Source organism: Proteus faecis (assembly GCF_030286765.1).
Classification (GTDB): Bacteria; Pseudomonadota; Gammaproteobacteria; order Enterobacterales; family Enterobacteriaceae; genus Proteus; species Proteus faecis.
The window spans coordinates 1-115,343 of the sequence record NZ_JASVWV010000009.1; the positions used below are offsets into that span (position 1 = coordinate 1).

General features: G+C 38.6%; 91 protein-coding genes, 3 tRNA genes, 1 pseudogene and 1 riboswitch. Of the genes and pseudogenes, 36 read left to right on the forward strand and 59 right to left on the reverse strand.

Annotation, left to right across the window (positions count from 1 at the left end; translation table 11 throughout):
* Nucleotides 1-246 precede the first annotated feature (246 nt).
* Nucleotides 247-813, reverse strand: a complete 567-nt coding sequence (gmhB, locus tag QSH13_RS12120) for a D-glycero-beta-D-manno-heptose 1,7-bisphosphate 7-phosphatase (RefSeq protein WP_109396157.1) — start codon at nucleotides 811-813, stop codon at nucleotides 247-249.
* Nucleotides 814-1,001: 188 nt separating this feature from the next.
* Here gmhB and metN point away from each other — a divergent pair, with 188 nt between their 5' ends.
* From metN to proS, 6 genes are all read left to right on the forward strand, one after another.
* A complete protein-coding gene (metN, locus tag QSH13_RS12125; RefSeq protein WP_109396158.1) occupies nucleotides 1,002-2,033 on the forward strand; it encodes a methionine ABC transporter ATP-binding protein MetN in 1,032 nt (343 codons plus the stop codon).
* Entirely contained in the window at nucleotides 2,026-2,679 is a 654-nt protein-coding gene (locus tag QSH13_RS12130) for a methionine ABC transporter permease MetI (protein WP_072064246.1), read from the forward strand. The genes metN and QSH13_RS12130 overlap by 8 nt, the downstream gene beginning before the upstream one ends.
* 66 nt (nucleotides 2,680-2,745) lie before the next feature.
* A complete protein-coding gene (locus QSH13_RS12135; RefSeq protein ID WP_099074393.1) occupies nucleotides 2,746-3,561 on the forward strand; it encodes a MetQ/NlpA family lipoprotein in 816 nt (271 codons plus the stop codon).
* A gap of 130 nt (nucleotides 3,562-3,691) precedes the next feature.
* Nucleotides 3,692-4,102 (forward strand): Rcs stress response system protein RcsF, encoded by a 411-nt coding sequence (gene rcsF / locus QSH13_RS12140; RefSeq protein WP_109396160.1) that lies wholly within the window; start codon nucleotides 3,692-3,694, stop codon nucleotides 4,100-4,102.
* Complete coding sequence (tsaA, locus tag QSH13_RS12145; RefSeq protein ID WP_109396161.1) at nucleotides 4,099-4,806, forward strand: tRNA (N6-threonylcarbamoyladenosine(37)-N6)-methyltransferase TrmO; 708 nt, start codon at nucleotides 4,099-4,101, stop codon at nucleotides 4,804-4,806. Before rcsF ends, tsaA begins: the two co-directional genes overlap by 4 nt.
* A gap of 207 nt (nucleotides 4,807-5,013) precedes the next feature.
* Nucleotides 5,014-6,729: a proline--tRNA ligase gene (proS, locus tag QSH13_RS12150; protein WP_109396162.1), complete on the forward strand. Its 1,716-nt coding sequence runs from the start codon at nucleotides 5,014-5,016 to the stop codon at nucleotides 6,727-6,729.
* A gap of 212 nt (nucleotides 6,730-6,941) precedes the next feature.
* On the opposite strand, the gene nlpE is transcribed toward proS, so the two are convergent.
* The gene (gene nlpE, locus QSH13_RS12155; protein WP_109396163.1) at nucleotides 6,942-7,622 is read right to left on the reverse strand and encodes an envelope stress response activation lipoprotein NlpE; all 681 of its coding nucleotides are present in this window, start codon (nucleotides 7,620-7,622) and stop codon (nucleotides 6,942-6,944) included.
* Between the two features lie 261 nt (nucleotides 7,623-7,883).
* Here nlpE and rof point away from each other — a divergent pair, with 261 nt between their 5' ends.
* The gene (gene rof / locus QSH13_RS12160) at nucleotides 7,884-8,144 is read left to right on the forward strand and encodes a Rho-binding antiterminator (protein WP_072064250.1); all 261 of its coding nucleotides are present in this window, start codon (nucleotides 7,884-7,886) and stop codon (nucleotides 8,142-8,144) included.
* Between the two features lie 33 nt (nucleotides 8,145-8,177).
* Here rof and tilS read toward each other — a convergent pair whose 3' ends face one another.
* The 19 genes from tilS to rpsB all read right to left on the reverse strand — a co-directional run bounded on the left by tilS (nucleotide 8,178) and on the right by rpsB (nucleotide 30,195).
* The gene (gene tilS, locus QSH13_RS12165; RefSeq protein WP_109396164.1) at nucleotides 8,178-9,512 is read right to left on the reverse strand and encodes a tRNA lysidine(34) synthetase TilS; all 1,335 of its coding nucleotides are present in this window, start codon (nucleotides 9,510-9,512) and stop codon (nucleotides 8,178-8,180) included.
* 168 nt (nucleotides 9,513-9,680) lie between these two features.
* Nucleotides 9,681-10,424, reverse strand: a complete 744-nt coding sequence (locus QSH13_RS12170) for an SDR family NAD(P)-dependent oxidoreductase (protein WP_286039218.1) — start codon at nucleotides 10,422-10,424, stop codon at nucleotides 9,681-9,683.
* A 242-nt stretch (nucleotides 10,425-10,666) separates the two neighbouring features.
* A complete protein-coding gene (gene accA / locus QSH13_RS12175; protein WP_072064253.1) occupies nucleotides 10,667-11,626 on the reverse strand; it encodes an acetyl-CoA carboxylase carboxyl transferase subunit alpha in 960 nt (319 codons plus the stop codon).
* Between the two features lie 12 nt (nucleotides 11,627-11,638).
* Nucleotides 11,639-15,121, reverse strand: coding sequence for a DNA polymerase III subunit alpha (dnaE, locus tag QSH13_RS12180; protein ID WP_109396166.1), 3,483 nt, complete (start codon nucleotides 15,119-15,121; stop codon nucleotides 11,639-11,641).
* 21 nt (nucleotides 15,122-15,142) lie between these two features.
* On the reverse strand, nucleotides 15,143-15,733 hold the full coding sequence (gene rnhB, locus QSH13_RS12185; RefSeq protein WP_006535883.1) for a ribonuclease HII: 591 nt from the start codon (nucleotides 15,731-15,733) through the stop codon (nucleotides 15,143-15,145).
* A complete protein-coding gene (gene lpxB / locus QSH13_RS12190; RefSeq protein ID WP_109406943.1) occupies nucleotides 15,733-16,905 on the reverse strand; it encodes a lipid-A-disaccharide synthase in 1,173 nt (390 codons plus the stop codon). The genes rnhB and lpxB overlap by 1 nt, the downstream gene beginning before the upstream one ends.
* Before the next feature lie 7 nt (nucleotides 16,906-16,912).
* Nucleotides 16,913-17,716 carry an acyl-ACP--UDP-N-acetylglucosamine O-acyltransferase gene (gene lpxA / locus QSH13_RS12195; protein WP_196544637.1) on the reverse strand — a complete coding sequence of 268 codons (804 nt, stop codon included), beginning with the start codon at nucleotides 17,714-17,716 and terminating at the stop codon, nucleotides 16,913-16,915.
* A 3-nt stretch (nucleotides 17,717-17,719) separates the two neighbouring features.
* Nucleotides 17,720-18,172 carry a 3-hydroxyacyl-ACP dehydratase FabZ gene (gene fabZ, locus QSH13_RS12200; protein WP_006535887.1) on the reverse strand — a complete coding sequence of 151 codons (453 nt, stop codon included), beginning with the start codon at nucleotides 18,170-18,172 and terminating at the stop codon, nucleotides 17,720-17,722.
* Between the two features lie 124 nt (nucleotides 18,173-18,296).
* Nucleotides 18,297-19,325 (reverse strand): UDP-3-O-(3-hydroxymyristoyl)glucosamine N-acyltransferase, encoded by a 1,029-nt coding sequence (gene lpxD, locus QSH13_RS12205; protein ID WP_196544638.1) that lies wholly within the window; start codon nucleotides 19,323-19,325, stop codon nucleotides 18,297-18,299.
* 3 nt (nucleotides 19,326-19,328) lie between these two features.
* The gene (locus QSH13_RS12210) at nucleotides 19,329-19,826 is read right to left on the reverse strand and encodes an OmpH family outer membrane protein (protein WP_109396171.1); all 498 of its coding nucleotides are present in this window, start codon (nucleotides 19,824-19,826) and stop codon (nucleotides 19,329-19,331) included.
* Between the two features lie 92 nt (nucleotides 19,827-19,918).
* Entirely contained in the window at nucleotides 19,919-22,312 is a 2,394-nt protein-coding gene (gene bamA, locus QSH13_RS12215) for an outer membrane protein assembly factor BamA (protein WP_109396172.1), read from the reverse strand.
* A gap of 39 nt (nucleotides 22,313-22,351) precedes the next feature.
* Nucleotides 22,352-23,704 carry a sigma E protease regulator RseP gene (gene rseP, locus QSH13_RS12220; protein ID WP_286039219.1) on the reverse strand — a complete coding sequence of 451 codons (1,353 nt, stop codon included), beginning with the start codon at nucleotides 23,702-23,704 and terminating at the stop codon, nucleotides 22,352-22,354.
* 9 nt (nucleotides 23,705-23,713) lie between these two features.
* Nucleotides 23,714-24,577, reverse strand: a complete 864-nt coding sequence (gene cdsA / locus QSH13_RS12225) for a phosphatidate cytidylyltransferase (protein WP_109396174.1) — start codon at nucleotides 24,575-24,577, stop codon at nucleotides 23,714-23,716.
* 1 nt (nucleotide 24,578) lies between these two features.
* Nucleotides 24,579-25,280, reverse strand: coding sequence for a polyprenyl diphosphate synthase (gene uppS / locus QSH13_RS12230; RefSeq protein ID WP_023582707.1), 702 nt, complete (start codon nucleotides 25,278-25,280; stop codon nucleotides 24,579-24,581).
* A gap of 283 nt (nucleotides 25,281-25,563) precedes the next feature.
* The gene (ispC, locus tag QSH13_RS12235) at nucleotides 25,564-26,757 is read right to left on the reverse strand and encodes a 1-deoxy-D-xylulose-5-phosphate reductoisomerase (RefSeq protein ID WP_286039220.1); all 1,194 of its coding nucleotides are present in this window, start codon (nucleotides 26,755-26,757) and stop codon (nucleotides 25,564-25,566) included.
* Nucleotides 26,758-26,949: 192 nt separating this feature from the next.
* Complete coding sequence (gene frr, locus QSH13_RS12240) at nucleotides 26,950-27,507, reverse strand: ribosome recycling factor (protein ID WP_036913811.1); 558 nt, start codon at nucleotides 27,505-27,507, stop codon at nucleotides 26,950-26,952.
* Between the two features lie 112 nt (nucleotides 27,508-27,619).
* Nucleotides 27,620-28,348 (reverse strand): UMP kinase, encoded by a 729-nt coding sequence (pyrH, locus tag QSH13_RS12245; RefSeq protein ID WP_109396176.1) that lies wholly within the window; start codon nucleotides 28,346-28,348, stop codon nucleotides 27,620-27,622.
* 134 nt (nucleotides 28,349-28,482) lie between these two features.
* Nucleotides 28,483-29,334: a translation elongation factor Ts gene (tsf, locus tag QSH13_RS12250; RefSeq protein WP_109396177.1), complete on the reverse strand. Its 852-nt coding sequence runs from the start codon at nucleotides 29,332-29,334 to the stop codon at nucleotides 28,483-28,485.
* A gap of 135 nt (nucleotides 29,335-29,469) precedes the next feature.
* Nucleotides 29,470-30,195, reverse strand: a complete 726-nt coding sequence (gene rpsB, locus QSH13_RS12255) for a 30S ribosomal protein S2 (protein ID WP_023582712.1) — start codon at nucleotides 30,193-30,195, stop codon at nucleotides 29,470-29,472.
* 598 nt (nucleotides 30,196-30,793) lie between these two features.
* Between rpsB and map the strand changes: the two genes are divergently transcribed.
* The 4 genes from map (at nucleotide 30,794) to QSH13_RS12275 (ending at nucleotide 35,709) form a co-directional block, all read left to right on the forward strand.
* Nucleotides 30,794-31,591 (forward strand): type I methionyl aminopeptidase, encoded by a 798-nt coding sequence (gene map / locus QSH13_RS12260; RefSeq protein WP_109396178.1) that lies wholly within the window; start codon nucleotides 30,794-30,796, stop codon nucleotides 31,589-31,591.
* 156 nt (nucleotides 31,592-31,747) lie between these two features.
* Nucleotides 31,748-34,393, forward strand: a complete 2,646-nt coding sequence (glnD, locus tag QSH13_RS12265; protein WP_109396179.1) for a bifunctional uridylyltransferase/uridylyl-removing protein GlnD — start codon at nucleotides 31,748-31,750, stop codon at nucleotides 34,391-34,393.
* Nucleotides 34,394-34,427: 34 nt separating this feature from the next.
* Nucleotides 34,428-35,252 (forward strand): 2,3,4,5-tetrahydropyridine-2,6-dicarboxylate N-succinyltransferase, encoded by an 825-nt coding sequence (gene dapD / locus QSH13_RS12270; RefSeq protein WP_109396180.1) that lies wholly within the window; start codon nucleotides 34,428-34,430, stop codon nucleotides 35,250-35,252.
* A gap of 70 nt (nucleotides 35,253-35,322) precedes the next feature.
* Nucleotides 35,323-35,709, forward strand: a complete 387-nt coding sequence (locus QSH13_RS12275) for a DUF3461 family protein (protein ID WP_006535910.1) — start codon at nucleotides 35,323-35,325, stop codon at nucleotides 35,707-35,709.
* 145 nt (nucleotides 35,710-35,854) lie between these two features.
* Here the strand turns inward: QSH13_RS12275 and QSH13_RS12280 are convergent, their stop codons facing one another.
* The 6 genes from QSH13_RS12280 to syd form a co-directional block, all read right to left on the reverse strand.
* Nucleotides 35,855-36,298: a flavodoxin gene (locus QSH13_RS12280; protein ID WP_286039221.1), complete on the reverse strand. Its 444-nt coding sequence runs from the start codon at nucleotides 36,296-36,298 to the stop codon at nucleotides 35,855-35,857.
* Between the two features lie 80 nt (nucleotides 36,299-36,378).
* Complete coding sequence (locus QSH13_RS12285) at nucleotides 36,379-38,079, reverse strand: hypothetical protein (protein WP_286039222.1); 1,701 nt, start codon at nucleotides 38,077-38,079, stop codon at nucleotides 36,379-36,381.
* 152 nt (nucleotides 38,080-38,231) lie between these two features.
* Entirely contained in the window at nucleotides 38,232-39,677 is a 1,446-nt protein-coding gene (gene ptsG / locus QSH13_RS12290; protein ID WP_109396183.1) for a PTS glucose transporter subunit IIBC, read from the reverse strand.
* A gap of 301 nt (nucleotides 39,678-39,978) precedes the next feature.
* Nucleotides 39,979-40,743 (reverse strand): tRNA pseudouridine(65) synthase TruC, encoded by a 765-nt coding sequence (gene truC, locus QSH13_RS12295; protein ID WP_109396184.1) that lies wholly within the window; start codon nucleotides 40,741-40,743, stop codon nucleotides 39,979-39,981.
* An 8-nt stretch (nucleotides 40,744-40,751) separates the two neighbouring features.
* Nucleotides 40,752-41,075 carry a YqcC family protein gene (locus QSH13_RS12300; protein ID WP_109396185.1) on the reverse strand — a complete coding sequence of 108 codons (324 nt, stop codon included), beginning with the start codon at nucleotides 41,073-41,075 and terminating at the stop codon, nucleotides 40,752-40,754.
* 464 nt (nucleotides 41,076-41,539) lie between these two features.
* Nucleotides 41,540-42,091 carry a SecY-interacting protein gene (gene syd / locus QSH13_RS12305; RefSeq protein WP_185901207.1) on the reverse strand — a complete coding sequence of 184 codons (552 nt, stop codon included), beginning with the start codon at nucleotides 42,089-42,091 and terminating at the stop codon, nucleotides 41,540-41,542.
* 156 nt (nucleotides 42,092-42,247) lie between these two features.
* Between syd and queF the strand changes: the two genes are divergently transcribed.
* From queF to xni, 3 genes are all read left to right on the forward strand, one after another.
* Complete coding sequence (gene queF / locus QSH13_RS12310) at nucleotides 42,248-43,093, forward strand: NADPH-dependent 7-cyano-7-deazaguanine reductase QueF (RefSeq protein WP_261191489.1); 846 nt, start codon at nucleotides 42,248-42,250, stop codon at nucleotides 43,091-43,093.
* A 91-nt stretch (nucleotides 43,094-43,184) separates the two neighbouring features.
* The gene (gene ppnN, locus QSH13_RS12315) at nucleotides 43,185-44,552 is read left to right on the forward strand and encodes a nucleotide 5'-monophosphate nucleosidase PpnN (RefSeq protein ID WP_109396188.1); all 1,368 of its coding nucleotides are present in this window, start codon (nucleotides 43,185-43,187) and stop codon (nucleotides 44,550-44,552) included.
* A gap of 6 nt (nucleotides 44,553-44,558) precedes the next feature.
* Nucleotides 44,559-45,308 (forward strand): flap endonuclease Xni, encoded by a 750-nt coding sequence (gene xni, locus QSH13_RS12320; protein WP_109396189.1) that lies wholly within the window; start codon nucleotides 44,559-44,561, stop codon nucleotides 45,306-45,308.
* Nucleotides 45,309-45,440: 132 nt separating this feature from the next.
* On the opposite strand, the gene rlmM is transcribed toward xni, so the two are convergent.
* From rlmM to QSH13_RS12335, 3 genes are read right to left on the reverse strand one after another with little or no spacing between them, the layout of a single operon-like run.
* Nucleotides 45,441-46,538 (reverse strand): 23S rRNA (cytidine(2498)-2'-O)-methyltransferase RlmM, encoded by a 1,098-nt coding sequence (rlmM, locus tag QSH13_RS12325; RefSeq protein WP_109396190.1) that lies wholly within the window; start codon nucleotides 46,536-46,538, stop codon nucleotides 45,441-45,443.
* Entirely contained in the window at nucleotides 46,531-46,926 is a 396-nt protein-coding gene (locus QSH13_RS12330; protein ID WP_036913817.1) for a DUF423 domain-containing protein, read from the reverse strand. The genes rlmM and QSH13_RS12330 overlap by 8 nt, the downstream gene beginning before the upstream one ends.
* A gap of 43 nt (nucleotides 46,927-46,969) precedes the next feature.
* A complete protein-coding gene (locus tag QSH13_RS12335; protein ID WP_023582728.1) occupies nucleotides 46,970-47,890 on the reverse strand; it encodes a transcriptional regulator GcvA in 921 nt (306 codons plus the stop codon).
* 663 nt (nucleotides 47,891-48,553) lie between these two features.
* On the opposite strand from QSH13_RS12335, the gene csdA reads away from it, so the two are divergent.
* Both csdA and csdE read left to right on the forward strand, forming a co-directional pair.
* On the forward strand, nucleotides 48,554-49,765 hold the full coding sequence (csdA, locus tag QSH13_RS12340) for a cysteine desulfurase CsdA (protein ID WP_109396191.1): 1,212 nt from the start codon (nucleotides 48,554-48,556) through the stop codon (nucleotides 49,763-49,765).
* A gap of 5 nt (nucleotides 49,766-49,770) precedes the next feature.
* The gene (csdE, locus tag QSH13_RS12345; RefSeq protein ID WP_109396192.1) at nucleotides 49,771-50,223 is read left to right on the forward strand and encodes a cysteine desulfurase sulfur acceptor subunit CsdE; all 453 of its coding nucleotides are present in this window, start codon (nucleotides 49,771-49,773) and stop codon (nucleotides 50,221-50,223) included.
* Between the two features lie 155 nt (nucleotides 50,224-50,378).
* Here the strand turns inward: csdE and tcdA are convergent, their stop codons facing one another.
* Together tcdA and mltA are read right to left on the reverse strand one after the other, a co-directional pair.
* Nucleotides 50,379-51,191, reverse strand: a complete 813-nt coding sequence (tcdA, locus tag QSH13_RS12350; protein WP_109396296.1) for a tRNA cyclic N6-threonylcarbamoyladenosine(37) synthase TcdA — start codon at nucleotides 51,189-51,191, stop codon at nucleotides 50,379-50,381.
* Between the two features lie 110 nt (nucleotides 51,192-51,301).
* A complete protein-coding gene (gene mltA / locus QSH13_RS12355) occupies nucleotides 51,302-52,396 on the reverse strand; it encodes a murein transglycosylase A (RefSeq protein WP_109406938.1) in 1,095 nt (364 codons plus the stop codon).
* A 293-nt stretch (nucleotides 52,397-52,689) separates the two neighbouring features.
* Between mltA and QSH13_RS12360 the strand changes: the two genes are divergently transcribed.
* The 3 genes from QSH13_RS12360 (at nucleotide 52,690) to QSH13_RS12370 (ending at nucleotide 52,972) form a co-directional block, all read left to right on the forward strand.
* A tRNA-Met gene (locus tag QSH13_RS12360) sits at nucleotides 52,690-52,766 on the forward strand.
* A 30-nt stretch (nucleotides 52,767-52,796) separates the two neighbouring features.
* Nucleotides 52,797-52,873, forward strand: a tRNA-Met gene (locus QSH13_RS12365).
* A 22-nt stretch (nucleotides 52,874-52,895) separates the two neighbouring features.
* A tRNA-Met gene (locus tag QSH13_RS12370) sits at nucleotides 52,896-52,972 on the forward strand.
* A gap of 209 nt (nucleotides 52,973-53,181) precedes the next feature.
* On the opposite strand, the gene amiC is transcribed toward QSH13_RS12370, so the two are convergent.
* Nucleotides 53,182-54,444, reverse strand: a complete 1,263-nt coding sequence (gene amiC, locus QSH13_RS12375; protein WP_109396194.1) for an N-acetylmuramoyl-L-alanine amidase AmiC — start codon at nucleotides 54,442-54,444, stop codon at nucleotides 53,182-53,184.
* 240 nt (nucleotides 54,445-54,684) lie between these two features.
* Here amiC and argA point away from each other — a divergent pair, with 240 nt between their 5' ends.
* Complete coding sequence (gene argA / locus QSH13_RS12380; RefSeq protein ID WP_109396195.1) at nucleotides 54,685-56,019, forward strand: amino-acid N-acetyltransferase; 1,335 nt, start codon at nucleotides 54,685-54,687, stop codon at nucleotides 56,017-56,019.
* 71 nt (nucleotides 56,020-56,090) lie between these two features.
* On the opposite strand, the gene recD is transcribed toward argA, so the two are convergent.
* From recD to rppH, 12 genes are all read right to left on the reverse strand, one after another.
* Nucleotides 56,091-58,001 (reverse strand): exodeoxyribonuclease V subunit alpha, encoded by a 1,911-nt coding sequence (gene recD / locus QSH13_RS12385; RefSeq protein WP_286039223.1) that lies wholly within the window; start codon nucleotides 57,999-58,001, stop codon nucleotides 56,091-56,093.
* 2 nt (nucleotides 58,002-58,003) lie between these two features.
* The gene (gene recB, locus QSH13_RS12390; protein ID WP_286039224.1) at nucleotides 58,004-61,615 is read right to left on the reverse strand and encodes an exodeoxyribonuclease V subunit beta; all 3,612 of its coding nucleotides are present in this window, start codon (nucleotides 61,613-61,615) and stop codon (nucleotides 58,004-58,006) included.
* The gene (gene ptrA / locus QSH13_RS12395; protein ID WP_286039225.1) at nucleotides 61,612-64,500 is read right to left on the reverse strand and encodes a pitrilysin; all 2,889 of its coding nucleotides are present in this window, start codon (nucleotides 64,498-64,500) and stop codon (nucleotides 61,612-61,614) included. The genes recB and ptrA overlap by 4 nt, the downstream gene beginning before the upstream one ends.
* Before the next feature lie 15 nt (nucleotides 64,501-64,515).
* Entirely contained in the window at nucleotides 64,516-67,899 is a 3,384-nt protein-coding gene (gene recC, locus QSH13_RS12400) for an exodeoxyribonuclease V subunit gamma (protein WP_286039226.1), read from the reverse strand.
* Nucleotides 67,900-67,914: 15 nt separating this feature from the next.
* Nucleotides 67,915-68,256, reverse strand: coding sequence for a hypothetical protein (locus QSH13_RS12405; RefSeq protein WP_228407156.1), 342 nt, complete (start codon nucleotides 68,254-68,256; stop codon nucleotides 67,915-67,917).
* A complete protein-coding gene (locus tag QSH13_RS12410) occupies nucleotides 68,244-68,705 on the reverse strand; it encodes a DUF2509 family protein (RefSeq protein WP_109406933.1) in 462 nt (153 codons plus the stop codon). Before QSH13_RS12410 ends, QSH13_RS12405 begins: the two co-directional genes overlap by 13 nt.
* On the reverse strand, nucleotides 68,702-69,346 hold the full coding sequence (locus QSH13_RS12415) for a prepilin peptidase-dependent protein (protein ID WP_235375952.1): 645 nt from the start codon (nucleotides 69,344-69,346) through the stop codon (nucleotides 68,702-68,704). Before QSH13_RS12415 ends, QSH13_RS12410 begins: the two co-directional genes overlap by 4 nt.
* Entirely contained in the window at nucleotides 69,340-69,837 is a 498-nt protein-coding gene (locus QSH13_RS12420) for a potassium:proton antiporter (RefSeq protein ID WP_109406944.1), read from the reverse strand. The genes QSH13_RS12415 and QSH13_RS12420 overlap by 7 nt, the downstream gene beginning before the upstream one ends.
* A gap of 231 nt (nucleotides 69,838-70,068) precedes the next feature.
* Nucleotides 70,069-70,920, reverse strand: coding sequence for a thymidylate synthase (locus QSH13_RS12425; protein WP_006535953.1), 852 nt, complete (start codon nucleotides 70,918-70,920; stop codon nucleotides 70,069-70,071).
* A 45-nt stretch (nucleotides 70,921-70,965) separates the two neighbouring features.
* Nucleotides 70,966-71,856, reverse strand: coding sequence for a prolipoprotein diacylglyceryl transferase (lgt, locus tag QSH13_RS12430; RefSeq protein ID WP_109396201.1), 891 nt, complete (start codon nucleotides 71,854-71,856; stop codon nucleotides 70,966-70,968).
* Between the two features lie 79 nt (nucleotides 71,857-71,935).
* Nucleotides 71,936-74,182 (reverse strand): phosphoenolpyruvate--protein phosphotransferase, encoded by a 2,247-nt coding sequence (gene ptsP, locus QSH13_RS12435; RefSeq protein WP_109396202.1) that lies wholly within the window; start codon nucleotides 74,180-74,182, stop codon nucleotides 71,936-71,938.
* Nucleotides 74,183-74,190: 8 nt separating this feature from the next.
* A complete protein-coding gene (gene rppH, locus QSH13_RS12440) occupies nucleotides 74,191-74,721 on the reverse strand; it encodes an RNA pyrophosphohydrolase (protein WP_109396203.1) in 531 nt (176 codons plus the stop codon).
* Between the two features lie 112 nt (nucleotides 74,722-74,833).
* Nucleotides 74,834-74,925, forward strand: a riboswitch (TPP riboswitch).
* Between the two features lie 64 nt (nucleotides 74,926-74,989).
* Here rppH and thiB point away from each other — a divergent pair.
* The 6 genes from thiB (at nucleotide 74,990) to rluA (ending at nucleotide 84,518) form a co-directional block, all read left to right on the forward strand.
* The gene (gene thiB / locus QSH13_RS12445; protein WP_109396204.1) at nucleotides 74,990-76,003 is read left to right on the forward strand and encodes a thiamine ABC transporter substrate binding subunit; all 1,014 of its coding nucleotides are present in this window, start codon (nucleotides 74,990-74,992) and stop codon (nucleotides 76,001-76,003) included.
* Nucleotides 76,003-77,583, forward strand: coding sequence for a thiamine/thiamine pyrophosphate ABC transporter permease ThiP (gene thiP, locus QSH13_RS12450; protein WP_109396205.1), 1,581 nt, complete (start codon nucleotides 76,003-76,005; stop codon nucleotides 77,581-77,583). The genes thiB and thiP overlap by 1 nt, the downstream gene beginning before the upstream one ends.
* The gene (thiQ, locus tag QSH13_RS12455; protein ID WP_072064287.1) at nucleotides 77,576-78,277 is read left to right on the forward strand and encodes a thiamine ABC transporter ATP-binding protein ThiQ; all 702 of its coding nucleotides are present in this window, start codon (nucleotides 77,576-77,578) and stop codon (nucleotides 78,275-78,277) included. The genes thiP and thiQ overlap by 8 nt, the downstream gene beginning before the upstream one ends.
* 89 nt (nucleotides 78,278-78,366) lie before the next feature.
* Nucleotides 78,367-80,721, forward strand: a complete 2,355-nt coding sequence (locus QSH13_RS12460) for a DNA polymerase II (RefSeq protein WP_235375954.1) — start codon at nucleotides 78,367-78,369, stop codon at nucleotides 80,719-80,721.
* Between the two features lie 184 nt (nucleotides 80,722-80,905).
* Nucleotides 80,906-83,809 carry an RNA polymerase-associated protein RapA gene (gene rapA / locus QSH13_RS12465; protein ID WP_109396207.1) on the forward strand — a complete coding sequence of 968 codons (2,904 nt, stop codon included), beginning with the start codon at nucleotides 80,906-80,908 and terminating at the stop codon, nucleotides 83,807-83,809.
* 55 nt (nucleotides 83,810-83,864) lie between these two features.
* A complete protein-coding gene (rluA, locus tag QSH13_RS12470) occupies nucleotides 83,865-84,518 on the forward strand; it encodes a bifunctional tRNA pseudouridine(32) synthase/23S rRNA pseudouridine(746) synthase RluA (protein ID WP_109396208.1) in 654 nt (217 codons plus the stop codon).
* A gap of 243 nt (nucleotides 84,519-84,761) precedes the next feature.
* Here rluA and djlA read toward each other — a convergent pair whose 3' ends face one another.
* Complete coding sequence (djlA, locus tag QSH13_RS12475) at nucleotides 84,762-85,562, reverse strand: co-chaperone DjlA (RefSeq protein WP_109396209.1); 801 nt, start codon at nucleotides 85,560-85,562, stop codon at nucleotides 84,762-84,764.
* A gap of 430 nt (nucleotides 85,563-85,992) precedes the next feature.
* Between djlA and lptD the strand changes: the two genes are divergently transcribed.
* The 6 genes from lptD to apaH are packed head-to-tail and all read left to right on the forward strand — an operon-like array spanning nucleotide 85,993 to nucleotide 92,776.
* Nucleotides 85,993-88,362: an LPS assembly protein LptD gene (gene lptD, locus QSH13_RS12480; protein WP_196544408.1), complete on the forward strand. Its 2,370-nt coding sequence runs from the start codon at nucleotides 85,993-85,995 to the stop codon at nucleotides 88,360-88,362.
* Nucleotides 88,363-88,412: 50 nt separating this feature from the next.
* Nucleotides 88,413-89,750 carry a peptidylprolyl isomerase SurA gene (gene surA / locus QSH13_RS12485; protein ID WP_109396211.1) on the forward strand — a complete coding sequence of 446 codons (1,338 nt, stop codon included), beginning with the start codon at nucleotides 88,413-88,415 and terminating at the stop codon, nucleotides 89,748-89,750.
* Nucleotides 89,740-90,738: a 4-hydroxythreonine-4-phosphate dehydrogenase PdxA gene (gene pdxA, locus QSH13_RS12490; RefSeq protein WP_286039227.1), complete on the forward strand. Its 999-nt coding sequence runs from the start codon at nucleotides 89,740-89,742 to the stop codon at nucleotides 90,736-90,738. The genes surA and pdxA overlap by 11 nt, the downstream gene beginning before the upstream one ends.
* On the forward strand, nucleotides 90,731-91,549 hold the full coding sequence (gene rsmA / locus QSH13_RS12495) for a 16S rRNA (adenine(1518)-N(6)/adenine(1519)-N(6))-dimethyltransferase RsmA (protein ID WP_088494662.1): 819 nt from the start codon (nucleotides 90,731-90,733) through the stop codon (nucleotides 91,547-91,549). The genes pdxA and rsmA overlap by 8 nt, the downstream gene beginning before the upstream one ends.
* Nucleotides 91,550-91,574: 25 nt before the next feature.
* Entirely contained in the window at nucleotides 91,575-91,952 is a 378-nt protein-coding gene (gene apaG, locus QSH13_RS12500) for a Co2+/Mg2+ efflux protein ApaG (RefSeq protein WP_006535978.1), read from the forward strand.
* Between the two features lie 2 nt (nucleotides 91,953-91,954).
* Entirely contained in the window at nucleotides 91,955-92,776 is an 822-nt protein-coding gene (gene apaH / locus QSH13_RS12505; RefSeq protein WP_109406930.1) for a bis(5'-nucleosyl)-tetraphosphatase (symmetrical) ApaH, read from the forward strand.
* A gap of 434 nt (nucleotides 92,777-93,210) precedes the next feature.
* On the opposite strand, the gene folA is transcribed toward apaH, so the two are convergent.
* Nucleotides 93,211-93,696, reverse strand: a complete 486-nt coding sequence (gene folA / locus QSH13_RS12510; RefSeq protein ID WP_109396214.1) for a type 3 dihydrofolate reductase — start codon at nucleotides 93,694-93,696, stop codon at nucleotides 93,211-93,213.
* 174 nt (nucleotides 93,697-93,870) lie between these two features.
* Here folA and QSH13_RS12515 point away from each other — a divergent pair, with 174 nt between their 5' ends.
* On the forward strand, nucleotides 93,871-94,485 hold the full coding sequence (locus QSH13_RS12515; RefSeq protein ID WP_196544588.1) for a LysE family translocator: 615 nt from the start codon (nucleotides 93,871-93,873) through the stop codon (nucleotides 94,483-94,485).
* 40 nt (nucleotides 94,486-94,525) lie between these two features.
* Here QSH13_RS12515 and QSH13_RS12520 read toward each other — a convergent pair whose 3' ends face one another.
* The 10 genes and pseudogenes from QSH13_RS12520 to nudF all read right to left on the reverse strand — a co-directional run bounded on the left by QSH13_RS12520 (nucleotide 94,526) and on the right by nudF (nucleotide 109,344).
* Complete coding sequence (locus QSH13_RS12520; RefSeq protein ID WP_286039228.1) at nucleotides 94,526-95,644, reverse strand: hypothetical protein; 1,119 nt, start codon at nucleotides 95,642-95,644, stop codon at nucleotides 94,526-94,528.
* Nucleotides 95,645-95,754: 110 nt separating this feature from the next.
* Nucleotides 95,755-98,985: an autotransporter Pta gene (gene pta / locus QSH13_RS12525; protein WP_286039229.1), complete on the reverse strand. Its 3,231-nt coding sequence runs from the start codon at nucleotides 98,983-98,985 to the stop codon at nucleotides 95,755-95,757.
* A 450-nt stretch (nucleotides 98,986-99,435) separates the two neighbouring features.
* Nucleotides 99,436-100,854, reverse strand: a complete 1,419-nt coding sequence (ftsP, locus tag QSH13_RS12530; protein ID WP_109396218.1) for a cell division protein FtsP — start codon at nucleotides 100,852-100,854, stop codon at nucleotides 99,436-99,438.
* A gap of 385 nt (nucleotides 100,855-101,239) precedes the next feature.
* On the reverse strand, nucleotides 101,240-101,989 hold the full coding sequence (locus tag QSH13_RS12535; protein WP_109396219.1) for a 1-acylglycerol-3-phosphate O-acyltransferase: 750 nt from the start codon (nucleotides 101,987-101,989) through the stop codon (nucleotides 101,240-101,242).
* A 65-nt stretch (nucleotides 101,990-102,054) separates the two neighbouring features.
* Nucleotides 102,055-102,780, reverse strand: a complete 726-nt coding sequence (locus QSH13_RS18590; RefSeq protein ID WP_369961596.1) for a DNA gyrase C-terminal beta-propeller domain-containing protein — start codon at nucleotides 102,778-102,780, stop codon at nucleotides 102,055-102,057.
* A gap of 51 nt (nucleotides 102,781-102,831) precedes the next feature.
* Nucleotides 102,832-105,012 (reverse strand): annotated as a pseudogene (gene parC / locus QSH13_RS12545) (DNA topoisomerase IV subunit A); the annotation flags it as partial.
* Between the two features lie 31 nt (nucleotides 105,013-105,043).
* On the reverse strand, nucleotides 105,044-106,939 hold the full coding sequence (parE, locus tag QSH13_RS12550) for a DNA topoisomerase IV subunit B (RefSeq protein WP_109396221.1): 1,896 nt from the start codon (nucleotides 106,937-106,939) through the stop codon (nucleotides 105,044-105,046).
* Between the two features lie 124 nt (nucleotides 106,940-107,063).
* Nucleotides 107,064-107,639: an esterase YqiA gene (gene yqiA, locus QSH13_RS12555; RefSeq protein ID WP_109406927.1), complete on the reverse strand. Its 576-nt coding sequence runs from the start codon at nucleotides 107,637-107,639 to the stop codon at nucleotides 107,064-107,066.
* A 3-nt stretch (nucleotides 107,640-107,642) separates the two neighbouring features.
* Nucleotides 107,643-108,482 (reverse strand): 3',5'-cyclic-AMP phosphodiesterase, encoded by an 840-nt coding sequence (gene cpdA / locus QSH13_RS12560; RefSeq protein ID WP_109396223.1) that lies wholly within the window; start codon nucleotides 108,480-108,482, stop codon nucleotides 107,643-107,645.
* 226 nt (nucleotides 108,483-108,708) lie between these two features.
* On the reverse strand, nucleotides 108,709-109,344 hold the full coding sequence (gene nudF / locus QSH13_RS12565; RefSeq protein WP_109396224.1) for an ADP-ribose diphosphatase: 636 nt from the start codon (nucleotides 109,342-109,344) through the stop codon (nucleotides 108,709-108,711).
* Nucleotides 109,345-109,557: 213 nt separating this feature from the next.
* Between nudF and tolC the strand changes: the two genes are divergently transcribed.
* From tolC to QSH13_RS12580, 3 genes are all read left to right on the forward strand, one after another.
* Nucleotides 109,558-110,949: an outer membrane channel protein TolC gene (tolC, locus tag QSH13_RS12570; RefSeq protein ID WP_286039230.1), complete on the forward strand. Its 1,392-nt coding sequence runs from the start codon at nucleotides 109,558-109,560 to the stop codon at nucleotides 110,947-110,949.
* A 329-nt stretch (nucleotides 110,950-111,278) separates the two neighbouring features.
* On the forward strand, nucleotides 111,279-112,007 hold the full coding sequence (locus tag QSH13_RS12575; RefSeq protein ID WP_072064305.1) for a DUF1190 family protein: 729 nt from the start codon (nucleotides 111,279-111,281) through the stop codon (nucleotides 112,005-112,007).
* A gap of 8 nt (nucleotides 112,008-112,015) precedes the next feature.
* Nucleotides 112,016-113,179, forward strand: a complete 1,164-nt coding sequence (locus QSH13_RS12580; protein WP_100158799.1) for a glutathionylspermidine synthase family protein — start codon at nucleotides 112,016-112,018, stop codon at nucleotides 113,177-113,179.
* Nucleotides 113,180-113,687: 508 nt separating this feature from the next.
* Here the strand turns inward: QSH13_RS12580 and ygiD are convergent.
* Together ygiD and ribB are read right to left on the reverse strand one after the other, a co-directional pair.
* A complete protein-coding gene (gene ygiD / locus QSH13_RS12585) occupies nucleotides 113,688-114,473 on the reverse strand; it encodes a 4,5-DOPA-extradiol-dioxygenase (protein ID WP_109396226.1) in 786 nt (261 codons plus the stop codon).
* Between the two features lie 174 nt (nucleotides 114,474-114,647).
* A complete protein-coding gene (gene ribB, locus QSH13_RS12590) occupies nucleotides 114,648-115,301 on the reverse strand; it encodes a 3,4-dihydroxy-2-butanone-4-phosphate synthase (protein ID WP_109396227.1) in 654 nt (217 codons plus the stop codon).
* Nucleotides 115,302-115,343 lie beyond the last annotated feature (42 nt).

Below are 115,343 nucleotides of genomic sequence, written 5' to 3' on the forward strand. Positions count from 1 at the left end.
GAGCAGTGCAACATTCGCTGCCGTTTCCGGTCTTCTGCGTTGTTGCGAGGAGGTGCATTCTACATCTTCCTCATTCAGTGTCAAGCGTTTATTTTCAAGGCTTTTCACTTTTTTTCTTTGTTCTCTCAACCAGTTCGCTTAGCGCCCTGTGCCGTGACAACGAGGACGCATTATAGGGAGTTTTCTGAGGCTGGCAATAGTTTTTTTAAAAAAAATGTTCGTTTGTTGGTAATTTAAACGAAGTGCCTATTTTTTGTGGCTTTTTAGCCATTTTGGCAAGTCTGCTAGGCTATCGAGAACAAAATCTGCGCACTGTTGTGCCTCTTCTGTTATCTCTTTTCCTGTGCGAACAAGAATTTTATGCCCCACTCCCGCAGCTTTTGCTGCCAACATATCTTCTTTTTTATCACCAACCATATAAGAAGAAGCCATATCGATGTTTAATTGTGCTTTCGCATCCATAAACATACCTGGGGCTGGTTTGCGACAATCACATTCTTTCTTATATTCACCTACAGCGGCATCAGGATGGTGAGGACAATAATAGATACCATCCAAATCAACACCTCTATCTGCCAAAGACCAATCCATCCACTCTGTTAAATGTAAAAATTGATCTTCACTATAGTAGCCACGACCAATGCCCGATTGATTAGTCACGAGTACCAAGGCATATCCCATCGCTTTTAATTCAGCCATTGCCTCAATAACGCCATCGATAAACTCAAAGTTATCAATTTCAGACACATAACCATGGTCTATATTAATAGTTCCATCGCGATCTAAAAAAATCGCAGAAATCCCCTTGCTCACAACATTACTCCATTTAGACATTTTTATTAGTATCGCATGTTTTTTCTTATATAGAGAATGATATCCATAGCTTTCTTTATTACTCGCCAACTCTTTTTTATTGACTTGGACGTCTAGACGCCTTAACATCTATTCTAACTCGGGCAGAATAGTCTTTATGTCCCATATCTACTTATATAAAGAAAAACATGATTAAACTGACGAATATAAATAAAGTGTTTAAGCAGGGAGAGCGTTCAATACAAGCGCTATCAAACATTAACCTGCATGTACCACAAGGGCAGATTTTTGGTGTTATCGGATCGTCAGGAGCGGGTAAAAGTACATTAATACGTTGTGTGAACATGTTAGAAAAACCAACTTCAGGTGAAGTACTTGTTGATGGTCGTGATCTGACTAAGTTATCTGATAAAGAATTAACAAAAGCACGTCGTGGCATTGGTATGATTTTCCAACATTTCAACTTACTGTCTTCTCGTACAGTATTTGATAATGTGGCTCTACCATTAGAACTTGATAGTACACCGCGTACTGAAATTAATAAGCGTGTTAATGAATTACTTGAATTAGTCGGTTTGTCAGATAAGAAAGAGTATTATCCAGCAAACTTATCTGGTGGGCAAAAGCAACGTGTTGCAATTGCACGCGCATTAGCAAATTCACCAAACGTTTTATTGTGTGATGAAGCAACTAGCGCCCTTGATCCAGCAACAACACGTTCTATTTTAGAATTACTAAAAGATATTAACCGTCGTTTAGGCCTCACCATTTTATTAATCACGCATGAAATGGACGTTGTAAAACGTATTTGTGATCAGGTTGCAGTCATAAGTGGTGGTGAATTAGTTGAAAGTGATGCGGTGAGTGCAGTTTTCTCTCATCCCAAAACACCGGTTTCTCAGGCTTTTATCCAATCAACACTGCAATTGGATATTCCTGAAGATTACAAAGAACGTATGAAACCAGAATGGGAGGAAGGGTTATTCCCATTATTAAAACTTGAATTTAACGGTCAATCAGTTGATGCACCATTAATGTCTATTGTTGCTCGTCGTTTTGACGCAGATATTAATATTTTAAGTTCACAAATGGACTATGCCGGTGGTGTTAAGTTTGGCGTGATGTTAGCTGAGCTACACGGTAAGAATGGTAATACTGAAAAGTCTATTGCGTTTTTAGAAGAGCATCATGTGAAAGTAGAGGTTCTCGGTTATGTCTGAAGGAATGATTTATTTATTAATTAGTGGGATCTGGGAAACCTTAGTCATGACCTTCGTTTCAGGCTTCTTTGGTTTTATCATCGGACTACCACTTGGTGTTTTACTTTATGTCACTCGTCCTGAACAAATTATGGCAAATCCACCTGCCTATCGTGTGATCTCAGCACTTGTGAATATTTTTAGGGCTATCCCTTTTATTATCTTACTTGTATGGATGATCCCTTTTACTCGCTTAGTTGTAGGAACATCCATTGGCTTACAAGCGGCTATCGTGCCATTAACGGTTGCTGCGGCACCTTTTATAGCTCGTATGGTCGAAAATACACTATTGGAAATCCCACAAGGATTAATTGAAGCATCTCGTTCTATGGGTGCAACACCAATGCAAATTATTAAGAAAGTTTTATTACCAGAATCGTTACCAGGCTTGATTAATGCTGCAACTATTACACTAATTACATTAGTGGGTTACTCAGCTATGGGTGGTGCTGTTGGTGCCGGTGGTTTAGGTCAAATTGGCTATCAATATGGTTATGTTGGCTATAATGCAACGGTAATGAATATTGTCATTGTTCTACTCGTTATTCTTGTTTTTATCATTCAGTTTTTCGGCGATCGCTTAGTGAAGCTGACAACACATAAATAATTAGATTGAAGGTTTCAATTATTAAATCGGGACCTTTTAATTAACAGATCAAATAAGGGTAAATGTATGTCATTGAAATTTAAATCGCTCGCAGTCGTAAGTGCTTTAATTGGCGCATTAGCATTAGCTGGTTGTGGTGAAAAAGAAAAAGATCCAAACCATATTCGTGTTGGTGTTATTTCTGGCTCCGAGCAACAAGTTGCAGAAGTAGCAAAACAAGTAGCTAAAGATAAATATGGTCTTGATGTAGAACTCGTTACTTTCAATGACTTTGTGATGCCTAATGAATCATTAAGTCGTGGTGATATCGATCTTAATGCATTCCAACATAAACCTTATTTAGATCAGCAAATTAAAGATCGTAATTTTAAAATTACTGCGGTGGGAAATACCTTTATTTACCCAATCGCAGGTTACTCTAAAAAAATTACTGATTTAGCGGATTTACCTGATGGCGCTCAAGTGGCTATCCCTAACGATCCAACTAACTTAGGTCGTTCACTGCTGTTACTAGAAAAAGTAGGATTAATCAAATTAAAAGACGGTGTAGGCTTATTACCAACTTCTTTAGATATTATTGAAAATCCTAAAAATCTAAAATTAGTAGAATTAGAAGCACCTCAATTACCACGTTCATTAGATGATCAAAAAATCTATTTGGCGGTAATTAATACCACTTATGCAAGCCAAGTAAACTTAACACCAGCAAAAGACGGCATTTTTGTTGAAGATAAAGACTCTCCATATGTAAATATCATTGTTGCACGCGAAGATAATAAAGACAGTGAGAATGTGAAGAAATTTATTCAAGCCTATCAAACAGATGAAGTAGATAGTGCTGCAAATAAAATCTTTAACGGTGGTGCTGTAAAAGGCTGGTAATACGTTTAAATTTAGCTTAATTATAAAAAAGGCGGACATTTGTTCGCCTTTCTCTTTTTTACTTGGCTAATTTGCATTAAATTAGTGCCGTTTAATTTTTGTCTAGACAATAATAAAGAGGATATTACCCATGCACATGCGCTTGCTACTTATTGGCATCATGGCGCTGTTTATGACAGGCTGTTCAATGCAAAAATCATCTGATGTTGATCAGTCTAAATTTACGGATATGCGTTTAAATAAACCAGGGCAACCACAGAAGCCCAAATCACAGACTTTACCTTCAGTACGTATTGTTGAAAAAACAGAAGATCTTTTAGGTGCTCCTTTTAAAGATCTAGGTATTGTCGCAGGAGAGTCTTGTCGTCAAACATTACAAGATCCACCAGCAAGTTTACCTATTGCTAAAAAAAGAATGGCAACAAAAGCAGCCTACAAAAATGCAAATGCCGTTTTGTTACATGAATGCCAAATTGTCACAGGCCTAGGTTGCTATCAATCCGCTATTTGTGAAGGCTCAGCACTACTTATTACTAAATGAATACCTACCAAATGAATCCTATAGGGTATATTTCGAGCCCTTATAAAGAAAAATTTGCTGTTCCACGCCAACCTGGATTAATCCAGGATGGCGGTGGGCAACTTATTCTACATACACCTTATAATCACCCTGATGCAGTGAGAGGTTTAGAGCAATTTAGTCACCTTTGGTTAATTTTTGTTTTTCATCAAACAGCACAACATGGTTGGCATCCACTCGTTCGTCCCCCAAGATTAGGCGGTAACGCCAAAGTTGGTGTATTTGCAACTCGCTCAACCTTTCGCCCCAACCCAATTGGTATGTCATTGGTTGAATTGAAAAAAGTAAATATAGAGAATCAATCTGTTATTTTAGAACTAGGTAGCCTTGATTTAGTTGATGGTACGCCTATTCTTGATATCAAACCTTATTTACCATTTGCAGAATCTCGCCCAAATGCAATTGCAGGATTTGCACAAGAAGCACCCAACAATGAAATGTCTGTTTTCTTTTCGCAGCTTGCATTAGAACAACTGCAATACTATGCCAATGAATACCCTCATCTTCCGCGTTTTATTACCCAAGTATTACAGCAAGATCCTCGCCCTGCTTATAAAAAGGACGAACAAAGTGATAGAATTTATGCGGTACACTTACTCGAATTTAATATTCGCTGGCAAGTCAATCAACAACAGACACTTGTTCTTAGTATAGAACCGCGGTAACTTGCTATTACCTTCATTGATATTGTTATCATGAATAATCTGATCTGAAAGTCATTCTCATGTCTTTAGACAAATCAGATTGAAAAAAATGCTTTGCCCCTTTTGGCAGACCTAAGTCACTGGTAGACTAAAGTCCTTCTCTAATTATATTGATATAGACTGGCGTGACAGTCAGCCTAAGTATTTTTGTTCTAATGGAACCTAATAATGCGTACTAGCCACTATTTGCTCTCTACTCTAAAAGAGACACCTGCTGATGCAGAAATTGTCAGCCATCAACTTATGCTTCGCGCAGGCATGATCCGTAAACTCGCTTCTGGTCTTTATGATTGGATGCCTACAGGCGTTCGTGTTCTAAGAAAAATTGAAAAAATTGTTCGTGAAGAGATGGACAACGCAGGCTCTCTTGAGATTTCAATGCCCGTTGTTCAACCCGCTGACTTATGGCTAGAAAGTGGTCGCTGGGAACAGTATGGTCCTGAATTACTGCGTTTTTCAGACAGAGGTGAGCGCCCATTTGTTTTAGGCCCGACTCATGAAGAAGTTGTTACGGATATTGTTCGTAATGAAATTACCTCTTACAAACAACTTCCACTGAACTTATATCAAATCCAAACTAAATTCCGTGATGAAGTACGCCCTCGTTTTGGTGTTATGCGTTCTCGTGAATTTATCATGAAAGATGCTTACTCTTTCCATATCTCTCAAGAGTCTTTACAAGAGACTTACGACAGAATGTACGAGGCTTACAGCAAAATTTTCTCACGTATTGGTTTAGATTTCCGCCCAGTACTTGCAGATACTGGCTCTATCGGTGGTAATGCCTCTCATGAATTCCAAGTTTTAGCAGACAGCGGTGAAGATGATATCGTCTTCTCTACTGGCTCTGACTATGCAGCCAATATCGAATTAGCAGAAGCAATAATGCCTGCGACTCCACGCGCTGCGGCAACTGAAGAATTACGTTTAGTGGATACACCAAACGCTAAAACAATTGCTGAATTAGTCGAACAGTTCAATCTGCCAATTGAAAAAACAGTTAAGACACTGATTGTTCATGGCACAAAAGAAAGTGGTCACCCATTAGTTGCATTATTAGTCCGTGGCGATCACGAACTTAATGAAGTTAAAGCAGAAAAATGCGCTATCGTTGCAGCACCTTTAACTTTCGCTACTGAAGCTGAAATACGCCAAGCTGTAAATGCAGGACCAGGTTCACTAGGCCCTGTTAATCTGCCACTACCAGTTATTATGGATCGTTCAGTCTCTATAATGAGTGATTTCAGTGCAGGTGCAAACGTTGATGGTAAACACTATTTTGGTATCAACTGGGAGCGTGATCTGCCTATTGCTGAAATTGCTGACATCCGTAACGTTGTTGAAGGTGATCCAAGCCCAGATGGCAAAGGAACGTTGCTAATTAAACGTGGTATTGAAGTTGGTCATATCTTCCAACTTGGCACAAAATATTCAGAAGCATTAAAAGCAACCGTACAAAACGAAGAAGGCCATAATCAAATCGTTACTATGGGTTGTTATGGTATCGGTATAACTCGTATCGTTGCTGCTGCTATTGAACAAAATCATGATGCACGCGGTATTATTTGGCCAGATGCGATTGCACCATTCCAAGTTGCTATTTTACCAATGAATATGCACCGTTCTTATCGTGTTAAAGAAGTCGCTGACAAACTTTATAACGAATTACGCGCTCAAGGTATTGATGTTTTATTTGATGATCGTAAAGAACGTCCTGGTGTAATGTTTGCTGATATGGAACTTATCGGTATTCCACACACGATCGTGATTGGTGATCGTAACTTAGACAACAACCAAATCGAATATAAAGCGCGTCGTAGTGATGATAAATCACTGGTCAATGTTGACGATGTTGTCGCCTTTATCAAAGAGCAACTCGCTTAATCATTAAGCCTCTTATTTTTGAGGCTTGATTGATAAGTTACCAGCGTATCCTCTCAGATACGCTGGTAACTGCAATCAGAATAATATATCAAACGAAAAAGACTGAGTTCAGTTCAATACCGGACTCAGTCTTTGCTCAACTCATTTAAACTGTCTAATAAACGCAATACTATTCAATAGGCGATTTTTTATTAAAACAAAACCGCTAAAACTCAACTTCTGCCACTGCGATGGTTTCCACAAGAGCCATGGCGATTAAAACGAGGCTTCGCATCCGTAACCACTAATGCTCGATCAAATTTACCATCTTCCATCGAAGGCCGAATACTGTAATAACCATTAACTTCAAGGTAAACAGGTGTTCCACCATCAACACCCGTTGAGAAATAGCCTTTTTCCAATTCAATACCACTGGCTGCGTAAACGCGTCCTGATTGGCAATCTTTAAACGTACCTGCATCGGCAAAATAGGTATATTCACCTGCGAGCTGTTTAGGCTGAACCTTAGCTAAGGTATAATTTAGTTCTGAATTAATAACATTGCCATCAATATCAAGCATAACTAATTTATCTTCGCGAGGTAAATAATAGCTCTTCTCACCATAGCTATTAGTCAACGTCAGCTTATCTTTACCTAATGCCCATGTTCCTGACTCAAAGAAACTACGTTTCTCATCAGGTAAACCTTGATAGCTTTGCTCCATAACGTAAGAGCCATCTTGATTAACAAGAATTGTTGTGTCGATACCAGAACAATCGGCACAAGGCAGAATACTGTTGTAAGTTTGATCTACAATTTTTCCATCAAGTGATAAGCCAATATTATTTTGACAACCTGACAGCACAAATAACCCCGCAGCAACGGCTGCAAATAAAAATTTTTTCCCCATCATCAACTCCCTACATTCTGGGTACTTTTTAATAAATCATTTTCAATATGATTCTAACATTTTTTAAAATAAAAAGGGGCAATAAAACAAGCTTTAAGACAAATGCACCCATAATGCTAATTATTTCTCAAATCACTTCGAATAAAGCACTATTTCAGAAAATTATTATAATAACTATTGTGCTCACATCGAATAACAGCATAATGATTTTATTCTGAATTATTCACTGGCGGCAACACCGCCACGAAAGAGTGGTGAGGGAATATGTCAACAAATACAGAATATCAACCAATTAACTGTGATGATTATGAGTATCTGGAGTTAGCATGCCAGCGTGGTTTAGCGCTCCATATTGAACTACATGATGGTGAGCTTATTGAAGGTATTGCGGATGATCTTTTTTTAAGCAAGAAAGTTGAATACCTAAAAGTCAAAACATCTGAAGGCTCTAAAGATTTACGACTGGATGTTATTGCCAGTTTTTCTAATCCCGAACTTGGGACAATCATTATTAAATCGGAATAACCGAATAAAGAACAACCGCCAACAGGCGGTTGTTCATTCATGAGCCTTTCGCCACCCAATAGTAATAGCATGTTCTGATGTTGCTTTTCCCTCAAAAGTAACAAATGTATCAATAGCTACAATTAGCGTATCATTATAATAAATCAAAGGGATCCTAGTTCTACGCCAAGGCGCAATTTCAAGCTCTTGCCAAATTTTTTTACTATGCCGAGCATGTTCTCGCCCTACAATACGTAAAGATGTTTGTGTTAAACCAAAACGCACGGTGACTTTTTCATCACTTGAAGGCTTTCTAACCGTGTTTTTTCCTGTTTCGGCTACAAGAGATAGCGTCCCTAAACCATTAGGTAAATATAAAGGTTCACTGAGCGACGACCACTCAATAATGTGATCTACGAGCTCTTCGATGATTGGAACTAAATAAAGGCGTTGCTTATAGCGCCTGACTTCATCTTGATCAAATTGTAATCGAGGTGCTGCATCTTCTTTTGCTAATGCAACTTCTTGCCATAATCGTAAGATTTGTTGTCGTGATGGCATGGATTTATTATGTTTAGCAAACCAGCGTCTCAGTAACGCGTTACGCTTTATAACACTACAATGGGCAAGTTGATTAATATCTAAGCTATTCTCAATATCCATTAAACCATTAAGTTCAGAGTCTAATAGTTCATCTAATAGTGCCTCTTGTTCACCACACAATGCAGCACTTCGAGTTACTGCTTGTGAAAAATGAGGCCAACGTTGAGTTAGTAAAGGCATAACACGTAATCGTAAAAAATTACGATCGTAACGATCATCTTGGTTACTATCGTCTTCTATCCAATCTAGCCCTTGCTCAGTAGCATAAAATTCAATTTGCTCACGCGTAATATTGAGTAAAGGGCGAAGTAAATAACTATTCTCGAACACCATTTTGGCAGGCATCGAGGAAAGTCCAGCAGGACCACTACCTCGCTTTAAAGCCAGTAAAAAAGTTTCAGCTTGATCATCTTGGTGTTGAGCTGTCACTAACACTTGTTGCGACTGTAAATATCGACGAAAAGCTTCATAACGCGCCTCTCGTGCCCCCTTTTCAAGCCCCCCATCTTTAGGATCGACACTCACTTTTTCACTGATAAAATCAACACGCCATTGCTGACAACATTGTTTACAATGAGTAAGCCAATCATCTGCTCTGATATTTAATCCATGATGAATATAGATAGCTGTTAATTCTAAAGGTAATTGGAATTCATCACGTAAACGTACAAGCCCTTGTAATAAAACAGTGGAATCTACCCCCCCACTAAAACCCACCAAAATTTTAGTGTAAGGATCAATTTGTTGTTTGATTTCTTTAAGGAGTAAGTCGTATTTCTGTTTCATTGTATCGTTATTTATCTGTGAATTCAGATGATTATGTTAAGCTTTTCTATCTGATTTTGCACGAATACAACGTCCCCCTGAAAAATGAATATAAGATTTAAGATATTTTATTACTGATGAAGAAAGATAAGGCAGAATAAACACTATTCTGCCTAAAATAAATACAATTTACGCTGTAAAACCACCATCAACCAAATAAGATGCGCCTGTTACAAAAGAAGCTGCATCACTGGTTAAGAAGGCCACAACATTAGCGACTTCTTCTGGTGTTCCAAGACGACCAATGGGATGCAGTGTTGCTAATTTTTGCTTATCGAGCTCACGTCCATCTAATAATGGCGTATCAATATACCCAGGACAAACCGCGTTAATACGAATACCTTTACTTGCATAATCAATGGCAAGTGTTTGCGTCAGTAATTTAACGCCCCCTTTTGACGCACAATAAGCAGGAAACTCATGTTGACCAACAAAAGAACAAATTGAACTACAATTAACAATCGCACCTGAAATTTTATTTTTTAACCAATACTGAATGGCAGTACGATTAATCAGAAATAGTCCATTAAGGTTAACATCTAATACCCCTTTCCATTTCTCATACTCCAATTTATCTGCAATGTTATCTGTTAAAACCCCAGCATTAGCAAATATAAAATCCATTCGTCCATACTTAGTGACGACATAATCGACAAGTTGTTTATTTTCTTTTTCACTGGCGACATCCATTTGAACAAACTCAGCGACAAATCCTTTTTCTTTTAGGTATTTTTCTGCTTTTTGCCCTCGTACCAAATTACTGCCAGTAATAACAACTGACGCACCTAAGGATAAAAACTTTTCAGCTGATGCTAGACCAATACCACTATTACCACCTGTAATAATTCCTACTTTTCCACTAAACGATATCATCGTGCTTTCCTTATTAAAGAATTAAATGACCAGATAAAATAATAGCTATTGCTTATTATTCTTTTAGTGAAAATTAGAATTAATATTGTTTTTGAGATGGGCTTAACATACTGATATATAATATATTATTGTTAATATCACTTAGTTTAATTATCTCAATAGAGATAGTTTTCAGAGCGTCAAAAAAAGCCCCATGTGATTAACATGAGGCTCATCTCAGAATTGATTCAGATATGATTAGATCAGCAGTAACCGTATTCCATTAAACGTTGGTAACGACGATTTGTTAGCTCTTCTGATTCAAACGCATCCAATTCTACTAAATCGGATTGAATTTGCGCTTTCAATGAAGCGGCAATTTCATCATAGTGACGATGCGCACCACCTAAAGGCTCAGGAATAACCGTATCAATTAGCTTAAGCTCTTTTAAACGGTTCGCAGTGATCCCCATCGCTTCTGCGGCTAATGGTGCTTTATCAGCGCTTTTCCAAAGAATGGATGCACAACCTTCTGGTGAAATAACAGAATAAGTGCTGTATTGCAGCATATTTACTTTATCACCTACACCAATCGCTAATGCTCCGCCAGAACCGCCTTCCCCAATAACCGTACAGATAATTGGCACATTAAAGCGTGACATTTCACGTAAGTTACGTGCAATGGCTTCTGATTGACCACGCTCTTCAGCACCAACACCAGGATAAGCACCCGGAGTGTCAATAAAGGTGATAATGGGTAAATTAAAACGCTGTGCCATTTCCATTAAACGCAGTGCTTTTCGATAACCTTCTGGTGCAGGCATACCAAAATTACGGCGAATTTTTTCTTTTGTTTCACGCCCTTTTTGGTGCCCGATAACCATCACTGGACGACCATCTAAACGCGCAATACCACCAACAATCGCTTTATCATCAGCATAAGCACGATCACCTGCTAATTCTTGGAAATCAGTAAAAATGCGATGAATATAATCCAGTGTGTAAGGTCTTAATGGATGACGCGCAAGTTGTGCCACTTGCCATGCACCAAGATCAGAAAAAATCTTACGTGTTAACTCTAGGCTTTTTTCTCTTAAACGTGAGACTTCTTCATCGATATTGATATCGATTTTTTCATCATGTTGGCTAACTGCGGTGAGCGAATCAATTTTCGCTTCTAACTCGGCAATTGGCTGTTCAAAATCCAGAAAATTAAGACTCATAACATTCCTATTTTAGTCAAATTCTAATTCTACCTGCTCATTACCCAGCAGAGTTCGCAGATCCGTTAAAAGCATATCCGTTGGCGTAACACGCCAAGTCGCACCAAATCGTAAACGTGCACAGGCATCATGCTTTTCAAAATAAAGGTGAACCGGTATCGTGCCTGAACGATGAGGTTCTAAAACGCCGCGAAGACGATTTAATAATTGCTCATTAATTTGCCTGTCCGATAACGAGATAGCAAGTCCTCGTGCATATTTTTCACGGGCTTCGTTGATATCCATAAGTTCGCGGACTGTCATTTTAAGCCCACCATTGAAATCATCAAAGCTGACCTGCCCAGTAGCAATTAAAATCTTGTCTTGTTCTAATAAATGTTGGTATTTATCCAATGCATCAGAAAATAACATAATTTCTAAGCGACCTGAACGATCATCTAAGGTACAAACACCGATCCGATTTCCACGTTTCGTTGTGAATACTTTAGAAGCAAGTACTAAACCTGCTACCTTCACCATTTGACCCCGAGGTGTTGGTACTAAATCTTTTAGACGCGTTCCTGCCGCATATCGTTCAATTTCTTTTAAATAACGCGTGATCGGATGACCTGTTAAATATAAACCTAAAGTCTCTCGTTCACCTTCTAAAACAACTTGGTCTGGCCATTTAGGTATATTGGCATAAGAGCGCTCTACTTGTTCAGGTGCTTCAGCTAACACGCCGAACATGTCAGATTGCCCTATTGCTTCAGCTTTGGCATGTTGGTCTGCGGCTTTTAATGCATCTTCTAATGAAGACATCAAAGCAGCACGATGGGGCCCCAGCTTATCGAATGCGCCTGACATTATCAGTTTTTCCATCACTCGGCGATTCAATTTTTTCGTATCTGTTCTAGCACAGAGATCAAAAATATCTTTAAAGTGACCACCTTGTTGACGCGCTTCTACAATTGCTTCAATTGGACCTTCACCCACACCTTTAATGGCACCAATACCATAAACGATTTCGCCTTCATCATTAACGTGAAAATGATAAAGTCCACTATTAATATCAGGAGGTAGAACTTTTAATCCCATTCTCCAACATTCGTCAACTAATCCCACGACCTTTTCGGTATTATCCATATCAGCTGTCATTACTGCAGCCATAAATTCAGCTGGATAGTGGGCTTTTAACCATAATGTTTGATAAGAAACTAAGGCATAAGCTGCTGAGTGCGATTTGTTAAATCCATAACCGGCAAATTTCTCTACCAAGTCAAAGATTTTCATGGCTAATTCACCGTCTACACCATTTTTGATAGCACCTTCTTCAAAAACAGAGCGTTGCTTTGCCATCTCCTCGGGCTTTTTCTTCCCCATAGCCCGTCGTAACATATCCGCACCGCCTAGCGTATATCCTGCAAGAACCTGCGCAATTTGCATAACTTGTTCTTGATATAAGATAACGCCATAAGTAGGCTCTAAAACCGGCTGTAGGCTTTCATGTTGCCATTTAACATCAGGGTATGAAATTTCTTCAACACCGTGTTTACGATCGATAAAGTTATCAACCATACCTGATTGCAATGGTCCAGGGCGGAATAGGGCAACTAATGCGATCATATCTTCGAAACAGTCTGGACGTAGTCGCTTGATGAGATCTTTCATGCCACGAGATTCTAACTGGAATACCGCGGTTGTCTCTGAGCGTTGCAACATGTCAAAACTGCGCTGATCTGTCAATGAGATCGCTGAAATATCAACAGGTTCAAGTGACTTTTTAGCTCGTCGGGCATTAATCATCTCTAATGCCCAGTTAATAATAGTTAGTGTTCTTAATCCTAAGAAGTCGAATTTAACAAGACCTGCGTATTCAACATCGTTTTTATCAAATTGTGTAACGGGGTTATTTCCCTCTGCATCACAGTAAAGTGGTGCAAAATCGGTAATTTTCGTGGGTGATATAACAACACCACCCGCATGTTTACCCGCATTACGTGTTACTCCTTCTAATTTACGAGCCATATCAATAAGAGATTTGACCTCTTCATCAGCTTCATAAATTTCAGGTAATTGAGGCTCGGCAGCAAATGCTTTTTCCAGCGTCATACCCGGATCAGGAGGAACAAGTTTTGAAATTCTATCAACAAAACCGTAAGGGTGCCCTAAAACACGGCCAACATCGCGAATAACTGCTTTCGCCGCCATCGTACCAAATGTAATAATCTGAGATACTGCATCACGACCGTACATTTCAGCAACGTGGTCAATAACTCTATCGCGTTTCTCCATACAGAAATCGACGTCAAAGTCAGGCATCGAAACACGTTCAGGGTTAAGAAAACGTTCGAAAAGCAAGTCAAATTCAAGAGGATCAAGATCTGTTATTTTCAGCGAATAAGCCACGAGTGAACCCGCACCTGAACCGCGCCCAGGACCAACAGGAACACCATTATCTTTAGACCACTGAATAAACTCCATCACGATAAGGAAGTAACCAGGGAACCCCATCTGGTTAATTACTTTCAGCTCGATATCAAGACGTTCATCATATTCAGGACGTCTTTTTTGTCGCTCTTCGGGATCTGGAAATAAAAAGGCTAAACGCTCTTCTAAACCTTCTTGTGATTTTTTAACAAGGAAATCTTCTGTACTCATATTCCCAGTTGGAAATTGAGGAAGGAAGTATTCCCCTAAACGGATCGTGACATTACAGCGTTTAGCGATTTCAACACTGTTTTCTAATGCTTCAGGTATATCAGCAAATAATTCACACATTTCTTCTTCTGTGCGCATATACTGCTGAGGGCTATAATTTTTAGGACGTTTGGGATCCGATAACGTAAAACCATCATGAATTGCGACACGAATTTCATGTGCATCAAAATCATCACTGTCGAGAAAACAGACATCATTGGTTGCAACGACAGGCAGACCTTTTTCAGAAGCTAGTGCAACTGCTTCATGAAGATAAGCTTCCTCATCAGTACGACCCGTACGAATAAGTTCTAGATAATAACTATCGGGAAAATGAGTTTGATAATACTCAAGACACTGATCAACTAAAGCTCGATTTCCGCGAAGTAGAAACTTCCCGACATCCCCCATTCTGCCACCAGAAAGCAACAAGAGCCCTTCTTTATAGGTTGTTAGCCACTCTTGTTTAATCGTCGGCCCAGCAGCGCCATAACCGTGTTTGTAAGCTTCTGAAATCAGTAAAGTGAGATTTTGGTATCCTACATTATTGCGTGCAAGAATAGTAAGATGAGCATACTCATCACCTAATAATTCTGTTTCAAGGTAAACATCAGCGCCAATGATGGGTTTAATGCCAGCACCATGTGCAGCACCATAAAATTTCACTAGCCCACATAAGTTAGTGAAATCAGTAATCGCAAAAGCAGGCATTCCCAGCGAAGCCACTTTCTTCACAAGAGGCCCTGTTTTTGCCAATCCATCGATCATTGAATAATCGCTGTGTACCCTAAGATGGATAAAACGAGGATCTGCCATAGTATTTAATTACTCTGTGGATTACTTTAAATTTAAAGCACGTTTTACAGGCGCAAAACTTTTTCGATGATAGGGTGTTGCCCCTAATAAGGCTAGTTTTTCCATATGGAAAACAGTTGGATACCCTTTATGTTTAGCAAAACCATAATCAGGGTAAAGCTTATCTAACTCTTCCATTTCTCTATCACGAGTCACTTTAGCAAGTATAGAAGCCGCACTAATTTCTTGAACTAAACTATCACCTTTGATAACCGCTTGAGAGGCCATTGGTAATTTAGGACAACGGTTACCATCAATTAAAACCATATCAGGTGTTATTGATAATCCTGCAACAGCGCGTTCCATTGCTTTCATCGTTGCCCAAAGAATATTTAATTCATCAATTTCTTCGGGCTCTGCACGACCTATCGCCCAGCATAATGCTTTTTCTTTTATTTCGTCATAAAGGGCATTACGCTTTTTTTCTGTTAGCTTTTTGGAGTCTGTTAATCCTTCAATTGGATTTGCTGGATCAAGGATAACAGCTGCGGTAACCACTGCGCCCACTAATGGACCTCGACCAACTTCATCAACTCCAGCAATAAGATTTGCTTTTGGATATACAAATTCCATTATTTCTCTACCAATTCTAATACTGCATTTGCTGCTTGCTCATCCGCATTACAACGAATGGCACTATGTAACTGTAAAAATATCTCTTTTAATTGATGTACTTTTTCTTCATCAGTTAAAAGAGGTAAAAGTTGTTGCGCTAACGCTGATGGTTCGCACTCTTCTTGCAATAATTCTTTGATAATTTCTCGGCCAGCTAACAAATTAGGTAAAGAGACATAAGGCGTTTTAACTAACCGTTTTGCTAACCAGAAAGTAAATGGTTTCATGCGATAGCCAACAACCATCGGGCATTTGGTTAGCATACATTCTAATGCAGCCGTCCCTGATGCTAACAAAGTCGCATCACTCGCTGTCATTGCTTCTCGTGCTCGCCCATCAAGAAGTTGTATCTCAAGCTCAGGTGCCACATTTTGATGTATTTGTTCAAATTGGGCTCGTCGCTTAGCATTAACTAATGGCACAACAATATGAAGAGAGGGGATCTGCTGTTTTAGTAACTGTGCTGTTTTTATAAAATCAGCACTCAGCATCTCAACTTCAGCATGACGACTACCGGGAAGAAGTGCTAAACAAGGTATTTCTTCAGATATCCCTAGATGTTCACGAGCCACTTTTTTGTCTGGATTTAAGGCTATGGCATCAGCCATTGTATGGCCTATAAAACGACAAGGAACCTGATACTTATCATAAAACGCTTTTTCAAAAGGAAGAAAGGCAAGCACTAAATCTGTCGCTTTACCAATTTTGAAAACACGTTTTTGACGCCAAGCCCACACAGATGGACTGACATAGTGAATAGTTTTGATCCCTTTTTGCTTTAAACGACCTTCAAGAGTGATATTAAAATCAGGCGCGTCGATCCCCACGAAAACATCAGGTTTTAATTCTGAGAATCGTTGAGTGAGATCTTTTCTGATCTTTAATAAGCGAGGTAATCGTTCAAGAACTTCAACGATCCCCATGACGGCAAGCTCTTCCATCTCATACCAAGCTTCACAACCTTCAGCTTGCATAAGAGGTCCAGCAACACCGACAAAGTGAACATTGGGATGCATTTGTTTTAGAGCGCGGATTAAACCCGCGCCCAAGATATCACCGGACGTTTCACCAGCAACTAAGCCGATAATTAACGGACGCTGAGTAGTAGATAATTGGCCTGACAAGGTCATATCCTAATTAGCGAATGATGCCGCGGTTAGATTTTGCTGAATTTTCCAGAAAATCACTGAACAGTTTGACATGCGGATTATTATTATCAGCAACCAATTGTCCGATTTCTTCACGCGCTTCTTCCAGAGTTTTACCACTACGGTAAAGGACTTTGTAAGCATTACGAATTGCATGAAGATCTTCTTTAGCAAAACCTCTGCGTTTTAACCCTTCAATATTCAGCCCATAAGGAGTCGCATGGTTTCCTTGTGCAATAACAAAAGGAGGAACATCTTGTGCCACGCCTGAACATCCACCGACCATCACATGAGAGCCAATTTGGCAAAACTGATGCACTGCACTCATACCACCGATAATCACAAAATCACCTAAAATAACGTGACCACCCAGTGTGCCGTTATTTGCAATAATACAACGATCACCAATGATACAATCATGTGCGACGTGGGTATTAATCATCAATAGGTTATCGTTACCAATTTTTGTGATGTTGCCACCTTGGGTTGTTCCACGATGGATAGTCACACTTTCGCGAATAAGGTTTCGATCACCAATAATGACTTGCGTTGGTTCACCACGATATTTCAGATCCTGATTCACTTCACCGATAGAAGTAAATTGATAAATCTGATTATCTAGGCCAATACGTGTGTGCCCATTAATAACAACGTGAGATTTGATATCAGTACCTTCACCAATCTCAACATTAGCTCCAATGACACAAAAAGGGCCAATGCGAACATTAGCACCGATTACCGCACCCTCTTCAATAATAGAGGAAGGGTGAATTACTGCGGATTTATCTATCATAGGCTAGACCTCACGGCGGCGAGCACACATCATTTCAGCTTCGCAAGCAATTTCCCCATCAACTTTAGCGACGCCTTTAAAGCGAGCAACACCACGACGTTCTTTAATGAATTCTACTTCTAGGATCATTTGATCCCCAGGTAAGACAGGACGTTTAAAGCGAGCACCGTCAATAGCAGCAAAATAGTAGAGTTCACCAGGTTCCAGCTTTCCTACGCTTTTGAATGCTAAAATACCCGTTGCCTGAGCCATGGCTTCGAGGATAAGCACGCCAGGGAAAATGGGTTTTCCTGGAAAGTGACCTTGAAAGAAAGGCTCATTAAAAGATACATTTTTTACTGCTCTTAGAAATTTCTTTTCTTCAAAATCAAGGACACGATCAACCAATAAAAATGGGTAACGGTGTGGAAGTAAATCTAAAATTTCTTCGATTTGCAGAGTATGATTCTCACTCATTGCAATACTCTTCCTGTCTAATAAAACTGAGTCTAATTAATAATGACACGACCTGCTGTGACTCAAAAAGTGAGTTAACCCGCAGGTCGCAAAATGGGTAACATTCCGTCAATGACGTATATTGTTACTTGTCGCTACTTTCTACTTGACGTTCAAGCGACTTGAGCCTTTTTTGCATTTCATCAATTCGCAACACAAGAGCTGCGGTTTTACGCCATGCTTTATTCGATTGCAGCGGAATTCCTGAAGAATAAACACCCGGCTCAGTGATAGGACGCATTACCATACCCATACCTGTTACCGTGACTTTATCACAGATCTCCATGTGACCATTGATAACACTTGCTCCACCAATCATACAATAGCGGCCTATTTTCAGGCTACCCGCCATGATGACACCACCAGCAACAGCGGTATTATCACCAATAATGACGTTATGTGCGATTTGGCACTGGTTATCAATGATAACACCATTACCGATAACTGTGTTATCTAATGCGCCTCGGTCGATTGTAGTGCATGCACCGATTTCAACGCGATCACCAATCACGACTGAACCTAATTGTGGAATTTTGATCCAATTACCACGTTCATTAGCATAACCAAAACCATCTGAACCAATCACAGTGCCTGATTGAATCAAACAATCTTTACCAATGATAACTTCATGATAAACAGATACATTTGCCCATAAACGGCTATTATCGCCAATATGTGCTTTTTTACCCACAAAACAACCGGCACCAATCACAACATTATCACCAAGGATAACATCCGATTCGATAACGGCGTTTGCCCCCACTGATACATTTTTTCCTAACTTAGCGTCAGGTGAAATAACAGCACTTGGGTGAATATCCTGTGCTGGCTTCGGTGTTGTATCCATAATCTGTGCCATTTGAGCATAGGCTAGATACGGGTTTTTCACTACAAGTGCAGCAACTGGGCAAAATGGAAGATCAGCTTCTGTTAATACAACAGCAGCTGCCTGACATTCACTTAATTTTTCACGATAGCGACTATCGGAAAGAAATGTAATTTGTTCGCTATTTGCTAAGCTCATTGAAGCAAGACCGGCGATAGTGACATCACCATCGCCGTGTAACTGTGCATTCAACTGCTGAGCAAGATCAGCTAATCGAATTGAAAACATCTATTATTTAACCTGTTTTTGAACCTGAGCAGTAATATCTTTACCATCTGCGAAATAAGGTACAGTGTTAGCATCAAGGATCACATCATAGCCTTCTTTCTTCGCTACTACATCAACAGCGTCTAATACACGTTTCATGATTTTGTTACGCTCTTCAGCTTGACGGCGGCTGAAGTCTTGCTCAAAAGCTTGTGCTTTTTGTGCATATGCTTCACGTTTAGCAACCAGATCTTTCTCTGTATTTGCACGTTGTGTTGCATTCATAGTTGGTGCATCTTTTTGATATTTCTCAACAGCGGTCTGTAATGCTTTACCTAAGTTCTGCAATTCAGTGTCACGTGATTTGAATTCATTTTCCAATTGTTTCTCTACCGCATCACGGTTAGGAATTTGTTGGAGAACTTGACCGATGTTCACAACACCGACTTTATCCGCAGCTTGAACACCTGCTGACATGGTCAATGCCATTCCTAAGGCAGCGGCACATAACAATTTTTTCACGATTAAACTCCTTAAAACCAAAAATAATTTTTGTCAGAAATCGGATGCCTTTTTCAGCATTGTGAAATAAGGCATCAACTTTACTTACATCGCTACCACGTTCTACCAATATTAAACTGGAATTGTTCTGATTTATCGCCTTCGTAATCTTTTATTGGCTTAGCATAAGAGAATACTAATGGACCTAAAGGAGATAACCATTGTAACGCAACACCAGTTGAAACACGTATATTACTTGCTTTACCAAAATCAGGCATACCTGCGGTCCAATTAGAATTAGTGCTATTCCAATTGGTATCCCACACTGTACCCGCATCAACAAACATAGAGGTTCTGACTGACGATGAATATTTATCATCCACAAATGGGGTTGGAGTGATCAGTTCAAAACTTGCCACTGCCATGGCATTACCACCAACCGCATCACTTGATAAATATGGTTTTCCTTCATGCCCCTTTTCATTTAAATAAACAGCTTTAGGACCGATATTATTTGAACGGAAACCACGAACTGTACCAGAACCACCGGCATAGAAGTTTTCATAGAATGGTAATTCTTTACCACCAAAACCATCACCGTAGCCTAAACGACCTTTAAACAAGGTTACCCAAGATTCTTTTTCATCAATTGGGTAATACGCCATACCGTCCCAAGTCACTTTATAGTACTTGTTGTCAGAGCCAGGTACAGTCACACGTCCACTTAAGTTGCTTCTCACACCTGATGTCGGGAAGAAGCCTTTGTTTAAGTTATTAAATGTCCAACCAAGGCTAACCGTATAGTCATCCGCGTTAAAGGATTCACGTTTATCAAGTGCTGGATTTTCCCCCATACTTTCAAGGTAACGCCACATTGCAACTTGAGGATCCATTCGTGACAGACCATTGTGAGTATAGCCTAAGCCAAGACGTGCTGAGTTATATTCATTAATTGGGAAGCCTAATGTACCATCTACACCATAAGATTTATTGGTATAGCCTGATAAATCGGCATCATTAGCGCGGAAGTCATTATAGAAAACTCGACCGCCTAAACTCACGCCATTAACGGTAAAGTATGGGTCAGTAACAGATAATTCTGCGTAAGTTGAGTAATCATTTTTACTCGCATTAATAGCAACTGCGTTACCCGTACCTAACCAGTTATCTTGAGTAACCCCCACTTGGAAGCTCACACCACTTTCAGTACCGAAACCGACACCAAAGTTAAGAGAACCAGTGTTACGTTCTTTTACGCGATAAACAATATCGACCTGATCAGGAGAACCAGGAATACGCTGAGTTTCGGTTTCAACCGTTTCGAAATAACCTAAACGATTTAAACGCTCTTTACCTTGTTCAACTAAATCACTACCTAACCATGCACCTTCCATTTGACGCATTTCACGGCGTAAAACTGAGTCTTTAGTGATGTCATTGCCTGCGAAACGTACTTGACGAACATAGAAACGGTTTCCTGCATCTACATTTACATGCAGTTTCACGGTTTTATTTTCATCATTAATTTCAGGGCTTGTCATAACGCGAGGATAAGCATATCCATAACGACCTAACAGATTTTTAATATCATTTTCTGTTTTAGTGACTTGCGCACCATTATAAAGAGAGCCCGGCGTAATTTCGATAAGATCTTCGATCTGTTTAGTGTAACCCGCTGTATTACCATTGATTTCAGTATTTTCTACTGTATATTTATCACCTTCTTTCAGGTTAATGGTAATGTAAATTCCTTTTTTGTCTGGCGTTAAACTGACATTTGTCGATTCAATATCAAAACGTGCATAACCGCGATCAAGATAGAAACTTCTTAATGTTTCTAAGTCACCAGCCAGTTTTTGCTTCTGATATTTTTCATCAGCCGCTAAGTTCCACCAAGGAACATCGTCACGTAATTGGAAACGGTTAACCAACTCAGCAGTAGAAAACGCTTTATTACCAACAATGTTGATTTGCTGAATAGTTGCTGAAACCCCCTCTGCAAACACGAGTTTTAAGTCAACACGGTTACGAGGAAGAGGTGTAACAACCACTTTTACCGTTGCATTATATTTACCAACACTATAATAGAAATCTTCAAGTCCTTTCTCGATATTTGCAAGCATTGTACGGTCAAGTGTTTCACCAATACGAATGTTAGAAGCATCAAGGTTCTGTTTTAGCATCTCTTCCTTGATTGCTTTGTTACCAGAGAAAGTAATGCTGGCAATAGTTGGACGCTCTTTTACTTGAACAATCAGAGTATTTCCGTCACGCAGGACACGAACATCATCAAAGTTTCCTGTCGCAAATAATGAACGGATAGTTCGGCTGATATCATCATTACCGACCGAGTCTCCAACCCGGACAGGCATGTTCAGTAATGCTGCACCAACGGCGACGCGTTGAAGACCTTCAAATTGAATGTCCTGAACTACGAATCCGTCTGAACCGTATGCAGTGGCGCTGCCCAGCAGCAGCGACGCTATAAGCAACTTTTTCATCGCCATCGTTGTTTTGTGTTTTCCTAACCGGTCCCTGCTTATCAATTATAAGCGAGAGAAATCATTGAAAAGTGCAAGTCCCATTAAAAGCATTAGTGCCATAATACCAATACGATAACAGAAATCTTGTACACGCTCAGATACCGGCCCTCCCTTTATCTTTTCGATAACCAGGAAAAGCAGGTGCCCGCCATCTAAGACAGGCAGGGGAAACAAGTTAATGATCCCCAAATTGACACTGATAAGCGCCATAAACATCAAATAATAAATAAAACCAGAATCAGCAGACATTCCTGCGCCTTTTGCGATAGAAACTGGTCCACTAAGATTAGTTAATTTGACATCACCTACGACTAACTTGCCAATCATTTTGACAGTTAACCCCATCAACTGCCATGTTTTATCAGATGCTTCATAGAGCGCCGAAAATGGGTTGTATTGCTGCATTATCAAATATTGCTCATCAGGAGGTAATATTTGCAATTGCGCACCAACTTGCCCTACTTCAGTGCCATCTTTCAGTACAACAGCTGTCGGTGTAATATTCAATGTCAACGACGAGCCGTTGCGTTCAACAAGAAGAGCCAAAACTTTATTGGGACTTTGTCGAACAAAATAAGTAAATGGATGCCATACATCAATTGGCTGACCATCAACTTTAACGATACGATCCCCTGCCTGTAAACCCGCTTTTTCAGCAGCAGAACCTGCCGTAACGTCAATAATCTTTGAGTCTAACCGTGCGCCAACAGGCATTATCCCTAAAGACAAGATAGGATCTTGTTTTTCCGGATCAAAGTTCCATTGTTGTAAATTCAGTATATTCTCACTCTCAGAAAGAGAATTTGGATCTGAAACAACGAATGAAACCTCTTTGGCTCCAATGTTACTAACTAATGCTAAACGAACTGCATTCTGATCAGGCGTTTCGATACCTGCAACAGATTTTAGTTCCATTCCTGGCGTTAATTTTGCTTGTTCTGCGATAGAATTCGGACGAATGTCTGCAATTATAGGCTTTAATGCAGGCACACCTATCATAAAAACAATCCAATAGGCGGCTATCGCTAACAAAAAGTTAGCAATAGGTCCTGCAGCAACAACCGCAGCACGTTGACCAACTGTTTTATTATTAAATGCAAGATGACGACGCTCAGGTGCAACCTCAGCGACTCTTTCATCTAACATTTTTACATAGCCACCCAAGGGTATCCATGCGATAACAAATTCAGTGCCATGTTTATCTACTTTTCGCCAAATTGCTTTTCCAAAACCAATAGAAAAACGCTCGACATAGATACCACAGCGCCTAGCTACCCAAAAATGCCCAAACTCATGTACCGTAATTAAAATACCTAAAACGATAATAAACGCGGCAAGATTCCACAGGATACCCATTACTTACCTTTATAGTTTAAAGCCAGAAGAAATCAGAAAGACCAATCCTGCAAAGACTGGGATAGCCGCAGTCAAACTATCAATTCTATCAAGTACACCGCCATGCCCCGGTATCAATTGGCTACTGTCTTTAATACCAGAAACACGTTTAAACATGCTTTCTGCTAGATCGCCAAATACCGATACGATAACAACAATGCCAGATATTAATAACAAGTTGTCGGGTACTTCAGTCACTGGTGAAAAATAAGTAAACAACCACGATGCCACACCAGCTGTAATCAAACCACCAACTAACCCTTCGAGGGTTTTACCTGGTGATACTTTAGGCGCCATTTTATGTTTACCCATTAAACGACCGAAAGCATAAGCACCAGAATCAGCCGCCCAAACTAATAACATGACATACAATAACCACCATGCACCAGTATAAGTGTCGGTGTTATAACCCAACATACGTAGCGCCATCATGCCACAATAAAAAGGAACAATCGTCAATATACCGAACAATAGCTTAATAAAAACTGAATTTTTCCACATATTGGCTGAATTCGGATAACTTACAACTAATAAAATTGCAGCTACCCACCAAATTAAGCCCGCCCACAAACCATTTTTTATCATTGGAGTGTCTAGTAGATGGTCAAAATTAGGTAAAGAAAACTGCATAACGAGTAACAATGCAGCAAAACCGATCCCTGTCGCAATACGTTTACCTTGAGAATGCCAGCCAATAAATTGTGCCCATTCCCACCCCGCTAAGCCTGATATTGCGATAATGACCAATCCAAAACCTACCGGAGGAAGTAGAAATAGTGCAGCAATAACAATAGGGATTAAAATTAATGCGGTGATGACACGATACTTAAGCAAGTTATCCTCCCAGATTTATAGTATCTGTTTCTGATGTAGTACCACCGAAACGTCTTTCCCGTTTAGCAAAAGCATCTAGTGCATTCTGAAAAACTTGTTCATCAAAATCAGGCCATAAAACCTGTGTAAAATAAAGCTCAGCATAAGCAATCTGCCAAATAAGAAAATTACTTATACGATGCTCACCACCTGTACGAATAACAAGATCGACATCAGGCTGATTATGCAAGCAAAGATGTGAGGATATTGCATTTTCATTAATATCTTCGAGGCTAATTTCCCCTTTTGCGAGGGATGTCGCTAATTGTTTTACACTTTGAGTAATATCCCATCGACCACCATAATTAGCCGCAATATTTAAATTAAGTCCTGTATTATTCGCAGTGAGTGCCACAGAACTTTTAATTCGGTCTTGTAAACGACGACTAAAACGGCTGATATCACCAATGACAGTCAATTTAACATTATGTTTATGAAGGCTCTTCACTTCGTTATCTAAAGCAAAAACAAATAACTCCATGAGAGAACTCACTTCCTGCTCTGGTCTATTCCAGTTTTCGCTACTAAATGCATATAACGTTAGTGATTCAATTTTGTGTTTTACGGAAAAGCTAACCGCATCCCGAACTGCTTTAATTCCCGCGCGATGCCCCGTTACTCGGAGTTTCCCTTGCTTTTTAGCCCAACGTCCATTGCCATCCATAATAATAGCAACATGCTTTGGTTTTGATGCGGATGAATCGTCACTGGATAAGTTCACTCAATTTAACCCTTTGCTAATCTGATACTGATACAGACAGTCCTCTTCGGATAACCTATGCACAAAAAAAAACCGTGACACCCACGGCCTTTGGCAAAGCCTCAAAGTTGCTAAAGCAATAGCTTTAGTAATGAACTGTTAATTTTCATTATTGTCTTTAGTGATTCGGCAACTATACCATTAGCCAGAAAGACGAACAAACACCCTATATTAAATATAATCACCATTATACAAATTGAGTGATTATCTGATGAGTTTCTAATCTTGCTAATTTATCAATTTCTAGAACATCATTAATACTTTGAGGCTCTGATAGGTCGAAATGTTCAACAACTTTGCGATTAATTTTAGCAATATCAGTAAACTTCACTTTTTCGTGTAAAAATGCATCAACAACCACTTCATTAGCTGCATTTAACACTGTTGTTGCCGCTTGCCCACGTTTTGATGCTTCAATAGCAAGCGCTAAACAAGGGTAACGTTGATAATCTGGACGAATAAATTCTAGAGATTGAATCTCAAAGAAATCTAATGCTTTTGCACCAGATTGAGTTCGATGAGGGTAAGCCATTGAGTACGCAATTGGTGTTCTCATATCAGGTTCACCAATTTGAGCAATAATACTGCCATCGCGATAGCGAACCATTGAATGAATGACAGATTGTGGATGAATAATGACTTCCATTTCTTCTTCGGAAGCATTAAAAAAATAACGAGCCTCAATATACTCAAGCCCTTTATTCATCATCGTTGCAGAATCAACCGAAATTTTACGTCCCATAGACCAATTTGGATGCGCACACGCTTGATCTGGTGTCATCATTTCCAATTCTTCTAATGGTGTATAGCGAAATGGCCCGCCAGAGCCTGTTAACAAAATGCTCGTCACACCTTCATTAGCTAAAGAGGCATGGCCTAGATTTTCTTGAATAGTTTTAGGTAAGCTTTGATAAATTGCATTATGTTCGCTATCAATGGGTAAAATTGTCGCGCCATATTTAGCAACCGCATCAAAGAAAAGTCCCCCACTAGTTATTAGTGATTCTTTATTTGCTAATAGAATTCTTTTACCTTTTTCAATGGCAGCAAGTGTCGGTTTTAATCCTGCAACACCGGTTATAGCAGACATCACTTGATCAGCTTCATCAAGAGCAGCAATTTCATTAATTGCATGAGAACCAGATAAGATTTCGGTTTTGCACGATGTATTGGCGAGTAACTGTTTAAGTTGTTTTGCGCTTTTCTCATCAGACATCACAGCGTATTTAGGCTGGAAAGTAAGACACTGTTGCGCCATCTTGTCTGCATTTTTTCCTGCTACTAAAGCAAGAACCTGATACTCACCAGGATTATTTTCAATGACGGAAAGAGTACTAGTTCCGATAGATCCTGTTGAGCCTAATATAGTTATTTGTTTCATTTATTAATCAATCAGTATGTCTACAACGTTTTAATTAAAGAGAATTATATCAGTATGACAAGGTAAATGAGGATTAAAGATAAAAACTTTAATAAATAATGTGACAAAAGAAGGTATTAAGCACGAATTTTCAAATAAATAATTAAAAATAATGCCGCTAAAAAGCGGCATTATCGAAAAAAGATATAAAATTTAGAATTCCATTAACTCTGCTTCTTTCAGCGCTAATGCATCATCAATTTTTTTAATGAACATATCAGTTAATTTCTGAATGTCATCTTGTGAACGGCGTTCATCATCTTCGCTAATTTCTTTATCTTTTAGTAATGCTTTTACTTTATCGTTAGCATCACGACGGATATTACGAATAGAAACGCGACCTTGTTCTGCATCACCACGAACAACTTTGATTAAGTCTTTACGACGTTCTTCAGTTAATGGAGGCAGTGGAACGCGGATAATGGCGCCAGCAGATGAAGGATTTAAACCTAAATCTGATGCCATAATCGCTTTTTCAACAGCCGGTGCTAAAGTACGATCGAATACAGTGATCGCCAGTGTACGGCCATCTTCTGCAACAACGTTAGCAACTTGGTTTAATGGAGTTGGCGCTCCGTAGTATTCAACTACAATGCCATCTAAAAGGCTAGGAGACGCACGACCAGTACGAACTTTATTAATCTGGCTTTTTAGTGCTTCAACGCTTTTATCCATGCGTTCTTGAGCATCTTTTTTGATTTCATTAATCACGTTATAAACCCTTGGGAACTGGTTATCTTCCAGTCGATATAAAATCATACCGACATAAATAAATTGGCGTATTCTAGATGTTAACGCCAAATTATACCGTTGTCTCTGTGTATTAAGCGTGAGAAATCAAAGTTCCTTCACTTTCACCCATTACAACCCGACGTAATGCACCCGGTTTATTCATATTGAATACGCGGATAGGTAAATTATGATCTCGGGCTAATGTGAATGCAGCAAGATCCATGACTTTCAATTCACGTTCTAATACATCCTGATAAGTCAGTGTTTCATAAAGTATTGCATCAGGATCTTTGGTTGGATCGGCAGAATAAACGCCGTCCACTTTCGTTGCTTTTAATACAACGTCAGCTTCAATTTCAATACCACGTAAACACGCAGCTGAATCGGTAGTAAAGAATGGGTTACCTGTACCAGCCGAGAAAATAACAACTCGACCGTGGCGTAATAAGCTAATTGCTTCTGCCCAACTGTAGTTATCGCAGACACCATTGAGTGGAAATGCAGACATAAGACGTGCGTTTACATAAGCACGGTGCAATGAATCACGCATTGCTAAACCATTCATTACTGTCGCGAGCATTCCCATGTGGTCACCCACAACACGGTTCATACCTGCCGCAGCTAAACCCGCGCCACGGAACAAGTTACCACCGCCAATTACGACACCGACTTGTATACCTAATTCAACGAGTTCTTTGATTTCCTGAGCCATGCGATCAAGTACGCTCGCATCGATACCGAAACCTTCTGCGCCTTGCAGGGCTTCGCCACTCAGCTTTAATAAAATTCGCTGATATACAGGTTTTGCATTGGTAGCCATGGTGTTCTGTCCTAAGCAGATTAGTTAATTGGAGGTTTTAGATAGCTTCTCTTTTTATCAAAAAAGCAAACAGCCAATGGAGATTACAACAAAACAGAACCGCCATTAGGCGGTTCTGTTAACGCTAAGCGTTATTATTTGCTCATTGCAGCAACTTCTGCTGCGAAATCAGCTTCAACTTTCTCAATACCTTCACCAACTTCGAAACGAACGAAGTTGATAACATCAGCATTGTTTTCTTTCAGCAGTTCACCAACAGTTTTGCTTGGATCCATTACGAAATGCTGACCAGTCAGAGAAATCTCACCGGTGAATTTGTTCATGCGACCGATAACCATTTTTTCTGCGATTTCACGTGGTTTACCTGATTGCATTGCGATATCCATCTGAATTTGGTGCTCATGTTCAACAACATCAGCAGGAACATCTTCAGGACGAACATATTCTGGTTTGCTTGCAGCAATGTGCATAGCAATGTGTTTGATCAGTTCTTCGTTAGCGCCTTTAGCTGAAACTAAAACACCAATACGAGCACCGTGTAGGTAAGTACCTAATTCTTCAGCTTCTAATACAGCAACACGACGAATGTTGATGTTTTCACCGATTTTAGCAACTAATGCAGTACGTGCTTCTTCGAATTTAGCTTTCAGAGCATCGATATCATCAGTTTTGTCTGCTAATACAGCAGCCATAACTTCTTTACCGAAAGCGATGAAACCAGCATCTTTAGCAACGAAGTCTGTTTCACAGTTCAGTTCAACCAGCGCGCCGAATTTACCATCAGCAGCAACTTCTGCAAGGATGATACCTTCAGCAGCAACACGGCCTGCTTTTTTAGCCGCTTTAGCTTGACCTGATTTACGCATGTTGTCGATTGCTAATTCGATATCACCATTAGCTTCAACCAGCGCTTTTTTACATTCCATCATGCCTGCGCCAGTACGTTCACGCAGTTCTTTTACCAATGCAGCGGTAATTCCAGACATTTGTTTCTTCCTCGACTTTTCTATGGGCTAACCATAGATGTTCTCATAGCAGATGTGTAAAGGGGGCCTATTGAGGCCCCCTAACCAATATATAGCAATACCTGGTTAAATAAGGGCTCTTACGAGCATGCCTTATTATTCAGCTTCGACTAAGCCTTCTTCAGCCTGAACAGCCAGATCTTGAGAACGACCTTCACGAACAGCTGTAGCTGCAGCGGTCAGATATAATTTAACCGCACGGATTGCATCGTCATTACCAGGGATAATGAAGTCGATACCATCTGGATCAGAGTTAGTATCAACGATAGCAAATACTGGAATACCCAGGTTGTTTGCTTCTTTGATAGCAATGTGTTCGTGTTCAGCATCGATAACAAACAGAGCGTCAGGTAAACCGCCCATGTCTTTGATACCACCCAGGCTGTTTTCTAACTTACCAAGTTCACGAGAACGCATTAACGCTTCTTTCTTGGTCAGTTTGTCAAAAGTACCGTCCTGAGATTGTGATTCTAAATCTTTCAGGCGTTTAATTGACTGACGAACAGTTTTCCAGTTAGTCAGCATACCGCCTAACCAGCGGTGGTTTACATAAAACTGGTCACAGCTTTCTGCTGCTTCTTTAACAGCTTCAACGGCAGAGCGCTTAGTACCAACAAACAGGATTTTGCCTTTACGAGAAGCAATTTTGTTCAGTTCAACCAACGCTTCATTGAACATTGGAACAGTTTTTTCCAAGTTAATGATATGAACTTTGTTACGCGCACCAAAGATGAATGGTTTCATTTTTGGATTCCAGTAACGAGTTTGGTGACCGAAGTGAACACCAGCTTGCAGCATATCGCGCATTGAAACAGTTGCCATTTTAGACCTCTATAAATTTAAATTTGGGGTTATTTCGTCCACAAATCCCATACGACCGACTCATCAGCTGTAAAGGTTAGAACCTTTACATAAGAGCACCCCGGCGTTATGTGCCGATTTGTGTGTGTAATTAACACAATTGAATGTTTCAGATTTACTGCTATTACTCACCGTGTGATGCAATACCAGAACTCCGGCGCGCTTTATACCATAAATAACCTCAGGAAACCACTATTACTTACGTTTGCTACAGGCTTATTTGACATAAAAACGCATCATATCGACAAAGAAAAAAGCGAGATTAACACAATGATGAAAAATATTGCTCTAATATCAATTTGCTAGAAAATCACCAAATAGAAAAGCGCAATATGTAAAGACAATAAGATTAAGAAGGCGTAATGTTCGTCATTATTCTCGATATCAGACAGATTGCACATATCCTCTTTATTGGCACACTTACTTTCTGCTGATATCATAAATGGTAATCAGAATTATTTCTTATCATCATTCATTTAACCTGCAATAGAACATAAGAATACAACAAAATGTGTTATCTAGTTCGTATTGTGGCTTTTAATCTAGACGAAGAACTCAAATGGCTATTGTAATCAAGACAGAAGAAGATATTCAAAAAATGCGCGTCGCAGGCCGTCTTGCGGCAGAAGTTCTTGAAATTATCGCACCGTTCGTAAAACCTGGCGTAAACACCGCTGAATTAGACCGTATTTGTCATGAACATATTGTTAACACACAACAGGCTATTCCTGCTTGCCTTAACTATCATGGTTTTCCTAAATCAGTCTGTATTTCGGTTAACGATGTGATTTGTCATGGTATTCCTAGCGAAGAAAAAATCCTGAAAGATGGCGATATCGTTAATATTGATGTTACGGTCATTAAAGAGGGTTTTCATGGCGATACCTCAAAAATGTTTATCGTAGGTAAACCAACAATACAAGGTGAACGTTTATGTCGTATCACCCAAGAAAGCCTCTACCTTGCCATTAAAATGGTTAAACCGGGTATTCGCTTACGTGAACTTGGCAAAGCAATTCAAAAATTTGTTGAAGGTCATGACTATTCTGTTGTTCGCGAATATTGCGGTCATGGTATTGGTGAAGGATTCCATGAAGAGCCTCAAGTTCTACACTACGATGCAGACGATAGCGGTGTAGTGTTGCAAAAAGGTATGGCATTCACCATCGAACCAATGGTAAACACAGGTGATTACCGTATTCGCACCATGAAAGATGGCTGGACTGTTAAAACTAAAGACAGAGGTTGGTCAGCGCAATACGAACATACGTTAGTTGTTACCGATAATGGTTGTGAAATCATGACATTACGCAAAGAAGAAGAACCATTTATTTCTGCGGTATTAATCAACGAGTAAGCTTCTTTTGAGTTAGAAATGTAAAAGCGACATATTTTTCCGAGATCTGTCGCTTTTTTTATTTTATTTGCTATGAAATAGCAGAATTACTAGTCAGGTCATCGTTTTAACATTAGTCTTAATGTCATAAGCAAACATTGAGAAAGAAGACGAAAAATGACTAATAAAAACGCATTTCAAACACCGCCCCCTTCCCCTTTTTTGCTAACAGAAAATACCCTAAATTGTGCTGAACTTAAGCAATCAATCGAACAATTTCAGTCTTGGTTAACAGATGCTTTTCATCATGATGTTGATGTCGCTTTATTACTTCAAGCCCGTAGCCATTTCATTGACCAACTCTTAACGCAATTGTGGCACTACACACAGCTATCCGATTACCCAGACCTTAGTATCATTGCTGTCGGTGGTTATGGCAGGCAAGAGTTACATCCGCTTTCTGATATTGATCTTCTCTTTTTAAGTGAATCACCTTTATCAGCAGAGGCTGAAGATAAAGTCAGCACGCTCATTACATTACTGTGGGATGTACGCCTTGAAATTGGTGCCAGTGTTAGAACAATGGAAGAATGTCTTTTAGAAGGTCTTTCAGACTTAACGGTTGCAACAAACTTACTAGAAGCCCGTCTTATTTGTGGGAATAACTCACTTTATCAGCAATTAATTAACCATATTTTTAGCCAAGGATTTTGGCCATCACCTGATTTTTTTGCTGCAAAAGTTGAAGAACAAAAACAGAGACATCAGCGATACCATAGCACGAGTTATAATCTAGAGCCTGATATAAAAAGTAGCCCTGGTGGACTGCGCGATATCCACACTCTAATTTGGGTCGCACATCGCCATTTTGGTGCTGTATCAGTATCTGAAATGGTCAACTTTGGCTTTTTAACACCGGCTGAAGGACAAGAACTATTAGAGTGCCAATACACATTATGGAAAATTCGTTTTGCTCTCCATCTTGTGCTTTCTCGCTATGACAATCGCCTATTGTTTGATAGACAACTTAACGTTGCTCAACTTTTAAACTATCAAGGCGAAGGCAATCAGCCCGTTGAAAAAATGATGAAGGATTATTATCGCGTAACGCGTCGCGTTAGCGAGTTAAATGATATGTTACTTCAGCTCTTTGACGAAGCGATTCTTGCTCTGCAACCTAATGTAAAACCGCGGCCTTTAGATAATGAATTTCAACTAAGAGGTTCTTTAATTGATGTAGTTGATGACAGTTGCTTCCTTGATGATCCCATCGCTATTATACGCCTCTTTTTACGTATGGCTGAGCATAAAGAGATCACAGGAATTTATTCAACAACACTCCGCCATTTACGTTACGCTCGCCGACACTTAGTACAGCCTTTATGTGAGTACCCACTAGCACGTCAAGTTTTTATGCAGATATTACGCCATCCTCGTGCAGTTTCTGGAGCATTTGTTCCAATGCATAAACACAGTGTACTGGCGGCTTATTTCCCCCAATGGAATAATATTGTAGGTCAAATGCAGTTTGATTTATTCCATGCCTATACCGTTGATGAACATACCATTCGTGTTTTACAAAAACTTGAAAGTTTTGGTTCTTATGAAAATCACGAACAACATCCACTTTGTGTTGATATTTATCCCAAACTTCCTCAACTTGAATTACTACGTTTAGCTGCACTTTTTCATGATATTGCCAAAGGACGCCATGGAGATCACTCCGTATTAGGCGCTCAAGACGTTGCTCACTTTGCTCAGCAACATGGTTTAAATCAGAGAGAGTCGGCCTTGGTCGAATGGCTTGTTAGTCATCACTTACTTATGTCTGTTACAGCGCAACGACGTGATATACAAGATCCAGACATTATTTTTCAGTTTGCATCAGAAGTAAAAAATGAAAGCCGATTACGTTATCTTTTATGCTTAACCGTTGCAGATATCTGTGCAACCAATAGCAGTCTATGGAACAGCTGGAAACAGAGCCTATTACGTGAACTTTTTCTATCAACAAAAAATCAGTTGCGCCAAGGTATGCACTCTATCCCCGATTTACGTGAGCGTATTCGCCATCATCGTTTGCAAGCACTAACTATTTTACGAATGGAACAGGTTGATGAAGATAAATTACAAGCAATTTGGGGTCGCTGCCATGCCGACTATTTTTTACGGCACACACCAGAACAAATTGCCTGGCATGCTCTTGCATTAATCGAACATAATAGTGCTGAACCAATGGTGCTAATCAGCCAACAAACTGAACATGGTGGTACTGAAATCTTTATTTGGTGTGCTGATAGGCCTTCTCTTTTTGCATCTGTTGCAGGCGAATTAGATAGACGTAATTTAAATATCCATAATGCTCAAATTTTTACTAACCGCGATAATATGGCTATGGATACCTTTATTGTGTTAGAGCCTAATGGTAAACCTCTGGCGATTGATCGGTATAATGCAATCCGCAACGCTCTGATCCAAGTTGTATCCGCTCCTTATAACGCCAATGCAAAAACACGCTCATTACCTGCCAAATTACGCCATTTTGACGTTCCGACAAAAATTAACTTTATCGCTTCTAACCATAATAAGCGCACCTATATGGAACTATTTGCACGAGATCGTCCAGGATTATTAGCGATTATTGGTAAAGTTTTTGCTGATCTTTCACTTTCATTACATGGTGCCAGAATAACCACAATAGGCGAACGTGTTGAGGATTTCTTCGTATTAACCGATAGCGAAAATAAGGCATTAAACCAAAAAATGAAGGATGAAGTCGTAGAAAGGTTGACAAAAGCCCTAGTTTCAAAGGATAAAATATAGAAACCCACGACAATACATATAGGAAATACTATTAATGCAAGCATTACAATCTATTATTGATAACGCCTTCGAACATCGTGCTGATATCACTCCATACAACGTTGAGCCTCATATTCGTGATGCCATTAATAGCGTTATTGCACAGCTAGACAGCGGGAAGCTACGTGTTGCGGAAAAAATTAACGGTCAGTGGGTGACTCATCAATGGTTAAAAAAAGCCGTTCTGCTCTCTTTTCGCATCAACCATAATCAAGTCATTGATGGCAGTGAAAGCCGTTATTTTGACAAAGTGCCGATGAAATTCGCTGATTATGACCAAGCACGTTTTGAAAAAGAAGGTTTTCGTGTTGTTCCACCCGCAGCGGTTAGACAAGGGGCTTATATCGCTCGCAACACTGTTTTAATGCCATCTTATGTCAATATTGGTGCTTACGTTGATGAAGGTAGCATGGTTGATACATGGGCAACCGTAGGTTCATGTGCTCAGATCGGAAAAAATGTTCATCTCTCTGGCGGTGTTGGTATTGGTGGTGTTTTAGAACCACTACAAGCAAACCCAACCATTATTGAAGATAACTGCTTTATTGGTGCCCGCTCTGAAATTGTCGAAGGTGTTATTGTCGAAGAAGGTGCCGTTATTTCAATGGGCGTTTATATTGGTCAAAGTACCAAGATTTACGACAGAGAAACAGGCGAAGTACATTATGGCCGAGTCCCAGCAGGCTCTGTTGTTGTGTCAGGCAATTTACCCTCTAAAGATGGAAGCTACAGTCTTTACTGTGCCGTGATCGTAAAAAAAGTTGACGCAAAAACGCGGGGAAAAGTTGGTATTAATGAATTGTTAAGAACTATCGACTAATATAAGAACAGCGGATAGAATTAATTCTGTTCGCTATTCTTTCACTCATCTTTCTATCAGGTGCCAATATATGTACGATAATTTAAAAAATTTAGGGATCCCGCATCCTGAAGATATTGACCGCTATACCCTACGCCAAGAAGCTAACAACGATATTTTAAAAATCTATTTTCGCAAAGATAAAGGTGAATTCTTTGCAAAAAGCGTAAAATTTAAATATCCACGCCAACGTAAAACAATTTCTGATGGTCAATCAGGACAAGGCTTTAAAGAAGTCAATGAAATCAACACTAACTTACGTTATGTTATTGAAGAATTAGATCAAATTTGCCAACAAGACCAAGTAGAAGTCGATTTAAAACACAAGATCCTAGACGACTTGCGCCACCTTGAGCATGTTGTAGCGAATAAAATTGCTGAAATTGAAGCTGACTTAGAAAAACTGACTCGCCGTTAATAACAAGCCGTTTTAGCTGATATGTATGTCAGTTTTATAGAAAAACACCGCTTACTTACTGTATAAAACAGAAACAAGCGGTGTTTTAAAATACAGAATATGATTCATTATTTATTAAAAAATTAAATATTGGATTATTTTCTACTTAATTTAATAGGCTAACCCAGTTTTCAAGCCAATCTATTGCAAATACTTCTGGCTCTGCGACTTCCATACCATCTATTTTTAATATTTCACCTATACGTTTTGCTTGGTGCTCTTGTAGCAACTCATCAAATTGCACACCTGCACCACAAAAAGAGTCATAACTACTATCGCCTAAGGCAATCAAGCCATAACTTAGATTTGGCTGATATCCTACATTATCACGCAGTTCATGAAATAGCGGAGCAATGGTATCAGGTAAATCACCTTGTCCAGTACTTGACGTTATCACAAGCACTGTTGAATATTTTTGCCAATCTGCGAGTGTGCCGTCTTCATAAACATTAGCTTGATGATTATGCTCAAGTAAAATACGCTGTGCCTCTTCAGCTACCGCTAATGCATTACCATAAACTGTACCTACAAAAATGCCGATTTTAGCCATCATATTCCACCTATTGTTGTAGTTTAATTCTTGATAACGCTAATCAACAATATATAGAATTATAGTATTTCTCTCAACTGTTACTTAGATGAAAAAATTGAATTTAGAATATTTTTTATATTAACATTACTATCATTAAAATAATCAAAAAAATCTTTTTTAAATGATAATTCTGATATTAAATTAACCGATTTCTTTATAAAAAATCCATCACCAATAACACTTAAAATATCTTTTGAGTTTATTTTAAAATATTTAGATAACGGTTCAGATAAATATTCATCTGATTTTTTTGAATGATTATCTAACGTATATAAATACTTTAATGCCTCATCAATTATCATTTTATTTTTTTCTAAATCATTGATGATTTTTGAATATCTACTTGAAAAAAAGAATTTATATATTGATGAGAAAAAACTTTGTTTCCTATAGTTAATTTTAGAATGAATTTCATCTAATAGTTTATTAAAACTTTCCTTAAGAAGTTCTTTATCTTCAATCAATAAGGTTATATTATTATTCAGTTTAGTATCATTTATATAACGATTTAAATTCCCATAAACACTCATGATCCTCGTTTTTTTTGTTTCTATTTTACCAAGATCACCTTGAATCAATGAAATATTCTGATCCAAATCACTATCCAAAGCTATTAATTCATCACTAATGAGGTTATCAAGACCGCTTGTATATTTATTTATTTTCTCAGTCACATTCTTATATTTTTTTTGTGCTAAATCCCACATAGGAATATTATCTATTTGGAATTCTCCAATTTTTCTTCTCTCTTGAATTCCATTAACACTCGCATCCTCTTTAGCTAAATTATTTATCAAAAACTCAAGATCCTTTTTAATATCATCTATATTTTCAATACATTTACCGAAACAATTAACCTTATAATTTAAATACAAACATCCTTGAACTTTATTAATAATTTTATATATCTGATCATAAGTATCAATATGTTTTTTTAGTATATCTTTTTTTTCTTCAATACGTTTTAAAATAGCAGAATCAACCTTATCGTCTATTTTATGGGAATTAACTAACCTATTTTGGTTAAATGTTTCTTTCTGTTTATTTTTTTGATATTCAACATTAAAATCAATACTATTTTCTAAAGTCAACAATGAGAGTTTTTTATTTAATAAAAGCATACCATTAGGAAAAATATTTTTTTTATTATCTACAGACTTAATAGTTTTATCTATTTCTTTTATCGAAAAAATCTTATCATTAATTTTAATTTTAATTTTAATTTTAATTTTATTCAAATTATAAAAAAAAGATTTTTTTTTAGATAAGATTAATTTAACCTCCTCAATACTAGATAATTTTTCTAATAATTGAGATGAAGACGTATAAAAACAAAGTTTATTTAATATAGTAATAATATCTTCCACCTGATGTACTGACTTTATTTCGACATTATCAGAATTTAACGATATTATTTTTTTAACATCCTCATCCAAACTAAATTCTTTTATTTTATTTAAATTACTATCATTCTCTTTGATGTATTTATTAATAGCAGATTCTATTGATTTTATTAATCTATTAATTAAAATACTATCAATATAAAGTATTTTATCATTATTTTCCAAAACAAAAAAATCATCATTCTTTTTTATTTCATTTTCAATACTATCTTCATTATTAACACAAAGTGTTATTTTATTAGTTAATAAAAAAGAAATATCTTTTTTGCTTTTATTTTCAGCATCATTTAAATATTGACTCAATTGATTATAAGACACCATTTTTATATCATTCATAATATTAATAACCTATCATTGCAAATGTATATAAAATAACAAATATTAATGAATGTTCATTTCAATTAATAACCTATAATTTAGAAAAAACAATTAAAAAAAACACCACAATGTGTCCATCATGGTGTTTTATTATCTCCACAACAAATTAATCACTCAGTAGCATCCAAAGACCGAATGTATTCATCCATTTCAGTTTTTAGATTATCTGATTTAGGACCAAAAATCGCTTGAATACCAGAACCAACGACCACAACACCTGCGGCACCAAGTCTTTTCAGTTCATCTCGATCGACTTTTTCAATTTCTTTAACGCCAATACGCAAACGAGTAATACAAGCATCTAAGCTACTAATATTATCTTTACCACCAAACGCAGCGACTAAAGATTGTCCCATTGCACTTTTATCAGCTTGTTTCGCGTTTTTATCTTCTACTTCTCGGCCTGGCGTTTTTAGGTTTAGTTTCACAATTAAGAAACGGAAAATAGAATAATAAGTTATCGCATAAAGTATGCCAATAATTGGGAATAGATACAGTTTACTGCTATTACCACTCAATACGATAAAGTCAATTAAACCATGAGAGAAACTTGTTCCGTCACGCATACCTAACAAAATACAAATAACAAATGCTAAACCCGCTAAAATAGCGTGAATAACATAAAGAATAGGTGCAACAAACATAAATGAGAATTCGATAGGTTCAGTGATCCCTGTTAAGAAGGCAGTTAATGCCGCAGAAATCATGATACCACCCACTTTTACACGATTCTCAGGACGAGCAGAATGCCATATCGCAATTGCCGCTGCAGGCAAACCAAACATCTTAAATAAAAAACCACCTGACAACATACCCGCAGTTGGGTCACCTGCCATATAGCGAGGAATATCACCGTGGAATACTTGTCCTGCACTATTTACATATTCACCCACTTGCATTTGGAACGGTACATTCCAGATATGGTGCAAACCAAACGGCACCAATGCACGCTCAACAACACCATAAATACCGAAAGCAACTGCTGGGTTTTGATACGCAGCCCACTCAGAAAAACGTTGGATAGCTGTACCGATAGGTGGCCAAATAAAGGATAGAAGAATACCCACAAAAATCGCAATCAGACCAGAAATAATAGGGACAAAGCGTTTACCTGCAAAGAAACCTAAATACTCAGGAAGTTTAATACGATAAAAGCGGTTAAACATTGATGCGGCAATAATACCCGCAATGATACCACCAAGTACCCCCGTATCAGTTAAACGTTGTATTTCAACACTATCAGGTGATAAACCTAATACCCAAGGGGCCACTACCAGCATAGTTTTTGACATAATGCCATAAGCCACAACAGAGGCCAGTGCTGATACCCCATCATTATTGGTAAAACCTAACGCAACACCAATAGCAAAAATAAGTGGCATATTAGAGAAAACCGAACCACCAGCCTCTGCCATAACTTGAGAAACAGAAGAAGGGATCCATGAAAGATCAGCGGAACCAACCCCTAATAAAATACCGGCAATAGGCAGTACAGATACCGGTAACATCAAGGACTTTCCGATTTTTTGTAAAACAACAAATAGGTTTTTAAACATCAAGCAGACTCCCGGAATGTGGGTTTTTATATGTTGTAAGTTTTTATTTGTTTAAAGTAGTGTGGGTTTTATTTCATAAACTTATCTAATGATAAGCCTTATTTATTTTACATCATAAAATAAATCGCTTAATGAATACATGATAGCTGTCACGTTTCAAACATGTGCTCAGATCAATTAATAAAATAATCTATTTTACAAATAGTTAAAATAGATTATAAATTTGCGCAAACCATCAAGACTTAAGTAAAAAAGCCTTGATAGTCACATATTGAAAGTAATATTTAAAATAAGAAAGGAATTAAAAATGATGAGCTAAATCTTCACCATACTGCTCTAATTCAGGTCTTAATCCACGCCAACCAAATTGATTAATAAGGTGTTGCCAAGGCAGATCCCATTTAGCTGTTAAGTTAAGTGGTTGCAATGTGATTGGATGAATTAAGTTTAGATGGCTTGCATGTAACATCAAGCGATGAGATTGAAAATAATTTACAACTCCACGGTTTTGACGTAAATCACCATGAGCAGTATCACCAATGATTGGGTGTCGAATATGAGACATATGGCGACGTAATTGATGCTTGCGCCCCGTTTCAGGACGTAGCTCTAATAAACTAAATCGAGATGTAGGATAGCGCCCAATCGCAACCTCTTTTTCAACAATACCTAACGGCTGGCAGTGCGTCACACAATCTTGAACTTTCGGAGGTTGAGTTGCAAATTTATCTGCGATTTTATCGTGTTCCTCAACCAAAGGGCTATCAATCACAGATGCCTCTTCAACGTATCCACGAACAACAGCATGATAAATTTTTTCTGTTTTATGTTGTTCAAAAGATTGAGATAGCACCCTAGCAACATCAGAAGAAAGCGCCATTAATAAAACACCTGATGTAGGTCTATCTAGACGATGCACCGGAAAAACATGTTGCCCTATTTGATCTCTTAATGTCTGCATTACAAACACTGTTTCATGCCTATCTAACCAACTGCGGTGAACAAGCCAGCCCGCAGGTTTATTCACCGCAACAAGATGTTCATCTTGATAAATAATATCTAGCATTATTAACCTTATGATTTAAACATTGCGTCAAGTTCACGCAAATGATTAAGTAAATCAGTAACATCTCGACTCTTATCGTCTTTAAATGCTTCTTCGTAATAAGGTGCGATTGCAAATGCATTCGGTAATGGCATCTCGTTTTCAATCATTGATGACAATCGTGGAATTAATACCCACTGTAACCATTCATGAGCGCTCATTGTATCAATACAGAATGGTTCAACACTTTCAAATGCTTGTTCAGCAGGAGATTCTAATTGCCATAGCTCAATGTTCTTCATCTCTTCTTCAATCAAGAGCAACTTAGCTAAAATGCGTTGTTCTGGTGTCATCATTTATCCCTTATATAAAACTTACGAATAAGGATAACATTGGGATGGAATAGCAGAAAACAAATAAAAAATAAAAGGAGCCGAAACTCCTTTTAGACAAGAAAAATAGTTGTCTGTACAACACATGCGTCCAAGCAAGACCGTTTTTATCTATCCCTGAGATTAAGTCCGTATCAACATTAATGGAAATATCCTATTTCCTGTGTCCTTGATTACTCTGCATTTTATCGGTCACCAAACAGTCCCTTAGTTGGTGGACGTAGAATGCCAATAATTGATTACTTAAACAACCCACAAAACAAAAACAATTAAAGAGCTATAACTATAAATAAAGACAATGAGTTAATAACTTATTGCTCTACTTAAATAAATCAATTCTATTTTTATCAGCGACGTTTTTTTAATAAAAACACTCGTTTTTTTTGTAAGATATATCTCACAAAAATAAAAGCCTATGGATTACATCACTCATTATATACAGCGACTAATTCCGATAAAAAGAGAGATAAATTCTCAGCTAAAACTTCTCTTTTCTTTTTACCGAAAGTTTCAAGAATGACTTCCCCAGAAACATTACACACAGAAATTATTTCATTTTCTGAATCTGTCGTACCAATAAACAATGTAGGTGTAAGTTTTAAACGTTTTTGAGTCACCAAATGGCCAATAATGTTTTCTTGTAAGCGAATAAAATCCTCTTCACTCCACACTTGGATCAAGCTGAAATCTATTTCTCTAAAACGAACCTGCATATCACCTGCATACTGAGTAGTAAAGTAATCATGCAATTCAGGACGAATAATAATCCCCATCGCTTTTTCAATTTTTTCTAGTTTATCTGTTCCTACAAAAGGTTGCGGTAACCAGTAAACAACCTCATCACCTGTTCTTGATATACAAATAGAAGGAACACCATAAAGATCTTCGCTTGCAGGAGGTAAGCCTGATTTTTCTTGCCACAAATCAACATACTTTTGCGTAAAGGCTTTTAGTTTAGAGGAAATATTTTCAGTCATGATTATCTATTTTATCTATTTAAATAAGAATTTCCTTTATGTTACCTGATTATGTCACTAATTCAGAGCATCAAAAATAAAGCATTCATATACTATTGATGTTTCAATAGTATAATTAACCTTCTTTTATTTTCAGCTAAAGTTAGGATGTAAATTATGTCTTTATATCAAGGTGATAAATCTCTTGAAGCATTATCTCTCGGCAAAGAGACTCAATATCATGATCAATATGATGCCGGATTATTGCAAGGTGTACCACGTAGCCTAAATCGAGATTCACTCTCTTTAACTGCTGAAAATTTACCTTTTCATGGCGGTGATATTTGGACTATGTATGAGCTCTCATGGCTTAATAGTAAAGGCTTACCACAAGTTGCTATTGGTCATGTTGAATTAGACGCAACCACTGAAAATCTTATTGAATCTAAAAGTTTTAAATTATATCTCAATAGTTTTAATCAAACTCGTTTTGAAAGTTGGGATATCGTCGAAAAAACCTTACTTAACGATTTAACAGCTTGTGCTAAAGGCAAAGTTAATTTGACTATCTATCCACTTTCGCATTTTACATCACAACCTATTGTCGATTTTGCTGGAGAGTGTATTGATGAACAAGATATCGAAATTGATAATTATCAGTTTGATGTCCAATGGTTAAACGAATCGACAACCGATACACTGGTTGAAGAAACCCTTGTCAGCCATCTGTTAAAATCCAATTGCCTTATTACCAATCAACCAGATTGGGGATCAGTCGCTATTCAATATAAGGGTAAAAAGATTGATCGTGAAAAACTGCTACGCTATTTAGTTTCATTTAGACAACACAATGAATTTCATGAACAGTGTGTTGAGCGAATTTTTCACGATATCATGCAATTATGTACGCCAGAAACATTAACTGTTTATGCAAGATATACGCGACGCGGTGGATTAGACATCAATCCTTGGCGTAGTAATTGTGAGTTTGTTCCAGAAATTAGTCGATTAGCCAGACAATAACGGGAATAATGCCTGTATGTTAATATGATCTGTGTTATACCAAGATCAGTTGCACTTCAGTTTGTTATTTCAGGAGAAAAAGGAGTCCTACGTGATAACTCATGTCAGCCCATTAGGTTCCATGGATCTGCTTTCACAGCTAGAAGTTGATATGCTAAAGAGAACCGCAAGCAGTGATCTTTATCAGCTGTTTCGCAATTGTTCTCTCGCTGTTCTCAACTCTGGTAGCCTTACTGATAGTAGTAAAGAACTGTTATCTAAATACCAAGATTTTGATATTAACGTACTGCGCCGTGAACGAGGCGTAAAGCTTGAGTTAGTCAATCCTCCTGAAGACGCCTTTGTTGACGGAAAAATTATTCGCTCATTACAAGCTAACTTATTTGCAGTGCTTCGTGACATATTGTTTGTTCACGGGCAAATCACAACAGCAAAACGTGATCTTCACCTGAACTTAGAAAATAGTACTCACATCACTAATACCATTTTCTCGATTTTGCGTAATGCACGAGCTCTTCATATTGATGAAGATCCTAATATGATCGTTTGCTGGGGTGGTCACTCAATCAATGAAACTGAATACCTTTACGGCAGAAAAGTAGGTAACGAATTAGGGTTACGTGAACTCAATATCTGCACAGGCTGTGGACCTGGTGCGATGGAAGCACCAATGAAAGGTGCTGCTGTGGGTCATGCTCAACAACGTTATAGAAATAGCCGTTTTATCGGTATGACAGAACCGTCAATCATCGCGGCAGAGCCACCAAATCCATTAGTTAACGAACTGATTATTATGCCAGATATTGAAAAACGTCTGGAATCTTTCGTACGAATTGGACATGGAATTATTATTTTCCCAGGCGGTGTAGGGACAGCAGAAGAATTACTGTATCTGCTTGGTATCCTTATGTCTCCAGAAAACCAAGACCAAGTATTACCACTGATTTTAACAGGCCCTAAAGAGAGTGCAGACTACTTTAATGTATTAGATGACTTTATCGCAAATACATTAGGTGACGACGCTCGACGCCATTACCAAATTATTATTGATGATGCACCTGAAGTTGCTCGTATCATGAAAAAATATATGCCTTTGGTAAAGGATAATCGTCGTAGTACTGGTGATGCTTATAGCTTTAACTGGTCAATGAAGATCAATGCTGATTTGCAACTTCCTTTTGAACCAACACATGAAAACATGGCATCGCTTAACTTAAGCACCGATCAATCACCTGAAAAATTAGCGGCTGACTTACGTCGTGCATTCTCTGGTATTGTTGCAGGTAACGTAAAAGAAGTGGGTATGAAAGCGATTGAAGCTTACGGCCCTTATAAAATTCATGGTGATCGTGAAATTATGCGTCGTATGGATATTTTATTAACGGGCTTTGTTGAGCAACATCGTATGAAACTTCCGGGCGGTACAGCTTATCAACCATGTTACGAGATTATCAGCTAATTTATTATGATACATTTGCTGATTATTGATGCTTTAAACCTGATCCGCCGCATTCATGCGGCATCAGGTTCTTCTTGCCAAACAGTGTGTGAACAGAGTGTCAACCAATTGCTTGGTCACACACAACCTACTCATGCCGTAGCGGTCTTTGATGAAGATGATAGAGACGGTAGTTGGCGACATCAACTGTTACCTGACTATAAAGCAGGTCGCACACCAATGCCTGATGATTTGCGACAACAATTACCTGAAATTAAAGCAATGTTACTTAATTTAGGAATACAGAGCTGGCACTCAGGTGGTGATGAAGCAGATGACGTTGCAGCAACATTGGCAACTAAAGTAGCAAATGCGGGTTTTCGAGTCACAATTATTTCAACGGATAAAGGTTATTGCCAATTACTTTCTCCCTCTATTCGTATACGCGATTATTTTCAACGGCGCTGGTTAGATTTAGAATTTATTAAATCTGAATTTGGTGTCGAACCATCTCAACTTACCGATTATTGGGGATTAACCGGTGTAAGTAGCAGTAAGGTTGCAGGAGTTCCTGGTATTGGGCCCAAAAGTGCTACCGAACTTTTACAAATTCACCCAGATCTAGAATCGCTCTATCAGCATATTGATGATGTTCCTACTAAATGGCAAAACAAACTTATTACCCATAAAGAATCCGCATTTATCAGTCGGAAAATCACGACATTACGCACTGATATTCAATTAAACGGTAATCTACAACAGCTACGTTTAAAATAGCTAAGTTCCCAATTATTAAAACTCAACAAGCTAATATTTTTTAAATAACTCCTCTCATTAAAAAAGGCTAAGTTTCTATTTATAAACTTAGCCTTTTATTGTCATCAATAAATCGATGTACTTTGAACGTTTTTAGAATTCACGATCTGGTCGATAAGCGGCCCAAATATTTTGAATATGAACGGTTATCTCTTCTCTATCATGATAAAGATGCTTAGCTTGGATCTTAACGTTAATCCCTTTTTCCGCTAACTCTGACTTTATTTTTTCAAGGATATGAGAGACTTCTTCATAACGCTTTTTCATTGGCAATTTTAGGTTAAAAATAGCTTCCCGACACCATTCATTAGCAATCCAAGTTGTCATTAATGCAGCAACTTTGGCTGGCTTTTCAACCATATCACAAACAAGCCATGTGATATTTTTAGATGTAGGTTCAAATTTAAAACCATCAACTTGGTGATGACGAACTTGCCCTGTATCCATTAAAGATTGTGCCATTGGGCCATTATCAACAGCATGCACCATCATACTGCGTTTTACTAATTGATATGTCCAGCCACCGGGGCATGCGCCTAAATCGACCGCTTTCATCCCACTTGCTAAACGCTCTTCCCACTCATCATAAGGAATGAAAATATGAAATGCTTCTTCAAGTTTTAATGTCGAACGACTTGGCGCATCTGATGGGAATTTTAATCGAGGAATACCCATATAAAATGGGGAATTATTAAAACTATAGGAATAGCCAACATAACAACATCCCGGTGCAATAAAAAACACATGGACAACAGGACGGCTAAAATTCTCAACTTTCAGCAAAATTTTCTCATTACGCAAATGATTACGTAATGGCACCGTAAATTTACGGCAGAATTTTAATAGTTCTTTGCTTTCATTAGTGTCTGCAACTTCAACTCGAAGTTCACCTGCTTTTTCGACAGCACCTTTTAGCATTCCAACAATCGGTGTAATTCTATCTTCTGGCGGTAAATCTTTAAGTAATTCACCTGTCACAAACATTTGACGAGCAAAAATTAATTCACGGAAACTCACATCACGCGCAATCTTGTCTGCGTCACCTTCTTGGTAACATTCAAAGATCACATAACCACTTCCTTCTTTAACACGAGGAAAGCCATAAATGCCGATTTGACCTGCTTTATCCGTAATCTCAGCCGCGCACTCTTTTTCAAAACCTTGGCGACAATATAATGCAACTTTATTCATGGCGAGACGCCGGTGCCCTTAGACGCAAAGCGCCAATAAAAATTAAAGCCCAACCAATAAGAAAACTAAATCCACCAATTGGCGTAAAATAAGATAACAATCTAACTTGTGTTAGCGCCATACAATAAAGGCTACCACTGAAAAGTAGAATACCAACACCAAAGAAAATACCCGCCCAATAAAACCATAAAATGGTTTTACGCATTAACATTGCCGCAATCCCGACAAGTAATAAGGTATGGACGATTTGGTAGCGCATCGCTAACTGAATGTATTCCCAATGTTGTGGCGATAAATGAGGTGCAAGCTTATGAGTTGCAAATGCACCAAAAGCAACATAAAAGAAGCCACTGATCGCGGAAAACATAAGCAATGTACGACTATTCACTGTTTATTCCTTCCTATCTAGAAGATATTTGCCAATCGCAATATTAAGATGATGTTAGTAAACCCAGCTTTTCTTGCTCATTCGCTGCTTGAGATAAAATCCATTGGCGGAAAGCCGCAATCTTACCTAATTCAGCCTGACTATCTTGGCAAACTAAATAAAATGCATTTTTACTAACAAGGACATCTGGAAAAGGTCTTACTAATCGACCTGATTCTATTTCACTACGTGCCATTACATTATTAACCAATGCAACGCCTTGTCCATGTACAGCAGCCTGTATCACCATTGAACTATGGCTAAAAATAGGGCCTTGTTGCACATTTATCTGATTTTGTATCTCTAATTGACGTACATAAGCTTGCCAATCTCGACGAGATGTATCATGTAGCAGTGTATGATAAATCAGATCGGATGGGGTTTTTAGTGGTTTTTCACCTGTAAGTAAAGATGGTGCACAAACAGGGATCAAATATTCTGCATAAAGGCGGTCTGTACGCAACCCAGTCCAATTACCTCGACCATAAAAAATAGCAACATCAACATCATCAGCCAGTTTATCTTCTTCTCTATCAACAGCCTGAATTCGCACATCAATTCCCGGATAAGCTTGGTTAAACCCAGATAACCGAGGTACTAACCATTGAATAGCAAAACTTGGAGAAAGACTAACGGTAAGTGCACCTTTCGCGCTTCTAGCTAATAATTTGCGAGTTGCCTCGTTAATTGATGAAAAAATTTCCTTAATATCGAGGTAATAACTCTGCCCTTCTTCCGTTAATAAAAGAGAACGGTTGCGTCTTCTAAATAATTTTAGCCCAAGGAATTCTTCTAATGTTTTAATTTGGTGGCTCACTGCTGCTTGTGTCACAAATAATTCTTCAGCGGCTTTAGTAAAACTTAAATGACGTGCCGCTGAATCAAAAACCCTAAGCGCATTTAATGGCGGTAAACGTTTAGACATATTCGGTTCTTAAACCCCTATTTTGGCTATTAGTAGACCCTAACTTTCATCATTAGTTTTTTTTATGCGAAGCATTATAAATTGTCCCTTGATGATTAGCCAGTAAATACCTATAGTAAGCGCACTTCCTAAGCCGGAACGAAAAGTTGTGTAGTAGTAATACTGCAAAACTTTTGGCTTTGTGGTTGTGATGTTGTGTTTGCAAGTTGTCTGGAAATTCCAGACTTAGTAGCTGATGCTACTGTTTTTTTTCACTTCCTGTACATTTACCCTGTCTGTCCATAGTGATTTTATAGTGCACCGCCAAGGCGGTGCTTTTTTTATTCCCTATTTTTCTCTATTTTTTAATTACTCACGTACACCATTTCGATGTTTTCATCCATTTTTTATAATGAACTTATCATCATTATTCTAAAAAAGCTTACCGCAAATTATTCCTTATAAATTAAAACAAGAGAAAAATAGGATATTAATCTGATCTCAGTGATTTTTTATTGTGTGAACTTTCATCACCTTAATCATGTTATTATAGGCGAGATAACTCATAACACACTGATGCTCTCTGGTTTCCGTTATAAATAAATATAATTAACTGTATAATCTATACGCCTTATTTTAATGACAAATCGCGAAAATTTATTCGTCTACCAATACAGCCTAACTATGAACCTATTTTCACCTGATTTATTTCGACAACAATTTCCTGCTCTTAAAGAAAAGACGATTTACCTCGATAGTGCAGCAACTGCATTAAAGCCTCTCGCCATGATAGAGGCCTCAGATGCATTTTATCGCCATAACTTTGCAACGGTTCACCGTAGCCAATATCAGCATGCTAGAGAAACAACGCAACAATATGAAGCAACGCGTCAACAAGTTGCCGAATTAATCAAGAGTGCTGATAGTGATACGATTATTTGGACAAAAGGCACCACAGAATCACTCAACTTTATTGCTCAAGGTTATTTTCGTCCACGCTTACAAGCAGGTGATGAAATAATTGTTAGTGAGCAAGAACATCATGCAAATCTTATTCCTTGGTTGATACTGGCCGAACAAACCGGCGCACGAGTGATCCGCTGGGCAATTGAGGATCATTTTTTACCTTCAATTAATAGTTTAAATACATTGATCAATAAGCGGACACGAATTGTTGCAGTTAGCCAAATGTCGAATGTAACAGGTGCTCAAATTGCATTAGATAAGGTATCTCAATGCGTTCATCAACATGATAATTGCTTACTTGTTGTCGATGGCGCGCAAGGTATTGCACATCACCCAACGGATGTCACAGCACTTGATCTTGATTTCTATGTTTTTTCCGCTCATAAACTTTATGGTCCTAATGGATTAGGTGTTTGTTATGGCAAACGAAAACATTTAGAAGACATGGCTCCTTGGCATGGAGGCGGAAAAATGCTAACTAACGCAACATTTAACGGATTTACTCCAGCCCCTATTCCTCAACGTTTTGAAGCGGGAACACCTAATGTTGCAGGTGTTATTGCATTTTCAGCCACATTAGCATGGTTAGAAAAACAAGATATGCATCATGCTAACCAATATGCTCTTGAGCTTGCAGAAGAAACAGAAAAACGTCTCAGTGAGTTAAATGGTTTTATCAGTTATCGAGCGCCCAATTCATCGGTTGTTTCCTTCAATTTCGAAGGTGTTCATCACAGTGATTTAGCAACATTAATCACAGAGAAAGGTATTGCATTACGCACTGGGCAACACTGCGCACAGCCTCTTATTGATTCATTAAACATTTCAGGCTGTTTACGCATTTCTTTTATGCCTTATAATCAACATGCTGATATTGATGCTTTTATTAATGCCGTTAAATTTGCGCTAACACTCTTAAAAGATGAATAATTAAAATGAATAACAACACACCTCTGCTTGCAACTCAGCACCCATTTGGTCATGAAATCACTTTAGAAGCATTACTCAATGATTTCCAAAAACTAAAAGCGTGGGAAGACAAATATCGCCAATTAGTTCAACTCTCACGTAAATTACCCGCATTACCTGATGAATTAAAAACAACAGAAAAAGAGATCAAGGGATGTGAGAACAGAGTGTGGTTAGGTGCCAAATTAAATAATGATGGTAAATACCATATTTATGGTGATAGTGATGGCCGTATTGTAAAAGGCTTATTGACTATTATTTTAGCCGCTGTTGAGAATAAAACAGCGCAGGAAATAGCTGATATCGATATGTTAGCTATTTTTGATCAATTAGGATTGGCTAATCAAATTAGCCAATCTCGCACAGACGGAGTGAATGCGATTATCGCACGATTAAAATCACTCACCTCACAGTATTAAGTTTTATACTGTGACTGCTCCCCGCCCTGTCGGGCGAGGGTTTACGGCGTTTTTCGCTAAATAATTCAAGGTGTAGCTAGGCGACAAGTAAATGAGTCACTAGGAGCATCAGTATGCGACTAGTGCGATTGAGCACCGTCAATAACACGACAACTTCAAATACGACGAGTACGTTGAGCCTTCGCTAACATCTTCTTCAATGCATGAGACACCGCAATAAAACCAAATGACGCCGTTACCATCGTTACAGCACCAAAACCGGCTGAACAATCCATTCGTTTCACACCATCAGCTGTACTTTTTGCCGCACAAACCGTACCATCGCCTTGTGGATAAACTAATTGTTCTGTTGAGAAAACACAGTCGATCCCTAATTTTCCCTTACTATTTTTTACAACATTAAAATCAGATTTCAAACGCTCTCTTAATTTAGCCGCTAAAGGATCTTGAATTGTTTTTGCTAAATCAACCACTTGGATCTGAGTTGGATCAATTTGCCCACCAGCACCACCCGTGGTGATCACTGGAATTTTATAACGGCGACAATACGCTAATAATGCAGCCTTTGGCCTTACACTATCAATGGCATCAATGACATAATCAAAGTTGTTATTCATCATTTCAGCAACATTATCAACCGTGACAAAATCATCAATACTGGTCACTTTGCATTCTGGATTGATTTCTAAAATACGTTGTTTCATCACATCGCATTTTGGTTGCCCTACGCTTTCTTTTAACGCATGTATTTGCCGATTAGTGTTCGTCACACACACATCATCCATATCAATTAAAGTGATAGCACCAATACCACTACGAGCTAGTGCTTCAGCCGCCCAACTACCGACCCCTCCTATACCCACGACACAGATATGAGCCTGAGCAAAATAAGACAACGCTTTTTGCCCATAAAGTCGCCCTATTCCAGAAAAGCGTTGTAAATATGAATCTGATAATGAATTTTGCATGATGCGATAACAACCTAAATAACAGAAATAATCATGGCTATTAATATCAATAGCCATGTCGTGAATATAATTTTACCGTTTATAACGAGCAGATAAATAGTAAATCGTTTTTATGATGAAGGGTTTAATGAGTTAAGTTGTGATTTTTTTAATACCCAAACTCGCCCATAATGATTATAGAAACCTGCCATATGACCAGCATCTTTACCAATTCCATGATAAATATCGAAATGATGGCCTTTAATTGCTCCCCCTACATCTAATGCCACCATTAAACGCATTTGATATTCACCTGTAAATTTACCCGTATCATCAAGTAGAGGAATTTCAGCAAGTAACACCGTTCCGGCTGGAATAATACTTCTGTCAGAAGCCACAGAGGCAAGTGCAACAAGCGGGATAGCACTGGCGCCTCTAACAGGTGTAAAAGGTTCTGGTTTGAAAAAAACAAACGATGGGTTTTCTTCTAATAATTTTCTCACTTCAGCATCATTGTGCTTATCTGCCCAATCTCTAATAGCGAGCATCGACATATCTTTTCTTTCTACTTCACCATTATCAATAAGCACCTTACCAATACTGCGATAAGGATGTCCGTTTTTCCCTGCATAACCAAAGAACGTTAAAGGTTTGCCATCACCAAAATCAACATAACCACTTCCCTGAACTTCCATCATAAAATTATCCATAATGGAGTTACTGTACGCTGCAATTAAAGATGGACTTAATGCACCATTATAAATAGCTGCACGAGAAGGTAATTTTGAACGACTATTAGTAGGCATTTTATAAAGAGGATATTGGAATTCACCTTGTTGCGTTAAACGAGCTTCAAGAACAGGTGTATAATATCCAGTAAACTGAACATTACCGTACTTATCAACCCCTTCCATTTGAAATGCAGAAAGATTGAACTGACGTAATTGTCTGGTATCTGCACCAGAACGTAACCAGTTTTCAACTGCCTGATAAGTCTCTTTATTACTATTATACAAACGAGATGATGTCTGGTTTATCTGACTTACTTGTTGTAAGTAATCAGGGCCATTAATGGGGGTACCTTGCGTGTTTGGCGAACTTACTTCAATGAGATCTTGCTTAAGCTTTCCATCTTTATACTGTTGCCCTTGCTCTGTTGGACGATGACATCCTGACAAGGCAAGCGCTAACATACCTAAAATTAACGATTTTCGCCAAGTAACCATTTTTGACCCGCTTAATAACTAAATTTGAGTGTCGATTTTGAGTTAGAAAGATACCAAAGCAAAATCAATAAAGATATGAATATACTAATTGTAAAGACTTTCTATTATCACCCAATCAATATGACTTTTAAACATCAAGTATATACTCTAAATAATTTGAAGCATGACGAGTATAACTGCCTAAATTTGCATCTTGATGTGTTATTTCTGACCGTTTTTAAAAGAAAACTGTAAAAATTTCATAAAAAACTTGCAACTCGGCAGATCCTGAGTATAGTGCCCCTCTGTGGAGACGCGGGGTGGAGCAGCTTGGTAGCTCGTCGGGCTCATAACCCGAAGGTCGTCAGTTCAAATCTGGCCCCCGCAACCAATTCACAAAGCAGTAAGTTATAGTATCAGTCGCGGGATGGAGCAGCATGGTAGCTCGTCGGGCTCATAACCCGAAGGTCGTTGGTTCAAATCCAGCTCCCGCAACCAATTCTATAAACAACAATTCAGTCGCGGGATGGAGCAGCATGGTAGCTCGTCGGGCTCATAACCCGAAGGTCGTTGGTTCAAATCCAGCTCCCGCAACCAATTTCTCTTCAAAATAGCCTCTTAATCTACTTTCTCTCTTAATTTACAAACCTAATTATATCACTCATAGATTTGCGTCATTCACTGTTATTTATTTCAATAACACATTGTATTAGATGGATTTATTGTATTAAAAATACAATAAAAAATCCCAATAGAAAGCGTATAAGATTGACTTTCTACTGGAATAGAAAAAAATATGAAAAAAATTAGCTACGATCAGCTAATGTTAATTCGCCACCATTAGCGAAATAAGCTTTGATCCCTTTGAAAATAGATTCTGCAATCTGTTGCTGGAATTTAGCTGTTTTTAGTTTTTTCTCTTCTTCAATATTACTGATAAAAGCAGTTTCTACTAAGATGGATGGGATCTCTGGCGCTTTTAATACCGCAAAACCGGCCTGATCGACTTTATTTTTATGCAGTTTATTAATACCGCCTAATAACTTAAGCACTTCACTACCAAATTTTAGGCTATCATTAATAGTCGCCGTTTGCACAAGATCAAGCATTGCATGGTCTACATACCGATCGCCACTTTTACTCACGCCACCAATTAAGTCAGACTCATTTTGTGTTTGAGCAAGATAGCGTGCTGTATTACTTGTTGCGCCCGTTTTTGATAATGCAAAAACAGATGAACCTCTTGCTGCACGATTTGTAAACGCATCAGCATGGATAGAGACAAATAAATCCGCTTGCATTTTTCTCGCTTTAGCAACACGTACTGTCAATGGGATAAAGACGTCTTCATTACGTGTCATATACGCCTTCATTTTGGCATCTTTATCAATAAGCGTTCTTAAACGACGAGCAATTTGTAAAACCACATCCTTTTCACGTGTTTTATATTTACCAATTGCCCCCGGATCCTCTCCACCATGGCCAGGGTCGATCATGATAATAATAGGTCTATCGCGCCCTGCTCTACCCGGTTTACGGGTATCCGTTTGTGCCGGCACAGCTTGCTGTAAATCACCATCGTTATATTCACGCAAGAGTGCTAAGAGAGGATCATCTTCAGTGTCAGCACCATGGCTTGGATAGAAATCTAATACCAAACGGTTTTTAAATTCAGCCACAGGTTTAAGCGTAAACATTTGTGGTTGTACAGGCGTTTTTACTTCAAATACCAGTCGTACTGTTTTAGGTGTATTTTGACCAACGCGAATAAGCTTTAAATACGGATCGCTAGTCTGAACCTGATTAGCGACACCTTTCAGTACGCTATTAAGTTGAATACCTTCTAAATCCACCACAATACGTTCAGGATTTGATAATGCAAACTGACGATATTTCAGTGGCGTACTGGATTCTATAGTCACGCGAGTATAAGTCGAGGCAGGCCAAACCCTCACAGCAACAATAGATGCTGTGGCAGCAAAACCAGCAGGACTAACACTTAACAATAATAACGCGCCAATTCCTTTAACAAGACGACGACGAGTTTGATTGTGCTCAGAATGACTCATGAAAATATTCCAAAAAAACGATTAACGTCAATAAACTCTAAAAAGAGATAAAAAAAGTTAAGAACAAAAAACTTTACCCAATCCACACTTCACTGTCACTTAAAAACAGCACAATTACTCACTTTTACACGAATATTCTGCCTTCAGGTAAAACAATAAGATAGGATTTTACTTGCCATTCCTCCTCAAAAAGAATAAAAATACATTAAATGCGAATAAAAATTCACTTGAGAGGGTTTTATGAAAGAGCGTAGCACCGAATTGGTCGATGGATTCCGCCACTCGGTTCCGTATATTAATGCACATAGAGGCAAAACATTTGTCATTATGTTGGGTGGCGAAGCCATTGCTCACGAAAATTTCCCATCCATCATTAATGATATTGGGTTGTTACATAGCCTAGGTATTCGTTTAGTGGTTGTTTATGGTGCTCGCCCACAAATTGATGCTGCTCTTGAAGTACAAAAAGTATCTCCGATTTATCATAAACATACGCGTATCACAGATAGTAAAACCTTAGAAATCGTGAAACAAGCTGCAGGTACATTGCAACTCGATATTACAGCTCGCCTATCAATGAGTTTAAGTAATACTCCATTACAAGGTGCCCATATTAATGTTGTCAGTGGTAACTTTGTTATCGCGCAACCATTAGGGGTTGATGATGGCGTTGATTACTGTCATAGCGGAAAAATTCGTCGTATTGATGAAGAAGCAATTCATCGCCAGTTAGACAGTAATGCTATTGTATTAATTGGCCCTGTTGCAGTCTCTGTTACGGGGGAAAGCTTTAATCTTACCTCAGAGGAAGTGGCAACACAGCTTGCGATAAAACTTAAAGCACAAAAACTAATTGGTTTTTGCTCATTTCAAGGTGTTGCCGATGAAGAAGGCCACATTGTTTCTGAACTGCTACCTAATCAAGCCGAAGATAAAATTCTAGAACTACAAACAGAAGGTGATTACCATTCAGGCACAGTAAGATTCTTACGGGGAGCGGTTAAAGCCTGTCGTCGAGGTGTAGAACGCAGCCACTTACTAAGTTATCAATCTGATGGTGCTCTTATTCAAGAATTATTCTCTCGTGATGGTATTGGTACTCAAATCGTCATGGAGAGTGCAGAGAAAGTTCGTAGAGCAAATATTAATGATATTGGTGGCATACTCGAACTTATTCGCCCATTAGAACAGCAAGGTATTTTAGTCAGACGCTCAAGAGAACAATTGGAAATTGAAATTGATCAATTTACTATTATTGAACGCGATAATATGACTATTGCATGTGCAGCGCTCTACCCTTATCCATCAGAAAAAATTGGCGAAATGGCGTGTGTGGCAGTACATCCAGATTATCGTAGCTCTTGCCGTGGTGAAGTTTTGCTACAACGGATTTCAGCACATGCTAAGCAATTAGGGTTAGAAAAGCTGTTTGTTCTAACAACTCGCAGCATACACTGGTTTCAAGAAAAAGGATTTGAACCTGCTGAAATTGATAAGTTGCCCATTGAAAAACAAGCACTTTATAATTACCAACGTCGCTCTAAAATTTTGATTTTAGACTTACATAAAGAGTAATTAATCATCATAAAAAAAGACAGGCCCCCTCTCAATGCCTGTCTTTTTTATTTTCTATTATTCACTAACAGCTAATAACGTAATTTATCAATTAATCCGCTTCGACGTTGAATACGTGTGTGTATTGCCATTCTCACCATAGACTCTGAAGCATAAAGAGAAAGCTTCTGTTTAGCACGTGTTAATGCGGTATACAGCAATTCACGACTAACAACAGGTGAAAACTTATCGGGTAGTACTAACGCTGTATGGGTAAATTCAGAACCTTGTGATTTATGCACTGTCATTACATATGCCGTTTCATGTTGTGGTAATCGACTCGGTTGGATCGCTTTCAACTTTCCATCAGGTAGTTGAAAAAAAGCCTTCATGTCACCTTCATCGTTATTGAGCATAATGCCAATATCACCATTAAACAGACCTAATGTACTATCATTTCGTTGGATCATAATGGGGCGTCCAATATAATCACTTTGATAACTATTTGTAGGACGGCGGATCAATCGCTGGCGATGCAATAACATTTCAATTCTGTCATTTAACCCACTCACACCAAAAGGGCCTTCTCTTCGCGCACACAATAAACGGTATTGGTTAAATGCATTAAGAATAATATCAGGTGAGGCTTTTTGAGAAACTAAAGTGAGGTATTCTCGATAGGCATTAACGGCATCTTGAATCATCAGTAAATAACTTTCTTTTGACTCCAAAGCAATAAAGCTCACATCTTGGGGCTCTAATGCTATTTCAAGCTGTTGTGGACTAATCTCTGCTTTTTTTAGTAACGTAATCGCTGTTTTGGTCTGCCCTTTATTAACCGCAAAAGCCAGTTGCCCTATCCCTGAATCTTCACCAAAACGATAACTTTTACGTAATAGACACAGAGAGTCACTGACGACAGATACTGGCGTTTGAGAAACTGGAATAATATCCGTAGATTTAACCAATTCACCTTGAGTTAAGTGATTAATCTGCTCAAATCTTTTTTGACTGAAACCATCTTCAGCAAAACGGCAGATATCACCTAATACAGCACCTGCCTCAACAGAAGCAAGTTGGTCTTTATCACCTAAGAAAATAACATGACATTTTAATGGAAGCGCATCAATCAAACGCGCCATCATAGGTAAATCAACCATTGAGGCTTCATCAACAACTAAAATATCAAGCTGTAATGGATTATCTTTATGGTAGCGCACTTGCTGGCTTTCAGGTTGAGCACCTAATAAGCGATGAATAGTTTGTGCCTGCTTTGGCATCCATTTATTTTCTTCTTCACTTAAATTAAGTTGCGCTAAGGCGTTACCTAAAGATTCCGTTAATCTTGCTGCCGCTTTACCTGTAGGAGCGGCTAATTGAATAATTGGTTTTTCATTCGATGTGAGCATCACAAAAGCAGCTAAAATTTTAGCAACGGTTGTCGTTTTACCTGTTCCTGGACCGCCAGAAATAATGGAAATAGGGCTGGTGATAGCAACGCTGGCAGCTATTTTTTGCCAATTTGTTTCTTGGTTTTCTTTCGTTGCTGGAAAAAGTTGGTTGAGTACCTTAATTAATTCATTTTCATCAATATCAACAATAGCCTGATCACGCCTAAAAAACTGAGCAACTTTCTCTTCATAACTCCACATTCTTTGTAGATAAAGATATTCATTATCTAAAATAATGGGAAAGGGGGAATCATCGCGACTTTGACTAACGCAATGACAATGAGTCAACTCTTCTACTATTTGTTTAGCAGAAGGTTTACCCATTTTTTGCCAAATCTCTTGTGCAAACTCTTTTTGTCTACCATCGAATAATTGATCTTTTTGAATAATATTCAATGGTAAACAAACGTGACCCGCTCCAGTTTGAGCACTCAAATAAGCAAATACAAACAGCAAAATAGGGTTTTCATCTTCAACCAGCATTTGTGCAAATCGAAGATCTAAAGGTCGTAATAAGTTTTGTGTAATCGCTTGTTCTAAGAGTTTGATCATTTTTATTTCTCACCGACTACATCTGGTTTGCTACTTTGTCCTGTAAATAGTGAATCTAATGCCAAAACAAAAGCTTCATCAGGCAAATAGGCATAAACACCATTTCCAGGGTGTGCTTTGTCTATACCACGTAAAAAGAGGTAATAAATTCCGCCAAAGTGACTTTTGTAATCATAATCAGGGATGCGCTGTTGTAAAAAGCGATGTAACGCTAAGGTATAGAGTTGATATTGTAAATCGTAGCGATGATCCATCATTGCATTCATCATCGCTTCTTGTGTGTAATCCTCACTCGATTCACCTAACCAATTCGATTTATAATCCACAACATAGTATTTACCTTCCCAAGAAAAGACCAAGTCAATAAAGCCTTTAAGCATCCCTTCTACTTGTTGAAATTGCAGAGCTGGACAACGTCTTGACAGAGGGTCAAACTGACTAATTAACTGAGTTAATTGGGCTGATGATAGCTCTTTCTCAATAGGTAAATAGAACTGTAACTCATCAAGTTGTTGTGATTTTGGGATATCAGCCAAGCACAACCCTTGAGAATTAAGCGGTGTATGAAACAGTGTTTCCATCCATGTAACTAAAAGGGGAGCCCACTTTTCATCAAAACCTTGAACGCTCAATTGTTCTTGCATCCACTGTTCATCAATAGGTTGCGAAAAATCTAATACTTCCAGCAAACTATGTAAGAACGTTCCTGCGACTGCACCACGAGGGAAATGATGAATAGAGTTTTCATCAATCTCTTCTTGTCGTTTCTCACCTTTAGCATCTGTATCAAGCCCTGGTGCGATAGATTGCACCAAAGCCTCAATATCACCTAAATCAAAATGATAATGACGATTTGAATGCTGATAGGTTAATCCTGAATAACTTGTTATACGCCAATTATCATGGATCTGACGTTTAAATATAGCAGCTTCAAGGTTGGTTTCAGGGGATAATTGAGGTTGATAGCGATGCGCTGATATATTATCAAGCGTTGTAACACTGATATTATCATCTAATAAGGCATGAATTGCTTGATGCAATAATTCACTATTACCTTCTTCGCCTTGCTGTAATAAATACCCTAAAGCATTTTTATGCAAATCAGTAAGCCCAGACTTACGTTTATTCCCTTTGACAAGAGGAGCTACACCAACATAACAGCAAAATTTAGATCGCGTTAATGCCACATAAAGTAAGCGTAAATCTTCAGCTAAGCGCTCTTCATCCGCTAAGCGTAAACTTTCAGGTCGGCTAAAAATATCTAATTTTGCGTAAAATTTATCTCTATCATGATAAAGAGCCCCTTTTTGCTCTTGGTAATTACAAGCAAAAGGTAAGCAAACAATAGGATATTCAAGACCTTTAGATTTATGGATAGTACAAATTCGCACAAGATTTCGGTCACTTTCCAAACGCATTTGTTGGCTTTCAGATTGCGCATCAGGATGAGAAATCTGTTGTGCTAACCAACGAATAAGAGCATGTTCACTATCGAGTTGTAATGATGTTTCTTGTAATAACTCACCAATATGCATGATATCGGTAAGCCGGCGTTCGCCATCAATACTTGCGAGTAAATTTTCTGCAATTTGATTATCCATCATGATTTTGCGCAACATTGGTAAAACACCACGCTTTTGCCATAATACATAATAATCAGCAAACTTCTCCACGTAACTATTCCAGTGAGCCTCACTGCGGTTCAAATCATCAATTTGCTTTGCGCTAAAACCAAATAATCGGCTGGCTAACGAAGCCCTTAAAACTCGCTCTTTTTCAGGTGTTACAACCGCTTGTAATAACCAAAGTAGATCTTTAGCTTCGTTGGTTTCAAAAACACTTTCACGATTGGATAAAAATACTGACTGTATTGAAAGTAAATTCAATGCATCACGGATCAGTATCGCTTCTCTACGGCTACGCACCAATACCATAATATCAGCAGACGTAACTGTTTTTTTTGCATTTTGCTCAATCAACCAAGCCTGTTGCTGATCCCCTGCTGATAACCAATCACGAATTTGTGCGGCACATTGTGCTGCCATAATTTGCTCATAATTTCCCGTAGAAACACTTTCGCCTTCAGCAAGCCAAAAATTAAAAGGTGAAACCGGTTTATCATGGTAAACAAAGGCCATGTCTTGATTTTTTTCAGCCGAGCTTACTTCAATAAAAGGGATATGCTCAAATAAAAAAGGGGTATTAGAACGCATAAAAAGCTTGTTAACGGCATTCACCATACCCGGCGCAGAGCGCCAGTTAGTATTTAATGTATAGTGATGAGATGTCTGCTTTCGAGCTTGAATATAAGTAAAAATATCCGCCCCCCGGAAAGCATAAATTGCCTGTTTGGGATCACCAATAAACAACAACCCACTGTTTTCATACTCACCATAAATCGCATCAAAAATACGATATTGTTGGGGATCCGTATCTTGGAATTCATCGATCATTGCAACAGGATAGCGTTCACGAATAGCTTGCGCTAAAGCTTCACCACCTTCACGTTTCAATGCTCTATCTAAACGTGTTAATAAATCATCAAATCCCATTTCACCGCGACGCATCTTTTCATTTTCAATGCCTTGGCGTATTTCAGGGATCGCATTGACCAGAATAACATCACGCAGAGTTAAGCTCTGCTTTGTTAATCGTTCAATTTCAACAAAAAGAATATGTTCTGGTGCTGGGCCTTTAGTGCTCTTCTCATTCAGCGTTTCTTGCGAAAAACGAACCAAACAATCTGGTAATTGATAGCTTTTCGTTTCTGATGTTGACGCCCACAAGGTTATTTCTTCAATCCATTTAGGTAAGAAACGACTGCTATAACTACGTTTATCAACACCCGAAGCTGTTATCCATGCTTCAACTTCATGTTGATGTGCATGCCAACGCGCTTTTACCTTGTTAATTGCTTCAATAACCGCTTGATGACGCTCTTTGACTGATTCATTTTCACTGTCTAATGCCACACCTTCAATTTCGGGCATTTCACCTTGTAAATAAGGCTGTATTTCATAAAGCAGTTGTTCAGGGCCAGACCAAATCTGGCTTACTGCATTAGCAACATCATAAGAAAGTGGATAACAATGACGGCGCCAGAAATCAGCACATACCCGTTTTTTGAGCTCATATTCATCTTGGATCAAGACTTGTTCAAACAAGACGCCTGATTCAAATGCATTGTTTGCCAACATACGCTGACAAAAACCATGAATAGTATAAATAGCCGCTTCATCCATTTGGCGCTCTGCTTCTAGCAACCATTGTGCCGCCAGCTCTTTATTAGGGATCTGTTTAAGTAACTCGTGGTAAGTATCATTGCAACTTTCAACATCGTGACGAATACAGGCAAGTCTTAGTTCATGGATATTTTTGCGAATACGTGCTCGTAATTCATCTGTCGCCGCATCCGTAAATGTCACAACTAAAATCTCTTCAACATTGAGAGGGCGGTAAAATGCAGACTCTCCGCCTAACCCAAGAAGCAACCGTAAATACAACAACCCGATTGTATAAGTTTTCCCTGTTCCTGCTGACGCCTCAATGAGGCGTCTTTGGTACAGCGGAAGTGTATACGGGTTTAGTGGCTGTGCCTGTATCACTTCACTCACTCTTTAATTTCCTCAATAGGTAAAGTTTTTTGTAATTCACTTACCGTAGCGTAACGTTTCCATTGTTTATTTTCAGCGTAATCAGCATCTTTGCCATCTTTACCAATAACTTGAGAGACAAAAATAAATCCGTTCGGTTTTATAATTGCTTTTTCGTAAAATTCAATAGCTTGTTTTAACGTTACTTTATTAAGCTCAGCCAAGAATTTTTCACGTCCATCATATTTTAAGTTATTACGATGGAAGTCATTTCGATAAAGAGAAACTTCTTCATAGAATGTTTGAGGTGGTTGTTTAACTTCAGTAATAATCGCCTGTTTATACTGATTAAAATCAGCTTCACTCATTTTTTTCAAACGTTCGTAAGCTTGTTGATAAAATGCGTTATAGCGCTTATTTAAGTAGACAGGTGGTTTGGCATTACTTTGCAGTAAAAAGCCGATCCCTGATTGTTCACCCATAGAGCTTGGGTAAGCAAATACCGCATAACCTAGCTGCTCTTCTGTTCTTAATTGATCATAAAACCAAGGTTTGATAACAGACGCTAGCACTGAAGAAATAGCTTGACCTTCAAGACGGCTATAACCTATTGGGATATAAAGCTCACCTAATGCATTATCTGTACTCTTCGATTTACTTTGGAATTCAACCGCATTTAATTTATTGAATACTAATGTTTCACCGATCCAATATTCTGTACCTTGATTACCTAATAATTCGTGTGCAGATTTAGCAATATCGCGACTTTGCTCTGGCGTTAAGTTACCAATAATCAGCGCTTGAAGTGCCGAGTTTTTAATTACTTCACGGCGATTATCAATAATATCTTGCAGTGTAATTGACTCTAATGCTTTGAGTTTGTCAGCTTCTTCATAATACGGGATCGTATTTAATCGGCGAGCCGGTAACATCGCTTCTTCAAATGCTTTTAAGTTATGAGTCACATCAAGTTGTTCACGATACCAAGATTTAGCTTGATCGAGCTCTTCTTGAGTTGATTCGAAACTCATATAGCTTTTCAGTGTAGCATTAACGAGTTCTGGTAAATGTTGTGTATAACCATTCATTGAAAAATCAATACCTTGTCCTGATGAGGATGAGATATTCATTCCAGCAACAGAAGCTTGGTAAGATAATTCACTTAATGCTAAACCAGCAAGATAATCCGTTAAAGTTTGTGTTACTTGTTGCTTAACAGTAATGTCTGATCCCTTATTCACTAAACTTAATGTCACACTGGCCTTTGGCTCATCAGAGAAATAATGTGATGGCATATAAAACAAGCGAGCGCTTTTATCTTGCCACAACAATTCTGGTTTGATGATTTTGTTATCCGCATCGATCAGAGAAAGATTATCAGGAATATAAGGATTAAGTGCTGGCAATGATAATGAAATATCATCCGATAATGTTTGCCATGTTTTTAATTGCTTATCTGTGATTCTATCAACCTGATAAGGGGCATTAACAAAGTAGGCTTGTTTATTAGAGGGCTCATTAGGGCTTATTACCCAAATACGCGCTTTCTCTGGTGTAAGAGAGTCAAGACGAGAAAGGATAGCTGAAGGCTCATACTTATCAGCAATATAACCCGCATTTAGGATATTTTTGATTGGATAACGCAACATCATATCCGAAATACCTTCTATGTAATTCATATCTCTTACAATAGAGCCATAACGGAATGAGAGATCTAATACATTCGCAATTTCATCAAAGTAACGTTGACTGATACCTTCCGTCTTAATTAAACGAATGTATGAAAAGATAGCGGAAATCACTTTGTCTTTTTGCGCTAAGCCTTTATCTGTCAGCGCAACATAAATCGTAAATGAGCCTTGATTCCGATCGATATAAGGCTCTGAAGATACACTAATACTTTCAGCTAAACCTTGATCTTGTAGCCATGTTGCCAATGTACCTGCACTAAGATTACCGATTAAATAACCAATATATTCATCAGATTTACTACGAAAATCAGCAACATTGTTATCTATACCAAACTCAATTTGTAAAGTCTTTTGCGGTTGAGCGGGTACTAAATGGATCATTAACCCTTTTTCTTTATCCGTCATAGCAGGTACTGTGGTGACGGGCACATCTGCCTTTTTATTCGGGATACGAGCGAAAGTATTTGCGGCTAATTTAGATAACTCATCGAGTGATTTATTACTATAAATAACACCATTCATTAAATTACCAGAATAGTGTTTTTGATAGAATTTAATCAATTCATCTTGAAGCTTACTATTTGGTTTATCACTTAATGTCTCTAAGTTCCCCCCCATAAAGCGAGAACTTGGATGTAATGGATTTAACGTTTCAGCTCTGACTTGCCAAAAACGCATACCATCACGCGCACGCGCCATGGTTAATTCAGCATTAACCGCATTACGCTCACGATCTGCATTTTTAGGATCAAGTAAGGGTTCAGCTAAAGCATCAGCAAGGCGATCAACCGCTTCATCAATAGCACTATTTTCCACTTCTAAATAGAATGCAGTACGATAGGTCGTTGTACTGGCATTATGAGAGCCACCATTCTTTTGTAAGAATTCAGACATACTGCCTGATTGAGGATATTTCGCCGACCCCATTAGCACCATATGTTCTAAATAGTGAGCAAGACCTTGCTGGCTATCTGGATCTTCTAATGCGCCAACAGGTAATGCAACTGCCGTTAATGATTTAACTGCCTTTTCATCAGAAACCAGTAATACGGTCATTTCATTAGGTAGTTTAATCGCTTGATATTGCCGTGGATCACTCTCACTTTTTTCAATGCTATCAGGCAATACTTGCCAGAGTGGATCAACAGCAAAACTGTTGATGCTCAGTAGCATCAATAGCAACATAATCCATAGTTGCGAGCAGTATTTTCTCATCTGATATGAGCTCCCTTATTTTTTCAGAAATGGAATTATTGGTTTAAATATTGTTAACGCCGTCTGTTTGACTGTTTGTAAAAAAGGCTCGTCTAATTGAGAGAAGGCGCGCTGAACATACATGTCATTCATTTCACCATCTCGATTATAGCTATCCGTTAAATGTTGCATCAGTACTAATTCTGCTTTTTCTAGAGTCTCTTCATCATCAAGTAAAAACGCTTGTGATTTTTTATCATAGCAAGCTTGTAACCAAGCCCAGCCACTTTTCGCAAATAGCGCTAATGGGCTGTTTAACCCTTGTTTATAATCGCTGATTAAATTGTCTAATGTTGAATAGGCAAATTCAGGATCAACAGGTAATAAACACCATTGAGTCTCTTTTCTGCCGTAAAACCGACTCTCGCCAGCGCCCTCTTTTAAACAATAAACTAAGTGCTCAATCCAAAGCTGCAATAAATCATTAGCGGTTAAGCTGGCGGGTCGCCAACGTAATAAACCATCAGCTTGTACCTCATTTAAACGGCCAATCAGTGGCATTGCACTAAAGCTTTGCTCTAATGTGACAGAATGTGTGGCTGATCGTTCACTTCTTATCTTTTCAGCTAAAGGAAGTAACTCTTCTATTTGTTGCTCCCAATAAATTTGACCAAATGCGCTCGCCGGAAGTTGTCCAGCTGCTTTGATACGCTCAAACAAAGCGTCTGTTGAGCTTTGATCAATCAATGCCTTTAATAACCATTGATTCAATAGATACCGTTGAAGCGCATTTATCACAAATGGCTCTTCTTCCGGTAATTCTGTTTCTTCAATTACAAAGTTTGTTTTTAATCTTTGTTGGAAGAAAGCACGAATAGGATGACGATAAAAACGAGCTAGCTCATCAACAGAAACTTTATCTATTGTGTCATCATCATTAAGTGCTTCCGTAAAACATTGATGAATCTCCCCCTGCCCACTGGCAGCAGGTAGCCATTCAGAAGCATAAGAGCGAAAAGAAGCATCGATTCGGAAATTTTCTTGAGCAAAAGGAACACGGCTATGTTGTGTTAATAAATGCTGATTTATGCGAATTGCACTCTCATCGACATTGAGTTCACCATCTTCCGGCAAACGGAAGTTTTGCCCAATATAATCTTGTAACTCTTTGATTAAGACGGATGGGTTACATTCTCGATCGTCCCGTATCGATTTTCCGATATAACTAATATAAAGGTATTTTTCAGCTGAACTAAGCGCTTCAAGGAACAAATAGCGGTCATCATCACGACGTTTTCTATCACCACGACGGCGTTTTTCCGCCATTAAATCAAACCCTAACGGCTGAATATTACGAGGATAAATACCGTCGTTCATTCCTAATAGACACACTGCATTAAAGGGAATGGAGCGCATAGGCATTAATGTACAGAAATTAATGCTACCGGCTAAAAAACGCTGACTAATTTTTTCATCATCAAACCGAACTGTTAATTCATCACGAATAAGAACTAGCGGAATTTCATTTTGATATTGCGCTTTCAATCCATTTTCAATCACTTTTTGCCATTGTTGAATAATAAGCGCTAAGACTAATTCCGTTTCCTCATCAGATTCAAAAAAGGCATCAACTAATTGTTGTCCAACTTCTAGCCATGCTTCTAATGAACGAGTTTCACTTAAACGTGTACGCCACTCACTTAATGTATAAAGAAAATCAGCGAGATATCCTGCAAGTTCAGCAACTAAGCCACTGGACTCATCATAAGGAAGCACGCCTTTCCAAGGACCATTTTCACTTTCCATCGCATAACCAAGCAACATACGCAGTAAACCAAACTCCCACGTATTTTTACCCGTGATGGGTAATAAGAATGAAGCCACATTCTCATCATCTAATCCCCAACGTATGCCTGACTCATCGACCCAACGACGTAATAGTTTTAGTTCATTTTCAAAAATAGAGAAATGCCCAGCTAAAGCAGGAACTTCAAGCAATGCCAACACTTGTTCAGCGGTAAAACGACTTTGAGGAAGCTCTAACAACGTAATAAAAGCTTGCAATACTGGGTGTGCTTGACGAGCTTTTCTATCTGAAATTGCAAAAGGAAGATAACGTTCTGAAGGTGCATTACCAAACACAGCTTGAATATAAGGTGTATAGCTATCGATATCCGCAACCATCACAATAATATCACGTGGTAATAATTCAGGATCTTGCTCTAACAAATGCAGTAATTGATCTTGTAACACTTCCACTTCACGCTGTGGGCTATGGCTGGCATGAAAAGTCAGTGAGTTATCATCTGGTGAAATTACACGTTTATTTTCACTACACTCATACGTTTCAAGTGTTGTACCTAATTGCGAAAAATCTTCTAAATCAAGAATGTCAGCTTGCAATTGATGAAGTAAATTATCTCTTGGGATCTCAACAAATGCATCTAATACATCGGTATATTCAAGTTCAGAAAGAAAATAAAGGTTATCTTTACCCAGTTTCCCCCATGACGCTAATAGTGGATTGCCAATATTTTGTTCACCCTCATCATTAAATAACGAAGAAGCATTTTTTTCGTCTTTAAACCAAGGTGATTCATGTAATTGCTTATAATGACGTGGTTTTCTACTATTAAGACGAGAGAGAAATTTAGGATCTTGAATATCTCCCCAATAGTAACGGCAAGGGTTGGTAAAGAGTAAATAGATCTCGGTATGACGACCTATCGCTTGTAATGCCTGCAAGTAAACTTGAGGTAGAGCTGAAATCCCACAAATAAAAATACGGGGTGGAAAACAGTGTTGAAGCTCACCTTCTTCTGTATTATTTAATGTCGAAATAAATTGTTGATAAAGATTAGAACGGTGCCATTGAGGCTGATTAAGATCTTTTGTGTATTGCTGTAATGCTACCCACAATATTTTTTGCCAACGTTGATTTTCACTCAACCCTTCTATTAACTCATCTTTTTCCCACGAAGCTAACCAATCAGAACGATAAACTAAATATTGGTCAAATAAGTCAGCTACACGCCCTGCGAGCTGGTGAAGTTTACGTTTGTCTTCATCATCATCAAGGTAATGCAGTAAGGGGATAAATTCTTCATGAGGCAAAAATTCAGGAAGCAATGCCATTAATTTCCATGTCATTGCATCTTTAGAAAAAGCGCTTTCTTTAGGTATACCTGATAATACCCGAGTAAACATTTCCCAAATAAAAGTTGCTGGTAGTGGGTAACGGATATTAGCAGCAATACCCAAGCTTTCGGCAAGCTGAATTTGCAACCACTGAGACATTCCGGGGCTTTGTACAAGGATCACTTCTTGTTCAAAAGGAGAAGCAAGTGGCTTGGTCTGCATAAAGTGCACCATAAGCGACTTTAGTAATGACAACTGGTTTGAGTGATATATATGAAACATCAGATCCTCATCTTATTAATAGCATGACCAGTAATACAGCCTTATTTCGGGTAATAAATTATTAGCAACATAACCCTCTATTTGCTGGCAACCTTCAGACTGAAAAAGTGTGCGTATCATTATTTTGGGGTTAGCTACGAAATAGTCAGGTGATTTAGCAGACATTTGTTCAAATAAAACAAAAAGTTCCTGCCCTGCCTGCTGCATTTGAATTAATTGCTGAAAGTCAGCTTTTAATGATTGACTATACCCTATAATAGCGACAAAACTAATATTAAAAAACAGCAATATAAACATTGTATTAAGTAAAATAGAGCCACTTTCTGATTTATTTTGAATGTTATCTATAACACACACTCCTTATGCACTAATGGGCAATAATCTAGCCATCCATTTGGATGTGCAACAATGGATTTATTTTTGTTCTGCAAAAAATCAACCCATTGATAATGATATATTTTATAACCATTTAAGCTTTCTGCTTGTCCTTGCAATAAACCTTTTTCTAAAGAAATCAACAATAAACAGCTTATTATTTTAGGGTTTGCATGAAAATGACGACATTGCCATTTATTTAACTGTGACGATAAAATTTCCCAATTCTGTTTTATTCCCCACGCTAATGCAGATTCAGCAAATAAAAAAGCCTGTCGTGCTTGTAATTCTTGCATCACTATTTGTTGAGACTGCCTGTAATGATAAGCAAAATTCCCAAGCACCGATAAGCTCATAACAATAAACCCCATAACGACAAGTAAACTTGCAAATCCTTGCTCACTTTTATTGTAGATTGAATCAATACTCATAACGTAGTCACATTCCTTAACCGAATGTCATTTTCATAATGCAATTTCACCGTAGGATTTTGTTTTAAATAAGCTTTTAAAGAAACTGAGAGATAGAAAAATGGTTTCTTTTTGGTAAGATGTTGCCTTGAGTAAGGACGTAAAATAAACTCCGTCACTTCAATTTCATGACTTTCAAAAAATCGTTGCCATCCTGAAGAAGTGCAATCTTGTACGCCTCTTAATTGTTCTAGTTGCCCATTTTTAAGCCGATAACCAAAATAATCACTCTCTTTTGAAGAGGGCGCATCCCATCGACCATTGCCATTTACGTCATAAGCGAAAATAACACAGGTGTTTTTTTCTTGATAAGAATACTGCCCCATTTTTAATGGTGATATGTGCAATTCCTTTGACTGCGATACATGAGCACAATCACCCTGACAATATCCAGTGCGCCTTAATTGTGTTTCTAGTACTAATAACCTTTCCTTTAAAAAAATATCTAACTGATATTTCTGGTAAGAATGGAGCAGTGTATTCATGACTTGAGGATATGCCCGACTAATACAAAGAAATAGAACACCACTCATTGCCATGGCAAAAAGACATTCCATCAACATCATGCCAGATGAAAATGAAAATATTGATCGCTTTAGCATGGTGAAAACACCTTAATTTGCTGGCTACATGCTCTTATTCTGCCTAAAGATGAAATAACAATTTTCACTTCACTTTCTGAATGTTGAAGCACAAAACTCATTGGTCTTAAGGTTTGACGGATCCCCCCAAACGTAAAATTTGAAACTGTTGATTGTTTAAGTTGAATGCCAGAAGCTAATCGAAAAATTGTTTGTTTTTCAGTTGAGTACCGTAGAGGAAAAGGCATAGCGACGACTTTATTACTGGGTGATAAATGAAGTGATATTTTAATTTTTATATTGAACAGTAGCGCTTGTTGTCGTTGATATGAAAGAAATGCAATGGTTTCTCGCACACTATGTATCAATTGACGTTGGTGAGTGTATTGCTGATAGGTCGTGATTGATAAATAACTTAAAATCGAGGTGATCATCATGACAATCAGCATTTCAAGTAGGCTTATCCCCAATTCACTCTCTTGTTCAAGTTTACTTTTTAGGCTTATTTCCATATTACTGTTCCTTTTGCTCTCCTTTATAGCCAATAAAAGGATGCAGCTAACCCTTTATAAGGTAAATAAAAGAGAGTGTTTTTTTCGAACAATAACGCAGTAACAATATTTTCAGAGCAAACACAAAAAATAGTCATCGACAAGACTAGGATTAGCCTTTAGAACCAGTCAATAAAAACAAAAAAGCCTCTGTTTATCACTAAACAGAGGCTTTAAAACATAAAGGAAAGATCAAACCGTAAATGGATATTTTATTGCTTCATGGCATTGATAACCTTCAACAGTAAAATCATCCGTTGTTACCCATGTTTCGATATCTTCCAATGTTTTGATTTTTGGATTGATATGTAATGTTGGTAACGGTAATGGCTCTCTTTTTAGCTGTACATCTCGCATTAATGGTAATTGATTTTCATAGATATGTGCATTGATTATCTTATGAAATGCTTTACCCGGCTTATGCCCTGTAATTTGAGCCACCAGCGCTAATAAAACAAAGCACTGTATTTGGTTGAAATTCAAACCTAATGGCACATCACAGCTACGTTGATAAGAAGTTAAGTAAAGCGTATCACCCACTAATGAAAATGTGTGTGTATGCATACAAGGACGCAAACAACCTAACTCGGTTTCACCTGGGTTATAGAATGTTACGATCTCACCACGATCATCTATACCCTTAGTCAGGTTATCTATCACTTTGCGTAGTTGATCAAAATGGGAGCCATCAGGGCGTTGCCATTGACGTCCTTGAACACCATAAACACGCCCCATATCATCTTCACCTTTACGATGAGGGTTGTTTAACCATGCTCCATTTTCATTAGCATTTGCATTCCATGTATTACAACCAATTTCACGAAATTGACCTGCGTTGTCGTAGCCACGTAAATACCCCAACAGCTCTGCAATTGCTGCTTTATAGAAACTTTTACGTGTCGTTATCAGCGGAAATTGGTTATTCGCAACATCATATTCCAGATCAGCATTAATCACCGTTAAACAGCGAGTTCCTGTTCGTTTATTATCAATCCATTGCCCTTCATCGATAATGCGTTGACACAATGCCAGATACTGCTTCATGTTGTCTCTCTTGTAATTAACTAATAATAAAAAGTTTATCTCACACTATTTGTGAGCTGGTGTTGGATTTTGTGGAGTCTTTTTATCTTGGCGATAGGCCCATACCATAAAAATAATACCCAATAAAATCATTGGAATTGATAGTATTTGTCCCATGCTTACACCACCAAATAATCCTAGTTGTGCATCTGGTTGACGGAAGAATTCAACAATAATACGGAATGCACCATAACCAATCAGGAACAAGCCTGACACACTACCTACAGGGCGACTTTTGCGCACAAAGATATTTAGGATAATAAATAGCACTACACCTTCTAACAGCATTTCATAAAGCTGTGACGGATGGCGAGGTAAAACCCCATATTCTTGAATAATCGGTAGTAGTGTTGTTGGATCTTGAGCAACAAGTTGGAGATCTTCAGAACGAGAGCTTGGGAATAAGAAAGCCCAAGGCGTATCTAATGTGACGCGTCCCCATAATTCACCATTAATAAAATTACCAATACGACCTAAACCTAAACCAAATGGAATTAAAGGTGCTACAAAATCAGCCACTTGGAAAAATTTACGCTTAGTGCGTTTAGCGAACCAAATCATGGCACAAATCACCCCAATTAAACCACCATGGAATGACATACCGCCATCCCACACTTTAAAGAGGTAAAGAGGATCATTTAAAAAGACAGGTAAGTTATAGAATAAAACATAACCTAAACGACCACCGATAAACACACCGACAAAACCAACATAAAGTAATGTTTCAACTTCATTTTTATTCCAACCACTATTCGGTTTTGCAGCTCGGCGATTTGCAAGCCATAAGGCAAAGACAAATCCAACTAAATACATCATACCGTACCAGTGTAATGACACAGGCCCGATAGAGAACATAACAGGATCAATCTCTGGAAATTTAAGGTAGCTTATACTCATTATTCCCTACTTCACTTAATCAATAATTTCTGTGCTGGTTATTTATTACCAACATAGAAAAGGCTTATACGAAGGCCGACTAAATACCCCCGCGAATTAATCCACCTAATCCTTGTCGTTCCATAAATTCAGAAGACAATTTTTTAATTTCTGTTGCCGTTTCAGCTTGCAGTATCTGTTGCATAAAAGGCTGTAACATCACAGGATCAAGATGGCGCAATAAGTATTTTACCCTAGGTAAACTACGACCACTCATGCTTAACTGCCTAAAACCGAGCCCTATTAACAGCAATGCCCCTATTGGCGTACCCGCCATTTCGCCACAAACACTTACGGGTAACTGATAATATTGGCATTGTGTTGCAATCAAATTCAGTGAACGCAATAAGGCAGGATGCAAATTATCATAGAGTGATGCTACATGGGTATTATTACGATCGACCGCAAGCAAGTATTGCGTCAGATCGTTTGTTCCCACTGAGATAAAATCGACCCGATTAGCTAATTGTGACAGCATAAATACCAATGAAGGTACTTCAAGCATAATACCCAGCGGAGGTGGGACACATTCACAGTTTAGCTCTCGACTCACTTCATCACATGCTCGTAATAGCAATGTTCTTGCTTCGTCAATTTCATCAATACTTGTCACCATCGGCAACAAAATTTTCAAATTTTTAAATTCGAGGTTTGCTTTTAGCATTGCTCGTAGCTGAATAAGAAAGATTTCAGGCTGATCAAGCAATATTCTTATGCCTCTCCAACCTAAGCAGGGATTTTCCTCATTAATTGGCATATAAGGAAGTTGCTTATCAGCACCAATATCTAAAGCACGCAATACAACAGGTTTATCAGGAAAAAAAGAGAGTATTTCGCGGTAACGATTTTTCTGTTCATCTTCAGATGGAAAACCGCTTTGTAGCATAAAAGGAATTTCAGTACGATATAAACCAACGCCATCTATTCCCACACTAATGCGTTGCTCATACTTGATATTTAATCCCGCATTCAATTGAACGCTAACTGTCTCACTATTTTTTAAAACCGCTTGCTGTTCAAGCTGCTCTTCTGCAATTTGGCTTAATACGCTCTCTTCATCAATAATTTGTTTATATTCTTGAGTAATAAAAGGTTCTGGCTCAATAAATATTTCACCACGATAACCATCAAGAATAAGCATGCGATTGTGTAAAAGCTCTGGTTGAATATCAGCCCCCATAATCGCGGGGATCCCCATCGCTCTAACAAGAATGGCAGAATGCGAATGCGTTGCGCCATCTCGAACAATGACACCAGCAAGTTGTTGTTCTGGTAACTCCGCCAATAAACTTGCACTTAATTCATCAGCAACCAGAATAAAACGCTCTGGCCAAATATTAGTTGAACTTAGATCATCATCTAGATGAAATAATAAACGGCGCCCCAATGCTTTAAGATCAGAGGCTCGCTCACGCATATAACCATCTTTTAAGCTAGAAAATTGGGATGCCACTTTTTCAATTACGACTTTAACCGCCCACTCTGCTACATACCCCTGTGTAATGATTGCGGTCATTTTATGTTTAAGCTGTGGATCATTAAGTAAATGCGAGTAGAGATCAAAGATGGCGGCACTCTCTTTTTGCGCATTCGCCATAAATCGCTTACTAAAGCGACGACATTCTGCAGTAGCATCTTCTAAAGCTACCGTAAGTCGATTTAACTCTGCTTTTATATCAAGCGCACTGGCTTTAAAAACATTTTCAAGAATAGGTTGAGAGACTTCTTGCCAACCATAAGCCATAACCACGCCAGTCGAAACTGAAAGTGCTTTAATCCGACTTTGGCGATATTGCCCAAAAAGCCCTTTAGTTTGTACTTGCGATAATGTAGCACCAAGCTGTGTCGCCAGTGTCACCATAAAAGATTCTTCGCTTTCATTGAATAAGCGACGCTCTTTTTGCTGAACAACTAATACACCAAGGAGTTGGCGACGGTAGACAATAGGAACGCCAAGGAAAGCACGGAGATCATCTTCTTTAACTTGAGGAAGGTATTTAAAGCTAGGATGTTCACGAATATCAGCGAGGTTGATAAGCTCTGAAAGACGTCCCACTTCACCAACCACGCCTTCATTAAATGAAAGGCTAACGGCTCTCCCTCTAGGTTTTTTTAACCCTTTGGTTGCCATAAGATAAAAACAGCTACGTTGTTTATCGGCAAGATAAATAGAACACACATCCGTGTGCATTGCCTGACACGTTTCCTTGACTAAGAGTTCAAGCGCTTCTGGAAGCCCTGCTGCCATAGCCACTTTTTCTACAATTTCTCGCAAACGTGTCAGCATAGTGTTATCTAATACCTTTTACGCCGATATCCATACGATGGACGTGATAAAGACATTTGTTCTTGCAATGGCATGACTACTGGTGCGAACTCTTTCATTACACGCCGATAAACATCGCGTTTAAAAGAGACGACTTGTCGAACAGGATACCAATAACTCACCCAACGCCAGCCATCAAATTCTGGCGTTTTGCTTTGTTGAACATTAATGTCTTTATCATTACTTGTTAACTGCAAAAGGAACCAACGCTGTTTTTGTCCAATACAAACAGGTTTTGTGTCCCAACGCACCAAACGCTTAGGTAACTTGTAACGTAACCAGTTACGTGTGGAGGCAAGAATTTTGACATCCTTGCGACTTAACCCAACTTCTTCGAACAACTCTCGGTACATTGCCTGCTCTGGCGATTCTCCAGGATTAATTCCCCCTTGAGGAAACTGCCATGAATGTTGCCCATAGCGACGAGCCCAAAGCACTTGCCCTTGCCGATTACAAATTACAATCCCTACATTCGGGCGGTAGCCATCATCATCAATCACTAGACTACCTCAATAACCAAATTTGAAAGATAACTCATTGTTTCATACTACCCACAAACGGTAAACCTCTATCAACAGACTTTGCATGGCGCGTGTATTTATCTACAATGGGAAAGTCTCAACGGGGTGCCTTTTTAGGCTGAGAAAAACTCGTGGAACCTGATCCAGCTAATACTGGCGTAGGGATTTGAGTCAGGATGTTGCAATATTCATTGGTTTGCTATCCTTACTCCTCAGATCCTACCTGACTTTTACTGAGGAACTAAACGTGTTAAATAAATCACTTCGCTTTACTTTCCTTCTAGGCGCACTGGGCATGATGGGCACTTATTCAACTCAAGCCTTAGCACAAAAACCCGCACTCACCGTTTACACCTATGATTCATTTACTGCAGATTGGGGGCCTGGGCCTGCAATAAAAAAAGCATTTGAACAACAATGTGATTGCGAGCTAAAACTGGTTGCTCTGTCTGATGGTGTATCTCTACTTAATCGCTTACGCATGGAAGGTGATAAAAGCAAAGCTGATATTATTTTAGGGTTGGATAACAATCTGATCCATGCAGCAAAAGAAACCGGGCTTTTCGCACCAAGCAATATCGATACATCCAAACTCGCCTTACCTGAAAAATGGACTGACGATACCTTTGTGCCCTATGACTATGGCTACTTTGCTTTTATTTATGATAAAAACCGTGTCCAGAACCCACCTAAAAGCATGGCTGAACTGCTAAACAGTCAAGAGAAATGGAAAATTCTCTATCAAGATCCTCGTACCAGTACGCCGGGTTTAGGTTTAATGTTATGGATGCAATCACTGTATCCTGAAAACACGGCGACTGAATGGAAAAAATTGTCAGAAAAAACGCTGACAGTCACTAAAGGTTGGAGTGAGTCTTATGGCTTATTCTTAAAAGGCGAAGGTGATTTTGTGCTTAGCTACACCTCATCTCCCGGTTATCACATTTTAGCAGATAAAAAAGATAACTATGCGGCTGCGATTTTTGATGAAGGGCACTACTTGCAAGTCGAAGTTGCTGCAAAACTTAAATCAAGTAAACAACCGGAATTAGCACAACAATTTATGCAGTTCATGTTAACCCCTGCATTCCAAGAAACTATACCCACTACTAATTGGATGTATCCTGTTATCGATATGCCATTACCAGACGTCTACTCTTTGATGCCTAAACCCGAAAAATCATTGCAATTCGATGCAGATATTGTCGCCAAAGAGCGCCAAACATGGACTCGTAATTGGCAATCTGCGGTTAGTCGCTAATGGGAAGATGGCTTATCCCGGGGCTATGTGCCTCGGGCTTACTGCTAATTGTGGCGTTATTGTCATTTGGCGCACTATGGGTTAACGCACCAAGTGGTGAGCTATCCTCAATTTTTGCTGATGAATATTTATGGCATGTCGTCCGTTTTACTTTCTGGCAAGCTTTTTTATCTGCACTATTTTCAATATTACCGGCTATTTGGCTCGCCAAAGCACTCTATCGACGCCAATTTAAAGGGCGAACACTGTTTTTACGCCTATGTGCCATGAGTCTTGTGTTACCTGTTCTAGTTGCACTGTTTGGTATTTTAACCGTTTATGGCAGAGTAGGATGGATTGCTCAAATTTGTGAATGGATAGGTATCGATTACCAATTTACTCCTTATGGTTTGCAAGGCATTTTGTTAGCTCACATCTTTTTCAATATGCCATTAGCAACCCGAATGTTATTGCAAGCTCTCGAAAGTATCTCGCCAGAGCAACGTCAATTAGCCTCACAATTAGGTATGAATGGCTGGCAACGTTTTCGCTTTCTTGAGTTTCCCTATTTATGGCGCCAAATACTCCCGACTGCATCACTGATTTTTATGCTCTGCTTTGCCAGCTTTGCTACTGTGTTAGCCTTAGGTGGAGGCCCTGCCGCAACAACGGTTGAACTCGCTATTTATCAAGCCTTAAGTTATGACTACGATTTGCATCGCGCTGCACTTTTAGCCTTGATCCAACTCTTTTGTTGTTTAGGCTTGGTGCTTATCAGCCAAAAGCTAAAAGGCACCCTTTTTGTGGGAAACAGTCAAAAGCGACATTGGCGTGATCCCTATGATCCTATCTTTAGCAAAATAGCAGATAGTCTCATTATCACCCTTGCACTCCTCTTTTTAGTGCCCCCCATTTTGGCCGTAATAACTGATGGTCTTAATAGCCAATTTCTACGTGTCATCCAACAGCCTGTACTTTGGCAAGCCTTTACAACCTCGCTGATTATTGCTGTGGGTGCGGGTATTGTTTGTGTTGTATTAACGATGATGTTGCTATGGAGTAGCCGGGAACTTCGCTTACGCCATTTTAAAAAAGCAGGTCAGGCCATGGAAATGAGTGGTTTGATCATTCTCGCGATGCCGGGCATTGTGTTAGCAACAGGCTTTTTTCTGTTATTAAATAATACGATTGGATTACCTGAATCACCTTATATTTTAGTGATTTTGACCAATGCTTTAATTGCCATTCCCTATGCCTTAAAAGTACTTGAAAACCCAATGAATGATATCGCTTCACGTTATAGTCTTTTGTGTCAGTCGTTAAATTTACAAGGTATAAACCGACTCCGTTGGATAGAACTACGCGCATTAAAAAAGCCCATCTCACAAGCACTTGCCTTTGCTTGCGTCATTTCTATTGGTGACTTTGGTATTGTTGCTCTATTTGGTAATGAAACATTTAGAACGTTGCCTTTCTATCTTTATCAGCAAATTGGGGCTTATCACACACAAGATGGGGCTGTAACAGCCATGATGTTATTACTACTTTGCTTCTCTCTTTTTAGCCTAATAGAACGATTAGCTGGAAAATCTCATGATTAAATTAGAGCACCTAACTTACACTTATGAACACCAACATCTCTTATTTAATCTAACGGTTAATGCAGGAGAACGCATTGCCGTGTTAGGGCCAAGTGGTGCAGGTAAAAGTACATTACTCAGTTTAATCGCTGGTTTTTTACCATCGGAAAAGGGAAGCCTGTTTCTTAATGGTCAAGACCATACCAAAACAGTACCAGCAAAACGCCCTATTTCCATGTTATTTCAAGATAATAATCTATTCCCACATTTAACTGTAAGGCAAAATATCGGCTTAGGATTAAATCCGGGATTAAAACTGACTAGAGATCAAAAAGCGCTATTAGAGAATCGAGCTGAGCAAGTGGCACTCAGTGAATACCTTGAACGTTTACCTTCTCAATTATCAGGCGGCCAGCGCCAACGTGTTGCTATTGCACGTTGTCTAGTTCGTGAACAACCTATTTTGTTACTTGATGAGCCATTTTCTGCACTCGACCCCGCTTTACGCATTGAGATGTTGGCACTACTCGAGCAACTTTGCCGAGAAAAAGCGTTAACCTTATTGATGGTTTCTCATAGCTTAGAAGATGCTGCAAAAATTGCCTCAAGAGCAATTGTGATAGATAGTGGCATGATTGTGTATGATGGAAATACACAATCACTTATAAATGGTGAAGTGGATCAATCACTTATTTTAGGTATTCCGTTTAATTAATCTCAACCAAAATTAACTGTATAAATAACCACTATGTTGACTATAATAAATACATCTTTAGTGAATTTTTTTGTGTTTATTGGGTGCTCATGATTGGTCATACGGAACAAGGCTTTATTCTTACTCGCCACTGGAGCGACACACCAAAAGGTATTGTCGTCTCTTATTGGTTGGCGACGGATAATGGTCCACGCAAAATTACGGTTCCTATGCAACGTGCTATCGGTTTTGTAGCCCGCCAACATGAAACTGTTTTACGCTCACTCATTAATAAAAATCCTGATATTGAAATTCGCTCTCTCGATTTAAAAGATTTCGAAAGACAGCCCGTTTTTGGTGTTTATTGCAAACAATATCGCCAACTTGTCCAACTTGAGCAACAGCTTAAAGAACATCACATCCGCCTTTATGAAGCGGATATCCGCCCGCATGAACGTTATATGATGGAGCGCTTTATCACCGCACCGGTCTGGTTTCGTTATCAACAAAATAATATTGCAACATTAAAACCCGCCCCCGATTATCGCCCTACGCTTCGAGCTGTCTCTTTGGATATTGAAACCAGTGAATTTGGTGAGCTTTACTCTATCGGGCTTGCTGGTTGTGGTGATAATGTGGTGTTTATGCTTACTGATGAATTACCCGCAGAGAGTGAAAGCCAGCAAATTCAAGGCTATCGCTTATGTTATGTCAGTAGTCGATTGCGTTTAATTGAAAAACTGAATGAGTGGATACAACATTACGATCCTGATGCGATTATCGGTTGGAACTTAATTCAATTTGATCTGCGTATTTTATACACACATGCTCAACGGTATGGTGTCAGTTTATTATTAGGCCGTCAAAATAGCCCGTTAGAGTGGCGAGAGCATGGATTTAAAAAAGGGCATTTTTTTGCTTCAGCTCAAGGTCGTTTAATTATCGACGGAATTGATGCCTTGAAAATGGCAACATGGAATTTTCCCTCTTTTAGCCTTGAGTCCGTTGCTCAAACTCTGCTAGGTGAAGGAAAAGTCATCGATACACCTTATGCCAGAATGGATGAAATTAATCGACGCTTTAAAGAAGATAAGCCAGCACTAGCTTATTATAATTGGCAAGATTGTGTCTTAGTGAACCGTATCTTTGATGCAACATCACTTATGGCATTCTTATTAGAGAGAGCTTGTGTTACAGGGCTTTCCGTTGATAGAAGCGGCGGATCTGTGGCTGCGTTTACACATCTCTATCTCCCTTCAATGCATCGTATTGGATATGTTGCACCTAACCAAGGTGAAAAACCTGAAGAGCATAGCCCCGGAGGCTTTGTCATGGATTCAGCCCCCGGCTTATATGATTCTGTTGTTGTGCTTGATTACAAAAGCCTTTACCCCTCTATTATTCGTACTTTTTTAATCGATCCCGTAGGAATGATTGAAGGCATGCATCAACCTGACGAAAAATTTTCTATTTCTGGATTTCGCCAAGCACGATTTTCACGAGAACGACACTGTTTGCCGGCTATTGTGTCGCAAATTTGGCATGAAAGAGATAATGCGAAATTACATAAAAATGCGCCACTCTCTCAAGCCCTCAAAATTATTATGAATGCTTTTTATGGTGTTTTAGGCTCTGTGGGCTGTCGTTTTTTTGATCCTCGTTTAGCGTCATCTATCACACTACGAGGTCATGAAATTATGAAAAAAACGCGAGAATTAATAGAAGCTAAAGGTTATCAAGTTATTTATGGCGATACGGATTCAACCTTTGTTTGGCTGAAATCACCTCATACAGAAAAACAAGCCCAACAGATTGGATATCAATTAGTACAAGACGTAAACCAATGGTGGAAAACACATCTCTTTGAAAAATACCAACTGGATTGCAAATTAGAACTAGAATACGAAACCCATTATCGTCGTTTTTTAATGCCTACTATTCGAGGTATGGAAACCGGTAGTAAAAAACGTTACGCCGGACTGAGCAATGATAAAATGGTATTCAAAGGATTAGAAACCGTCAGAACAGATTGGACTCCTCTCGCTCAAAAATTTCAACAGGAGCTTTATACACGCATTTTTCATCAGCAACCTTATCAGCAGTTTATTCGTGATTATGTCGCAGATACACTTGCGGGAAAATATGATGAAAGACTGGTGTATCGTAAACGGTTACGTCGAAAATTATCTGAATATCAGCACCATGTCCCCCCTCATGTCAAAGCAGCACGTAAAGCGGATGAATATAATTTATCCAAAAATAGACCTCAACAATATCAGCAAGGCGGTTGGATTAGTTATATAATTACCCTCTTGGGGCCTGAGCCATTAGAACACATTACCACTGCACCTGATTATGAACACTATATCAATAAGCAGTTAATGCCGATTGCAGATGCAATCCTGCCTTTTATACAAGATGATTTTTCAACCTTGTTAAATGGACAAATGACACTCTCATTTTAAGTTGTGTCATTTTGCAGGTGACGGTTTGCTTTGCATCTATTAACATAACGCCCCTTTGGTGATAATTAGCTTTTCTTTGTTCAATGAATAAGCACTTTTTATCCCGCAGATTTTAATGACAACACCGCAATACTGCATTCATTAATAATTCCTAATTATATATTTGAGAGCTGAGTTTATATATATGCCTTTTACTCTTGGTCAACGTTGGATTAGCGATACTGAAAGCGAGCTTGGACTAGGTACTGTTGTGGCAGTTGATGCCCGCATGGTCACCTTACTTTTTCCTGCCTGTGGCGAAAACCGCCTTTACTCCCGTCATGATGCACCAATAACGCGGGTGATGTTCAATGCAGGCGATACCGTCACCAGTCACGAAGGCTGGAAGCTCGCCATCGATAACGTTGTAGAAGATAACGGCCTACTTATCTACCATGGTGTGCGTTTAGACACTGAAGAGCCTGCACAATTACGCGAAGTGTTCTTAGATAACAAACTCACATTTAATAAGCCTCAAGATCGCCTTTTTGCCGGTCAAATCGACCGTATGGATCGCTTTGCATTACGCTACCGTGCTCGTAAATTTATGAGTGAACAGTTTAAGCAAGCACAAAGTGGTTTACGTGGTATTCGCGCCAGCCTCATTCCTCATCAGCTTTATATCGCCAATGAAGTGGGTAAACGTCATAACCCTCGCGTATTATTAGCTGATGAAGTTGGTTTAGGTAAAACGATTGAAGCCGGTATGATTATCCACCAGCAATTAATGGATGGTCGTGCTGAGCGAGTGCTGATTATTGTGCCTGAAAGCTTACAACATCAGTGGTTAGTTGAAATGTTACGCCGATTCAACTTACGTTTCTCACTGTTTGATGATAGCCGTTATAGCGAATCTTTATTAGATAGCGATAATCCATTTGAAACAGAACAGATGATCATCTGCTCTTTAGATTTTGTGCGTAAAAACAAGCAACGCTTTGAACACTTGGTTGAAGCAACATGGGATATGTTAGTTGTTGATGAAGCTCATCACCTTGTTTGGAGTGAAGATGCTCCAAGCCGTGAATATCAAGTGATTGAAGAGTTAGCTGAATCTATTCCTTCTGTATTGCTATTAACGGCAACCCCAGAGCAGTTAGGTCAAGAAAGCCACTTCGCTCGTTTACGTCTACTTGATCCAAACCGTTTCCATGACTACAACGAATTCATTAATGAGCAACAAAAGTATCGCCCTGTTGCCGATGCTGTCTCAATTTTGCTATCAGAAGATGATTTAAATACTGAACAACAAAACATCATTAGTGAAATGATCAGCGAGCAAGATGTTGAGCCTTTACTGAAAGCTGCGAATACTCAAGGTGAAGAACGTACTAAATCTCGCCAAGAACTTATCCATATGTTAATGGACAGACATGGAACAGGTCGCTTGTTATTCCGTAACACACGTTCGGGTGTTAAAGGTTTCCCAAATCGCGTACTTCACGCGATAAAAATGCCACTGCCAACACAATATCAAACTGCGATTAAAGTAGCTGAGATTATGGCAGCGAAAAAAAGCCTCGAAGTTCGTGCAAAAGAGATGCTCTACCCTGAGCGTATTTACCAAGAATTTGAAGGTGAAAACGCAACATGGTGGAACTTTGACCCTCGTGTTGAATGGCTACTGGGTTTCTTAACGGCAAATCGTAATGAAAAAGTCCTAGTGATTTGTGCTCAAGCAGCAACAGCACTGCAACTAGAACAAGTTTTACGTGAGCGTGAAGGTATTCGTGCAGCCGTCTTCCACGAAGGCATGTCATTACTTGAACGCGATCGCGCAGCGGCTTATTTCGCTTCTGAAGAAGAAGGCGCACAAGTTCTACTATGTTCAGAAATTGGCTCTGAAGGACGTAACTTCCAGTTTGCTAATCAACTGGTTATGTTTGATCTTCCCTTTAACCCTGATTTACTCGAACAGCGTATTGGTCGTCTCGATCGTATTGGTCAAAATCGCGACATTGATATTAGCATTCCTTATCTTGAAGGTACGGCTCAATCTGTATTATTACGTTGGTATCACGAAGGCTTAGATGCCTTTGAACATACTTGTCCAACAGGTCGTACTATTTATGATAGCAAATATGATGCTCTCATCTCTTACCTTGCCCAACCTAATGAATTAACTGATTTTGATGAGTTTATTGTTGCTTGTCGTAAACAACATGATGAAATGAAACTCAAACTTGAACAAGGCCGCGACCGTTTATTAGAAATGCATTCTAACGGGGGTGAAGTTGGCGTTGAATTAGCCGGTGAAATAGCAGCTCAAGATAACGATCCTGAGTTAGTGAACTTTGCACTGAATTTGTTTGATATCGTCGGTATTAATCAAGAAGATCGCAGTGATAGCTTAATTATTTTAACACCATCCGATCATATGTTAGTACCTGATTTCCCAGGGTTACCGCAAGATGGTTGCACTATCACATTTGATAGAGAACAAGCGCTATCTCGTGAAGATACTCAATTTATCAGTTGGGAACACCCAATTATCCGTAACGGCTTAGATTTAATTTTATCTGGCGATACAGGAAGTTGTGCCGTTTCTTTATTAAAAAATAAAGCCTTGCCAGTGGGAACACTGTTAGTTGAACTCATCTATGTCGTAGAAGCTCAAGCGCCGAAACATCTTCATTTAAGCCGTTTTTTACCGGCCACACCGGTTCGCTTATTACTTGATCTGAAAGGTAATAACCTTGCATCTCAAGTCGAGTTTGAAAGCTTTAACCGTCAATTAAATGCGGTTAATCGTCATACTTCAAGCAAACTGGTCAATGCAGTACAAAGTGAAGTTCACCATGTACTTAAAACTTCTGAACCTTTAATGGAAGTCGAAGCAAAAGAACTTATCCAAAAAGCGAAAGAAGAAGCCGATCGCGTGCTGACTCATGAATTATCACGCTTAGAAGCTTTACGTGCGGTAAACCCAAATATTCGTGATGATGAAGTCGAAGCTATTGAAAATGAACGTGCTCATATTCTTAACCATTTAGATGAAGCAACGTGGCGTTTAGATTCAATTCGCCTCATTGTTGTTACCCACCAATAGTCACCGTTAAAGCGGGGAGTATTTTACTCCCCGTTGTTTTGATGAGATACCCACTATGATGGAAGTGTATAACCCGCCGACGGATCCTTGGTTACATGTTTTATATCAAGATGAGCATATTATTGCCGTCAATAAACCCAGTGGATTACTATCAGTGCCGGGCAAAGCGCCAGAGCATAACGACAGTATTATGTCGCGCATTAAAGCAGAATTTCCTAATGCTGAATGTGTGCATCGCCTTGATATGGCAACCAGTGGCGTTATCGTTGTGGCACTAAATAAAGAAGCAGAGCGTGAGCTAAAGCGTCAATTTCGTGAACGTGAACCCAAAAAAACCTATATTGCACGTGTTTGGGGACATATCGAAAAAGAAGAAGGATTGATTGATTTACCTTTAATTTGTGATTGGCCTAATCGACCAAAACAAAAAGTCTGTCATGAAACAGGGAAAGCGGCACAAACTTTTTATGAAGTGTTGGAATATGAAGAGAATGCAACAAGAGTGAAACTCTCACCAATTACTGGGCGTTCACATCAATTGCGGGTACATATGTTAGCGTTGGGGCATCCTATTTTAGGGGATCGCTTTTATGCACACCCGCAGGCAAGAGCGATGGCACCTCGCCTGCAGTTACATGCTCAGGAATTATTTATTACGCATCCTGCTTTTCGATCCCCGATACATTTTGAATGCCTTGCCGATTTTTAGTGCCTTATGACACTAAAACAGTCACTGAACTCAATGAAGCAAGGAGCAGACAAAGTGCTAATCCCATAACCCCAACAAGAACACGGACGTTTGACATGAATAGAGTTCCTTTTTTAAGAGAAGAGAGAATGAAATAATTAAATTTCACTTATATTTTACCGTGATAAATAATAAACTCAACTCAGTCTAAGTTATCTCTATCACGGAATAATTCTCTCTTTTCTCATCTTCTTTTACAATATGTTAACGAAATCCTTTTTCTTTTTTTATCAAATCATAAGCAACTTGGATAGACTGTGCTTTTTGTTTTGCTATTTCCATCATTTCTGGTGGCAAACCTTTCGCTACAAGTTTATCTGGATGATGTTCTCCCATTAATTTTCTATAAGCTCTTTTTATGGTTTTAACATCATCATTCTCATCGACACCAAGTACCTTACATGCGTCAGAGAGCGTTGGGCCTTGAGGGTGAGGCTGATAGCCCTGTCCATTTTGATAATGAAAATTCTGACCAGCCTGCATCATTGCTAATATATGTTCAAAATGCGCACGAGAAAAACCTAGCTCATCAATAATGATAAACAGCATTTTTCTTTCATTTGGATGCAGTTGGCCATCCGCAAAAGCGGCTTGTAATTGGATTTCCAGAAACATCTGAAGTAAGTCACGGCGCCCAACACAAATTTGTCTAACTCGTTGCAATGTGGCTCTTAATGGAAAGTCGGCTGATTTACCTTCTCTAAAAGCTTGTTGTGCAGCTTGGCGACCAACACCATGCAGATTCATGCGATCCATCAATTCACTGGCAAGAGAGATATCGGTTTGAGTCACTCGCCCTTTTGATTTTGTTAAGTGCCCTAAAACTTGAAAGGTTGCAGCAAAGAAAAAAGCTTGTCTATCACGCGTATAGCGACCACCACTTCCTAATTTACTTCGTTGCATGTCATAGAGATGCCCAAGAAAAACACCAATAACAATGCCCCAAAAGCCTATTCCAGCAAAACTACCAATGGTAAGGCCTAATAATTTTCCCCAATAGCGCATAGACTCCTCAAATCTTCGATGCTCTGCCTGCAATTTTGCATTATCATACTATTCATTTGCTTGCACACCTAACACCAAGCAACCTCTAAATAAACTTTTTCTTAAAATAAAGAGATTTGCTGTGTCTCTTTGGACAGAGGTAATGCTGTTTTCGTTTAAATTGTGTTAAAGTAAAATGAGTGACCAAACAAATAACTTTAGCGTTGTTATACAGCACGAAATACCGCATCAGCGCGGTGTTTTTTTGTTTCTAATAAGGCTATAACGCTATTTCAACACAGAAACATCGAAAAAATGGGAATTAGACCTATTTTTCGGTTACCGTTAGAACAATGTTCAGAACGTTGGGCTGGTGTCGCATAACTCCCTGCGTTAGTTTCTAGCTGTTTATCAGCACGAAGCCACTGATGACGGAAGCACATAAATACTTATGAAAAAAAGTTATCCCACACTGCTGGCCACCCTAGTTTGGGCCACAATATATGGTCAGCCTGCTTACGCTGATCTTGCCTCCCAATGTTTACTGGGAGTTCCTGTTTATAATAAACCGTTAGTACAAGGCGATCCTAACAGCTTGCCAGTCACTATCACTGCAAATGATATGCAAGGTGAATATCCTCGCATGATCAAATATAAAGGTGATGTTGATATTAAACAGGGCAACCAAACCTTAAGTGCAGACAGTGTTGAACTAACACAAACTGAGGGAGAAACCCCATTAAGAATGGTCACAGCAACGGGAAATGTCTCTTATGATGATCCTCAGATCATCTTAAAAGGGCCTCGCGCTTGGTCTAATCTTAACAATAAAGATACGGATATCGAACAAGGTAATTACCAAATGGTTGGCCGCCAAGGTCGTGGTTACGCAAATAAAATGCAAATGCGTGGCGAAAACCGCTATACCATTATGGATAAAGGTATGTTCACGTCTTGTCTACCGGGAGATGATAGCTGGAGCGTTGTCGGCTCAGAGGTTATTTTAGACCGTGAAGAGCAAGTTGCTGAAATCTGGAATGCACGTTTTCGTGTAGCCAACGTGCCTATCTTTTATAGTCCTTACCTTCAATTACCGATTGGCGACAAACGTCGCTCTGGCTTCTTAATTCCTAACGGAAGCTATTCCCGTAGCTCAGGTTTTGATTTCCAGCTACCTTATTACTGGAATATAGCTCCTAATTATGATGCAACCATTACGACTAACTATATCAGTCGTCGTGGTTTAAAATTAGACAATGAGTTCCGTTATTTAACCAAGCCAGGAAGCGGTACGATTGCTGTTGATTGGATTAACCACGATAGCCAATACAATAAAGATAAAGCAGAAAATAAATCAGGCTATCTTCCTCGTGATTCTGCAACACGTTGGTTATTCTACTGGGGACATAGTGGCGTCATGAACAATGTGTGGCGATTTAATGTCGATTACACAAAAGTCAGTGATAATAAATACTTCACTGATTTTACCTCACAATACGGTAATACCACTGATGGCTATGCGACTCAGAAATTTAGTACCGGTTATGCACAACAGAACTGGAATGCCACATTAACGACTAAACAGTTCCAAGTTTTCTCTGATAATAAAGATGCTAGGGCTTATCGTGCAGAGCCACAGCTTGATCTCAATTATTATAAGAATGATATAGGGCCATTTGATTTCCGTACTTACGCTCAATTTGTTCGCTTTACCAGTGTAGGAGATAACACTCCTGAAGCAAATCGTTTCCATATTGAGCCAACGCTTTCACTTCCTGCGTCTACGGGTTGGGCAAGCTTTAATAATGAATTGAAAATAATGGCAACTCATTACGATCAAGATATTCCTGATGCGTATAAGCAAAAGAATCCTAATCAATTAGACGATAATGTAAACCGTGTATTGCCACAGTTTAAGTCTGATATGAAAATGGTTTTTGAACGCCAATATCAAACCAATAATATTACACAGACCCTCGAACCTCGCGTGCAATATCTTTATGTCCCTTATAAAGACCAATCTAACATCAACAACTTTGACTCTGCATTATTACAGTCAAACTATAGCGGATTATTCCGCGATAGAATGTATGGTGGTTTAGACCGTATTGCTTCTGCAAACCAATTAACAACGGGCGTTACTTCGCGTTTTTATGATAGCGAATTAGTTGAACGTTTTAACGTTTCTGTAGGTCAAATCTACTTCTTTGAGCGCCCAAGAACCGGTCCATCTTCTATTGGTGAAATAATTAACAGTAAAGATGAAAGTGGCTCTATGGTCTGGGCGGGTGATGCTTATTGGCGTATTACTGATACCGTAGGTATGCGCGGAGGTTTACAGTATGACCGTCGCTTAGGTAGCGTTTCAATGGGTGATGCTATAATGGAATATCGTGCAGATAGTGATCATCTTTTACAGTTGAGCTATCGCTATGTGGATCGCGATTATATTCAAGCAACACGCGTTCGCCCTTATGATGGAAAAATGCAACCACTACCTGAATACCAAAAAGGTATTTCTCAAGTCGGCGTGGTCGGTAGTTGGCCATTAGCTGAACGCTGGGGTCTTGTGGGAGCTTATTACTTTGATACCAAAGAATCAGAGCCTGTTAGCCAAATGGTTGGTCTACAATACAACACGTGTTGCTGGGCTGTGAATGTGGGTTATGAACGAAAAATTGTTGGCTGGAAAGTTGACCACAGCGATATTGATAATAAATGGTCTGTCAATGTGGAACTCAGAGGCCTAAGTAACAATCATAGTTTGGGTAGCCAGAAAATGCTTGAACGCGGTATCTTACCTTATCAAAGAGCATTCTGATTTAATCAGACTACGGAATTGGCTGAATAAATATGTCATCCCGCAACAAGATGCGGAAAACACATAACGGGAAACTTATGAAAAATTGGAAAACGCTGTTTATCGGCTTAATGATCACGGTCGGTGCAGCTACCAGCTCAACAACATTTGCTGCACAAGAATTAAACCGTGTATCGGCTATCGTCAATAACGGTGTCGTTCTAGAAAGTGACGTCAATAGAATGCTACAGACTGTCAAAATGAACGCAAAAAATGCGGGTCAAGAAATGCCAGATGAGCAAGTTCTTCGCCAACAAATTCTAGAGCGTTTGGTAATGGATAACATCATTTTGCAAATGGCACAACAAATGCAAATTGATATCCCTGATGCCGCAGTAGAATCTACAATTCAGGGTATTGCTGCTGAAAATAAAATTTCACTTGATCAACTGAAAAAGCGTCTCGCAGCGGATGGTATTTCTTACAATGATTATCGCCAAGATATTCGTAAAGAGATGATGCTAGCCGAAGTTCGTAACAATGAAGTGCGTCGCCGTATTACTATTTTACCTCAAGAAGTTGATTCTCTTGCTAAGCAAATTGAAGGCCAAGCAAGCCAAAGTGTTGATTTAAACCTGAGCCACATCTTAGTTCCATTATCAGAAAATCCAGCACCAGCTGAAATAGAAAAAGCCCAGCAAGTCATTAAACGTATTATGAATCAGCTAAAAAATGGTGCAGATTTTGGTAAATTAGCTGCCACTTATTCTGCTGATCCGCAAGCTTTAAATGGCGGTAATATGGGTTGGGCATCTATTGATGAATTACCAACGCTATTTGCGAAAGAGTTAACAAATGCGCAAAAAGGCCAAATCGTAGGACCTATTCACTCTGGTGTTGGCTTACACATTATCAAAGTTAACGATATTCGTGGTGGTTCTAATACCCTTTCTGTTACGGAAGTTAAAAGCCGTCATATTCTGCTAAAAAGCTCACCAATCATGAGTGACGAGCAAGCCTATGCTAAGTTACAGCAGATCTCTGCCGATATTCGCAGTGGTAAAACGACGTTTGCTGATGCTGCAAAAGAGTACTCTGAAGATCCAGGTTCAGCATTACGTGGTGGTGAGTTAGGATGGTCAATGCCTGATGTTTACGATCCGGCATTCCGTGATGCGTTAATGCGCTTAAATAAAAATGAATTAAGCCAACCTGTTCGCTCTAATTTTGGCTGGCATTTAATTGAATTAGAAGACACTCGTAGTGTTGATAAAACAGATGCCGCCAATAAAGAACAAGCATACCGTTTACTCTTCAACCGTAAATTTAATGAAGAAGTACAAAACTGGATGCAAGAGCTACGAGTAGGGGCTTATGTGAAAATAATGAACGAGAATAATGCAAACTAAGCAAATAAAACCACTTGTTATCACCCCCGGCGAACCAGCCGGGGTTGGTCCTGACCTAATTATCTCATTAGCACAAATGAGTTGGGATTTACCTTGGGTTGTTTGTGCTGATCCTCAGTTACTTAAAACAAGAGCAGAATTGTTAAACCTGCCTCTTACATTAGTTGAATACGATCCTGCCACGCCACCTCAAATACACACACCAAGCCAAATTTGTGTACTCCCAATCACACTTCACACTAATGTCATTCCAAGTACATTAGATGCGCGCAATGGATTATACGTTGTAGAAACATTAGCGCGTGCTTGTGACGGTTGCCTAAGTGGTGAGTTTGCAGCACTCGTGACAGGGCCGGTTCATAAAGGCATTATCAATGACGCAGGTGTGCATTTTACAGGACACACCGAGTTTTTTGCTGATCGTAGCCACTGTGAACGCGTTGTTATGATGCTCGCAACAGATACATTAAGAGTTGCATTAGCAACCACACATTTACCATTACGAAATGTGGCGGATGCAATTACAGGCGAACTTCTGCATGAAATTATCACTATTTTAAACCATGATTTAAAAACCAAATTTGGTATAGCAGAACCTCAAATTTACGTTTGTGGCCTTAATCCTCACGCAGGAGAAAGCGGTCATATGGGACGTGAAGAAATTGATATTATTGAGCCTGCATTAGCACAATTACGTCAGCAAGGCGTTCATCTTCATGGCCCTTATCCTGCTGATACGTTATTTCAACCAAAATATTTAACACATGCTGATGCGGTACTAGCGATGTATCACGATCAGGGATTACCTGTGCTAAAATATGAAGGTTTCGGTCGTGCCGTGAATATCACTCTCGGTCTTCCTTTTATCCGTACTTCTGTTGATCATGGCACCGCCCTTGAGCTTGCAGGTACGAAAAGCGCAGATGCTGGCAGTTTTTGCACCGCATTAAATTTAGCCATTAATATGATACAAAATTGTAATGAATAATAGAGTCCATCAGGGGCACTTTGCCCGCAAACGCTTCGGGCAGAACTTTTTAACAGACAGCTATATTATTGAAAGTATTGTTGAATCCATTTATCCTCAACCAGGTGAAGCCATCGTTGAAATTGGTCCTGGTTTAGGTGCAATTACAGAACCAGTAGGCGCAAGAATGGATAAAATGACGGTTGTAGAAATTGACCGTGATTTAGCCGCTCGTTTAGAAGTTCATCCTACATTAAAAGACAAGCTGACCATTATTCAGCAAGATGCAATGACGATTGATTTTGCACAATTAGCAAAAGAGCGTCAGCAACCTCTGCGTGTTTTTGGTAACTTGCCTTATAACATTTCTACACCACTTATGTTCCACTTATTCAGTTTTGCTGATGCAATTTCTGATATGACATTTATGCTCCAAAAAGAAGTGGTTAATCGTCTTGTTGCAGGTCACGGTAGCAAAACTTATGGTCGCTTAAGTGTGATGGCGCAATATTATTGCCAAATCATCCCAGTACTTGAAGTACCACCGACTTCATTTAAACCGGCACCTAAAGTTGATTCAGCGGTTGTTCGTTTGATCCCTTACAAAGAAAAGCCATACCCAGTAACGGATATTGCCATGCTTAGTCGTATTACCGCCCAAGCATTCAATCAACGCCGTAAAACACTACGCAATAGCTTAGGTGGATTACTTACAGCAGAAGATATGATAGCACTTGATATCGATCCAACGGCAAGAGCAGAAAATATCTCTGTTGAGCAATACTGCAAAGTGGCAAACTGGTTATCTCAAAAGCAAGACTCACAAGCATAAGATAAAGCCAGAGACAGGAGGCACTATGTTCACCTCATCAAAAGTGGCGATACAGGTACAAAGCGTTTACATTGAAAGCCAATCTTCCCCTGAAGATGAGCGATATGTTTTTGCTTATACCATATCAATTCATAATTTGAATAAATGTGCAATTCGCCTCCTGCGTCGCTATTGGTTGATCACCAATGCACAAGGTAATACCACTGAAGTTCGAGGTGAAGGTGTTGTCGGCGAACAGCCGCTTATCGAGCCTGGCACACAATACCGCTATACCAGTGGTGCCGTTCTTGAAACACCAATGGGAACAATGGAAGGTCATTATGAAATGATAGACACTGATGGTCGATTATTTCAAATAGAGATCCCTGTTTTCCGCCTTGCACTTCCAACATTGATAAACTAACTATGGCAACTTATTTAATTGGTGATATTCATGGCTGTTACCATGAACTGCGCCACCTTCTTGATAAAGTCAGCTTTGATCCTGCGCAAGACACATTATGGCTAACGGGGGATCTTGTTGCACGAGGCCCTGACTCGCTTGAAGTACTTCGTTTTGTAAAAAGCTTAGGCTCTTCACTTAAACTCGTCTTGGGCAATCATGATCTTCATCTTTTAGGTGTCTTTGCAAAAATTAGTCGCAATAAACCAAGAGATAAGCTGAATAATTTACTTAATGCGCCTGATGCAGATGAATTAATTAATTGGCTAAGACGCCAACCTGTATTGCAAGTTGATGAAGACAAGAAAATCATCATGGCTCACGCAGGGATCACGCCACAATGGGATTTAGAAACAGCCAAAATGTGTGCTCGTGAAGTTGAAGCTATTTTAAGTAGTGATAGCTACCCTTTATTTATTAACTCAATGTATGGCGATTTACCAAACAATTGGTCACCAGAACTTTCGGGGCTAGCACGATTACGCTTCAGTACTAATGCACTCACACGTATGCGTTACTGCTTTCCCAATGGCCAGCTTGATATGATTTGTAAAGATAAACCACAAGACGCTCCTGCACCATTAAAGCCTTGGTTCGATTTACCAAGCCAGTTACCTGAAGGTTATAGCATTGTATTTGGGCATTGGGCCTCTCTTGAAGGAAAAGGCACTCCTGATAATGTTTATGCATTAGATACGGGATGTTGCTGGGGTGGAAATCTCACTTGTTTACGTTGGGAAGACAAACAATACTTCACTCAATCTAGCCTATCAGCCCCCAAATAACGCACTTATTATCCCTTTACTTCTTCTTGCGCAAAATGGCGACATTGCCTTTTGCGCGATATGGGTTTTACCCTCATATATTACCTAAATGACTCTTTTTTATTCTAAAGAGAACATTTTATATACAAAAACGAACACCCTTAAACAACTATAAATTTAATCGTTAATAATCAATATGTTATTTTTTTTCATAATAAAATAAGTATAAAAAATACGATATTAAGAATAAAAAATCTCTATATCGATTAATATCTCATATATTATTCTTATAAAATGAATTTATTAAAATATAAATAATGATTAGCTTAAAATAAATCTCTTTTTATAAAAATATTTAAGTAGAATAATAAATTTTACTTCTTATTATTTTTATAGGAATAAAATAGGAATAATAAAAAGGGAGATATTAAATCTCCCTTTTTATTTAATTCTTGTTATTTTCTTCTTTTTAATATTTCAAAGCAGTAGTTATGTGAGTTATTTTCATCTGCTTCATGGTATTCCATAAAAGTAGAATCCCACTCATCAGGTTCATAATCTGGGAATGTTGTATCACCGATAACTTCAGCATCGATGTGTGTTAGATAAAGTGTATTTGCCATAGGCAGAAATTGCTCGTACACTTTACCGCCGCCTATAACCATGATTTCTTCATGATTTTCAGCGGCTTGTAAAGCTTCCTCTACAGATTTAACCCAAATAACATCGCTATCTGTTCCAGGCTGACTACTCAAAACAATATTAAGACGATTTGGTAAAGGACGTCCAATAGACTCATAAGTCACCCGCCCCATAATAACGGGTTTATTTAGCGTATTTTTTTTAAACCATGCGAGGTCACCCGGTAATGTCCAAGGCATTGCCTTTTCCATACCAATAATGCGATCCATCGCTAATGCTGCGATTAAACTAATATTCATTTACACACCTACGGGTAAAGATGGGAAAAAACTGTTCACACTATACGTAAAGCTAAAACCTGAGTCGATACAAATTATGCTTCCTTGATAATAAATAATTGCTTTATACTCGAAGTGTTAACTTAATCATATAAGATTCAATCATTATAATATTGTTATATACAAGGCGCTATTATGCTTGAAACTTCTTTAGTTGTTTTTACAATTGCTTTACTCGGTATGATCTCACCAGGTCCTGACTTTTTTCTCGTTGTAAAAAATGCAGCACGTTATCAACGATCTGCAGCAATGATGACTGCAATGGGAATTGTGGCAGCATTACTTGTACATATGTCATATTGTGTTGCCGGTATTGCTGTTCTTATCACTACAACACCTTGGCTCTTTTCCATTTTAAAATATGCAGGTGCTGCTTATTTGCTATGGATTGGCTTTCAGAGTTTGCTCTCGAAATCTAATCATTCGATTGATGATAAAACAACGCAACATTCACAAATCAGCTTTAAGAAAGCTTTTATGCAAGGTTTTCTCTGTAATTTACTCAACCCTAAAGCCACTTTGTTCTTTCTTGCCGTTTTCACTCAAGTATTAAGTGTTGATTCAAGCATCGGTGAAAAATTATGGTATGCCTTTATTATTTGGGGCTTAGCCGTAGTTTACTGGCCTTTATTGGTTTTATTAATTCAAAGTGCGCCTGTCAGAAAAGTGCTTAATAAAGTCCAAAAAGGGATTGATAAAGTATTAGGTGTAGTACTGATTGGTTTAGGTATTAAAGTCGCGTTAAGTTAAAAAATAAAATATCATATAGTCGCAAGCTATATGATATATTTTATTTCAAATAAAGTAATAAATCATTTAATAATTTTTTATTAAACTGTAGATAGTTATTAATATTAACATCATTAAGCTCTAACTCATTGATAATATTTTTAATGTATGCTGTTTTTTGTCTATTATTCACTTTGTACTCATCAAAAATTAATTTTATTTTATCTTTATATATATCATTACTGTTATCAAATTTTTCATACACCTCAAAATCAAAATTAATTAATTTATTATTATTCATCATTGCTTCTTGCATATAGGATGGCAATAATGCTTTCAAATTATCACCGACAATCTGTATATTTTTATTATTTCCAAAAGAATCAAGAGCCATTTTTATATTTTTCAATGTGTTCTCTAATTTTAATAGAAATATTTCATTCCTCATCTCTTTTTCTTTTAAATGATGAATGAATTTAATTAGATTGTTAATATGAACTTCTTTATTTGTTGTATTAATTCTTTTTAAATTACTTATATTTTTTATTTTTATAATTTCATTCGCTTCACTCTCTCCATCTCCATAAATAGAGTCTAGCAGATTAAAAATACTCTCTTTATAAAAAAGATCATTTCTTGATATAAATTTAAAACATCCCTCATCGTCAGTTTGTTTTAATCTGCTTTCATTCTTTTTATTTTCTATTGAACTCATCAATTTATTTAGAGTTGAATATAGCAACAAGAAGTCACCCTTCGTTTTTACATTATTTTTCAGATAGATATTAATATATTCTCTTTCATCCACACCATTTTTCATCTTCCGTTGTAAAAACGAGGAAATTTTATTATTAAGATTATAATAGTCTATTGTAATTCTATCAGAATTAATAACCTCATTATTTTTCAATGATTTTAAAAAATAAAATTTATTTATTTTCTCATAATTATCACAATTCAAAATAAAATCACAATTTATTTTAACATTCATTATTTCTTTTATAAAATCAAAGACTTTTTGAAAAAAACCTCTCTTGTTATATGAGAAAATAAAACTCCTATTTATATTATCGATTTTATCAATTAAATCCTTTATACCATAATTACCATTACTCATTCCTCCTTTATAATGAATAATATATTTTATATCTTTTAAAGTAGCATCATTAATAATAGTCATAGTCCCTTCCTCTCTTGTCATTTAAAAATAAAATATTAATATTAACTTTAATACAAAAAAAAGCCCTTATTACTAAGGGCTTTCAATATCAAAAAAATAACAAATAAGATTTAGAAATTAACTTTCAGTGTTGCATTAATACCACTTGAGCTTATATCACTATTATATTGACCTTGGTAAGAAATACCGAAAGTTGTTGATTTGCTTAATTGCGCATCAACACCAAAGCCAACACCAAATAGATTATCCAGTTTGCCACCACGTAATGTTGCATCACCAGAATTTGACAAGAAGAGGTGTGATTCAGGGCGATTATCACCAAATAAATGGCTAGCAGAAATATCGCCTTTTAAAGCCATATTAACGTTGCCAGCCATAAACGGATATCCACCACGTAAACCAATAGTACCGACTTGAATATCTTGTGAATCAGTCTTAGTGGTAAATTTCATATTACCGACATTTTCATTGATATCATCAGTTGATACACGCAACCAGCTAAATCCTGCATATGGCTCAATAGCGTATTGATTAGTATTAAATTGAGTATAAGCACCTTCTAAGAAGATTTGAGTAATTTTTGCATCATAACTTGTAGAGTTATAACCTGCATTTTGTCCTACCCAAAGTGTTCTTTTTGCATCTCTATCTTGGTTAGTATGTGTGAAACCATAATTTAATGAAGCCACATCATACAAATTAGACACCCCATAAGCACCAATATGGATATCATTGCTGTCTATTTTACCGTGTTCATTACCTTTATATTTGGTTGAACCTGCACCAAAGAAGAGACCCGCTTTCGTATTTTCAGTCACATCAATTTCTGCGCCTAATAACCCTGCATAGAAATCAACATCCATATTGCTATGACCATAATCAGTATTACCCCATTGGCCAATACCTGTCATCCAAATACGTGCGTTACTGCTATCCAATGTAGCATAGCGACCTTGACCAATACCCATAGCTTGATCTTTCACTGTACGAGTTAACCCTAAAACATTTACGACACTCGCACTGTTTGCATTAAGGTACATATCGCTCCCCAATGAATTATAAGTCTTGCTCAGATCTCTTTCATTCATTGGTAATACTGCATTGAATAAATCGCCACGACCTGTGCTATCCAATGTATTCGCAATAGAGCGACCATTTTCATTGTTAGCAAAAGTGGCTAAAGAGGTATTTTCTTTTTTACTTAATGTACCTGTAATTGTGTTGTCTTTTACAGAAACATTTTTATCAAATAACGCATAGTCACTATTTGCAACCACGCTATTATTCGCTAACATTTTTGTTTTAGTACGATTATCAACTAAATTGTCTGCATTAACGGAACCTGTCGCAACAGTATTGTTCAGATAAATATCTTTTAACTGACCTTCATTATCTGCACCAACATCTAAATTTGCCCCTTTATTTAAGGACATATCACCGACATTAACATCATGCCCAACGGTCACCAAATATGTACCTTTATCATTAATATTAATATTAGCTTTATGACTCTCATTTGATGCCAATTGGCCTTGTTGTGTAAAGGTATCGTTATAGCGATCAATAACACTTAATTTACCGCCATTAACATTAACAGCTTCAGTGCCAAACGATTCGGTAAAGCCATATAACGTTCCTTGCTCGACTGTTGTACCGCCACGATAAGTATTATCGCCAGTCATCACCAATGTGCCTTCACCTTTCTTAACTAACGCACCATCATATAAACCGGCGTCAATTTTAGCTTGAATAGCATCAGCACGTTTTTGGTAATACTCTTTACGCCATTTTTCAGCATCTTCTTTACTTACAATATGCGAGGTTGGATCTGGATTACCATCATTGATAACAAAATCCGTTCCTAGATTATAATCACCACCAGCAGCAATGCCTTTATCTGTATATTCCTTCAGCCATGCGAGATCTTCTTGTTCACGTAAATCTAATGCGGTTTGTGAAATATCATTTGTCCAGACATCAAGCGGTGTCATGCTTAAGTTATATTCAAATTTACCTAAGAATTGCCCCGGGCCATACATCCCTTTATCTAAATCTGGTGTACCCCAACCATAACGCACATCCGGCGTACCTTCAGCCGCAGTCCAACTATCATATAAAGATCCATCTGGGTTACGGTGATTGGCCGTTGTAAACATCACATCACGCACTTGCATCGCATTCATAGAGCCGTAACGAGACATTAATACGCCCATTGCACCAGTCACATGAGGTGCTGCCATGGATGTACCACTAAAGGTATCCCAACCTGCATTTCCCTCTTCATCAACAACTGACGAATAAATGTAACGACCCGGAGCAACCACCGTCCACCATTTCGCATTCCCCGCTTCATTAAAGATTTTTTCTAATTCATAACCTGACTTGTCGGCATTCTGTTTAAGACCGGCAACAGCGATCCAATGTTTTTCTGCTTCAGGATTAAAATAAGGATAAAGAGGACGATAATAAGGCTGGGCAAAATCGCGATTACCGGTTGTAAAGACTTGAACAACATTTGTGCCTTTTACTGCATCATAAGCGGCATCAACAAAGGATGGTTTATCACCATAGACTTTTTTAAAGTAGAAATATTCGTATTCTGTTTGTGCAGTAGTATCTACAGGCATATGTTCGGTGGTATTACCACCATCTGGGCCTTTAGTCGGAACTGTATTAATAATTCGAGGGTTAGTACCCCAGCTATTATTAATCACCTGAGCGCCTGCATCAACCATCGCTTTCCAACCAGTATAGAAATAGGTGTAATCTTGATAAGGGCCGTAGTTATTGCTATCTGTTGCCCCCGTATTTCCTAAATAAACATCAGCACCCCATGCAACCCCATGCATGCCATTACCGTCACGGCTTGCGCCTACCGTGCCTGTCACGTGTGTTCCGTGTGTATCATTCACACCTTTGATCCAGCCTCCATCAACATCAAAGGCTTGACCTTTTTCATAATGCCCGCCCAATTTTTGAGGATAGCGCATACCTGTTGAACCATATTGGCCTTTGGCTTTAACAGCATGGAAACGCGCATCATTTAATTCAGGATGTGATAATAATGCACCTGAGTCCATCACACCGATTTTGGCACCTTGCCCATGAAAACCAAGCGCATAAGCACTAGAGGCATTCATCGCAGCAAGTCCCCAGTCTTTTTGATACTCTTGGCTTTCCCAACTTTTTGTATCACCTATTTGCCCAGCTTCTGAATATGCCACAGAATATCCAGAAAAAAGCAACGCTGATGCAACAAGAGAAAGTTGGAATACATTTTTATTTATTTTATTTTTTTTATTCATTTTGTGATGATGACTTAAAGCTATTTCTTTGTTCATTCTGTACCTTCAGTTATATTAAAATTTAATAACATTAATTAAGGATCAAAAATAAAAGACGTGAAGATTCTCTAGTTTCTAGAAAAATAATTACTTGAAGGGCATCTCAAAAATATGATTTAACACCATAAAAATAGATAGATTGACTACATAATCACAAATTAATAGATAGATTAAACAAGAATAGAACACTTTTTATTATATTACAAACAAGCAAAATTAACCTATTTCAATATTAGCCTCATTAATGACAATATTTAAGTCAACTAAACAAAGAGAACTTAAATAAATAAACAAAATATCAAATTGATTAACAATTTGTTTTTAAGAATACTTACCTCTATTTAACTTTAGTCTAAAAAAACAATCTAGATTATTTTTAATATAAAAAAACAGTATCTTTATTTTAAAAATACTGTTTTTCTTTTAATTGAATGTTACTACTGTTCTTTATTCTAAAGGCGTGACTTCCATTTGACCTACCATACCTTTATCTGCATTTTCTAATAACTGGCTATAATACAGGAAAGGGAAATGCGAATAAGAAGGCTGTTTTAGTTCCACTAGCAATTCACTTTGATTCTCAATCCAAACAGTATCTTTCCAACCAAAATCGGCGGGTGCAGGTTTCTGACCATTATGATTAATCACTTTAAAACGGGCACCTTCAATATGGAATGGTTGCGGTGTCGGTACTGTTACAAGCCAACGCTCCCAGCCATTTTGCTTACCCACTAAATCAATTCTTGAAAGTTCCCAACGAGCATTATTTATTCCCGGTGGACTGTTATGCAGTTGAATAGTTCTAGGCTGAATAGAGGTAGTAATTTGTGTATCATCTACCGCTAATTGCGTAGGAACTTTGTCTGTCATTAATGACATTAATCCGGTTGGTTTAATAGTTAGTATATTGGTATTACGTAATAAATCAGAAGGCTCAAAAATACCACGGAGCCTATCCATAAAGCCGGCACTTTGCCCTGCGGTAATGGTGACGTCACCACCTTCAGACATATCAACCAATATTTCACGTCGCTCCCCAGGAGCCATTGGAATTGATTTCAATTCTACAGGGGATGTTAATAACCCCTGATCAGAAGCGATAAGGTAAAGTGAACGACCATCATTTGCAGTGAGTTCATAACGACGAGCATTAGATGCATTAACTAAACGTAAGCGGATCCAACCTCTAGAGACTTCAATATAAGGATCTTCACGTCCATTAACTAGCAATGTATCACCATAGAAGCCATCACTAGCAGCTTCTTTGTCGTATTGTGGCGTGCCAAAATTATCAATCCGTTTATCTTGAATAATGATCGGAAAATCATTCACTCCATAATGTTTTGGTAGCGGTAGGGATTTGCTCTCTTCATCTTCCACAATCCACATTCCGACCAATCCATTATAAACATGAGGAGCCATTTTAAACGGCGTATTGGCGTGATACCAACATGTTGTTGCTTTCTGACGAATAGGCAATACCGGCGACCAATAAGCTCCAGGTGACATTAGTCTTGCAGCCCCGCCGACTTGAGTGCCCGGAACTAATAAGCCACTTACCGTCATTGATACCGCTTCATTAAGGCGGTTACTATAAATCAGTTTTATATCATCGCCACTTTTGACTTTGATTGTCGGTCCCGGAGTTGAGCCATTGATCCCCCAAACTTCCGCTTTTTGAGTACCATTAAACGCCCAATGCACATTTTGCAAAGTTAAGAACAGTGGCTGACCACGACGCGATTCCAACAATGGCGGTATAGGTAATTTTTTATCATTAACTGATTCAGCACGAACAGAAGATATAGAGCCCAGACATACCGCTAAGCCTGTAGCCTGAATAAACTGGCGACGACTAAATGACATACTTTCTCCGCAACAAAATACAAATATTCCTATTGCATAATCAAAATGCTGTGACAGGAAAAAAGCTGCTGTGATTTAAAGACAAAAGGACTTAAATGAAATTACGGGAGCATAATAGCGCGGATGTGACATAAATCCTAAAAATAGTTGATAACCAGCACGCTAAATAATTCAAAATGCAGCTAGGCAACAACTGGAATACATAAAAATATATACTCTAAATAATTTAAGGTGCAACTAGGCGACAAGTGAGTGAGTCGCTAGTCACATACATAAGTGTGTGACTAGTGCAAATGAGCTTAGTCAACAACGTTGCACCTTAAAGTATGACGAATATATGAAGATCAGGCTTATATTCGTACTAACAAAGAAACTAAAAGAAGTATTAATTTAACTTACCGGGAAAATCACGTTTATTCATTTCTTCAACTTCTCTATCTAGCTCTTCAATTTTCGCTTTCATAATTTGACGACAATCTTCAGCTAATTCTCGAACTTGATCTTTGGTGTATTTTGAAACATCAATTGGAGGTAACATTTCAACAATAACGTAACCATTATTCCAACGGTTTAGCTTGATCTTACCCTGCGTTGTTGAAACACAAACAGGAATAATCGGTACCCCCGCTTGAATGGCAGCATGGAATGCCCCCGTTTTAAACGGTAATAATCCACGGCCACGGCTACGAGTTCCTTCTGGGAACATCCAAACAGAAATCTTCTTCGATTTAATTTGATCAGCAACTTGTGAAATAGTGCCATGCGCTTTAGAGCGATTTGCTCTATCAATTAAAATATTCCCCGTGATCCAATACAATTGACCAAAAAAAGGAATAAAAATTAAGCTTTTTTTACCTACTGTAACGGTATTAGGTTGAACCGCATTTGACATCGTTACCATATCAAAATTATTTTGATGGTTTCCGATATAAATACTTGGACCATAACTTTTTGCTTCTTTTGGAAAGCGCTCAACGAGTTTGATACCAAAAATAGTAGATAACTTGCCGAATAAGCGTCCATAAGTCATTACATGCTTAGGATTTCTTGGTGAAAACATGCAATAGATCATTCCAAACGTCACCACAATAATGGTGTAAAGAATGACAATGATGCCTCGAATAATGGCTAACATAAGTTTTAGCGTCCTAAATAGAAGTGGGTCAACCAGACCCACTCAATATCAATTAAGTATTAGATTTAATTTGTTTCAATATCAATATGATCGATAACTTGAGCACCACGAGGTAAAGAGGTTCCTCGACGTCCACGTTTTGCTTTAAAGCTAACTAGCTCATTCATCGACATGGTTATTTTACGTTTACCAAAATGCAGTGTAACAGAGGCATTTTCAGGTAATACACGTAACCAAGCGACATTATCTTCACCACTTGCGGCTTGTGACGCCGGAATAGAAACCATTTGATTTCCTTTTCCTTTTACCATCGTTGGTAATTCCGATGCTTCAAAAATCAGCATTCTACCGCCTTTAGTAATGATCATAATGAGATCAGTGAGCTCATTGTTCAAGCGTTGTGGTGGTAATGGTAATGCATTTTCAGGTAAAGTCAGTAATGATTTTCCTGCTTTATTTTTAGAAGTTAAATCATCAACCTGACAGATAAAACCATAACCAGCATCAGATGCCATTACGATCTTATCCGTATTTTCGCCCATAACAACATGACGTAATTGTGCACCTTTCTGGACTTTTAATCGCTCAGTTAGCGCATCACCTTTGCTACGTCCCGAAGGTAATGCATCAACATCAACGGTGTAGCTTTGACCTGTGGTGTCAATTAAGTGTACTGGTTGATTACTCATCCCTTCAACAGCATCAAAATAATCATCACCGGATTTAAAACCAACCGATTTAGCATCGATACTATGTCCTTTTTGACAACGAATAAGTCCTTTTTCAGACATAATGACGGTAACTGCTTCAGGATGTAGATGTTTTAACGGAATAGGTTCATCACCCGCATTACCGCTAAAATAGTTGATCTCTTCTGCTTTAAGCACTTCTTGCTGACCATCAACAGTAAAGATTAATGCTTCATCTTTAGGTGCAAACAGCATTTGTTCAATCACATCACCTTGTTCTTTTCCTAAAGCAACAAGACGTGTACCACGTCCTTTTTTATTCATTTCATTCAGTTGTTCGGCTGAAATGGCTAAAATACGTGTTTTATCAGTGATGATAATAAACCAGTGTTGCTCATTTTTCTTTTGAGGATCAACTAAGAGTGGTGCTAATAATTCAGTCTCTTCAGAAACGGTTAGTAGCCCTTTACCTGTTTTATTCTTCGTTTCCATCTCATCGTAGGAAAGAACTGAGCCATAACCTTCTTTTGTTGCCAGTAAATATTCTTGTCCCGCACTTCCCGCTAACATGTATTTCACACTGGCTTCAGGTGGGAAAGTTAACTTACCGGTTAATGGTTCGCCTTGGCTACGTCCTGAAGGCATATCATTTGGACTCAAGGTATAGCTTCGCCCGGTGGAATCAAGGAACAGAACAGGCTGATTACTCATACCTCGTACGGCACTGTGATAACTATCCCCAGCGCGATAACTCATGCCTCTAGGATCAATATCATGTCCTTTTGCATTACGTACCCAGCCCATTTCAGAAAGTACAATGGTGACAGGCTCTGATGGCAACATATCTTGCTCATTCACTACTTTCGCCTCTTCTTGAGGGCGGATAGGTGAACGACGATCATCACCAAATTCTTTTGCGTCGGCTTCAATTTCTTTTTTCAGTAAAGTATTTAAACGACGTGGTGAGCTTAATAATTTCTCAATACTATCGCGTTCTTTTTCAAGCTCATCACTTTCGCCTTTTAGTTTCATCTCTTCCAGTTTGGCTAAATGACGTAAACGTAATTCTAAAATAGCTTCAGCTTGAATATCAGATAACTCAAAACGACGCATTAATTCTGCTTTTGGCTCATCTTCATGACGAATAATTTCAATCACTTCATCAATATTGAGATAAGCAATTAATAAACCTTTGAGGATCTCTAAGCGACGTAAAACTTTTTCTAAACGATGATTTAAGCGGTTTGTCACTATTTGGCGACGATAAACTAACCATTCGTTTAAAATAGTCAGTAACCCTTTTACTGCTGGGCGGTTATCTAACCCAATCATATTTAGGTTAATGCGATAACTTTTCTCTAAATCAGTATTCACAAACAAGTAGTACATCACTTGTTCTAAATCGACGCGATTACTACGAGGAACAATAACAAGTCTAGTAGGATTTTCATGATCAGATTCATCACGTAAATCTTCAACTAAAGGCAGTTTTTTTGCTCGCATCAATGCAGCGATTTGCTCAAGTACTTTGGCACCAGAAACTTGATGAGGTAATGCCGTGATCACCGCACATCCTTCTTCTTTCTGCCACACTGCTCTCATTCTGACAGAGCCACGTCCTGTTTTATAAATCTTTTTGATATCGTCTTGAGCAGTAATAATTTCAGCTTCAGTCGGATAATCAGGGCCTTGAACATATTGCATCACGTCAGATAACCCTGCATCAGGGTTATCTAAAAGCATGACTAAAGCTTGCCCTATTTCACGCGCATTGTGCGGTGGAATGTCCGTTGCCATCCCAACAGCAATACCCGTTGTGCCATTAAGCACAATATTAGGTAAGCGTGCTGGCAACATTTTCGGCTCTTGCATCGTGCCGTCAAAGTTAGGGATCCAATCTACCGTACCATGACCTAATTCACTCAATAATGTTTGTGAATATTTAGAAAGGCGTGACTCGGTATAACGCATCGCAGCGAAAGATTTTGGATCATCCGGTGCCCCCCAGTTACCTTGTCCATCAATTAACGGATAACGGTAAGAGAACGGTTGAGCCATCAGTACCATTGCTTCATAACATGCACTATCACCATGCGGATGATATTTACCTAGCACGTCACCAACAGTACGGGCTGATTTTTTAAATTTAGCGGTATTACTTAAACCAAGCTCTGACATCGCATAAACGATGCGACGTTGCACAGGTTTTAGCCCATCTCCAATAAAAGGTAATGCACGATCCATAATGACGTACATGGAGTAGTTGAGATAAGCATTTTCTGTAAATAAGTGGAGCGGTTGGCGCTCTACACCATCATGAGTCAATTCACTCATTCAATTTTTCCTCAGACTCTTGTGGTATCCATTACACTTCGATGTCAACTTCATCGCCCTTCTCTTGTAACCAATTTCGGCGATCTTCAGAGCGTTTCTTCGCTAACAACATATCCATCATGCCTAAGGTTTCTTGATAATTTTCATCATCAATCACCAATTGCACTAAACGACGCGTATTAGGATCAAGCGTTGTTTCACGCAGTTGAAGAGGATTCATCTCCCCCAAACCTTTAAAGCGCTGTACGTTAGGCTTTCCTTTTTTACGACTTAAACGTTGTAAAATGGCATTTTTTTCTGATTCATCAAGGGCATAATGAACTTCTTTACCTAAGTCGATACGGTAAAGTGGTGGCATCGCCATATAAACATGCCCTTCCTTAACAAGAGCCGGGAAATGGCGCACAAATAAAGCACACAATAAAGTTGCGATATGTAAACCATCCGAGTCCGCATCCGCAAGAATACAAATTTTACCGTAACGCAGTTGGCTTAAATCATCGCTATCAGGATCCATACCAATTGCTACCGAAATATCATGGACTTCTTGTGACGCTAACACTTCATCTGAAGAGACTTCCCATGTATTTAGGATCTTACCGCGCAAAGGCATAATCGCTTGATATTCACGATCTCGAGCTTGTTTAGCAGAGCCTCCTGCAGAGTCCCCTTCAACCAAAAATAGCTCGGTGTAACGTAAATCTTGAGAAGTACAATCAGCCAATTTACCCGGCAATGCTGGCCCTGAAGTGAGTTTCTTTCTCACCACTTTTTTAGCTGCTCGCATACGACGTTGAGCGCTACTAATTGCCATTTCAGCAAGTAATTCACCGACTTGAACGTTTTGATTTAGCCATAAGCTAAAAGCATTTTTTACTGCATTTGCAACAAACGCACTCGTCTGTCTTGAAGAGAGTCGCTCTTTGGTTTGCCCTGCAAATTGGGGATCTTGCATTTTCACTGATAATACATAAGCACAACGCTCCCATGTATCATCAGCGGTTAACTTAAGGCCTCTTGGTAGTAAATTACGGAATTCACAAAATTCACGCATTGCATCTAACACACCTTGGCGTAAACCATTTACGTGTGTACCACCTTGAACTGTCGGAATTAAGTTAACATAGCTTTCAGTGAGTAGATCGCCACCTTCAGGTAGCCATAACATAGACCATTCAACGGCTTCATTATCTCCTTCAAATTTACCTGTAAAAGGCTCTTCAGGAAGGCGAACAAATTCAGCAACAGCTTCACTTAAATAATCGGTTAAACCATCAGCGTAACACCAATTTTCTTGGGTGTTGTTTACTTTATCGACAAAAGAAACATTCACGCCCGGGCACAATACCGCTTTAGCTTTTAATACATGAGATAAGCTTTTAGAAGAAAAACGAGGAACATCAAAATAAGTCCCATCAGGCCAAAAATGCACACTCGTTCCTGTGTCTCGTTTTGCACAGGTGCCAATCTCATGCAACTCTTCAACTTTATCGCCATTTTCAAAGGCTATTTGGTAAATTTTACCATCACGACGAACAGTTACTTCAATACGTTTTGAGAGGGCGTTAACAACCGAGATCCCCACACCATGCAACCCGCCAGAAAATTGATAGTTTTTATTAGAGAATTTTCCTCCGGCGTGGAGGTGAGCAAGGATTAACTCGATAGCTGAAACCTTAAGTTCCGGGTGAATATCGACAGGCATTCCTCGCCCATTATCGATAACTTCGATAGATTGATCTGCATATAAAATGACATCGACCTTCGATGCGTGTCCCGCAAGCGCCTCGTCCACGCTATTATCTATCACTTCCTGTGCCAAATGGTTCGGTCTTGTTGTATCTGTATACATCCCTGGACGGCGACGTACAGGCTCTAGACCATTAAGAACCTCAATATCCTTTGCGTTATAACTTGATTGAGTCATTGTTTTAATCTGCGGTTCGCTGTTAGAAAAATACTGTTTATAATAACAGGTGTTGGCGGCAATATGATATTAATTTTCGGATAGATACATCAACCTACGTTTTACAGGTTAATCAACCGAAAGGCTAAATTATCTTTAAAAATTGAATAATTTTCGGAAAAAAACGTTCAAAACCCACAAAAGCATGGTTTCCATCCGATTCTATGGTTTGCCTACACGCGCCAAGATATGAGACAGCTTGGCGATAATCAAGTATTTCATCTCCAGTTTGTTGAAGCAACCAAATAAGTTCTGGTGATGTGATTGTGGGAATACGCAAAGCAAGTAACTCATCCATATGATGAGGTTCTAGTTTATATCTTTGATGTGTATACGGATTTTCGTTCTCACCCAAGAAATCTTGCAAAAGATCGAAAGGGCGTATCGCAGGATTAACAACCACAGCGGGTAAATGAAAACGTTGAGATAACCAAATAGATAAATAGCCACCTAATGATGAGCCAATTAATCCAAGCTTGTCATCAGCTCTCTCTTTAGCTAACGATTCAATTAGCTGAGCAGCTTCTTGAGGATAAGGTGGCAATTGAGGTACTAACAATTCAATTTCAGGATGTGTTGTTTCAAGCCATTGGCGAAAAGCCTGTGCTTTTGCTGATTTAGGTGAGCTATTAAAACCATGTAAATAAAGAATACGAGGCATAACTTAATAGCCATCCGCATCAAGATCAGGGCAAAATTCAGTACCCGCTAAACGGTAAACTTGTGTTTCAATTTTGCCCTTCTCATCAGATGAAAGTGACATTTCCAAATAGCGCCAACCCGGAGAAACAGTATCTAATGTAAAATTTGTACAATGAGGACGAAACTGAATGCACGTAGAAGGCGTCGCCAATAAACGAATACCATTCCACATCTCATCCATTTCTTGATGAATGTGCCCACAAAGCATCATTTTTACTTGAGAGTGCTCTCTTAAACGCTCAGCCAATTCTTGAGAATTTCTTAAACTGTGTTGATCTAACCATGTACACCCTGAAGGCATAGGATGATGATGCAACAAGATAACCGTATCTCTGTGTTTTTGACTTTCGAGACAACGTGTTAGCCAATCTAACTGACAATCTGATAACTCACCATGAGGAACGCCTTGAATTTGGCTATCTAGTAACAGCATTTGCCAATTATTACCAATCAACACTTGTTTAGCTGACAAAATTCCTGCCTGATTTAAAGCATCAATCATCGCAGGTTGATAGTCATGATTACCCGGCAACCAAACACAAGGAGGTGTTAGTGTCGCAACACCATCAACAAAATGCTGATAAGCTTCAACGGTTTGATCTTGAACTAAATCACCTGTCGCAACAATCAAGTCAACATCAAGCCCTTGCTCTCTGATCGCATTTAATACCGCATGGTAGCTACGATAGGTATTTATACCCAGCAAAGTGTCTTCCACATTAGCAAAGAGGTGGGTGTCTGTAATTTGTAATATTCTTACGGTGCTTTTGTGTTTCACCGATAATTCAAGCTGGCTTTCCAAAAGGTTTCCTTGTTTCACTCTCATTAGCCGTTATGTTAACGTATTTTTGTAGTAAAGATCTGCCAACCAATACACATTTCAAAAGATTAGTGAGAAATATTCTCGCTTTCAATCACGTTTTTTTCACTTCTTTTTACAATTTAATTCATTTGATATCGTATACTTAGAGATAGTTACTCTACTTGATAATATTATTAAAAACACCCTTTAAAGATTGATTAATATCTTAAATTACTGACCAACGCTTTCTTAACTCAAGGTGATGAAGTTGTAACCATTGGAGTGCAATAACGGATGCAGCATTATCAATAATGCCCTCTTCAACCCAACGATAAGCTTGTTCTCTGCTAACAACATGAACACGAATATCTTCATTTTCACACGCTAACCCATGAATACCTTTTGCGGTTGTTGCATCAACTTCACCGACATAAACATACATTCTTTCGCTCGTGCCACCGGGGCTAGAAAGATAACTCACAATAGGTTCACATCGCCCAACAATCACACCAGCTTCTTCTTGGGCTTCACGTCTAACAACATCTTCTGGACTTTCTCCGTGTTCAACCATACCTGCAACCACTTCTAACAACCAGGGTGTCTCGCTGGTTTCATACGCAGGAATACGAATTTGCTCAATTAATACCACTTCATCACGTTTGGGATCGTAAGCAAGCAAAACACCCGCATTGCCTCGTTCAAAAACCTCACGTTTAACCTCTTCACTCCATCCACCTTCAAAAAGGCGATGTTTAAAGCGATATTCGGTCATGCGAAAAAAGCCTTTGTATAGATCTTTTTGATTGAGCAATTTCACATCTTCACGACCATATAAAAATGGTGTATTTTCCCTTTTCTTCATACAATGTTCCTTAAGTTACATTTAAGAGTCTTTTTATTGCTTACGTTTAATACAGATTTAAAGATATTTGCCAACAATTCATGTAAAGTTAATCTAAAATAAAAGGATATGGCACAAATGGCTACCCCTACTTAGGGAAACAATCTGCTAGAATTATCCCCAATCAAGATTAACAGAGGCAACTCAGCGAAACTGTTGCAACAAGGAATTAAAATGAAAAAACTGCTCTCTCTTTTGATCACGATGAGTTTGGCAGGATTCAGCACTGCAAGTCAGGCTGAGGATCTGCTTCAAGTTTATCAAAAAGCAAAGGACAGTAACCCTGAGTTACGCAAGTCATTAGCTGAACGAAATCAAGCTTTTGAAAAAATTAATGAAGCTCGTGGCTCATTATTACCACAATTAGGATTAGGTGCATCTGCAGATTATAAAAGCGGCTATCGTGATGCAAGAGATACCGAATCCAACTCTATTGGTGCAAATTTAACGCTGACTCAAAGTGTGTTTAACATGGCTTTATGGCGCCAATTAAACATTCAAGAAAAAACTGCGGGTATGAGCGATGTAACCTACCAAACAAGTCAACAAAAGCTGATTTTAGACACCGCGACCGCTTACTTTGACGTTTTGCGTGCGATCGATTCATTATCATTTATTGAAGCGCAAAAAGAACAAGTTTACCGTCAATTAGATCAAACAACTCAACGTTTTAACGTAGGTTTAGTGGCTATTACTGACGTACAAAATGCGCGGGCAAATTACGATAGCGTACTGGCACAAGAAGTCGCTGGCCGTAACCAATTAGATAACGCATTAGAAAAACTGCGCCAAGTAAGTGGTATCTATTACATTAATCTTGCCTCATTAAACATTGGTCGTTTTTCAACCACTTCACCAGACTCTATTGAGAAACTGCTAAAAGATGCTGAAGAGCGTAACTTAAGTTTATTAAGTGCACGTTTGGGCCAAGATTTAGCGCGCGAGAATATCCGTTTAGCACAATCTGGTCACTTACCAACCGTAGATTTAAATGCATCAACTGGTGTATCCAATAGCCATAGTCACGACCATAGAGCTGACGCATTAGCAACTCATAGCAATAACTATAGTGGCCAAAATAGTATTGGTCTGTCCGTTAGCATTCCTCTGTATACAGGTGGCAGAACAAGCTCACAAGTTGAACAAGCACAATATGGTTTTACTAGTGCAAGCGAACAATTAGAATCGGTTTATCGTTCTATTGTCCAAATTGCTCGCTCTTCTTATAACAATATCTCTGCATCAATCAGCAGCATTAAAGCGTATCAACAAGTTGTGGTTTCTGCACAAAGTTCATTAGATGCAACAGAAGCGGGTTATCAAGTGGGTACTCGTACTATTGTTGATGTGTTAAACGCCACAACAACACTTTATGATGCAAAACAAAAATTATCCAACGCGCGTTATGACTATTTAATTAACCAATTAAATATTGAATATGCCCGTGGCACATTAAACGAAAATGACTTAATTAAGTTAAATAATACACTGGGCGCAGAAGTTTCTACTTCACCAGATAGTATTATTCGCTCGTTAACAAGCCCTTCTCTTAACGTTGCGCCGTGATCGTGAATTAAGCATTAAGTCACTTATAAAAAACCGCTTTCAGCGATAAACTGATAAGCGGTTTTTTTTATGCTTCTTCTTCACATAAAATATTATGTTATGGCTTAAATTAAGATCTTAACAATATTTATATTCTTGTATTAACAAATAGCTTAATCACAATTAGGTTAAAAAAAGAAGATTCACCTAATTTCATTACACTTAACCTTATAAAGATCACAAATTTCTGGTTATCCCTGATGATTAGGCGTTTCTTATTTATTTTCTAGACTATTTAACCTATCCTAGCTTTTATTTTGAACGTTTTACTTTTTATGGATCTTATCAATATGCCAATGAAACGTACCAAATCGATTAATCGAGATGCTTTCCGTAAAGCATTTCGTCCTTATCGTCTGGCGCCTGTTGCAATCGCCATCACTGCTGTATTCGCGCTTTCAGGATGTGAAGAGAGCGATGAGACAGTTTCACTGTATATGAATGCACAAGAATGTGCTCAAGCGAATCCTTCACAAGCGGCACAGTGCGAGGACTCTTATCGCACAGCATTGCAAGAAGCACAGCGTACAGCCCCTAAATATGCAACATTAGAAGACTGTGTAGCTGAATTCGGTGATGCACAATGTACACAAACAGCATCGATTGATGGACAAGCTGTGAGTACTGAAAATGCTAATAATTTAAACCCAGACAGCTCACAAATGGCTCAAGCTAACTCCGGTGGTAGCTTTTTTATGCCATTAATGGCGGGTTATATGATGGGTCGCCTAATGGGTGGCGGTGCACCAGCACAACCGCTATTTAGTTCACGTAATCCAACAAGCCCTGCAAATGGTAAATTTGTAGATGCAACAGGCCGTAACTATGGTCCTGCGGTTGGTGGGCGTCAAATGAACGTACCAAAAACAGCCATGACACCAAAACCATCAACAACCTCAACAATAACACGTGGTGGCTTTGGTAATACGGTGTCAAGACAAGCAGCCGCTCAACGTACCAATGCTACAAATAATAACCGTAGCTCAACCGGTTCATCTTCTTATCGTTCAGGTGGTTAATTAAAACCATGAAACGCGAAAATATCATTGAACGCCCGGATTGGCGTGAAAAAGCAACTGAATTTGGCTTTAACTTTCATACAATGTATGGCGAGCCTTATTGGTCTGAAGATGCTTATTATCAATTCTCAATGGAAGAGGTTGAAACGTTAGAAGAAACGACAGAAGAGTTGCATCAGATGTGCTTACAAGTCGCTGATAAAGTGGCTAATAGCGAAGAGTTGCTGACTCGTTTTCAAATCCCACGTCACTGTTGGGATTTTGTCCGTGATTCATGGAAATCGTCTCAACCTTCACTCTATTCACGTCTTGATTTAGCCTATGACGGTAAAAGTCCGGCAAAACTGTTAGAAAATAATGCAGATACGCCAACTTCACTGTATGAATCTGCTTTTTTTCAATGGATCTGGCTTGAAGATCAAATCAATGCTGGTCGTTTACCACAAAATGCCGATCAATTTAATAGCATTCAAGAGAAGTTAATTGATCGATTCGCAGAACTTCGTGATCAATACGGAATGCGTTATTTGCATATGTCTTGTTGCCAAGATACCGAAGAAGATCGTGGTACCGTTCAATATTTACAAGATTGTGCTGAAGAAGCAGAAGTCACAACTGACTTTGTCTTTATTGAAGATCTGGGTTTAGGTGAACGTGGTGAGTTAACTGATCTGCAAGATCAGATAATCAGCAATATGTTTAAGCTTTATCCTTGGGAATTTATGTTCCGCGAAGACTTCTCAACTAAACTGGCTGATGCGGGCATTCGTTGGTTAGAACCTTCTTGGAAGAGCATTATCTCGAATAAAGCATTACTGCCAATGCTTTGGGAGATGTTCCCTAACCACCCAAATCTGCTACCTGCTTATTTTTATGATGGTAAAGCGCCTGATTCATTATCACGTTATGTTATCAAGCCACTGTTTTCACGCGAAGGTGCAAATATTCGCATTGTTGAAAATGGCAAAGATATTGCTGTTGCAGATGGGCCTTACGGTGAAGAAGGCTTTATTGTTCAAGATTTCCATCCACTACCAAAATTCGGTGATAGCTATACATTAATTGGTAGCTGGTTGGTTAACGACCAATCCGCAGGTATTTGCATTAGAGAAGATAGAGAGCTTATCACTCAAGATCTCTCCCGCTTCTATCCACATATTATTTTAGATTAATAAAAATCTTAAAATTATATTGAGCACCTTATTGTTTATAAGCAATAAGGTGTTTTTTATTGCAAAAATCTGCTCATTTTATGATTTCAATATATGGCTATATTCCAGAAATAATCATATCCATAGCAGATACAATCGCAGTATGGATCTCAGATTTAACACACACGATAGATATCAACTGTTCTTAACTTATTCTTTGCTACAACGGTTATAGATTTCGTCATAACAACATATTTCTGATTATCTATTTCAATATCGATTTATTTAATGAAATATAAAAAGTATTCATTGAATAGTAATGAAGCTTATCAGAGATTTATTTAAATAAAAATAAAATCAATATAAACAAAAGGTTAAATGTATTTATTATATCTATATAAAAAATTGGAAAGAACAACAATAAGGGAAATATAATGTGTCGATACGTTATATTTAATATAAAAAAGGTCAAATTCTATAAAAACGAATTTGACCTTTAAATTTTATAAACTGGTTTTATTGGATGATTTTATCCAATTTGAAATGTCATCATGCTGAGCGATTTATTGACAATATCATTATTCAGTAATGTCACTTTTTCACCTTCTTGTTTTAAACCTAATAGGTATAACGCAGGTAAAAAATGCTCTGCGGTTGGATGGGACAATCGCCCTTCTTCCGTTGATAAAATCGTAAATAAATCAGTTGGCTCTTTGTCACTTTGCAAGCTACTTTCTATTGCTTCACTAAACGAAAGTGCCCAAGGATAAGGCGCTGCATCGCTATTTTGCCAATCCATCATTCTTAAGTTATGAACAATATTACCGCTACCAATAATTAAGACACCTTCTTTACGCAATTCAACCAGCTTTTGCCCTAATTTATAGTGCCATTGTGCCGATTGACGTGCATCAATGCTTAACTGAACAACTGGAATATTTGCGTTGGGATACATTTTTTCAAGTATTCCCCAACTGCCATGATCTAATCCCCATTGATCCATATCGAGTTTTAATTTAATCGGATCAATCAGATCTTCAATCAGCGCAGCTAAACTTATCGAGCCTCGAGCTGGGTATTCTATTGCATACAATTCTGGTGGAAACCCGTAAAAATCATGAATTGTCTTTGGTTGCGACATTGCCGTTACATAAGTTCCATCAGTATACCAATGGGCTGAAATCACTAAAATCGCTTTAGGTTGAGGAAGCGTTTCCCCCAATTCTGACCAGAGGCGAGTATATGTATTATCTTCTAATACATTCATTGGACTACCATGCCCAATAAACAGTGCTGGCATCATTTTTGTTTCCATAACCACCTCTATGGCAAGTGTTCTTATCATATAAGCATACTGCCTTCTTACTTGAAATATAGTCAAAGAAGTATGAAATAGTTATTCAAAAAATATGAAAAAAGCCACCTAAGTTTCCTTAAGTGGCTTGATATAAGTGTGTGTGTTTTCAGTGTCGCTTATAACATGTTAATTTCAGCCAGCTTTTTTCTCCTTACGAAGACGATAAGCCACTAAATCTTCAATCGTTAATACCGGCATATTGTGCTTTTTAGCAAAAGTGATCACTTCTGGTGCTCTTGCCATTGTGCCATCATCATTTGTTAATTCACATAACACTGCAACAGGTTTAAAACCGGCTAAAGTTGCCAAATCAATCGACGCCTCAGTGTGTCCACCTCGCGTTAACACACCACCAGGTTGCGCACGTAATGGAAATACGTGACCAGGGCGGTTTAAATCACTTGGTTTTGCATTGTCAGCCGCCGCCGCACGTACCGTAGTTAAACGATCAGATGCTGAAACACCTGTTGTTACACCTTGTGCTGCTTCAATTGTTACTGTAAATGCCGTATGGAAATGACTGGTGTTATTTTCCACCATCATAGGCAAATCAAGTTGTTGGCGACGTTCTTCTGTAATGCATAAACAAACAATACCACTACCATGACGAATAGACATCGCCATTTGTTCTGTAGTCATCGTTTCTGCGGCGAAAACCATATCGCCTTCATTCTCGCGATCCTCGTCGTCGAGCACCATCACGCCTTTACCCGCACGCAGGGCTTCTAGAGCAAGTTCAACACGCTCAAATGGATTACCGAATTCGGAAAGTAGCGTCTGATTCATGGTAAAAAAACCTCAATAATTAATGAAAGTTACCAGAATCAG

What these genes read in the sequence shown, in the direction of transcription:
- metN (WP_109396158.1), top strand. Translation starts at nt 1,002, where the DNA reads ATGATTAAACTGACGAATATAAATAAAGTGTTTAAGCAGGGAGAGCGT.
- QSH13_RS12130 (WP_072064246.1), top strand. Translation starts at nt 2,026, where the DNA reads ATGTCTGAAGGAATGATTTATTTATTAATTAGTGGGATCTGGGAAACC.
- QSH13_RS12135 (WP_099074393.1), top strand. Translation starts at nt 2,746, where the DNA reads ATGTCATTGAAATTTAAATCGCTCGCAGTCGTAAGTGCTTTAATTGGC.
- rcsF (WP_109396160.1), top strand. Translation starts at nt 3,692, where the DNA reads ATGCACATGCGCTTGCTACTTATTGGCATCATGGCGCTGTTTATGACA.
- tsaA (WP_109396161.1), top strand. Translation starts at nt 4,099, where the DNA reads ATGAATACCTACCAAATGAATCCTATAGGGTATATTTCGAGCCCTTAT.
- proS (WP_109396162.1), top strand. Translation starts at nt 5,014, where the DNA reads ATGCGTACTAGCCACTATTTGCTCTCTACTCTAAAAGAGACACCTGCT.
- nlpE (WP_109396163.1), bottom strand. Translation starts at nt 7,622, where the DNA reads ATGATGGGGAAAAAATTTTTATTTGCAGCCGTTGCTGCGGGGTTATTT.
- rof (WP_072064250.1), top strand. Translation starts at nt 7,884, where the DNA reads ATGTCAACAAATACAGAATATCAACCAATTAACTGTGATGATTATGAG.
- tilS (WP_109396164.1), bottom strand. Translation starts at nt 9,512, where the DNA reads ATGAAACAGAAATACGACTTACTCCTTAAAGAAATCAAACAACAAATT.
- QSH13_RS12170 (WP_286039218.1), bottom strand. Translation starts at nt 10,424, where the DNA reads ATGATATCGTTTAGTGGAAAAGTAGGAATTATTACAGGTGGTAATAGT.
- accA (WP_072064253.1), bottom strand. Translation starts at nt 11,626, where the DNA reads ATGAGTCTTAATTTTCTGGATTTTGAACAGCCAATTGCCGAGTTAGAA.
- dnaE (WP_109396166.1), bottom strand. Translation starts at nt 15,121, where the DNA reads ATGGCAGATCCTCGTTTTATCCATCTTAGGGTACACAGCGATTATTCA.
- rnhB (WP_006535883.1), bottom strand. Translation starts at nt 15,733, where the DNA reads ATGGAATTTGTATATCCAAAAGCAAATCTTATTGCTGGAGTTGATGAA.
- lpxB (WP_109406943.1), bottom strand. Translation starts at nt 16,905, where the DNA reads ATGACCTTGTCAGGCCAATTATCTACTACTCAGCGTCCGTTAATTATC.
- lpxA (WP_196544637.1), bottom strand. Translation starts at nt 17,716, where the DNA reads ATGATAGATAAATCCGCAGTAATTCACCCTTCCTCTATTATTGAAGAG.
- fabZ (WP_006535887.1), bottom strand. Translation starts at nt 18,172, where the DNA reads ATGAGTGAGAATCATACTCTGCAAATCGAAGAAATTTTAGATTTACTT.
- lpxD (WP_196544638.1), bottom strand. Translation starts at nt 19,325, where the DNA reads ATGTTTTCAATTCGATTAGCTGATCTTGCTCAGCAGTTGAATGCACAG.
- bamA (WP_109396172.1), bottom strand. Translation starts at nt 22,312, where the DNA reads ATGGCGATGAAAAAGTTGCTTATAGCGTCGCTGCTGCTGGGCAGCGCC.
- rseP (WP_286039219.1), bottom strand. Translation starts at nt 23,704, where the DNA reads ATGGGTATCCTGTGGAATCTTGCCGCGTTTATTATCGTTTTAGGTATT.
- uppS (WP_023582707.1), bottom strand. Translation starts at nt 25,280, where the DNA reads ATGGATGGCAATGGACGTTGGGCTAAAAAGCAAGGGAAACTCCGAGTA.
- ispC (WP_286039220.1), bottom strand. Translation starts at nt 26,757, where the DNA reads ATGAAACAAATAACTATATTAGGCTCAACAGGATCTATCGGAACTAGT.
- pyrH (WP_109396176.1), bottom strand. Translation starts at nt 28,348, where the DNA reads ATGGCTACCAATGCAAAACCTGTATATCAGCGAATTTTATTAAAGCTG.
- tsf (WP_109396177.1), bottom strand. Translation starts at nt 29,334, where the DNA reads ATGTCTGGAATTACCGCTGCATTGGTAAAAGAACTGCGTGAACGTACT.
- rpsB (WP_023582712.1), bottom strand. Translation starts at nt 30,195, where the DNA reads ATGGCAACTGTTTCAATGCGCGATATGCTGCAAGCTGGTGTTCACTTC.
- map (WP_109396178.1), top strand. Translation starts at nt 30,794, where the DNA reads ATGGCTATTGTAATCAAGACAGAAGAAGATATTCAAAAAATGCGCGTC.
- glnD (WP_109396179.1), top strand. Translation starts at nt 31,748, where the DNA reads ATGACTAATAAAAACGCATTTCAAACACCGCCCCCTTCCCCTTTTTTG.
- dapD (WP_109396180.1), top strand. Translation starts at nt 34,428, where the DNA reads ATGCAAGCATTACAATCTATTATTGATAACGCCTTCGAACATCGTGCT.
- QSH13_RS12275 (WP_006535910.1), top strand. Translation starts at nt 35,323, where the DNA reads ATGTACGATAATTTAAAAAATTTAGGGATCCCGCATCCTGAAGATATT.
- QSH13_RS12280 (WP_286039221.1), bottom strand. Translation starts at nt 36,298, where the DNA reads ATGGCTAAAATCGGCATTTTTGTAGGTACAGTTTATGGTAATGCATTA.
- QSH13_RS12285 (WP_286039222.1), bottom strand. Translation starts at nt 38,079, where the DNA reads ATGAATGATATAAAAATGGTGTCTTATAATCAATTGAGTCAATATTTA.
- ptsG (WP_109396183.1), bottom strand. Translation starts at nt 39,677, where the DNA reads ATGTTTAAAAACCTATTTGTTGTTTTACAAAAAATCGGAAAGTCCTTG.
- truC (WP_109396184.1), bottom strand. Translation starts at nt 40,743, where the DNA reads ATGCTAGATATTATTTATCAAGATGAACATCTTGTTGCGGTGAATAAA.
- QSH13_RS12300 (WP_109396185.1), bottom strand. Translation starts at nt 41,075, where the DNA reads ATGACACCAGAACAACGCATTTTAGCTAAGTTGCTCTTGATTGAAGAA.
- syd (WP_185901207.1), bottom strand. Translation starts at nt 42,091, where the DNA reads ATGACTGAAAATATTTCCTCTAAACTAAAAGCCTTTACGCAAAAGTAT.
- queF (WP_261191489.1), top strand. Translation starts at nt 42,248, where the DNA reads ATGTCTTTATATCAAGGTGATAAATCTCTTGAAGCATTATCTCTCGGC.
- xni (WP_109396189.1), top strand. Translation starts at nt 44,559, where the DNA reads ATGATACATTTGCTGATTATTGATGCTTTAAACCTGATCCGCCGCATT.
- rlmM (WP_109396190.1), bottom strand. Translation starts at nt 46,538, where the DNA reads ATGAATAAAGTTGCATTATATTGTCGCCAAGGTTTTGAAAAAGAGTGC.
- QSH13_RS12335 (WP_023582728.1), bottom strand. Translation starts at nt 47,890, where the DNA reads ATGTCTAAACGTTTACCGCCATTAAATGCGCTTAGGGTTTTTGATTCA.
- csdA (WP_109396191.1), top strand. Translation starts at nt 48,554, where the DNA reads ATGAACCTATTTTCACCTGATTTATTTCGACAACAATTTCCTGCTCTT.
- csdE (WP_109396192.1), top strand. Translation starts at nt 49,771, where the DNA reads ATGAATAACAACACACCTCTGCTTGCAACTCAGCACCCATTTGGTCAT.
- tcdA (WP_109396296.1), bottom strand. Translation starts at nt 51,191, where the DNA reads ATGCAAAATTCATTATCAGATTCATATTTACAACGCTTTTCTGGAATA.
- mltA (WP_109406938.1), bottom strand. Translation starts at nt 52,396, where the DNA reads ATGGTTACTTGGCGAAAATCGTTAATTTTAGGTATGTTAGCGCTTGCC.
- amiC (WP_109396194.1), bottom strand. Translation starts at nt 54,444, where the DNA reads ATGAGTCATTCTGAGCACAATCAAACTCGTCGTCGTCTTGTTAAAGGA.
- argA (WP_109396195.1), top strand. Translation starts at nt 54,685, where the DNA reads ATGAAAGAGCGTAGCACCGAATTGGTCGATGGATTCCGCCACTCGGTT.
- recD (WP_286039223.1), bottom strand. Translation starts at nt 58,001, where the DNA reads ATGATCAAACTCTTAGAACAAGCGATTACACAAAACTTATTACGACCT.
- ptrA (WP_286039225.1), bottom strand. Translation starts at nt 64,500, where the DNA reads ATGAGAAAATACTGCTCGCAACTATGGATTATGTTGCTATTGATGCTA.
- recC (WP_286039226.1), bottom strand. Translation starts at nt 67,899, where the DNA reads ATGTTTCATATATATCACTCAAACCAGTTGTCATTACTAAAGTCGCTT.
- QSH13_RS12410 (WP_109406933.1), bottom strand. Translation starts at nt 68,705, where the DNA reads ATGAGTATTGATTCAATCTACAATAAAAGTGAGCAAGGATTTGCAAGT.
- QSH13_RS12415 (WP_235375952.1), bottom strand. Translation starts at nt 69,346, where the DNA reads ATGCTAAAGCGATCAATATTTTCATTTTCATCTGGCATGATGTTGATG.
- QSH13_RS12420 (WP_109406944.1), bottom strand. Translation starts at nt 69,837, where the DNA reads ATGGAAATAAGCCTAAAAAGTAAACTTGAACAAGAGAGTGAATTGGGG.
- QSH13_RS12425 (WP_006535953.1), bottom strand. Translation starts at nt 70,920, where the DNA reads ATGAAGCAGTATCTGGCATTGTGTCAACGCATTATCGATGAAGGGCAA.
- lgt (WP_109396201.1), bottom strand. Translation starts at nt 71,856, where the DNA reads ATGAGTATAAGCTACCTTAAATTTCCAGAGATTGATCCTGTTATGTTC.
- ptsP (WP_109396202.1), bottom strand. Translation starts at nt 74,182, where the DNA reads ATGCTGACACGTTTGCGAGAAATTGTAGAAAAAGTGGCTATGGCAGCA.
- thiP (WP_109396205.1), top strand. Translation starts at nt 76,003, where the DNA reads ATGGGAAGATGGCTTATCCCGGGGCTATGTGCCTCGGGCTTACTGCTA.
- thiQ (WP_072064287.1), top strand. Translation starts at nt 77,576, where the DNA reads ATGATTAAATTAGAGCACCTAACTTACACTTATGAACACCAACATCTC.
- QSH13_RS12460 (WP_235375954.1), top strand. Translation starts at nt 78,367, where the DNA reads ATGATTGGTCATACGGAACAAGGCTTTATTCTTACTCGCCACTGGAGC.
- rapA (WP_109396207.1), top strand. Translation starts at nt 80,906, where the DNA reads ATGCCTTTTACTCTTGGTCAACGTTGGATTAGCGATACTGAAAGCGAG.
- rluA (WP_109396208.1), top strand. Translation starts at nt 83,865, where the DNA reads ATGATGGAAGTGTATAACCCGCCGACGGATCCTTGGTTACATGTTTTA.
- djlA (WP_109396209.1), bottom strand. Translation starts at nt 85,562, where the DNA reads ATGCGCTATTGGGGAAAATTATTAGGCCTTACCATTGGTAGTTTTGCT.
- lptD (WP_196544408.1), top strand. Translation starts at nt 85,993, where the DNA reads ATGAAAAAAAGTTATCCCACACTGCTGGCCACCCTAGTTTGGGCCACA.
- surA (WP_109396211.1), top strand. Translation starts at nt 88,413, where the DNA reads ATGCGGAAAACACATAACGGGAAACTTATGAAAAATTGGAAAACGCTG.
- pdxA (WP_286039227.1), top strand. Translation starts at nt 89,740, where the DNA reads ATGCAAACTAAGCAAATAAAACCACTTGTTATCACCCCCGGCGAACCA.
- rsmA (WP_088494662.1), top strand. Translation starts at nt 90,731, where the DNA reads ATGAATAATAGAGTCCATCAGGGGCACTTTGCCCGCAAACGCTTCGGG.
- apaG (WP_006535978.1), top strand. Translation starts at nt 91,575, where the DNA reads ATGTTCACCTCATCAAAAGTGGCGATACAGGTACAAAGCGTTTACATT.
- apaH (WP_109406930.1), top strand. Translation starts at nt 91,955, where the DNA reads ATGGCAACTTATTTAATTGGTGATATTCATGGCTGTTACCATGAACTG.
- folA (WP_109396214.1), bottom strand. Translation starts at nt 93,696, where the DNA reads ATGAATATTAGTTTAATCGCAGCATTAGCGATGGATCGCATTATTGGT.
- QSH13_RS12515 (WP_196544588.1), top strand. Translation starts at nt 93,871, where the DNA reads ATGCTTGAAACTTCTTTAGTTGTTTTTACAATTGCTTTACTCGGTATG.
- QSH13_RS12520 (WP_286039228.1), bottom strand. Translation starts at nt 95,644, where the DNA reads ATGACTATTATTAATGATGCTACTTTAAAAGATATAAAATATATTATT.
- pta (WP_286039229.1), bottom strand. Translation starts at nt 98,985, where the DNA reads ATGAACAAAGAAATAGCTTTAAGTCATCATCACAAAATGAATAAAAAA.
- ftsP (WP_109396218.1), bottom strand. Translation starts at nt 100,854, where the DNA reads ATGTCATTTAGTCGTCGCCAGTTTATTCAGGCTACAGGCTTAGCGGTA.
- QSH13_RS12535 (WP_109396219.1), bottom strand. Translation starts at nt 101,989, where the DNA reads ATGTTAGCCATTATTCGAGGCATCATTGTCATTCTTTACACCATTATT.
- QSH13_RS18590 (WP_369961596.1), bottom strand. Translation starts at nt 102,780, where the DNA reads ATGTCTGAAAAAGGACTTATTCGTTGTCAAAAAGGACATAGTATCGAT.
- parE (WP_109396221.1), bottom strand. Translation starts at nt 106,939, where the DNA reads ATGACTCAATCAAGTTATAACGCAAAGGATATTGAGGTTCTTAATGGT.
- yqiA (WP_109406927.1), bottom strand. Translation starts at nt 107,639, where the DNA reads ATGCCTCGTATTCTTTATTTACATGGTTTTAATAGCTCACCTAAATCA.
- nudF (WP_109396224.1), bottom strand. Translation starts at nt 109,344, where the DNA reads ATGAAGAAAAGGGAAAATACACCATTTTTATATGGTCGTGAAGATGTG.
- tolC (WP_286039230.1), top strand. Translation starts at nt 109,558, where the DNA reads ATGAAAAAACTGCTCTCTCTTTTGATCACGATGAGTTTGGCAGGATTC.
- QSH13_RS12575 (WP_072064305.1), top strand. Translation starts at nt 111,279, where the DNA reads ATGCCAATGAAACGTACCAAATCGATTAATCGAGATGCTTTCCGTAAA.
- QSH13_RS12580 (WP_100158799.1), top strand. Translation starts at nt 112,016, where the DNA reads ATGAAACGCGAAAATATCATTGAACGCCCGGATTGGCGTGAAAAAGCA.
- ygiD (WP_109396226.1), bottom strand. Translation starts at nt 114,473, where the DNA reads ATGGAAACAAAAATGATGCCAGCACTGTTTATTGGGCATGGTAGTCCA.
- ribB (WP_109396227.1), bottom strand. Translation starts at nt 115,301, where the DNA reads ATGAATCAGACGCTACTTTCCGAATTCGGTAATCCATTTGAGCGTGTT.